At 57.3% G+C, this 111,317-nt stretch carries 113 protein-coding genes, 1 tRNA gene and 1 pseudogene (2 of these 115 cut by a window edge); 79 read left to right on the top strand and 36 right to left on the bottom strand.

Features of this window, described 5'->3' with window-relative positions:
* The 5 genes from ACR0KC_RS06250 to ACR0KC_RS06230 all read left to right on the top strand — a co-directional run.
* Positions 1-375: the 3' end of a Re/Si-specific NAD(P)(+) transhydrogenase subunit alpha gene (locus ACR0KC_RS06250; RefSeq protein ID WP_170424155.1), read on the top strand. 1,197 nt of this gene lie to the left of the window's left edge; 375 of the gene's 1,572 nt are visible here — the last part of the coding sequence; its start codon lies beyond the left edge, outside the window; the stop codon is at positions 373-375.
* Between the two features lie 13 nt (positions 376-388).
* A complete protein-coding gene (locus ACR0KC_RS06245; RefSeq protein WP_170397117.1) occupies positions 389-1,843 on the top strand; it encodes an NAD(P)(+) transhydrogenase (Re/Si-specific) subunit beta in 1,455 nt (484 codons plus the stop codon).
* 159 nt (positions 1,844-2,002) lie between these two features.
* Positions 2,003-2,359: a VOC family protein gene (locus ACR0KC_RS06240; RefSeq protein ID WP_480771611.1), complete on the top strand. Its 357-nt coding sequence runs from the start codon at positions 2,003-2,005 to the stop codon at positions 2,357-2,359.
* A 107-nt stretch (positions 2,360-2,466) separates the two neighbouring features.
* Positions 2,467-3,744, top strand: coding sequence for a DUF3422 family protein (locus ACR0KC_RS06235; protein WP_170404096.1), 1,278 nt, complete (start codon positions 2,467-2,469; stop codon positions 3,742-3,744).
* Positions 3,745-3,813: 69 nt separating this feature from the next.
* Positions 3,814-4,950, top strand: coding sequence for an MFS transporter (locus tag ACR0KC_RS06230; RefSeq protein ID WP_480763592.1), 1,137 nt, complete (start codon positions 3,814-3,816; stop codon positions 4,948-4,950).
* A gap of 6 nt (positions 4,951-4,956) precedes the next feature.
* Here the strand turns inward: ACR0KC_RS06230 and ACR0KC_RS06225 are convergent, their stop codons facing one another.
* From ACR0KC_RS06225 to ACR0KC_RS06215, 3 genes are all read right to left on the bottom strand, one after another.
* Complete coding sequence (locus tag ACR0KC_RS06225) at positions 4,957-5,937, bottom strand: ABC transporter permease (RefSeq protein WP_170397109.1); 981 nt, start codon at positions 5,935-5,937, stop codon at positions 4,957-4,959.
* Entirely contained in the window at positions 5,930-6,937 is a 1,008-nt protein-coding gene (locus tag ACR0KC_RS06220) for an ABC transporter permease (protein WP_170397107.1), read from the bottom strand. The genes ACR0KC_RS06225 and ACR0KC_RS06220 overlap by 8 nt, the downstream gene beginning before the upstream one ends.
* A 94-nt stretch (positions 6,938-7,031) precedes the next feature.
* Positions 7,032-8,738 carry a peptide ABC transporter substrate-binding protein gene (locus tag ACR0KC_RS06215; RefSeq protein ID WP_170397105.1) on the bottom strand — a complete coding sequence of 569 codons (1,707 nt, stop codon included), beginning with the start codon at positions 8,736-8,738 and terminating at the stop codon, positions 7,032-7,034.
* Between the two features lie 285 nt (positions 8,739-9,023).
* Here ACR0KC_RS06215 and ACR0KC_RS06210 point away from each other — a divergent pair, with 285 nt between their 5' ends.
* From ACR0KC_RS06210 to ACR0KC_RS06190, 5 genes are read left to right on the top strand one after another with little or no spacing between them, the layout of a single operon-like run.
* Positions 9,024-10,844 carry an ABC transporter ATP-binding protein gene (locus ACR0KC_RS06210; protein ID WP_170511247.1) on the top strand — a complete coding sequence of 607 codons (1,821 nt, stop codon included), beginning with the start codon at positions 9,024-9,026 and terminating at the stop codon, positions 10,842-10,844.
* 5 nt (positions 10,845-10,849) lie between these two features.
* Positions 10,850-12,016 (top strand): acetylornithine deacetylase, encoded by a 1,167-nt coding sequence (gene argE, locus ACR0KC_RS06205; protein ID WP_480771610.1) that lies wholly within the window; start codon positions 10,850-10,852, stop codon positions 12,014-12,016.
* Positions 12,017-12,038: 22 nt separating this feature from the next.
* The gene (locus tag ACR0KC_RS06200; protein ID WP_480771609.1) at positions 12,039-13,205 is read left to right on the top strand and encodes a M20 aminoacylase family protein; all 1,167 of its coding nucleotides are present in this window, start codon (positions 12,039-12,041) and stop codon (positions 13,203-13,205) included.
* A 14-nt stretch (positions 13,206-13,219) separates the two neighbouring features.
* The gene (locus tag ACR0KC_RS06195) at positions 13,220-14,383 is read left to right on the top strand and encodes a M20 aminoacylase family protein (RefSeq protein WP_480771608.1); all 1,164 of its coding nucleotides are present in this window, start codon (positions 13,220-13,222) and stop codon (positions 14,381-14,383) included.
* 17 nt (positions 14,384-14,400) lie between these two features.
* Positions 14,401-15,564, top strand: a complete 1,164-nt coding sequence (locus ACR0KC_RS06190; protein ID WP_480705461.1) for a M20 aminoacylase family protein — start codon at positions 14,401-14,403, stop codon at positions 15,562-15,564.
* A gap of 73 nt (positions 15,565-15,637) precedes the next feature.
* On the opposite strand, the gene ACR0KC_RS06185 is transcribed toward ACR0KC_RS06190, so the two are convergent.
* A complete protein-coding gene (locus ACR0KC_RS06185; RefSeq protein ID WP_480771607.1) occupies positions 15,638-16,936 on the bottom strand; it encodes a 3-deoxy-D-manno-octulosonic acid transferase in 1,299 nt (432 codons plus the stop codon).
* Position 16,937: 1 nt separating this feature from the next.
* Positions 16,938-17,945 carry a GTP 3',8-cyclase MoaA gene (gene moaA, locus ACR0KC_RS06180; RefSeq protein ID WP_170404063.1) on the bottom strand — a complete coding sequence of 336 codons (1,008 nt, stop codon included), beginning with the start codon at positions 17,943-17,945 and terminating at the stop codon, positions 16,938-16,940.
* 91 nt (positions 17,946-18,036) lie between these two features.
* Between moaA and ACR0KC_RS06175 the strand changes: the two genes are divergently transcribed.
* Positions 18,037-18,450 carry a hypothetical protein gene (locus ACR0KC_RS06175; RefSeq protein WP_170404060.1) on the top strand — a complete coding sequence of 138 codons (414 nt, stop codon included), beginning with the start codon at positions 18,037-18,039 and terminating at the stop codon, positions 18,448-18,450.
* Here the strand turns inward: ACR0KC_RS06175 and ACR0KC_RS06170 are convergent.
* From ACR0KC_RS06170 to glmU, 3 genes are read right to left on the bottom strand one after another with little or no spacing between them, the layout of a single operon-like run.
* Positions 18,438-19,121, bottom strand: a complete 684-nt coding sequence (locus ACR0KC_RS06170) for a DNA alkylation repair protein (protein WP_480771606.1) — start codon at positions 19,119-19,121, stop codon at positions 18,438-18,440. The two genes, ACR0KC_RS06175 and ACR0KC_RS06170, sit on opposite strands and share 13 nt — an antisense overlap.
* A 6-nt stretch (positions 19,122-19,127) precedes the next feature.
* The gene (gene glmS / locus ACR0KC_RS06165; protein WP_480705455.1) at positions 19,128-20,951 is read right to left on the bottom strand and encodes a glutamine--fructose-6-phosphate transaminase (isomerizing); all 1,824 of its coding nucleotides are present in this window, start codon (positions 20,949-20,951) and stop codon (positions 19,128-19,130) included.
* A 3-nt stretch (positions 20,952-20,954) separates the two neighbouring features.
* A complete protein-coding gene (glmU, locus tag ACR0KC_RS06160; RefSeq protein ID WP_480570730.1) occupies positions 20,955-22,307 on the bottom strand; it encodes a bifunctional UDP-N-acetylglucosamine diphosphorylase/glucosamine-1-phosphate N-acetyltransferase GlmU in 1,353 nt (450 codons plus the stop codon).
* A 134-nt stretch (positions 22,308-22,441) separates the two neighbouring features.
* Here glmU and ACR0KC_RS06155 point away from each other — a divergent pair, with 134 nt between their 5' ends.
* The 3 genes from ACR0KC_RS06155 (at position 22,442) to ACR0KC_RS06145 (ending at position 25,670) form a co-directional block, all read left to right on the top strand.
* Positions 22,442-23,113, top strand: coding sequence for an HAD-IA family hydrolase (locus ACR0KC_RS06155; RefSeq protein WP_170424133.1), 672 nt, complete (start codon positions 22,442-22,444; stop codon positions 23,111-23,113).
* A gap of 39 nt (positions 23,114-23,152) precedes the next feature.
* On the top strand, positions 23,153-24,343 hold the full coding sequence (locus ACR0KC_RS06150) for a DegT/DnrJ/EryC1/StrS family aminotransferase (protein ID WP_480771605.1): 1,191 nt from the start codon (positions 23,153-23,155) through the stop codon (positions 24,341-24,343).
* A 163-nt stretch (positions 24,344-24,506) separates the two neighbouring features.
* Positions 24,507-25,670, top strand: coding sequence for an isovaleryl-CoA dehydrogenase (locus ACR0KC_RS06145; protein ID WP_170397077.1), 1,164 nt, complete (start codon positions 24,507-24,509; stop codon positions 25,668-25,670).
* Between the two features lie 47 nt (positions 25,671-25,717).
* Here ACR0KC_RS06145 and ACR0KC_RS06140 read toward each other — a convergent pair whose 3' ends face one another.
* A complete protein-coding gene (locus ACR0KC_RS06140; RefSeq protein WP_480791094.1) occupies positions 25,718-26,323 on the bottom strand; it encodes an OmpW/AlkL family protein in 606 nt (201 codons plus the stop codon).
* Between the two features lie 136 nt (positions 26,324-26,459).
* Between ACR0KC_RS06140 and ACR0KC_RS06135 the strand changes: the two genes are divergently transcribed.
* From ACR0KC_RS06135 to ACR0KC_RS05975, 33 genes are all read left to right on the top strand, one after another.
* Positions 26,460-27,986, top strand: a complete 1,527-nt coding sequence (locus ACR0KC_RS06135; RefSeq protein WP_480791093.1) for an AMP-binding protein — start codon at positions 26,460-26,462, stop codon at positions 27,984-27,986.
* Positions 27,983-28,447 carry a lysozyme inhibitor LprI family protein gene (locus ACR0KC_RS06130; RefSeq protein ID WP_480771603.1) on the top strand — a complete coding sequence of 155 codons (465 nt, stop codon included), beginning with the start codon at positions 27,983-27,985 and terminating at the stop codon, positions 28,445-28,447. Before ACR0KC_RS06135 ends, ACR0KC_RS06130 begins: the two co-directional genes overlap by 4 nt.
* Positions 28,444-30,051 carry a carboxyl transferase domain-containing protein gene (locus ACR0KC_RS06125; RefSeq protein ID WP_480771602.1) on the top strand — a complete coding sequence of 536 codons (1,608 nt, stop codon included), beginning with the start codon at positions 28,444-28,446 and terminating at the stop codon, positions 30,049-30,051. Before ACR0KC_RS06130 ends, ACR0KC_RS06125 begins: the two co-directional genes overlap by 4 nt.
* 1 nt (position 30,052) lies before the next feature.
* Positions 30,053-30,478 (top strand): ASCH domain-containing protein, encoded by a 426-nt coding sequence (locus ACR0KC_RS06120; protein ID WP_170663811.1) that lies wholly within the window; start codon positions 30,053-30,055, stop codon positions 30,476-30,478.
* Between the two features lie 3 nt (positions 30,479-30,481).
* Positions 30,482-32,413, top strand: coding sequence for an acetyl/propionyl/methylcrotonyl-CoA carboxylase subunit alpha (locus tag ACR0KC_RS06115; protein ID WP_480771601.1), 1,932 nt, complete (start codon positions 30,482-30,484; stop codon positions 32,411-32,413).
* Positions 32,414-32,492: 79 nt separating this feature from the next.
* Positions 32,493-33,347 (top strand): hydroxymethylglutaryl-CoA lyase, encoded by an 855-nt coding sequence (locus tag ACR0KC_RS06110; RefSeq protein ID WP_480771600.1) that lies wholly within the window; start codon positions 32,493-32,495, stop codon positions 33,345-33,347.
* A gap of 3 nt (positions 33,348-33,350) precedes the next feature.
* Positions 33,351-34,133, top strand: a complete 783-nt coding sequence (locus ACR0KC_RS06105) for a crotonase/enoyl-CoA hydratase family protein (protein WP_170424115.1) — start codon at positions 33,351-33,353, stop codon at positions 34,131-34,133.
* A 182-nt stretch (positions 34,134-34,315) separates the two neighbouring features.
* On the top strand, positions 34,316-34,681 hold the full coding sequence (locus ACR0KC_RS06100; RefSeq protein ID WP_010442778.1) for an NADH-quinone oxidoreductase subunit A: 366 nt from the start codon (positions 34,316-34,318) through the stop codon (positions 34,679-34,681).
* Positions 34,672-35,205, top strand: coding sequence for a NuoB/complex I 20 kDa subunit family protein (locus ACR0KC_RS06095; RefSeq protein WP_010442777.1), 534 nt, complete (start codon positions 34,672-34,674; stop codon positions 35,203-35,205). The genes ACR0KC_RS06100 and ACR0KC_RS06095 overlap by 10 nt, the downstream gene beginning before the upstream one ends.
* Positions 35,206-35,217: 12 nt before the next feature.
* The gene (locus ACR0KC_RS06090; protein ID WP_170424113.1) at positions 35,218-35,820 is read left to right on the top strand and encodes an NADH-quinone oxidoreductase subunit C; all 603 of its coding nucleotides are present in this window, start codon (positions 35,218-35,220) and stop codon (positions 35,818-35,820) included.
* Positions 35,821-35,823: 3 nt separating this feature from the next.
* Complete coding sequence (locus ACR0KC_RS06085; RefSeq protein ID WP_170397057.1) at positions 35,824-35,997, top strand: hypothetical protein; 174 nt, start codon at positions 35,824-35,826, stop codon at positions 35,995-35,997.
* The gene (locus ACR0KC_RS06080; RefSeq protein WP_010442774.1) at positions 35,997-36,122 is read left to right on the top strand and encodes a hypothetical protein; all 126 of its coding nucleotides are present in this window, start codon (positions 35,997-35,999) and stop codon (positions 36,120-36,122) included. Before ACR0KC_RS06085 ends, ACR0KC_RS06080 begins: the two co-directional genes overlap by 1 nt.
* Positions 36,122-37,345, top strand: a complete 1,224-nt coding sequence (locus ACR0KC_RS06075) for an NADH-quinone oxidoreductase subunit D (RefSeq protein WP_010442773.1) — start codon at positions 36,122-36,124, stop codon at positions 37,343-37,345. The genes ACR0KC_RS06080 and ACR0KC_RS06075 overlap by 1 nt, the downstream gene beginning before the upstream one ends.
* A complete protein-coding gene (gene nuoE / locus ACR0KC_RS06070) occupies positions 37,345-38,445 on the top strand; it encodes an NADH-quinone oxidoreductase subunit NuoE (RefSeq protein WP_480705439.1) in 1,101 nt (366 codons plus the stop codon). Before ACR0KC_RS06075 ends, nuoE begins: the two co-directional genes overlap by 1 nt.
* 30 nt (positions 38,446-38,475) lie before the next feature.
* Positions 38,476-38,703, top strand: a complete 228-nt coding sequence (locus tag ACR0KC_RS06065) for a DUF5337 domain-containing protein (RefSeq protein ID WP_170404000.1) — start codon at positions 38,476-38,478, stop codon at positions 38,701-38,703.
* Positions 38,704-38,709: 6 nt separating this feature from the next.
* Positions 38,710-40,008 carry an NADH-quinone oxidoreductase subunit NuoF gene (gene nuoF, locus ACR0KC_RS06060; RefSeq protein WP_170403997.1) on the top strand — a complete coding sequence of 433 codons (1,299 nt, stop codon included), beginning with the start codon at positions 38,710-38,712 and terminating at the stop codon, positions 40,006-40,008.
* Positions 40,009-40,013: 5 nt separating this feature from the next.
* Positions 40,014-40,430, top strand: coding sequence for an MAPEG family protein (locus ACR0KC_RS06055; RefSeq protein WP_170397051.1), 417 nt, complete (start codon positions 40,014-40,016; stop codon positions 40,428-40,430).
* Positions 40,427-40,930: a DUF3291 domain-containing protein gene (locus ACR0KC_RS06050; RefSeq protein ID WP_170403991.1), complete on the top strand. Its 504-nt coding sequence runs from the start codon at positions 40,427-40,429 to the stop codon at positions 40,928-40,930. The genes ACR0KC_RS06055 and ACR0KC_RS06050 overlap by 4 nt, the downstream gene beginning before the upstream one ends.
* 79 nt (positions 40,931-41,009) lie before the next feature.
* Positions 41,010-41,366 (top strand): hypothetical protein, encoded by a 357-nt coding sequence (locus tag ACR0KC_RS06045; RefSeq protein ID WP_255612030.1) that lies wholly within the window; start codon positions 41,010-41,012, stop codon positions 41,364-41,366.
* Positions 41,367-41,464: 98 nt separating this feature from the next.
* The gene (locus ACR0KC_RS06040) at positions 41,465-41,869 is read left to right on the top strand and encodes a DUF5333 domain-containing protein (protein WP_255612031.1); all 405 of its coding nucleotides are present in this window, start codon (positions 41,465-41,467) and stop codon (positions 41,867-41,869) included.
* A 2-nt stretch (positions 41,870-41,871) separates the two neighbouring features.
* Positions 41,872-43,893 carry an NADH-quinone oxidoreductase subunit NuoG gene (gene nuoG / locus ACR0KC_RS06035; RefSeq protein ID WP_480705437.1) on the top strand — a complete coding sequence of 674 codons (2,022 nt, stop codon included), beginning with the start codon at positions 41,872-41,874 and terminating at the stop codon, positions 43,891-43,893.
* The gene (locus ACR0KC_RS06030) at positions 43,890-44,105 is read left to right on the top strand and encodes a hypothetical protein (RefSeq protein WP_480705435.1); all 216 of its coding nucleotides are present in this window, start codon (positions 43,890-43,892) and stop codon (positions 44,103-44,105) included. Before nuoG ends, ACR0KC_RS06030 begins: the two co-directional genes overlap by 4 nt.
* Entirely contained in the window at positions 44,098-45,135 is a 1,038-nt protein-coding gene (nuoH, locus tag ACR0KC_RS06025) for an NADH-quinone oxidoreductase subunit NuoH (protein WP_039534288.1), read from the top strand. Before ACR0KC_RS06030 ends, nuoH begins: the two co-directional genes overlap by 8 nt.
* 1 nt (position 45,136) lies before the next feature.
* Complete coding sequence (nuoI, locus tag ACR0KC_RS06020) at positions 45,137-45,631, top strand: NADH-quinone oxidoreductase subunit NuoI (RefSeq protein ID WP_170397042.1); 495 nt, start codon at positions 45,137-45,139, stop codon at positions 45,629-45,631.
* A complete protein-coding gene (locus ACR0KC_RS06015; protein ID WP_010442761.1) occupies positions 45,628-46,038 on the top strand; it encodes a carboxymuconolactone decarboxylase family protein in 411 nt (136 codons plus the stop codon). The genes nuoI and ACR0KC_RS06015 overlap by 4 nt, the downstream gene beginning before the upstream one ends.
* Positions 46,035-46,637: an NADH-quinone oxidoreductase subunit J gene (locus ACR0KC_RS06010; RefSeq protein WP_170397038.1), complete on the top strand. Its 603-nt coding sequence runs from the start codon at positions 46,035-46,037 to the stop codon at positions 46,635-46,637. Before ACR0KC_RS06015 ends, ACR0KC_RS06010 begins: the two co-directional genes overlap by 4 nt.
* Positions 46,638-46,641: 4 nt before the next feature.
* Positions 46,642-46,947, top strand: coding sequence for an NADH-quinone oxidoreductase subunit NuoK (gene nuoK / locus ACR0KC_RS06005; protein ID WP_005984024.1), 306 nt, complete (start codon positions 46,642-46,644; stop codon positions 46,945-46,947).
* Between the two features lie 6 nt (positions 46,948-46,953).
* On the top strand, positions 46,954-49,083 hold the full coding sequence (gene nuoL, locus ACR0KC_RS06000; protein WP_480705432.1) for an NADH-quinone oxidoreductase subunit L: 2,130 nt from the start codon (positions 46,954-46,956) through the stop codon (positions 49,081-49,083).
* On the top strand, positions 49,083-50,627 hold the full coding sequence (locus ACR0KC_RS05995; RefSeq protein WP_170403976.1) for an NADH-quinone oxidoreductase subunit M: 1,545 nt from the start codon (positions 49,083-49,085) through the stop codon (positions 50,625-50,627). The genes nuoL and ACR0KC_RS05995 overlap by 1 nt, the downstream gene beginning before the upstream one ends.
* Before the next feature lie 15 nt (positions 50,628-50,642).
* A complete protein-coding gene (nuoN, locus tag ACR0KC_RS05990) occupies positions 50,643-52,085 on the top strand; it encodes an NADH-quinone oxidoreductase subunit NuoN (RefSeq protein ID WP_480705430.1) in 1,443 nt (480 codons plus the stop codon).
* Between the two features lie 54 nt (positions 52,086-52,139).
* Positions 52,140-52,889, top strand: a complete 750-nt coding sequence (locus ACR0KC_RS05985; protein WP_170397030.1) for a biotin--[acetyl-CoA-carboxylase] ligase — start codon at positions 52,140-52,142, stop codon at positions 52,887-52,889.
* 12 nt (positions 52,890-52,901) lie between these two features.
* Complete coding sequence (locus ACR0KC_RS05980; RefSeq protein WP_170397028.1) at positions 52,902-53,681, top strand: type III pantothenate kinase; 780 nt, start codon at positions 52,902-52,904, stop codon at positions 53,679-53,681.
* Positions 53,678-55,345: a ribonuclease J gene (locus tag ACR0KC_RS05975; protein ID WP_480771599.1), complete on the top strand. Its 1,668-nt coding sequence runs from the start codon at positions 53,678-53,680 to the stop codon at positions 55,343-55,345. The genes ACR0KC_RS05980 and ACR0KC_RS05975 overlap by 4 nt, the downstream gene beginning before the upstream one ends.
* On the opposite strand, the gene ACR0KC_RS05970 is transcribed toward ACR0KC_RS05975, so the two are convergent.
* Positions 55,342-56,043, bottom strand: a complete 702-nt coding sequence (locus tag ACR0KC_RS05970) for an NUDIX hydrolase (protein WP_480705426.1) — start codon at positions 56,041-56,043, stop codon at positions 55,342-55,344. The genes ACR0KC_RS05975 and ACR0KC_RS05970 overlap by 4 nt on opposite strands.
* Positions 56,040-56,438 (bottom strand): DUF983 domain-containing protein, encoded by a 399-nt coding sequence (locus tag ACR0KC_RS05965; protein WP_480705424.1) that lies wholly within the window; start codon positions 56,436-56,438, stop codon positions 56,040-56,042. The genes ACR0KC_RS05970 and ACR0KC_RS05965 overlap by 4 nt, the downstream gene beginning before the upstream one ends.
* Positions 56,439-56,659: 221 nt before the next feature.
* On the opposite strand from ACR0KC_RS05965, the gene ACR0KC_RS05960 reads away from it, so the two are divergent.
* The 4 genes from ACR0KC_RS05960 to ACR0KC_RS05945 are packed head-to-tail and all read left to right on the top strand — an operon-like array spanning position 56,660 to position 58,543.
* Positions 56,660-57,115 (top strand): EF-hand domain-containing protein, encoded by a 456-nt coding sequence (locus tag ACR0KC_RS05960; RefSeq protein ID WP_170403961.1) that lies wholly within the window; start codon positions 56,660-56,662, stop codon positions 57,113-57,115.
* 6 nt (positions 57,116-57,121) lie between these two features.
* Positions 57,122-57,736: an RNA polymerase sigma factor gene (locus ACR0KC_RS05955; RefSeq protein WP_170403958.1), complete on the top strand. Its 615-nt coding sequence runs from the start codon at positions 57,122-57,124 to the stop codon at positions 57,734-57,736.
* The gene (locus ACR0KC_RS05950) at positions 57,729-58,073 is read left to right on the top strand and encodes a hypothetical protein (protein ID WP_170397018.1); all 345 of its coding nucleotides are present in this window, start codon (positions 57,729-57,731) and stop codon (positions 58,071-58,073) included. The genes ACR0KC_RS05955 and ACR0KC_RS05950 overlap by 8 nt, the downstream gene beginning before the upstream one ends.
* Positions 58,070-58,543 (top strand): periplasmic heavy metal sensor, encoded by a 474-nt coding sequence (locus ACR0KC_RS05945; RefSeq protein WP_170397015.1) that lies wholly within the window; start codon positions 58,070-58,072, stop codon positions 58,541-58,543. Before ACR0KC_RS05950 ends, ACR0KC_RS05945 begins: the two co-directional genes overlap by 4 nt.
* Positions 58,544-58,547: 4 nt before the next feature.
* On the opposite strand, the gene ACR0KC_RS05940 is transcribed toward ACR0KC_RS05945, so the two are convergent.
* Positions 58,548-59,948 carry a diguanylate cyclase gene (locus tag ACR0KC_RS05940; RefSeq protein WP_480771598.1) on the bottom strand — a complete coding sequence of 467 codons (1,401 nt, stop codon included), beginning with the start codon at positions 59,946-59,948 and terminating at the stop codon, positions 58,548-58,550.
* A gap of 89 nt (positions 59,949-60,037) precedes the next feature.
* Here ACR0KC_RS05940 and ACR0KC_RS05935 point away from each other — a divergent pair, with 89 nt between their 5' ends.
* The 5 genes from ACR0KC_RS05935 (at position 60,038) to ACR0KC_RS05915 (ending at position 64,416) form a co-directional block, all read left to right on the top strand.
* Positions 60,038-60,322: a DUF3572 domain-containing protein gene (locus ACR0KC_RS05935; RefSeq protein WP_170397013.1), complete on the top strand. Its 285-nt coding sequence runs from the start codon at positions 60,038-60,040 to the stop codon at positions 60,320-60,322.
* Positions 60,323-60,341: 19 nt separating this feature from the next.
* Complete coding sequence (locus tag ACR0KC_RS05930; protein ID WP_480705417.1) at positions 60,342-61,037, top strand: HAD family hydrolase; 696 nt, start codon at positions 60,342-60,344, stop codon at positions 61,035-61,037.
* Positions 61,038-61,150: 113 nt separating this feature from the next.
* Positions 61,151-62,710 (top strand): trimethylamine methyltransferase family protein, encoded by a 1,560-nt coding sequence (locus tag ACR0KC_RS05925; RefSeq protein WP_170403942.1) that lies wholly within the window; start codon positions 61,151-61,153, stop codon positions 62,708-62,710.
* A 123-nt stretch (positions 62,711-62,833) separates the two neighbouring features.
* Positions 62,834-63,421 (top strand): heme NO-binding domain-containing protein, encoded by a 588-nt coding sequence (locus tag ACR0KC_RS05920; RefSeq protein ID WP_170403939.1) that lies wholly within the window; start codon positions 62,834-62,836, stop codon positions 63,419-63,421.
* Positions 63,418-64,416 carry a GGDEF domain-containing protein gene (locus tag ACR0KC_RS05915; protein ID WP_170403937.1) on the top strand — a complete coding sequence of 333 codons (999 nt, stop codon included), beginning with the start codon at positions 63,418-63,420 and terminating at the stop codon, positions 64,414-64,416. The genes ACR0KC_RS05920 and ACR0KC_RS05915 overlap by 4 nt, the downstream gene beginning before the upstream one ends.
* Positions 64,417-64,440: 24 nt before the next feature.
* Here the strand turns inward: ACR0KC_RS05915 and ACR0KC_RS05910 are convergent, their stop codons facing one another.
* The 8 genes from ACR0KC_RS05910 to ACR0KC_RS05875 all read right to left on the bottom strand — a co-directional run bounded on the left by ACR0KC_RS05910 (position 64,441) and on the right by ACR0KC_RS05875 (position 72,024).
* Entirely contained in the window at positions 64,441-65,127 is a 687-nt protein-coding gene (locus ACR0KC_RS05910; protein ID WP_480705413.1) for a CbiX/SirB N-terminal domain-containing protein, read from the bottom strand.
* A gap of 72 nt (positions 65,128-65,199) precedes the next feature.
* Positions 65,200-66,132 carry an AEC family transporter gene (locus ACR0KC_RS05905; RefSeq protein ID WP_170800016.1) on the bottom strand — a complete coding sequence of 311 codons (933 nt, stop codon included), beginning with the start codon at positions 66,130-66,132 and terminating at the stop codon, positions 65,200-65,202.
* Between the two features lie 44 nt (positions 66,133-66,176).
* Positions 66,177-66,974, bottom strand: coding sequence for an MBL fold metallo-hydrolase (locus ACR0KC_RS05900; protein ID WP_480771597.1), 798 nt, complete (start codon positions 66,972-66,974; stop codon positions 66,177-66,179).
* On the bottom strand, positions 66,971-67,777 hold the full coding sequence (locus ACR0KC_RS05895) for a TatD family hydrolase (RefSeq protein ID WP_480705409.1): 807 nt from the start codon (positions 67,775-67,777) through the stop codon (positions 66,971-66,973). Before ACR0KC_RS05895 ends, ACR0KC_RS05900 begins: the two co-directional genes overlap by 4 nt.
* On the bottom strand, positions 67,777-68,895 hold the full coding sequence (locus ACR0KC_RS05890; RefSeq protein ID WP_480771596.1) for a DNA polymerase III subunit delta': 1,119 nt from the start codon (positions 68,893-68,895) through the stop codon (positions 67,777-67,779). Before ACR0KC_RS05890 ends, ACR0KC_RS05895 begins: the two co-directional genes overlap by 1 nt.
* A gap of 1 nt (position 68,896) precedes the next feature.
* Complete coding sequence (tmk, locus tag ACR0KC_RS05885; RefSeq protein ID WP_170663793.1) at positions 68,897-69,529, bottom strand: dTMP kinase; 633 nt, start codon at positions 69,527-69,529, stop codon at positions 68,897-68,899.
* Positions 69,526-70,692: a D-alanyl-D-alanine carboxypeptidase family protein gene (locus ACR0KC_RS05880; protein WP_480771595.1), complete on the bottom strand. Its 1,167-nt coding sequence runs from the start codon at positions 70,690-70,692 to the stop codon at positions 69,526-69,528. Before ACR0KC_RS05880 ends, tmk begins: the two co-directional genes overlap by 4 nt.
* A gap of 18 nt (positions 70,693-70,710) precedes the next feature.
* Complete coding sequence (locus ACR0KC_RS05875) at positions 70,711-72,024, bottom strand: SPOR domain-containing protein (RefSeq protein ID WP_480771594.1); 1,314 nt, start codon at positions 72,022-72,024, stop codon at positions 70,711-70,713.
* Positions 72,025-72,228: 204 nt separating this feature from the next.
* On the opposite strand from ACR0KC_RS05875, the gene ACR0KC_RS05870 reads away from it, so the two are divergent.
* Positions 72,229-72,318 (top strand) — tRNA-Ser (locus ACR0KC_RS05870).
* Between the two features lie 376 nt (positions 72,319-72,694).
* Here ACR0KC_RS05870 and ACR0KC_RS05865 read toward each other — a convergent pair.
* From ACR0KC_RS05865 to ACR0KC_RS05855, 3 genes are read right to left on the bottom strand one after another with little or no spacing between them, the layout of a single operon-like run.
* Entirely contained in the window at positions 72,695-74,374 is a 1,680-nt protein-coding gene (locus ACR0KC_RS05865) for a recombinase family protein (RefSeq protein WP_480771593.1), read from the bottom strand.
* The gene (locus tag ACR0KC_RS05860) at positions 74,371-74,787 is read right to left on the bottom strand and encodes a DUF2924 domain-containing protein (RefSeq protein WP_480705403.1); all 417 of its coding nucleotides are present in this window, start codon (positions 74,785-74,787) and stop codon (positions 74,371-74,373) included. The genes ACR0KC_RS05865 and ACR0KC_RS05860 overlap by 4 nt, the downstream gene beginning before the upstream one ends.
* Positions 74,784-75,017, bottom strand: a complete 234-nt coding sequence (locus ACR0KC_RS05855; protein ID WP_170597081.1) for a DUF3489 domain-containing protein — start codon at positions 75,015-75,017, stop codon at positions 74,784-74,786. Before ACR0KC_RS05855 ends, ACR0KC_RS05860 begins: the two co-directional genes overlap by 4 nt.
* 446 nt (positions 75,018-75,463) lie before the next feature.
* Between ACR0KC_RS05855 and ACR0KC_RS05850 the strand changes: the two genes are divergently transcribed.
* The 3 genes from ACR0KC_RS05850 to terL are packed head-to-tail and all read left to right on the top strand — an operon-like array spanning position 75,464 to position 78,750.
* Positions 75,464-76,858, top strand: a complete 1,395-nt coding sequence (locus tag ACR0KC_RS05850; protein WP_480771592.1) for a site-specific DNA-methyltransferase — start codon at positions 75,464-75,466, stop codon at positions 76,856-76,858.
* Positions 76,851-77,285 (top strand): DUF5681 domain-containing protein, encoded by a 435-nt coding sequence (locus tag ACR0KC_RS05845; protein ID WP_170597082.1) that lies wholly within the window; start codon positions 76,851-76,853, stop codon positions 77,283-77,285. The genes ACR0KC_RS05850 and ACR0KC_RS05845 overlap by 8 nt, the downstream gene beginning before the upstream one ends.
* Positions 77,272-78,750, top strand: coding sequence for a phage terminase large subunit (gene terL / locus ACR0KC_RS05840; protein WP_480771591.1), 1,479 nt, complete (start codon positions 77,272-77,274; stop codon positions 78,748-78,750). The genes ACR0KC_RS05845 and terL overlap by 14 nt, the downstream gene beginning before the upstream one ends.
* 324 nt (positions 78,751-79,074) lie before the next feature.
* Here the strand turns inward: terL and ACR0KC_RS05835 are convergent, their stop codons facing one another.
* Genes ACR0KC_RS05835 through ACR0KC_RS05815 form a run of 5 tightly spaced genes read right to left on the bottom strand, consistent with a single transcriptional unit; the run spans position 79,075 to position 84,213 of the window.
* The gene (locus tag ACR0KC_RS05835; protein ID WP_480705397.1) at positions 79,075-79,620 is read right to left on the bottom strand and encodes a hypothetical protein; all 546 of its coding nucleotides are present in this window, start codon (positions 79,618-79,620) and stop codon (positions 79,075-79,077) included.
* A gap of 51 nt (positions 79,621-79,671) precedes the next feature.
* Positions 79,672-81,012: an MmgE/PrpD family protein gene (locus ACR0KC_RS05830; protein ID WP_480771590.1), complete on the bottom strand. Its 1,341-nt coding sequence runs from the start codon at positions 81,010-81,012 to the stop codon at positions 79,672-79,674.
* The gene (locus tag ACR0KC_RS05825) at positions 81,013-81,363 is read right to left on the bottom strand and encodes a cupin domain-containing protein (RefSeq protein WP_480705393.1); all 351 of its coding nucleotides are present in this window, start codon (positions 81,361-81,363) and stop codon (positions 81,013-81,015) included.
* A gap of 13 nt (positions 81,364-81,376) precedes the next feature.
* Positions 81,377-83,023 (bottom strand): choline dehydrogenase, encoded by a 1,647-nt coding sequence (locus tag ACR0KC_RS05820; RefSeq protein ID WP_480771589.1) that lies wholly within the window; start codon positions 83,021-83,023, stop codon positions 81,377-81,379.
* A complete protein-coding gene (locus ACR0KC_RS05815) occupies positions 83,020-84,213 on the bottom strand; it encodes a M24 family metallopeptidase (RefSeq protein WP_480705389.1) in 1,194 nt (397 codons plus the stop codon). Before ACR0KC_RS05815 ends, ACR0KC_RS05820 begins: the two co-directional genes overlap by 4 nt.
* A 454-nt stretch (positions 84,214-84,667) precedes the next feature.
* Here ACR0KC_RS05815 and ACR0KC_RS05810 point away from each other — a divergent pair, with 454 nt between their 5' ends.
* Positions 84,668-85,501, top strand: coding sequence for a LysR family transcriptional regulator (locus ACR0KC_RS05810; protein ID WP_480796337.1), 834 nt, complete (start codon positions 84,668-84,670; stop codon positions 85,499-85,501).
* 178 nt (positions 85,502-85,679) lie between these two features.
* On the opposite strand, the gene ACR0KC_RS05805 is transcribed toward ACR0KC_RS05810, so the two are convergent.
* Complete coding sequence (locus ACR0KC_RS05805; protein ID WP_480705758.1) at positions 85,680-86,432, bottom strand: SDR family oxidoreductase; 753 nt, start codon at positions 86,430-86,432, stop codon at positions 85,680-85,682.
* A gap of 276 nt (positions 86,433-86,708) precedes the next feature.
* On the opposite strand from ACR0KC_RS05805, the gene ACR0KC_RS05800 reads away from it, so the two are divergent.
* From ACR0KC_RS05800 to ACR0KC_RS05790, 3 genes are read left to right on the top strand one after another with little or no spacing between them, the layout of a single operon-like run.
* Positions 86,709-87,140, top strand: coding sequence for a carboxymuconolactone decarboxylase family protein (locus ACR0KC_RS05800; protein ID WP_480705756.1), 432 nt, complete (start codon positions 86,709-86,711; stop codon positions 87,138-87,140).
* Entirely contained in the window at positions 87,124-88,026 is a 903-nt protein-coding gene (sigJ, locus tag ACR0KC_RS05795; protein ID WP_480771587.1) for an RNA polymerase sigma factor SigJ, read from the top strand. The genes ACR0KC_RS05800 and sigJ overlap by 17 nt, the downstream gene beginning before the upstream one ends.
* A gap of 22 nt (positions 88,027-88,048) precedes the next feature.
* A complete protein-coding gene (locus tag ACR0KC_RS05790; RefSeq protein ID WP_480459707.1) occupies positions 88,049-88,525 on the top strand; it encodes a RidA family protein in 477 nt (158 codons plus the stop codon).
* Positions 88,526-88,607: 82 nt separating this feature from the next.
* Here ACR0KC_RS05790 and ACR0KC_RS05785 read toward each other — a convergent pair whose 3' ends face one another.
* From ACR0KC_RS05785 to ACR0KC_RS05775, 3 genes are read right to left on the bottom strand one after another with little or no spacing between them, the layout of a single operon-like run.
* On the bottom strand, positions 88,608-89,048 hold the full coding sequence (locus ACR0KC_RS05785) for a nuclear transport factor 2 family protein (protein ID WP_170597092.1): 441 nt from the start codon (positions 89,046-89,048) through the stop codon (positions 88,608-88,610).
* Between the two features lie 30 nt (positions 89,049-89,078).
* Complete coding sequence (locus tag ACR0KC_RS05780; protein ID WP_480705385.1) at positions 89,079-89,480, bottom strand: nuclear transport factor 2 family protein; 402 nt, start codon at positions 89,478-89,480, stop codon at positions 89,079-89,081.
* A gap of 12 nt (positions 89,481-89,492) precedes the next feature.
* Positions 89,493-90,026: a peroxiredoxin-like family protein gene (locus tag ACR0KC_RS05775; protein ID WP_170597094.1), complete on the bottom strand. Its 534-nt coding sequence runs from the start codon at positions 90,024-90,026 to the stop codon at positions 89,493-89,495.
* Between the two features lie 72 nt (positions 90,027-90,098).
* Here ACR0KC_RS05775 and ACR0KC_RS05770 point away from each other — a divergent pair, with 72 nt between their 5' ends.
* The 4 genes from ACR0KC_RS05770 to ACR0KC_RS05755 all read left to right on the top strand — a co-directional run bounded on the left by ACR0KC_RS05770 (position 90,099) and on the right by ACR0KC_RS05755 (position 94,672).
* Positions 90,099-90,704, top strand: a complete 606-nt coding sequence (locus ACR0KC_RS05770; protein WP_480705383.1) for a TetR/AcrR family transcriptional regulator — start codon at positions 90,099-90,101, stop codon at positions 90,702-90,704.
* Positions 90,705-91,360: 656 nt separating this feature from the next.
* Positions 91,361-92,395 carry an amino acid ABC transporter substrate-binding protein gene (locus ACR0KC_RS05765; RefSeq protein ID WP_170597095.1) on the top strand — a complete coding sequence of 345 codons (1,035 nt, stop codon included), beginning with the start codon at positions 91,361-91,363 and terminating at the stop codon, positions 92,393-92,395.
* A 74-nt stretch (positions 92,396-92,469) separates the two neighbouring features.
* The gene (locus ACR0KC_RS05760) at positions 92,470-93,603 is read left to right on the top strand and encodes an ABC transporter permease subunit (protein WP_480705381.1); all 1,134 of its coding nucleotides are present in this window, start codon (positions 92,470-92,472) and stop codon (positions 93,601-93,603) included.
* 1 nt (position 93,604) lies between these two features.
* A complete protein-coding gene (locus tag ACR0KC_RS05755; protein ID WP_170597097.1) occupies positions 93,605-94,672 on the top strand; it encodes an amino acid ABC transporter permease in 1,068 nt (355 codons plus the stop codon).
* 82 nt (positions 94,673-94,754) lie between these two features.
* On the opposite strand, the gene ACR0KC_RS05750 is transcribed toward ACR0KC_RS05755, so the two are convergent.
* Genes ACR0KC_RS05750 through metC form a run of 3 tightly spaced genes read right to left on the bottom strand, consistent with a single transcriptional unit; the run spans position 94,755 to position 97,475 of the window.
* Entirely contained in the window at positions 94,755-95,639 is an 885-nt protein-coding gene (locus tag ACR0KC_RS05750) for an MBL fold metallo-hydrolase (protein ID WP_170597098.1), read from the bottom strand.
* Positions 95,640-95,653: 14 nt separating this feature from the next.
* Positions 95,654-96,289: a VOC family protein gene (locus ACR0KC_RS05745; RefSeq protein WP_480705379.1), complete on the bottom strand. Its 636-nt coding sequence runs from the start codon at positions 96,287-96,289 to the stop codon at positions 95,654-95,656.
* 10 nt (positions 96,290-96,299) lie between these two features.
* Positions 96,300-97,475, bottom strand: a complete 1,176-nt coding sequence (gene metC / locus ACR0KC_RS05740; protein WP_480705377.1) for a cystathionine beta-lyase — start codon at positions 97,473-97,475, stop codon at positions 96,300-96,302.
* 92 nt (positions 97,476-97,567) lie between these two features.
* On the opposite strand from metC, the gene ACR0KC_RS05735 reads away from it, so the two are divergent.
* Positions 97,568-99,901, top strand: a complete 2,334-nt coding sequence (locus ACR0KC_RS05735) for a molybdopterin-dependent oxidoreductase (protein ID WP_480705375.1) — start codon at positions 97,568-97,570, stop codon at positions 99,899-99,901.
* Positions 99,898-100,665: an IclR family transcriptional regulator gene (locus ACR0KC_RS05730; RefSeq protein WP_170597102.1), complete on the top strand. Its 768-nt coding sequence runs from the start codon at positions 99,898-99,900 to the stop codon at positions 100,663-100,665. The genes ACR0KC_RS05735 and ACR0KC_RS05730 overlap by 4 nt, the downstream gene beginning before the upstream one ends.
* Positions 100,666-100,686: 21 nt before the next feature.
* On the opposite strand, the gene ACR0KC_RS05725 is transcribed toward ACR0KC_RS05730, so the two are convergent.
* Positions 100,687-101,082: a rhodanese-like domain-containing protein gene (locus tag ACR0KC_RS05725; protein ID WP_170597103.1), complete on the bottom strand. Its 396-nt coding sequence runs from the start codon at positions 101,080-101,082 to the stop codon at positions 100,687-100,689.
* A gap of 132 nt (positions 101,083-101,214) precedes the next feature.
* Here ACR0KC_RS05725 and ACR0KC_RS05720 point away from each other — a divergent pair, with 132 nt between their 5' ends.
* The 9 genes and pseudogenes from ACR0KC_RS05720 to ACR0KC_RS05680 all read left to right on the top strand — a co-directional run.
* Positions 101,215-102,489, top strand: a complete 1,275-nt coding sequence (locus ACR0KC_RS05720) for an NAD(P)/FAD-dependent oxidoreductase (RefSeq protein ID WP_170597104.1) — start codon at positions 101,215-101,217, stop codon at positions 102,487-102,489.
* A 6-nt stretch (positions 102,490-102,495) separates the two neighbouring features.
* A complete protein-coding gene (locus ACR0KC_RS05715; RefSeq protein ID WP_480771586.1) occupies positions 102,496-104,562 on the top strand; it encodes a hydantoinase/oxoprolinase family protein in 2,067 nt (688 codons plus the stop codon).
* 3 nt (positions 104,563-104,565) lie between these two features.
* On the top strand, positions 104,566-106,212 hold the full coding sequence (locus tag ACR0KC_RS05710) for a hydantoinase B/oxoprolinase family protein (protein WP_480705370.1): 1,647 nt from the start codon (positions 104,566-104,568) through the stop codon (positions 106,210-106,212).
* 6 nt (positions 106,213-106,218) lie between these two features.
* Positions 106,219-106,965, top strand: a complete 747-nt coding sequence (locus ACR0KC_RS05705; RefSeq protein WP_170597107.1) for an SDR family oxidoreductase — start codon at positions 106,219-106,221, stop codon at positions 106,963-106,965.
* The gene (locus ACR0KC_RS05700; RefSeq protein WP_480771585.1) at positions 106,962-108,863 is read left to right on the top strand and encodes a propionyl-CoA synthetase; all 1,902 of its coding nucleotides are present in this window, start codon (positions 106,962-106,964) and stop codon (positions 108,861-108,863) included. The genes ACR0KC_RS05705 and ACR0KC_RS05700 overlap by 4 nt, the downstream gene beginning before the upstream one ends.
* Positions 108,860-109,204, top strand: a complete 345-nt coding sequence (locus ACR0KC_RS05695; protein WP_170597109.1) for a RidA family protein — start codon at positions 108,860-108,862, stop codon at positions 109,202-109,204. Before ACR0KC_RS05700 ends, ACR0KC_RS05695 begins: the two co-directional genes overlap by 4 nt.
* A 14-nt stretch (positions 109,205-109,218) precedes the next feature.
* A complete protein-coding gene (locus tag ACR0KC_RS05690; protein WP_480771584.1) occupies positions 109,219-109,962 on the top strand; it encodes an amino acid ABC transporter ATP-binding protein in 744 nt (247 codons plus the stop codon).
* Between the two features lie 318 nt (positions 109,963-110,280).
* Positions 110,281-110,541: pseudogene (locus ACR0KC_RS05685) on the top strand (IS6 family transposase); the annotation flags it as partial.
* A gap of 681 nt (positions 110,542-111,222) precedes the next feature.
* On the top strand, positions 111,223-111,317 hold the 5' portion of the coding sequence (locus ACR0KC_RS05680; RefSeq protein WP_480705367.1) for an IS6 family transposase. Its footprint extends 613 nt past the window's final position; the window shows 95 of its 708 coding nt (coding positions 1-95); it begins with the start codon at positions 111,223-111,225; the stop codon falls past the right edge of the window.

Raw genomic sequence — 111,317 nt, 5'->3', positions numbered from 1 at the left:
AGGGCGCAGGAAATCGCGGCCTTCAAAGCGCAGACCAAGCAACAGTTCACGTTGCTGGGCGTCGGCGGTGCGTTGATGTTGCTGGTGGGGTTGATCGCTCCGGCCAGCTTCATGCAGCATTTCATCGTCTTTGTGCTGGCGATCTTTGTGGGCTTCCAGGTGATCTGGAATGTCAGCCATAGCTTGCACACACCACTGATGGCGATCACCAACGCGATCTCTTCGATCATTATCGTTGGAGCCTTGATGCAGATCGGATCGGGGTCGTTCCTGGTCATTCTGCTGGCGGCGCTGTCAGTCTTCATGGCCGGAATCAACATCTTCGGCGGCTTCCTCGTAACCCGGCGCATGCTCGCCATGTTCCAGAAATCTTAAGGAGGCCGGGCACATGGAATTTGGCTTCACTACTGCCGCCTATGTCGTTGCGGCTGTCCTTTTCATCCTGTCTCTGGGTGGATTGTCGAACCAGGAAAGCGCCAAGAGGGCGGTCTGGTATGGCATTGTTGGTATGGCGCTCGCGGTTTTTGCGACGCTGGTTGGTCCGGGTTCAGGCCTGTGGCTGCTGTCGTTGCTGCTGATCGCGGGCGGTGGTCTGATCGGTCAGTACGTGGCGCAGCGCGTCCAGATGACCGAGATGCCACAGCTTGTGGCCGCGATGCATTCGCTGGTGGGTCTCGCGGCTGTGTTCGTGGGATTCAATGCCCATTTCGAGATCGGCAATGTGGCGCAAGTCATGGCGATTGCTGACAGCGCGTCTCAGGCGGACCTGTCCGATCTGGGGGCGTTCGCCAAGCTGATCGCCAAGAAGACCGCGGCCGAACTGGCGATCCTGCATGTTGAGCTGTTCCTCGGTATCTTCATCGGTGCGATCACCTTTACTGGATCGGTCGTGGCTTATGGCAAGTTGGCGGGCAAGGTGACCTCGGCAGCGACCAAGCTTCCGGGCGGTCATGCTCTGAACGCGGGTGCGGCTGCTTTGTCGTTCATCTGCCTGATCTGGTACACCAATTCGGGCGGTTTCTTCCCGCTGTTCCTGATGACGCTGGCAGCGCTGTTCATCGGCTATCACCTGATCATGGGCATCGGCGGGGCCGACATGCCGGTGGTTGTGTCGATGCTGAACAGCTATTCGGGTTGGGCGGCTGCGGCCATCGGCTTCTCGCTAGGCAACGACCTGCTGATCGTGGTTGGTGCATTGGTGGGCTCGTCTGGTGCGATCCTGTCCTACATCATGTGTAAGGCGATGAACCGTCACTTTGTCAGCGTAATTCTAGGCGGCTTTGGTGGCCCGCAGGGCGAACAGATGGCTGTTGAGGGTGAACAGATCGCCATCGAGGCAGATGGTGTCGCGGCGGCGCTGAATGATGCAGATAGTATCGTCATCATTCCCGGCTATGGCATGGCCGTGGCGCAGGCGCAGCAATCGGTGTCCGAGCTGGTTCGCAAGCTGCGCGCCAAGGGCAAGAACGTGCGCTTTGCGATCCACCCCGTTGCCGGTCGTCTGCCGGGCCACATGAACGTGCTGCTGGCCGAGGCGAAGGTGCCGTATGACATTGTTCTTGAGATGGACGAGATCAACGACGACTTCCCGGATACGGATGTGGCCATCGTGATTGGCTCGAACGATATCGTGAACCCTGCGGCGCAGGAAGACCCGAACAGCCCCATCGCCGGGATGCCGGTGTTGGAATGCTGGAAAGCCAAGCAGGTGTTTGTGTCCAAGCGTGGTCAGGGCACCGGCTATTCGGGCATCGAGAACCCGCTGTTCTTCAAGGAGAACACCCGCATGTTCTATGGCGACGCCAAGGCTTCGCTCGACAAGCTGTTGCCCATGATCGATTGATCAGAAGGGACAATCTGATTGCAAAGGGCGCCTGAGGGCGCCCTTTTCTTTTGTGATGAGATGGGGGCTTGCCTCCAACCCCCTCAAGGTTTTTTAGCCATATGAAGCAAGCGGGCTGTGTTAAACTTGGCGAGTGTTCGGGATAGTCGGAGGCAGACCATGCAGAAGGTAAATGGAATTGGCGGGATATTCTTTCGGGCCCGTGATCCGCAGGCGTTGAGTGCTTGGTATGAGAAGCATTTGGGCGTCAATCACTACGATCCTGTGCCCTGGAAGCAGCGGGAAGGATATACGGTGTTCGCACCCTTTGCGCAGGACACCGAGTATTTCGGCCGCTCCGAGCAGCAATGGATGATCAATTTTCGTGTCGATGACCTGAGCGCGTTGATCGTCCAATTAAAGATCGCCGGAATCACCGTCGAGACGAACCCGGAGTGGGACAGCGAGGTCGGGAAATTCGCCCGCATCCACGATCCTGAAGGCAATCCCATCGAGCTATGGGAGCCGAATCAATAAGATAGCGGGATTGTATACCGTTGTATCCTTGTAAGTAATTGAAATAAATAAACAATTGATGCTGTGTCGGTCTGCCTTATAGTGCCGGTGATACACCGGAGCCTTACATGACGCCCATAGACAATCATCCGCTTCGCTATACGCTGGCCAATGAACTGCATGCACGCCCATTTCCGGTTGCACCCTTGCCCAGCACGGTTGTGTTTCTGGCGATCAAGAAGCCCAAAGAAGCGGTTACGCGCGATCGTGGCGAGGATATGGCCCACCTGATCAATCTGCTGGATCGCCACGGCGCGCAGCACCCTCAGCCAGAAGCCACTCACTACGCGGGTCAAATCGGGCGTCATTGGCTGAAATGGGAACAACATACCGAGTTTGTGACCTATACCGCGATCACTCCGAACGTCAGTGAACGTGCATTCAATCCGGCAGACTTTGAGGTGTTTCCGCCAGATTGGTTGATGGCGAGCCCGGGGCAGCGCGTGACATCGGCCTTAATTCGCGTCGTCGAGTACGAGGGAGATGAGGCGGCAAAGGCTTCGCTGGCTCAGTGGTTCGAGCCGGAAAGCCTAGCAGTGGCGCGGGTGCTGGATGATGCCGCTATCTGCGCTTGTGATTTCCGAATTGATCCGGCAGGCCATATGCGCCTTGCGATGTTTGTCAAGAAAGGCACCGGGCGGCGTCGGACCGGGCGGATCGTTCAGCGACTGTGCGAGATTGAGACCTACAAGGCAATGTCGATGCTGGGATTTGCGAGGGTCAAGCAATTGATGCCGCGCATCGGCGAACTGGATGGTCAATTGACCCGCCTGATGGGGCAGATGTCCGACGAAACAGCCCACCCGGACGAATTGTTGCCGGATCTTCTGTCTACCTCGATCGAGCTTGAGACACTTTCGGCACGGTGTTCTTTTCGGTTCGGCGCCACGGGTGCCTATGAGGCGATTGTCAATCAGCGCATCGAGGTGTTGCGTGAACAAAGATTCAATGGACGTCAGAGTTTTGCCGATTTCATGATGCGTCGTTATGACCCCGCGATGCGGACGGTGAAATCAACCGAGCGCCGTTTGCAGGCCTTGTCCGACAGAGCTATTCGCGCCGGCGACCTGTTGCGTACCCGTGTCGATGTCGAACGCAGCGCTCAAAATCAGGCTCTGCTGGAAAGCATGGACCGGCGTGCTGATCTGGCCCTTAGATTGCAGCACACAGTCGAGGGATTATCTGTGGTGGCGATCAGCTACTATGCGGTGTCTCTGGTCAGCTACTTGCTCTACCCACTGACGCAGGCCGGGATTAGCAAAGGGATGCTGACGGCAATTGTGACCGTGCCTGTCATCCTTGCCGTTTGGTTCGGGGTGCGCCAGATCCGGAAGCGAATTGAATAAGCGGTCTATGCCGGGCGACGAATGATCTGTAGAACGGGTGGCGTTTGGCAGATTTTATGAGGATTCCCTGTGATCGGTATTGTTGCGGCGTGGCGGGCTGTGGCCGCCATGTTTATCCTGAACGGTGCGCTGTTCGGCATCTGGGCATCGCGCATACCTGCGGTTCGGGACAGGCTGGATCTGACGCACGAGGCGCTAGGGCTTGGTTTGCTGTTCATGGCTGCAGGGGCCGTGTGTTCGTTTCCGATCACAGGCCGTTTGACCGACAAGTTTGGGGCAGTGGCGATCACGCGGGTTATCGCGGTTCTCTATACCTTTTCCCTGATTCTTTTGGCTCTCGCCGGCGGGTTCTGGTCGCTTGCGGCGTTTCTGTTTGTGTTCGGAGCTTTCCATGGCTCGATGGATGTTGCGATGAACGCCTGGGCGGCAGAGGTCGAACAGGCCTATGACAAGCCGGTCATGTCGTCCTTTCACGCGATGTGGAGCCTTGGAGCCGGACTGGGAGCGCTCAGCGGATACGGTGCCGTACAGATGGGGCTGTCGGTGTTGCAACATTTTCTGCTAGCGGGTGGCGTTGTCGTCGCGCTTGCGCTTGTTTTGTCTTGGGTACGCTGGACTTCGAAACGATCGGCTTCAAAACCTGGATCGGTGTTCGCTTTGCCATCGGGTGCCCTGATCCTTGTGGGTTTCACGGCGCTGTGCGGCGCTTTGGGCGAGGGGGCTGTTGCGGATTGGAGCGCGATTTTCCTGCGTGACGTTACCGGTGCGGCTGAGAGTATCGCGGCGTTAGGCTATGCGGTCTTCTCGGTCACGATGGTTGCGTTCCGGCTTGCGGGCGGGGTGGTGATCGCGCGTTTCGGGCCTGTTGCAACAGCACGATTTGGCGGCGTTTGCGCCGCGCTGGGCGTGTTTGGCGTGGTATCGGCGGGAGGGGCAGGATTGGCTTTGGCAGGTTTTGCTCTGATGGGAGTGGGCTATGCGGTAATCATGCCTCTGGCCTTTAGCCGCGCGGCCAACGACCCGCATGTCCCGCCCGGACAGGCGATCGCAAGCGTCGCGACTTTGGGATACGGAGGTTTATTGATTGGGCCGCCTCTGATCGGATTTCTGGCCGAGTTGATGACGCTGAGATTTGCCTTTGCAGTTCTTTTACCGCTGGCCTTTCTGATCATCGTATTGGCCGGCGCGCTGAAGCGCGCCGACTAAGTTCGCTTAACGTCCGCGAATACGTGGATCCAGCGCATCGCGCAGGCCGTCACCCAGATAATTTACACTGAGGACGGTTAGTGAGATCGCCAGTCCGGGCCAGAACACGCGCTCGGGGTATTGCTGCAGATAGTCGACGCCATCGAAGAGCAGCCGACCCCATGTCGGGAAGTCCGGCGGAAATCCGAGGCCGAGGAAGGAAAGCGCGCTTTCGGTGATGATCGCAGTTGCAATCCCCAGCGTGGCCGACACCATGATCGGAGACAGAACATTCGGCAGGATGTGCCGCGTGATGATCTGGCCATTGCTGGTGCCGATGGACCGGGCGGCCAGAACGAATTCACGCTCTTTGATCGCCAGCACATCGCCGCGCACGATCCGCGCTGTGGGCATCCATGAGGTGATGCCGATGGCGCAGACGATCAGGATGAAGATTCCACGCTCTAACCCGAAGGCGGCAGATAGCGGCTCGCGGAAGAGCAGCATCATGACCAGCAACAGCGGTAGCAACGGCAAGGCCAAGAACAGATCCGTCAGGCGCATCAGTGGGCCATCCAGCCGTTTGAAGAACCCGGCCAGAACACCGATGAACGAGCCCAGAAACAGCGCCAACAGCATCGCGGTGATGCCGACTGACACCGATGTCTGACCGCCTGACATCATGCGAGCTAGGATGTCGCGGCCCAACTGGTCGGTGCCAAAGGGATGCGCCCAACTGGGGCCCTGATTGCGCGAACGGATGTCGATCTGAGTGGGGTCGATGCTCCATAAGTATGGGCCCAGATAGACGCCTGCGACGATGAAGATGAACAGAATCGCTCCGATCATCGCGCCTTTGTGGGTCTTGAACTGATCCCAGACATCGCGCCATTGGCTCCGCGGTGGGGTGGCCAGTTCTTCCATCACATCGGTGGTTGGCAGCGCTGTCGAGGCGGGCGCAAGCCCTTCGTCCGGGACCAGTGTATCGGTACGATCATGATCAGTCATAACGAATCCTCGGGTCCAGAATGCCATAGAGAACGTCGGCGATCAGATTGAACAGGACGATCAGCACGGCAAAGATGAAGGTCAGGGTTTGGACCATCGGCAAGTCATTGGCCTGAATAGCCCCGATCAGCAACTGGCCAATGCCGTTCACTTTGAACACCTGCTCGGTAATGATCGCTCCGCCGAAGATGGCCGGAATACCCAGCGCGATAACGGTGACCACAGGGATCATCGAGTTGCGCAGGACGTGGACCATGACGACCGTGTATTCGCTGAGGCCCTTGGCGCGGGCGGTGCGGACATAATCCTGATTAAGGTTGTCCAGCATCGAGGCGCGCATGAATCGGCTGAGCTGTGCGGTGATCTGCAGAGCCAGAACCATGACCGGCATGATCATCTGTTTCAGCTGTACAACAAAGCTGTCCCAGCTATTGACCACATGGGTAGTGTCATAGATCGACGGGAACCACCCAAGCTGGACTGAGAAGATCACGATCACCAATACGCCCGAGAAGAACGGCGGTACCGAGAAGCCGACCATCGACACGAATGTGCCCATTTGGTCGAACCAGGAATACTGCCGGTAAGCCGAATAGATACCGATGGGCAGAGCGATCAGGATGGCGACCACATAAGCGGTGCCAACAACCCACAGGGTCTGCGGGATGCGCTGAACGACGATGTCCATGACGGGTGAGCGGGTCTGCCACGAAATCACGCGCAGGTCACCTTCGGAGAAGGTTGTACCAAAGATCGAGTCGACCAGAACCTGCGGTTCGATCCAGAAGAACTGCACGATCCATTTCCAGAACCGGATATGCATCGGCTGACCGAGGCCCAGTGCTTCGCGCATCTTCTCTTTGACTTCGGGGGGGACGGTAAGTGGAACCTGCGCCATCGGATCGCCGGGTGCGAGTTCGAGGAGCAGGAAGATGACGAGGCTGATGAACAGTAGCGTGGGAACGGCCAGCACCAGTCGTCTGATGGTAAAGTTGAGCATTAAGAGGCGCCTTTATATGCGTCTTCTTGTTGGAGTGGTCTGCAAATGACCGCGCCCCGATATGGGTCGGGGCGCGGTTTTGCAAGATTAACGCTTAGGAACCGGTCTTGCGGTACCAGTCCGCAATGTTCCACAGCTCGCTGTCCCAAACGTTCAGGACAACGCCACCCAGCGTGTTGGCGTGTGCCGACAGACGACCACGGTGCACCAGCGGGATCATTCCGCCATTTTCAACCATGATGTCGTTCAGCTGACGCGCGATCTGCGCGCGCTCATCCGCACCTGCGGTTTCGGCCAGTTTGCCATGCAGCTTGTCGAACTCTTCGTTGCAGAAACGGCTGATGTTCTCGCCCTGCCACTGGCTTTCAGGCTTGGGTGCCTTGTCGCACAGGCCGTTGCCCAGATAGGACTGCGGGTCAGTGCCGTTGAAGGTGTTGGCATACATTTCAACGTCGGCATAGAACTTCTGGAAGGTGTCAGGCGAACCCGGATCACCACCAAAGAAGACCGAAGCATTGATGTTGCGCAGCTCAGTTTCGATACCGATTTGGCTCCACCATTCTTTGATCAGCGCCTGGAAGTCCTGGCGAACTGCGTTGGTCGATGTCTGATAGACAATCTTCAGCGGTACACCGTCTTTTTCACGGATGCCATCGCCATCGGAATCTACGATACCCGCGTCATCCAGAAGCTTCTTGGCACCTTCGATATCTTGAGTATCGCAGCTGAATGTGTCGGAATTCACCGCGGCAGGCGCAGGTACCCAGTTGCAGGTAACCTTACCGGCCTGACCGTAGCCGATTTCAACCAGCAGCGGCCGGTCGATGGCCAGCGACATGGCCTTGTAAACAGCAGGGTCCTGCAGGAACGGGTGCGGATGCGTTGCAGTCGAACGCTCGCCCTCCGGCAGATCTGGCGACGGGTTGGTCTGGTTCAGCATGATGCGTTCCACCAGCGGGCCGAAGCCTGCGACCGGAGTACCTTTGCCGCCTTCCTGCATCTGCGCGATCACTTCAGGCGCAAGCTGCAAGTTCCAGGCATAGTCAAATTCGCCGGTTTCCATGACCGCACGACCAGCAGCAGTTGCATCGCCACCGCCTTTGAATGTTACCGTTGCGAACGCAGGCTTTGCCGGGTCACGGTAGTTATCATTGGCCTTGAAAGTGATCACGTCATTCGGCTTGAATTCGGTGACAACAAATGGGCCTGTGCCGATCGGGTTAAAGTTCTGCTCGGTGCATTCGGGCGCTTTGGCTCCCATGCAATCCGCGAACTGTGCCGCCTGGATGATCGGGCTCTCACCACCCACGAACGGGCCGTAAGGGAACGGGGTCGGCGCATCGAATGTGACTTTGACGGTCAGATCATCGACAGCCTCGACATTGGTGACACCTTCAAATTTGGTCACCTGAGCACAACCGCCTTCTGGGTCCATGCAATAGTTTGCAGTGAACACAACATCAGCGGAGGTGAATGGCGTGCCGTCTGACCAGGTGATTCCCGGCGCGATTTTCCAAGTGATCGAGGTCAGGTCTTCGCTGACGCCACCATTTGCAACTGTCGGAATTTCGGATGCCAGGAACGGAACCATTTCGCCATCTTGATTGTACCGGGCGAGCGGCTCAATCACTAGCGACGCGGATTCCACATCCTTGGTGCCACCCGAAAGGAACGGGTTCAGGATCGATGGGGCTTGCCAGTAAATGATGCTGACATTGCCGTCCGATCCACGCTCGGCCATGGCCATCGGGGCCATTGCCGTGCTTGCAATCGCACCAAGCAAAAGGGTTTTGATTTTCATCATACACTCCATGTTGGACACATACGTGTCTCGATTATCTCCGCGATGCCCGCGGGTTAGGCGTGGCCGTCAAAAGGGATAAGGATTTGGAATCAAACGGAAACGATTGTATCGCCTTCGTGTATTCAGACCTCTCCCCAGAACGGTTACGCGGCGTATCGAAACAGAGTTTTGGAAAATTGCAAGCCTTGCCTTGCGAAATTTGACCTATCGGTTTGACTTTTCACATCTGCCCGCCTTAGCGTTTGGCACCCAATCCGAAAAGCCGCCAAGGGGAGAGCGCGCGTGCTGGATCAGCCAATTGCCCAGATCAAAAAACTGCGGGTCGAATTTCAAACTAAAGATGGCCCGGTGGTGGGCGTCGAGGACGTCTCGTTCGAGGTTAACCCAGGCGAAACCGTCTGTATCGTGGGCGAATCGGGGTCGGGCAAATCAGTCTCATCTCTATCGCTGATGCGCTTGGTCGAGTTCGGCGGCGGTGAAATTGCTGGCGGACAACTGCTTTTCGATCGCCGCGGCGGCGAGGAAATGGATCTGTCCCACGCCGATCAAGATCTGATGAAGCAGATTCGCGGAAATGAGATCGGAATGATCTTTCAGGAGCCGATGACGGCCTTGAACCCGGTTTTCACCGTCGGACGGCAGCTCACCGAAGGATTGCGAATCCACAAGGACATGAACAAAGCGCAGGCCGAAGAGCGCGCGCTGGAACTATTGCGTCAGGTGCGCATCCCCGAGCCCGAGCGACGTTTAAAGCAATATCCGCATGAACTGTCCGGTGGCATGCGCCAGCGTGTGGTGATCGCCATGGCCATGGCGTGTGAGCCTCGCCTGCTGATTGCGGACGAGCCCACCACCGCGCTGGATGTGACCATCCAGGCCGAGATTCTGGCGCTGATGGACCGCCTCAAGCGCGAGACCGGAACGGCAGTAATGTTTATCACCCATGACATGGCTGTGGTCGCGCAGATGGCGGACCGCGTGGTGGTTATGTTCCGCGGCAACAAGGTCGAGGAAGGCACCGTCAAAGAAATCTTCGAAAACCCGCAGCACGATTACACCAAGGCGTTGCTGGCGGCGGTTCCGAAATTGGGCGAGATGCAGGGCAAAGCCGCGCCCGAGCCAATGAAACTGCTGGGTGAGGAAGGCCAGAAGATCGCTCCGATCCCGGGTACGAACGAAGTGTTGCTGACGGTCAAGAACCTGACCACGCGATTTGCGGTGAAAGGCGGATTGCTGCGCCGGACCATCTCGAACGTGCATGCAGTCGAAGATGTCTCGTTCACGCTGAACCGGGGGCAAACACTCAGCCTCGTTGGCGAATCTGGGTGTGGCAAGTCGTCGGCAGGGCGCTCGATCCTGCGGTTGGTGGAGCCGATGGCGGGTGAGGTTGATCTGGACGGTGTCGACATCATGAAGCTGGACCAGGCCGGCCTGCGCAAAGCGCGGCTGGACATGCAGATGATCTTTCAGGATCCGTTCGCCTCGCTGAACCCTCAGATGCAGTTGGTTGATCAGGTCGCTGAACCGATGCGGAACTATGGGGTTGCCTCGGGGTCAGAACTGCAGGACCGGGTAGCGCAACTGTTCGACAAGGTGCAACTGCCGCGCAGCTTCATGCGCCGCTTCCCGCATGAGATGTCGGGTGGTCAGCGGCAACGGATTGCGATTGCGCGAGCACTGGCGCTGAATCCCAAGCTAATCATCGCGGATGAGGCCGTTTCGGCGCTGGACGTCTCGGTTCAGGCGCAGGTGCTGAACCTGATGATGGAGCTGCAATCGGAACTTGGCCTAAGCTATCTGTTCATCAGCCATGACATGGCGGTGGTCGAAAGGGTCAGTCACCATGTCGGTGTGATGTATCTGGGCCGCATTGTCGAACTGGGTCCGCGTGCTCGGGTGTTTGAGAACCCACAGCACCCTTATACGCAGGCGCTGATGAAGGCGGTACCAATTGCCGACCCGAACAAGCGCAAGTCGGAAAAAGACCTGAACTTCAAACCTATTCCGTCCCCGATTCATCCCATCGGCTACAAGCCAGAACCATCTGAATACAATGAGGTCGAGCCGGGTCATTTCATTCTGACCACTGACAGCGGATATTGACCCTCATGGTTGAACGCTTGACGCCGTTAGAAATCATGACCCGGCTGATTTCGTTCCCGACAGTCAGCCGCGACACGAACCTGCCTCTGGTGGATTGGGTCGAAGACTATCTAACAAGTCATGGGATCGAACCACATCGCTGGCCTGATCCGGATCAGCCTCACAAGGCGGCACTATTTGCGCATGTCGGTCCGTGGGAAGAAGGTGCAATCGTCTTGTCGGGGCATACGGATGTCGTGCCCATCGATGGTCAGCCCTGGGATACCGATCCTTTCGTTGTGACCGAGAAAGACGGCAAATACTTCGGTCGCGGTACTTGCGACATGAAGGGCTTCGACGCTCTGGCGATTTGGGCTTTGGTCGAGGCACATCATTCAGGTATCAAACGTCCGCTTCAACTGGCGCTGAGCTTTGATGAAGAGGTCGGATGCACCGGCGCGCCGCCGATGATCGCCCACATGCAGGAGGATCTGCCCAAAGGATCAGCCGTGATTGTGGGCGAGCCGTCGATGATGCAGGCCGTCACCGGCCATAAAGGCGGGTTTGGCTTTGACACGCATGTGGTGGGGTTCGAAGTTCACAGCTCAATCATGCACACAGGCGTCAATGCGATCATGGAGGCCGCGCCGCTGATCAATTGGGCCAATGATCGGAACGCCGAGAATATGGCGACGCAACCTTCAGACATTGCGTCAGTGTTCGATCCGCCTTGGACTACCTGCCATGTTGGTATGATCGAAGGCGGGACCGCGCATAACATCACCGCCAAGGATTGCCGGTTCATGATGGATTTTCGCACCGTTCCGGATGATGAAAAGGCGGTCTGGCAGAAAGCCTATTTTGATAAGGTTCGAGAAGTCGAGGCCCAAATGCAAGCGGTACATCCGGAAGCCCGGATCGAGCTATCCGAGCATTTCTCGATCCCCGGTCTTGTGCCTGAAGAAGATGGCGAGGCCGAGACGCTGGTGCGCGCGCTCACCGGTGACAATGCGACACATGTGGTAAGCTATGGCACTGAGGCGGGGCAGTTTCAGGAAGCCGGTTATTCCGCTGTTATCTGCGGCCCCGGTGATATCGCGCAGGCCCATCAGCCGAATGAGTTCATTACGATTTCTCAATTCAACGCAGGTCAAAAATTTATGGAGCGTCTGGTAAAGAGGCTCTGCGAATAACATCTCAAAGGAGAGGTTAGAGATGCCCGTCAAGAACCGGCTCGCCGAAATGCATGGCGAGATCACCAAATGGCGCCGTCACCTGCATATGTATCCCGAGCTGATGTATGATGTGGAGGAAACGGCAGGGTTTGTGGTCGACCGCCTGAAAGACTTCGGTGTGGATGAGATCACGCCCGGCATCGGCAAGACTGGCGTGGTTGCCGTGATCAAGGGACGTCAGGATACGCTAGGCCGTGTTATCGGGCTGCGTGCCGACATGGATGCGCTGCCCATAGAAGAGGCGACGGGGCTGGACTATGCTTCGACGGTTTCTGGTAAGATGCATGCCTGTGGTCATGACGGTCATACCTCGATGCTGTTGGGCGCGGCGCAGTATCTGGCCGAGACGAGGAATTTTGACGGTACCGTTGTGTTGATTTTCCAGCCTGCCGAAGAAGGCGGGGCGGGTGGTCTGGCCATGTGTCAGGACGGGCTGATGGAGCGCTGGGGTATTCAGGAAGTCTATGGCATGCACAACATGCCGGGAATGCCGGTTGGTGAGTTTGCCATTCGACCAGGCGCATTGCTGGCTTCTTCGGATGAATTCGAAATTGTTGTAACGGGTAAAGGCGGTCATGCTGCCGCCCCGCATGAGGCGGTAGATACAACGCTGATTGCGTCGCACATTGTTGTAGCTTTGCAATCAGTGGTGTCGCGTACCGTGGACCCTATCAAAAGGGTGGTGCTGACCGTCGGGACTTTTGAAACCGATAGTGTGGCTTCGAATGTGATTGCCCATACGGTGCGGTTGCGGGGAACTGTTCGTACACTTGACCCAGAATATCGAAAGGTCGCTGAAGAACGCGTGCGCCGGATCGCCGAAGACACTGCCTCGGCCTTTGGAGCTTCGGCTAAGATGACGTGGACACCGGGCTATCCGGTGACGGTGAATTCGGACGATGAAACCATCTATGCTGCTGAGGCCGCGCAGGCCGTGGCAGGCAAGGTCAATGACAGCACCGATCCAATCATGCCGTCAGAAGATTTTGCTTACATGCTTGAAGAACGGCCCGGAGCCTACATCTTTATCGGAAACGGGGACACGGCCATGTGCCATCACCCGGAATACAACTTCGACGACGACGCCATTCCCGCCGGTTGCAGCTGGTTTGCCGAGCTGGTGGAACGACGATTACCCGTCGCCTGATTTGGGAGGATCAGATGCCAATCAAGAACCGACTTGCCGAAATGCACGAAGAAATCACCGGTTGGCGGCGGGATATTCATCAACACCCTGAGATCCTCTATGACACCCACCGCACCAGCGCCTTGGTGGCTGAAAAGCTGAAAGAGTTCGGTTGCGATGAGGTTGTGACGGGCATTGGCCGCACCGGTGTCGTTGGCGTCATCAAGGGCAAGACCGACACGCAGGGTCGTGTGATCGGCCTGCGTGCCGATATGGACGCGCTGCCGATGCAGGAGCAGACGGGCCTTGATTATGCCTCGAAAACCGATGGCGCCATGCATGCCTGTGGCCATGATGGCCATACGGCGATGGTGTTGGGCGCGGCGAAATACTTGTCTGAGACGCGGAACTTCGACGGCACAGCCATTGTGATTTTCCAACCAGCGGAAGAAGGCGGCAATGGGGCCGAGGCGATGTGCAAAGACGGTCTGATGGATCGGTTCGGCATTCAGGAAGTCTATGCCATGCACAATGTGCCAGGTGTGCCGACGGGGCGGTTTGCGATCCGGTCTGGCCCGCTGCTGGCGGCTGCGGATGAGTTCGACATTCATCTGGAAGGTCGAGGCGGCCACGCGGCGAAACCGCATGAAACAATTGATACTACAGTGATGTTGTCGCAACTGATCGTGGCACTTCAGACCATCGTGTCGCGTAACGCGGACCCTATTTTACAGGCGGTTCTGTCTGTGACTTCGGTCGAGACCTCATCCAAAGCGTTCAATGTGATCCCTCAATCGGCGCAGGTGCGCGGTACTGTACGAACGCATTCGAATGAAATGCGCGACCTGATCGAGACGCGGCTAAGCGAGGTGGCTGAGGGTATTGCTGAAACCTTCGGTGGCACTGTCAAAGTCTCATACACGCGTGGAGTTCCGGTGACGATCAACGCCGAAGAACAGACGGAATTTGCCGCTGAGGCCGCCATTTCCGTAGGTGGCAGCTGTGATGAGGCGCCGATGGTGATGGGGGGCGAGGATTTCTCGTTCATGCTGGAAGAACGCCCCGGGGCCTTCATCGTGCTGGGCAATGGCGACAGCGCCGGGCTGCACCACCCTGAATACAATTTCAACGATGAGATCATCCCGATGGGATGCTCATGGTTTGCCGAAATGGTCGAGCGCCGGATGCCGGCGGCTTGAATTAGGAGAGAGAAGACATGCCAGTTAAGAACCGCTTTGCCGAATTGCAGGCCGAAATCACCGAATGGCGACGGGATATTCATGAAAACCCCGAGATTCTGTTTGAAACCCACCGCACCAGTGCTTTGGTCGCGGACAAACTGAAAGAGTTCGGCTGCGACGAGGTCGTTACCGGGATCGGTCGCACCGGGGTTGTCGGTGTGATCAAGGGCAAATCAGACTCGAGTGGCAAAGTCATCGGTCTGCGTGCTGATATGGATGCGCTGCCGATTCACGAGGCGACGGGGTTGGATTACGCCTCGAAAACCGATGGGGCGATGCATGCTTGTGGCCATGATGGACATACGGCGATGCTGCTCGGGGCGGCGAAATACCTTTCGGAAACGCGTAATTTTGACGGTACTGTAGTGGTGATCTTCCAGCCCGCTGAAGAAGGTGGCGGCGGTGGTCGCGAAATGTGCGAAGACGGCATGATGGCGCGCTGGAACATTCAGGAAGTCTACGGCATGCACAACTGGCCTGGCCGTCCGGTCGGCAGTTTCTCTATCCGTCCGGGTTCGTTCTTTGCCGCGACCGATCAGTTCGACATCACCTTTGAAGGTCGCGGTGGCCACGCCGCGAAACCGCAGGAGACCGTGGATACGACCGTGATGACCGCGCAGGCCGTGTTGGCGTTGCAGACGATTGCCTCGCGCAATGCCGACCCGATCGATCAGGTCGTGGTGTCTGTGACATCGTTCGAGACATCCTCGAAGGCGTTCAATGTCATTCCTCAAACAGCGCAGATCAAAGGCACCGTACGCACCATGAGCAAAGAGATGCGCGATCTTGCCGAGAAACGGATCAACGAGATTTGCGCAGGAGTTGCAGCGACCTTTGGTGGCACGGCGGATGTGACCTATATTCGTGGCTATCCGGTGATGGTGAACAGTGACGAGCAGACCGATTTCGCGGCCGAGGTGGCGAAATCGGTCTCGGGCAGCTGTGACGAGGCGCCCCTTGTCATGGGGGGTGAGGATTTTGCCTTTATGCTCGAAGAGCGTCCGGGGGCTTATATTCTGGTGGGCAATGGAGATACGGCCATGGTTCATCATCCCGAGTATAATTTCAACGACGAGGCCATTCCTGCCGGGTGTAGTTGGTGGGCCGAGATTGTTGAGCAGCGGATGCCTGCTGCTTGATGGGAAGGGTGGGGGCTCTGCCCCACCCCCCCGAGGTATTTTTAGCCAGATGAAGAGGGATCGGTGCGTTTTGTCAGCCGAGAGACAGGCGGGAGCAGAGCGTTTCGATCACCGCATCCAAAGCCGAACTCTGTGTTTTCACGCAGGCATCGGCTGCCATTCGAGCGGTGTGCAGTTCGGCTTTGTCCGACAGCCAGAGGGTGACAGCATCTGACAATGCGTTGGCCGAGTTGATCCGGACGGCGCCGCCCGTTTTGATGAGCGGCTCAAATGTCTCGGCAAAATTGAAATAACCAGGGCCGGTGATCACCGCAGCCCCCGCCTGAACCGGTTCAAACGGGTTATGGCCGCCGATCTCTTTCAGCGATCCCCCTAGGAAAACGATGGGGCAGAGGGCGTACCAGGTTCCGGTTTCACCCAATGTATCCGCGACATAGACCTGTATGTCTGATGCTATCTGTTGGTCAGCGCTGCGTCGTGCATGCGAAAGACCAGCATCACTCACCAATTTAGCAACGTCGTCTCCACGCTCCGGATGGCGAGGGATCAGCAGCAATAGCAGGTCGGGCCAGCGCTGTAGCAACGCTTTGTGGGCTGCCAGAACCGTTTCTTCTTCCCCTGCATGGGTCGAACTGGCAATCCATATCGGGCGACCATCTATCTGCGCTTGGGTTTCGGTCAGGACATCCTGATTTACGGGCAGCGGGTCAGACATGGCCTTGAGGTTGGTGCCGGGCTGTACGCGATTCGCGTCGGCACCAATTGCGATCAGATTAGCGGCGGTTTTGTCGTTCTGGGTCAGAAATACCTTGAAATGATCCAGAATGAAGCGCGCCGTGTTCGGGCGCTTGTTCCAACTATCCACTGATTTGTCAGATAGCCGGGCATTCAAGAGCGCCAGTGGCGTGCCGCGATTTGCGGCCTCTACGATCAGCCGGGGCCAGATTTCACTTTCTACAAAGATGCCTGCATCGGGTTTCCAGTGGTCCAGAAACTCGCGCACCGGAGCGGCGCTGTCCAATGGCGGATACTGGTGGCGCGTCCGGGCAGGCAAGCGCTTAGCAATCAACGTCGCCGAGGTCGGGGTGCCTGAGGTGATGAGAAACTCAGCATTCGGCAGGCGCTGCCCCAGACGGTTGATCAGGCTTAGAACCGATAGGCTTTCACCCACACTGGCCGCGTGAAACCAGATCAGCTGCCCATCTGGGCGCGGCAAACTGGCATGGCCAAGCCGTTCTTGCTGGCGGCTTTCGGGAACACCCGCAGCGTGCAGTTTGTTGCGTACTTTCCACCAAATCAGGGGTTCGGCAATTGAAATGAGGCCGCAGTACAGTTTGTACAGCAGCGTTGGCTGCGCGGGTGTGCCGGGCATCTCAGCCGCCCGTATGACTCATGTGGCGGCTCATCTGACCGTCGACGGCTTGCCGGGAATAGTCGAAATCATGGCCCTTGGGCTTGAGGTTGATGGCTGCGCGGATCGCGTCTTCCAACGGTTTCTCGGTATCGGGATGATCGCGCAGGGGTGCGCGCAGATCAGCCATATCTTCCTGGCCAAGGCACATGTAGATCTCACCAGTGCAGGTCAGGCGCACGCGGTTGCAGCTTTCGCAGAAGTTATGGCTGAGTGGCGTTATGAAACCGATCTTTTGTCCGGTCTCCTCAAGCCTGACATACCGCGCCGGACCACCTGTCCGTTCGGCCAGATCAGTGACCGTATAGTGGTTCTGGTATTCCTTGCGGACGTCCTTGAGCGACCAATACTGATCCAGCCGGTCTTCGTTGCCTATGTCGCCCATGGGCATCACCTCGATCCAGGTCAGATCCATATCACGTTCGGCACACCATTCGGTGATCTTGGGTAGCTCGGGCTCGTTGAACCCTTTCAGAGCGACAGCGTTGATCTTGATCCGCAGGCCAGCCTTCTGCGCTGCGTCAATGCCGTTCAGCACCTGTTTCAGGCGGCCCCATCGGGTGACCTTGGCAAATTTGTCTTCATCCAGCGTATCGAGCGATACATTCACGCGCCGCACGCCCGCTGCGTAAAGATCATCCGCAAATCGGTGCAATTGTGATCCGTTGGTTGTCAGCGTCAGCTCCTTCAGGGCGCCGCTGTCCAGATGTCGGGTCATGCTGTTGAAGAATGACATGATGTTTCGCCTAACCAGTGGTTCGCCCCCGGTGATGCGCAATTTCTCGACGCCCAAATTGACGAAAGTCGTGCACATACGATCCAACTCTTCCAGAGTCAGAAGGTCTTTCTTGGGAAGAAACTTCATATCTTCGGACATGCAGTAGACGCAGCGGAAATCGCAGCGATCCGTAACGGAGACGCGAAGATAGGTGATGGCGCGGGCAAACGGGTCTATAAGCGGAGCTGTCATGGCTCATAGGTAAAGCGGAGGCATGTTCGCGGCAAGTGCCATCTGCGTTTTGGACTGGTACAGTTAGGCGCAGCGCTCTAGGTTTTGTGTTATGAAATATGCTTTGGTTTTAGCTTTTAGCCTCGTTGCCGGTTGCGATGCCGTTCGGTCCACGACGGATCGGGTGTTCGGAAGTTCATCCAACGAGACGGCGGCTGAACCCGTTACAGCAGAGGCGACGGAGGTAACTCCTGAGCCTGTGGCTGCCGCAGGGTGGTCTGGCGCCAAAACGACCGTTGCCGGGCTGGGCGATCCCAACACACCGGGGCGCTGGTTGCAGACGCCTCTGGTACAAACTGAAATCAACGGCCGCGTGGTTGTGCCGCGCACGGGTGCGCAGGCCTATGTCACGCTTGTTCCCGCACCAGGCCCCGAAGGCGGTGGCGGACGGCTGTCGCTTGAAGCCATGCGCGCGTTGTTGGTGCCATATGACGAGTTGGTGGAACTGGAAGTCTATTCCGACTGAGCGCGCAGGTATTTCCCAGCCTCTTTGCGGGCAAAGGGTTTCATGTTTGCGCCGTGCGTTTCCAGAAACGCGACTACGCGCCCTGGATCATGCTTTGACAATTCGCGCAGCCACCATGCGATGGCCTTCTGGATGAACCATTCCCGATCGGAGACATACGTGGCAGCCCAGCCGAGTATACGGTCGCGGCATGCCAGGTCTTTCGGTTTGGGATGGTTCTGTTTGGTCCAGGGCAAGGTGGCGACCAGCGCGGCGCGTTTGGTCCACATGTGGCCCGACGTGGTCCAACGTTCGACCTGGTCCAGCCGGATTGGATCAGCCGAAAGACGCTTTTGCATCGCCATACAGGCATGATCGGCCACGGCCCAGGCGTCAAAATCCGGTAGCCAGCTTTGCAGCAGGTCCCACACCGCGTCATCCGGTCGGATACGGGCTTGGGTCAGCAGCTTTGCTGCCGCGACCCGCGCTTCATGAATGTTGGTCTGCCATAAGCCATCGGCGACAGCGATGCGGTCGATGACTTCAAGTTCGCGCCGCCAAGCCTTGGTCAGATCGTTCAGAACCGGGTTCGGAACACCCAGATAGGCGCGGTCTACCTTGTGATAGGCCGCCACCTGTTCTGCGCGTTCGGGATCGGCATGGGCTTTGATCTGATCAAGATAGGCTTGCATGCCTGATCACTCAACCGTGACGGATTTTGCCAGATTACGGGGCTGATCAACATCTGTGCCTTTGGCCACCGCCGTGTGGTAGGCTAGCAATTGCGCGGGCACCGAATAGAGAATCGGGGCAAGGCTGGTGTGCACATGTGGCATACGGATCGTGCTCCAAACTCCATCTTCTGCCTCAGCGATACCGTCATCATCCGAGACAAGGATTACCTTGCCCTTGCGCGCCATCACCTCCTGCATGTTCGAAACTGTCTTGTCGAAAACTGCGTCGCGCGGTGCCATGACAACAACCGGCATATGCTTGTCGATCAAGGCGATGGGGCCGTGCTTCAACTCACCCGAGGCATAGCCTTCGGCGTGAATATAGCTGATTTCCTTGAGTTTCAGCGCGCCTTCCATCGCCAGCGGGTACATGAGGCCACGGCCCAGGAACAGCACGTCGCGCGCTTCGGACAGGCGCTGGGCGGATTGGCGAATAGCGTCGTTCTGATCCAGCGCAGCATTCAGCACAGTCGGCAATCCGCGAAGGGCGGCCGCGTGATCCGCGATCTCTTCATCGCTAAGCGTGCCTCGATCTGCAGCGGCCTTAAGGGCAAGCATGAGCAACACGCTAAGCTGGCAGGTGAACGCCTTGGTCGAGGCAACACCGATCTCAACACCCGCATGGATCGGCAACGCCACATCGCTTTCGCGCGCAATCGAGCTTTCCGCGACATTCACGACCGAGACAATCTTGTCCGCCTTGCCTTCGCAATAGCGCTGGGCAGCAAGCGTGTCGGCGGTTTCGCCCGACTGGCTTACAAACAGCGCCAACGTCCGGTCCGAGATCGGAGGTTCGCGATAGCGGAACTCGCTGGCGATATCGACTTCAACCGGCATCTTGGCCAGCTGTTCGAACCAGTATTTTGCCGTCAGGCAAGCGTAGAATGCCGTGCCGCAAGCCACCATGGTCAGACGGTCCAGCTTGGTGAAATCCAGACCGTCACCGGGCAATACAACCTGATCGCCTCCGGTCGGAAGATACGAGCGGATGGCTTCGGCCACCACAACAGGCTGCTCGGCAATTTCCTTGGCCATATAATGCTTGTGGCCGCCTTTGTCGGCACGGGTCTGATCGATTTGAATTTGCCGAATTTCGCGGTTGGCAAGCTCTCCCGATTCGGTTCGAATCTCAAGCGAAGTGCGGGTCAGAACCGCCCGATCGCCTTCCTCAAGATAGGTGATGCGATCCGTCAGGGGGGCCAGCGCGATCGCATCAGACCCAACAAACATCTCACCGTCGCCGTGACCAATTGCCAGGGGCGAACCCTTGCGCGCTGCGACAATCAGGTCTTCTTGACCGTCGAACAGAAAGGCGAGCGCAAATGCACCCTTGAGCCGATCAATGGTTTTAAACGCGGCGTCGACCGGAGACAGCCCTTCGGACATGTAGCGTTCCGTCATCAGGGCGACGGTTTCAGTGTCGGTATCCGTCACGAAACCGACCCCATTATCGGCCAGTTCGGCCCGCAGTTCACGATAGTTTTCAACGATGCCGTTGTGCACTACGGCGACAGGCCCGGCCTTGTGCGGATGTGCATTGTTAACCGATGGGGCACCATGGGTGGCCCAGCGGGTATGACCGATACCGGATTTACCCGGAAGGGGGTTGTGAACCAGAAGGTCGCTTAGGTTCACCAACTTGCCGACGGCCCGTCGGCGGCCCAAAGCGCCATCGTTCACGGTCGCAATACCGGCGCTGTCATAACCGCGATATTCAAGCCGCTTCAGTGCTTCGACCAGGATAGGGGCAGCTTCGTGACTGCCCAGAACACCAACAATTCCACACATAACTCAGGCTCCTTTGTCGCGGCGAGCCTTCTTCGCCTTCAACATTTCAAACAATTTACGCGCATAGCCGGGTTTGTTTTCCTGCTTGGAACGCGCTACGGCCAATGCGTCTGGCTCAATATCCTTGGTCACTACGGTCCCCGTGGCGGTCATTGCGCCATCACCCAGAGTGACCGGGGCCACCAGCATCGTGTTCGATCCGATGAACACGTTTTCCCCGATGGTCGTTTTATGCTTCATCACGCCGTCATAGTTGCAGGTGATGGTTCCCGCACCAATATTTGTCGCCGCCCCGACTGAGGCATCGCCAATATAGCTGAGGTGATTCACCTTAGCGCCTTCGGCGATTTCGGCGTTCTTGATCTCGACAAAGTTGCCAATTTTGGCGTTTTCAGCCAGCTCTGTTCCCGGACGCAGCCGGGCATAGGGTCCTACCACCGAACCTCGGCTGACATGGCAGCCTTCGAGATGTGAAAACGCCCGGATCGTTGCGCCGCTTTCCACGGTCACTCCGGGGCCGAAAACCACATTGGGTTCAATGACAGTGTCGCGGCCAATGACGGTATCTGCGGCCAGATACACGGTTTCAGGGGCCATCAGAGTGACCCCCAGATCCAGCAATGCAGACCGTGCTTGCACCTGAAACACCGCATCAGCCGCCGCCAGGTCAGTGCGCGAATTGATGCCCAGCGTCTGAGCTTCGTCGCAGGCAACCGCAGTTACGGACAGCCCTTGGCTGCGGGCGATCTCGACTACGTCGGTCAGGTAGTATTCACCTGAGGCATTGTCATTTCCAACGGCATCGATCAGCGAGAACAAAGTTTCAGCATCACATGCCAAAAGACCAGAGTTACAGAAGGTTATAGTGCGCTCTTCATCTGTGGCATCCTTGAACTCGACGATCCGCTCTAGGGCGTCTCCGTTCATCACAAGGCGGCCATAACGGGCGGGGTCTGCAGCTTCGAATCCAAGAATGACCAGATCGTTTTTTGCGCGCGCTTCGATCATCCGCTGCAGGGTGTCGGGCTGTAGAAACGGGGTATCACCATAGAGGACGACCACATCCCCCTGAAAGCCCTCCAGCGCTGCACGCGCCTGCGCAACAGCGTGGGCGGTGCCAAGTTGTTCTTCCTGCACCGCAATGCTGGCGTTTTCATCTTCGGCTTCAGCCACACGCGCGACTGCTTCCGCACCGTGGCCGGTAACAATCACCGTGCGCTTGGGCGACAGGACAGCACCGGCGCGCATGGCGTGAACCAGCATTGGGGCCTGAGCGATCGGATGCAGGACTTTGGGAATATCAGAGTTCATCCTTGTGCCTTTTCCGGCGGCAAGAATGACAAGGGCAGTGCTCATGAAATCGTTTTCTCTTTTGTTTTGTCGCCGCCCGTTTTATCCGCTGTGGGCAAAGGCGCAAGCGGTTCAGCCATCAAAGAAGATTGCCGTTTGCAACACGACATGGCGGAATCCCGCCGGTTCAGGAGGTGAGCATGCGAACGGTAATCTTTGATCTGGATGGAACTTTGGCGGATACATCTGGTGATTTGCTGGCCGCTGCAAACCATTGTTTTCGCGAGATGGGTCATGGGGATGTTCTGTCGCCCGAGCTTGATGCGGCGGTATCGGTACGCGGTGCACGCTTGATGTTGTCCCATGGATTGAAGCGGGTCGGCGCCTATGACGCGGACGTCGTTGAAGCCTATTATCCGGTCTTTCTGGACGTCTATGGGCAAGCGATCGATACGCATACCTATTTCTATCCCGGTGCGCTTGAAGCCGTCGAAGCACTGAAAGATGCAGGTTATGGCGTGGGGATTTGCACCAACAAGCCCGAAGGCCTGGCTGATTTGCTGCTGACCCGGATGGGTGTCCGTGATCACTTTGCTTCACTGATCGGTGCAGACACATTGCCGGTGCGGAAACCCGACCCCGAACCGTTACGCGAAGCAGCGCGCCGCGCCGGAGGGCACCCTGACCACTGCGTATTGATCGGCGACTCAGATACCGACCGAAATACGGCGCGGGCTGCGGGAGTGCCGTCGGTACTGGTGACATTCGGCCCGTCGGGCGATGAGATGGCTGCGCTGGAGCCCGAGGCGTTGTTGCATCATTTTGATGATTTACCGAAACTGGTCTCCGATTTGATCGGAGCGGCGGCCTGATCCCTTGACCCGCTTAACACTCAGCATAAAAACGGATTCATGACTGAGACATTCACAGGTAATTTCACCCAGCAAGAACCCATTCCCGAAGAGGCGATCGAGGCCGCCATGGCCGTTTTGCGCCATGGTCGTTTGCACCGCTACAATGTTGCCCCTGGCGAATTGAGCGAGACGGCTTTGTTGGAGCAGGAATTCGCCGCCCAAATGGGTGCGAATTACTGTCTGGCAGTCTCGTCGGGTGGCTACGCTCTGGCCACTGCGTTGCGTGCGGTGGGGGTCAAGCCGGGCGATCCGGTTCTGACCAACGCGTTCACTCTGGCGCCGGTGCCGGGGGCGATTGCGTCGGTAAGCGCAAAGCCGGTCTTCGTTGGTGTGACCGAAGCCCTGACCATCGATCTGGATGATCTTGAGGTCAAGCTGGATCAGGCGAAAGTACTAATGCTTAGTCACATGCGAGGGCATCTATGCGATATGGATCGCCTGATGCAGATGTGTGATGCGGCGGGTGTGATCGTGATCGAAGATTGCGCCCATACCATGGGTGCCGCCTGGCGCGGGCAGCTGTCTGGGCGGCAGGGGGCCATTGGATGTTACTCGTGCCAGACCTATAAACATGTCAATTCGGGCGAGGGCGGGTTGCTGATCACGGATGATCCGGAACTGGCCGCCAAGGCTACGATGTTGTCCGGGTCTTACATGCTTTATGAACGCCATCTGGCCGCGCCTGGGCCGGAGGTGTTCGAGCAGATCAAGTACACAACCCCCAATGTCTCGGGTCGGATGGATAATTTGCGTGCAGCGATCTTACGTCCGCAGTTGCGTGATCTTGATCGGCAGGTACAGCGTTGGAATGAACGCTATGTTGAGATTGAGCATGGCCTGCGTGAAACGCCGGGTTTGACGATGGTGGAGCGGCCTGATGCTGAGACCTATGTCGGTTCATCGATACAATTCCTGTTGCTGGACTGGACACCCGCGCGCATTGCCGAGGTAATCCAGCGTTGCGCCGCGCGCGGGGTCGAACTGAAGTGGTTCGGGGGGGCTGAACCGTCGGGCTTTACCTCACGCTATGACAGTTGGCGTTATGCCGACAGCGCCCCGATGCCGGTCAGTGATCGGATATTGGCCGGGATCATGGATATGCGCGTTCCACTGACTTTTTCGCTGGAAGATTGTGCCCAAATTGCGCGCATTATCCGGGCTGAAGTCAGCGCTGTCTATCAGTCATAGTCCAGCGGAGCGCGCTTTCAGCGCACGCTCGATTTATCTGAAAACGCCGCCCCTTGCCGGGCGGCGTTTTGCGTTGGCCTGCGTGTCGTCATTGACCAGAGGAGGAAACGCTGCTATCTGATTATTGAACGCTTGTTCATTAATGCAATCGGAGGAGCCCTGCATGTTTATGGCCACAATGCAATTCGATCTGGGCGAGGACGTGAACGCCCTGCGTGAGATGGTGCACCGCTGGGCTCAGGAACGGGTCAAGCCGATGGCGGCCGAGATCGACGCGTCCAATGCCTTTCCGAATGAGCTGTGGAAAGAGATGGGTGAGCTTGGTTTGTTGGGCGTCACAGTCCCTGAAGAATATGGCGGGGCCGGTATGTCCTATCTGGCGCATACGGTGGCAGTTGAGGAAGTGGCGCGCGCCTCGGCCTCGGTATCTTTGTCATATGGGGCGCATTCGAACTTGTGCGTGAACCAGATCAAGCTGAACGGAACGGATGAGCAGAAGAAAAAATATCTGCCCCGTCTGATTTCGGGTGAGCATGTCGGGGCGTTGGCTATGTCCGAGCCCTCGGCTGGGTCGGATGTGGTTTCCATGAAGCTACGTGCAGAAAAGCGAAACGATCACTATCGGCTGAATGGCAACAAATACTGGATCACTAACGGGCCGGATGCAGACACTCTGGTCGTCTATGCCAAGACCGATCCGGACGCCGGGTCAAAGGGGATCACGGCTTTTCTGATCGAGAAAGAGATGACCGGGTTTTCGACTTCGCCTCATTTCGACAAGCTTGGCATGCGCGGCTCGAACACCGCTGAGTTGATCTTTGAAGATGTTGAAGTGCCGTTCGAGAATGTTCTGGGCGAAGAAGGGCGGGGTGTAGCCGTTCTGATGTCCGGTCTGGACTATGAGCGTGTGGTTCTTGCGGGAATTGGAACCGGGATCATGGCCGCCTGCTTGGATGAAGTGATGCCCTATCTGGCCGAGCGTAAGCAGTTCGGAAAACCGATCGGGAGCTTCCAGCTCATGCAAGGCAAGATCGCGGATATGTACACAGCCATGAATTCGGCGCGGGCCTATGTCTACGAAGTTGCCAAGGCATGCGACCGCGGGGATGTAACCCGTCAGGATGCTGCAGCGTGCTGCCTATATGCCTCGGAACAGGCGATGGTGCAGGCGCATCAAGCCGTTCAGGCGTTGGGTGGTGCCGGATTCCTGTCGGATTCGCCGGTCAGCCGGATTTTCCGAGATGCAAAGCTGATGGAGATCGGCGCGGGCACCAGCGAAATCCGCCGCATGCTGATTGGGCGCGAAATGATGAACGAGATGTTGTGACGGAAAACCCCGCAGTTCATTGAACCACGGGGCTTTTTGCGATTGGATCAGAAACGATGAACGTAGGACAGGCCAATCAGGAACGGGTCGATTTCGGCGGTGCCGATGTTGTTGCCGTCAAGTTTGACGTCCGAGTCGATGTCGAACCAGCGCACGTTCAGACGCACCGCGCCTTTTTCCGTGACCATGTAATCCAGACCGGCCTGCAGAGAAACGCCGAAGGAGTTGTCAAGATCGAGATCGCCCAAAGGCGAGTCTTCCTCGAAGAAGATGGTGTAGTTCAGACCGGCGCCGACATAGGGCTTCCACGCGCTATTGGTCGGGAAGTGATAGTTCAGCGACAGAGTAGGCGGAAGATGCTTGACGCTGCCCGCGTCAACGCTGCCACTGAGAGTGACGTCATGCTTGTAGGGGGTCGAGGCCAAGAGCTCGATCCCGAGATTGTCCTGAACGAAGTATTCGACGGTGAAAATCGGACGGGTGTCCGAGTCGATTTCGGCGTCGAACCCGGCCAGAGTACCGTTGTCGGATTTGGGGTCCAGATAGCCGACACCAACACCGACAGTCCAATCGCCCTGGGATTGGGCGAAGGCTGGGGCAGCCAGAGCGACAAGTGCGGTAGAAAGGGTCAAAGCGGCGAGTTTCTTTGTCATATTCGTGCCTTTGCTTGCGTTGATGTCGATGTTTTGGATGCCGCGGCGCAGAAACGCTCTGATCTGCATCAAACTCCGGAAATTGCTGAAGCGGGGAGGCTAGCTGCAACCGCTAATGAAATAAGGGAAAATCAGCATGCATCCCGCTGAGCGCATACCGGGTTTGCGCGGCGACCAAAGCTGGGCGATCCCTGATCGGCTGAACATGGCGCAGCAATGCCTGTCGCAACAATCCGATCGGGTTGCTTTGCTGGATCTGACCCAGGGCGATCCGAGCGTGGTAACATTTGGCGAACTGGAGCTTATGGTTGATGGCATCGCTCGCGCGTTGATAGCTCGGGTCCAGCCAGGAGACCGGGTTGGCGTCTTGCTCAGCCAGTCGCCGTGGTGTGCCGCCGCGCATCTGGCGATCTGGAAGATCGGTGCGATTTCGGTGCCGTTGTTCAAGCTGTTCAAACACGATGCGCTGGCATCGCGCGTCAGAGATGCAGGTGCGCGGATCGTTTTGACGGATACAGAAGGGGCCGCGTTGCTGGGGGATCTGGCCCAGCCACTTTTGGTTGACGAGATCGGGCAGGAGGGGGAACCGGTGCCCTTTGCCGATACCGGCCCCGAAGATCCGGCGGTCCTGATCTACACGTCCGGCACCACTGGCAGTCCCAAGGGTGCGCTGCATGGTCATCGTGTGCTGCTGGGCCACCTGCCGGGCGTCTCGATCAGCCACAACCACCTGCGTGATGGGGATTGCCTGTGGACTCCAGCAGACTGGGCGTGGATCGGCGGTTTGTTCGACGTTCTGATGCCCGGGCTTGCGCTGGGTGTTCCGGTGGTTGCCACGCGTTTGGACAAATTCACCCCAAAGGCCTGCGCCGATGTGGTCGCGCGGGCGGGGGTGCGGAACGTCTTCTTTCCGCCGACGGCTTTACGGATGCTCAAAGCTGCGGATCAGTCGATACCGGGATTGCGGTCGGTGGCGTCTGGGGGCGAGCCTTTGGGCGCTGAGATGTTGGCTTGGGGCCAGCAGGCGTTTGGTCTGACGATCAACGAGTTTTATGGCCAGACCGAGTGTAACATGGTCGTATCCTCCTGCGCCGAGGACTTCCCCGTTCGCCCCGGCTGTATCGGTAAACCGGTGCCGGGTCATGAGGTGGCGGTAATTGACGATCATGGCCAACCGACGACGGAGGAAGGCGATGTTGCCATCCGGCGCGGTTCGGCCTCAATGCTGCTGGAATACTGGAATAATCCGCAAGCAACGGCTGAGAAATTCCGAGGTGATTGGCTGATCACCGGTGACCGTGGCGTGTGGGAAGGGGACTATCTGCGCTTTGTCGGTCGCGATGATGACGTGATCACCTCGGCAGGATACCGCATCGGTCCGGCGGAGATCGAGGATTGCTTGCTGACCCACCCGTCAGTGGCAACGGTGGGCGTGGTCGGCAAGCCCGATGAGCTGCGGACCGAGATCGTGAAGGCCTATGTGGTATTGAAGCCGGGGGCTGAGGCGTCGGGCGCTGAGTTGCAGAATTGGGTTAAGGACCGTTTGGCGCAGTATTCCTATCCGCGTGAGGTGTCGTTTCTGGAAGAGTTGCCGATGACGGTGACGGGAAAGGTGATCCGGAAGGAATTGAAGGCGCGGGCTGCAGGGGAGGCAATTACATGATGCGAATTGCACTTGCTGCGATGCTAGTACCATCGCTTGTTTCCGCTCAGAGCGCTTGGGTAGACCAGTCGTATATTCAACAATGTTTTTCTCAGACGCAGCATGGCGATAGCTTGTCATCATGTCTCGGTACAGCTGCCAATGCCTGCCAAACTATACCGGGAAATGAAACAACCCTTGGCATCACCGAGTGTATTCAAGCCGAAACCCAAATTTGGGATTCATTTCTAAACGAACAGTATAAACTGCGTCGAGCAGAACTGGCTGAACAAAGTCCCGAACTTTCGGACCAGTTGCGAGATGCTCAACGCGCATGGATCGGATTTCGGGATGCTGAATGTGCTCTGGCCTACGGCATATGGTCTGATGGAACGATACGCTCGATTGTTGCCGCAAATTGCCTGCTGACCGAAACCGCTGAACGCGCTGTGGAATTGCGCGACTTGGGGAAGATGGAATGAAACTAAAATCCAAAGCCATACCAACCTCTGAGGGGTTTAAGGCGAACCGAGCCGCACATCTGGATGCGCTGGCACATATTGCAGATGCCGCCGAAGCGGCCCGCATGGGTGGCGGTGAAAAATCGCGGGCGCGGCATGAATCGCGGGGCAAGATGCTGCCGCGTCGTCGGGTGGCGAACCTGCTCGATCCGGGTTCTCCGTTCTTGGAAATCGGCGCGACGGCGGCACATGGGATGTATGGAGATGCCGCGCCCTGTGCCGGGGTGATCGCGGGGATTGGCCGGGTGCAGGGGCGCGAGGTCATGGTGGTGTGCAACGATGCCACTGTGAAAGGCGGCACATATTATCCGCTGACGGTCAAGAAACACCTCCGCGCGCAGGAGATTGCCGAGGAAAACCATCTGCCCTGCATCTATTTGGTCGATAGCGGCGGTGCGAACCTGCCCAATCAGGATGAGGTTTTCCCCGACCGCGATCACTTTGGCCGCATCTTCTATAATCAGGCGCGGATGAGCGCGAAGGGGATTGCTCAGATCGCCGTTGTAATGGGGTCGTGTACGGCGGGCGGGGCTTACGTTCCGGCGATGTCCGACGTGACGATCATCGTGAAAGAGCAGGGCACGATCTTTCTGGCCGGACCACCTTTGGTCAAGGCCGCGACGGGGGAGGTTGTGACAGCCGAAGATCTGGGTGGCGGCGATGTGCATACGCGCCTGTCCGGCGTGGCGGATTATCTGGCCGAGGATGATGCGCATGCGTTGGCCTTGGCTCGGCGGGCCGTCGGGTCGTTGGGGGGTGCCGGGCTGAAGCCTGGCCTACAGTTCGAAACACCGGAAGAGCCTGCCTATGATCCCGAGGAAATTTTGGGCGTAGTTCCGGCCGATCTGCGGACGCCCTATGACATCCGCGAGGTGATTGCGCGGCTGGTCGATGGCTCTCGGTTCGACGAGTTCAAACCGCGATTTGGTGAGACGCTGGTGACCGGTTTTACCCATGTCAAAGGCTGCCCGGTCGGGATCATTGCCAACAACGGTGTGTTGTTTTCTGAGGCCGCGCAGAAGGGTGCGCATTTTGTCGAGCTGTGTTCGCAGCGCAAAACACCACTGGTATTCCTGCAGAACATCACAGGCTTCATGGTTGGTCGGAAATATGAAAACGAAGGCATCGCGCGGCACGGGGCCAAGATGGTGACGGCGGTGGCGACGACGAGCGTTCCAAAGATCACAATGCTTGTCGGAGGGTCCTTCGGAGCTGGAAACTACGGCATGGCAGGACGCGCCTATCAGCCTCGGTTCCTGTGGACTTGGCCGAATTCGCGTATCTCAGTGATGGGGGGCGAGCAAGCTGCAGGTGTCCTAGCGACTGTCAAACGCGACGGGATCGAACGACAGGGCGGCACATGGTCGGCTGAGGAAGAAGCTGAATTCAAGCGCCCGACGCTGGACATGTTCGAAGAACAATCCCACCCGCTCTACGCGTCGGCGCGGTTGTGGGATGACGGCATCATCGACCCGCGCAAATCGCGCGATGTGTTGGCATTGTCGCTAAGTGCCGCACTGAACGCCCCGATTGAGGAGACACGTTTCGGCGTGTTCAGGATGTAAGATGAGCGTTTCATTGAATGAAGTAATGGCCCGCTACCCGGGCGCGCAGACCTTCAAGTTTGGAGACAGCGCATCGCTAAGTGCCGAGCTGCTGGCGTTGGTAAGATTAGGCCGAAAAACGGCGACATGTGGTGCTTTGCGAGACTACCCCGTAGGCAGTGCAGATACTCCGGTCGTTGGGCGTCAGGATATTGCGCTGGAATGGGATGATCGCCCCGCTTTGGTGATCGAAACGGTCGAGGTTTCGACCTGCCGATATTGCGATGTGACCGAAGACTTTGCGTTGGCCGAGGGTGAGAATGAAACGCTTGAGGGATGGCGCGAGGATCATCGCCGGTATTTCGAACGCAATGGCGGGTTCGATCCCAAGATGGAATTGCTGTGCGAACGCTTCCGCCTTGTCGAAGATCTGGCGGTTAAGGGGTAAGCTATGTTTAACAAAATCCTGATTGCCAACCGCGGCGAGATCGCCTGCCGGGTCATGGAAACTGCTCAGAAGATGGGCGTATCATGTGTGGCTGTGTATTCGGATGCTGATGCATCGGCCAAGCATGCGCAAATGGCGGATGAAGCGGTGCATATTGGTGGCGCGGCCCCAGCCGAAAGTTATCTGAAGGGTGATGTGATCATTCAGGCGGCGCTGGATACAGGAGCGCAGGCGATCCATCCTGGTTATGGATTCTTGTCCGAAAACCCGGATTTTGTGGATGCAGTCGAGGCTGCAGGTCTGACCTTCATCGGGCCATCGGCGGACGCGATCCGCAAGATGGGCCTTAAGGATGCAGCCAAGGAATTGATGGAGGACGCAGGAGTTCCCGTCGTCCCCGGCTATCATGGCAACAATCAGGACCCCGAACATCTGGCTGGCGCGGCAGATACCATCGGGTATCCCGTTTTGATCAAGGCCGTTGCAGGTGGTGGTGGCAAGGGGATGCGGCTGGTCGAGGCGCCCGAGGAGTTCTCGGCTGCATTGGACAGCGCGCGCGGTGAGGCAAAGACGGCGTTCGGTAACGATGCTGTACTTGTCGAGAAATTCGTCGCCAAGCCCCGCCATATCGAGGTGCAGGTGTTCGGCGATGGCACCCATGCGGTGCATCTGTTTGAACGCGACTGCTCGTTGCAGCGGCGACATCAGAAAGTGATCGAAGAGGCCCCAGCCCCTGGAATGACTGCCGAGATGCGTGAGGCGATGGGGCAGGCGGGCGTGCGTGCGGCTGAGGCGATTGGATACAAGGGCGCAGGGACGGTTGAGTTCATCGTCGATGCCTCGGACGGGCTCTGCCCGGATCGGTTCTGGTTCATGGAGATGAACACGCGCCTGCAAGTCGAGCACCCGGTGACCGAGGCCATTACCGGCGTTGATCTGGTCGAATGGCAGTTGCGCGTAGCAGCGGGTGAAAGCCTGCCGAAGCGGCAGGGCGATTTGTCGATCCGCGGGCATTCCTTTGAGGCGAGGCTTTATGCCGAAGATGTGCCCAAAGGCTTTCTGCCTGCGACGGGTACGCTGACTCATCTACAGTTCCCGGAAGGCTGCCGTGCCGATAGTGGCGTGCGCGCCGGGGATACGATCAGCCCATGGTACGACCCTATGATCGCCAAGGTCGTGGTGCATGGCCCGACACGCGCGGTCGCTTTGGAAAATCTCCACCGGACCTTGCGCCAGACCGAGGTCGCCGGGACTGTCACAAATCTCGCCTTCCTCGGTGCTCTGACGCGTCACAGCGGGTTTGCGTCCGGCGATGTGGACACCGGGCTGATCGGGCGCGATCTTGAGGCTCTGGTAGAGGTCGCTGATACAGGTCATGCGTCAACGGTGGCTGCGGCGATGACGGCGCTGGGCCTGATAGAGACTGCCTCTGAGACAGGCTTCACCCTTTGGGGGGCATTGCACCGGGCCGTGCAGCTAATGCGCGACGGAGAGGTTGTTGATCTGGATGTCCAGGTCGAAGGCCCGGATCGGCAGATTTGGGAGATCGAAGGTGCGCAGCTTGTTGCGCGGCGGCGTGGCGCTGGCTGGACCATCGATGGGACACCCATGCCCAATGTTGTCATGGCCGGGTCACAGGTCACTGTATTCGACGACTATGGGCAGGTATTTGAGGTCATTGACCCTCTGGACCGCGATGCCAGTGCTGCAGGTGACACCAACGTGATCGAGGCGCCGATGCCCGGGCTGGTCAAGGCCGTCTTCGCCTCGGCGGGACAGGAGGTGAAAGAGGGCGACCGGCTGGCCATTCTGGAAGCGATGAAGATGGAGCATTCTTTGTTGGCCGCCCGAGATGGGGTGGTCGCGGAAGTGTTGGCCGAGGCAGGTGCACAGGTCGAGGCCGGTGCAGCGTTGGTTCGGTTGGCCGAGGATTGATCTGTTCGGCCCGCGGATTGCGTGGCACAGTCGGGCCATCCGCAATTGAAACGATAAGAAACCGGGAAGGGATGCGCTGATGAAAGAACGGGTCGAAATATTCGAGGTCGGGCCACGCGACGGCCTGCAGAACGAACAGCGCGAGATCCCGGTGGCCGAGAAGGTCGCCTTGGTCGATTGCCTCAGCCGGGCCGGTTTCAACCGGATCGAAGTTGCCAGTTTTGTCTCACCGAAATGGGTCCCGCAAATGGCGGGCAGCGGTGAAGTTATGGCTGGAATCACACGGACCGAAGGCGTGCGGTACGCTGCGCTGACGCCGAATATGCGCGGATATGAGGACGCGTTGGCAGCCAAGGCAGATGAGATCGCGGTGTTTGCTTCGGCGTCCGAGGGGTTCTCGAAAGCGAACATAAACGCAACGATTGCCGAATCCATCGAACGGTTTGTGCCCATTCTCGAAGCAGCACGACATATTGATCTGCCCGTCCGGGGCTATGTCTCGTGCGTGACCGACTGTCCCTATGACGGCCCGACCCCGCCCGAGAAGGTGGCCGAGGTGGCGGACGCGCTGTTTGCCCATGGCTGCTATGAGATTTCGCTGGGGGACACAATTGGGCAGGGAACGCCGGACAAGATTGCTCATATGCTGCTGGCCGTGCGCGAACGAGTGCCGGTTACCCGGCTTGCAGGACATTTTCATGATACCAACGGGCGGGCAATCGACAACATAGACGCTTCGCTTGCCTTGGGTGTGCGGGTATTTGATACCGCCGTGGGCGGGCTGGGTGGTTGCCCTTATGCGCCGGGTGCGGCCGGTAATGCCGCAACCGAAGCCGTGACCGCACATCTGGAACGGTTGGGATATGAGACCGGTCTGGATGTGCCGGTTCTGGAACAGGCGGCGCGCATGGCGCGGGCAATGCGGGCGGAATAAGATATGTTCGAGACCATTACGCTGAACACAGACGCGCGTGGCGTGGCTACTCTGACGCTGGATCGACCCGAGAAGCACAACGCACTGTCGGCGCAGATGATTGCAGAGCTAACCCAGGCCGCTGGGCAATTGGCAAATGATGATGCGGTGCGGGTGGTGGTTCTGGCCGCCGCGGGCAAGAGCTTTTGCGCCGGGGGAGATCTGGGTTGGATGCAGGCGCAGATGGCTGCCGATCCCGAGACGCGTTTTGCCGAAGCGCGCAAGCTGGCTGAGATGCTGAATGCCTTAAATACGCTGCCCAAACCCTTGATCGGCGCGTTGCAGGGAAACGCGTTTGGTGGAGGTGTCGGGATGGCTTCGGTCTGCGATGTGGCGATCGGTGTGGAAAGCCTGAAGATGGGTCTGACCGAAACGCGGCTTGGCCTGATCCCGGCGACGATTGGACCCTATGTCATTGCCCGAATGGGCGAAGCACGGTCGCGGCGCGTCTTTATGTCTGCCCGCCTATTCGAAGCGGCGGAAGCGGTCGAACTGGGCCTGTTGACCCGCGCGGTGCCCGCTGTGGCGTTGGCCGAGGCGGTCGAAGCTGAAGTGCTTCCCTATCTGTCCTGTGCACCCGGTGCGGTGTCTTCGGCCAAGCAGCTGATCCAGTCACTTGGGCCGCGAATTGATGACGCGGTGATTGACCACACCATTCGACAGCTTGTCGCGCGTTGGGAAACTGATGAGGCGCAAGAGGGAATCGGCGCCTTTTTCGACAAACGAAAACCTGCATGGATTAGTTAGGTTTAGCCGATCACTTTGTTCCAGAAGTGTTCTCCGCAATAGCCCGCTGGATGATTGTAACAATGCCGACCTGCGCGTTTCTGTTCGGTTGACCCTCTGACCCCACAGGGATAGAGAATGTCCAGTCAAATCGCCAATTGACGGCGCACCCTTTCGGGACTTGCGCAGGAAAGGAGCTATACGTGGAAGACCTGCTGCGGGAGTACCTCCCGATTCTGGTGTTTCTGGCCGTTGCCGTAGGCCTTGGAATCGTACTGATTCTGGCTGCTGTGGTCCTGGCTGTCCGCAATCCCGACCCCGAAAAGGTCAGCGCCTATGAATGTGGTTTCAACGCCTTCGACGATGCGCGAATGAAGTTTGATGTCCGATTCTATCTGGTCGCGATTCTCTTCATCATCTTTGATCTGGAAATCGCCTTCCTGTTCCCCTGGGCCGTTGGCTTCAAAGACATCAGCGATGTTGGGTTCTGGTCGATGATGGTGTTCCTGGCGGTGCTGACCATCGGCTTTGCCTATGAATGGAAGAAAGGGGCCCTGGAATGGGAGTGATGACGGGCGCAAACACCGCCGGCGTCGACAAGGAAGTCGCCACCCAGGCCCTGAACGCAGAACTGCAGGACAAGGGATTTCTGCTGACCTCGACCGAGGACATCATCAACTGGGCGCGGACCGGATCCTTGCACTGGATGACCTTTGGTCTGGCCTGCTGCGCGGTAGAGATGATGCACACGTCGATGCCACGGTATGACGCGGAACGGTTCGGCATCGCGCCTCGTGCGTCTCCGCGCCAGTCTGATGTGATGATCGTCGCTGGAACGCTGACCAACAAGATGGCCCCGGCGCTGCGCAAGGTTTATGACCAGATGCCCGAGCCGCGCTATGTGATCTCGATGGGGTCCTGCGCGAATGGCGGTGGGTATTACCACTATTCCTATTCCGTTGTGCGTGGCTGTGACCGGGTTGTTCCGGTGGATATCTACGTGCCTGGCTGCCCTCCAACCGCTGAGGCGTTGTTGTATGGACTGATGCAGCTGCAACGCAAAATCCGCCGAACCGGCACCATCGTACGCTGAGGGAGAGGATAGATGAGCGAAGCACTCAAAGAACTCGGCACTCAGTTGGAGCTGAAACGTGCAGATTGCGTTCTGGCCTGGGATGTGACCCATGGCGAGCTGAACGTCGATGTGGCTCCTTCGAATCTGGTGGAATTCATTGAGTTTCTCAAAAGTGAGCGGACCTGCCAGTTCTCGACCCTGGTTGACATCACCGGCGTCGACTACCCCGAACGGGCCAAGCGGTTCGATGTGGTCTACCACTTCCTGTCAATGTATCAGAACCAGCGCATTCGCTTGCGAGTCTCGATCCGAGAAGATGACATGGTGCCTTCAATCGTGGACGTGCACCCCTCTGCCAATTGGTTCGAGCGCGAGGTGTTCGACATGTTCGGCATCCTGTTCTCGGGTCATCCAGACTTGCGACGCATCCTTACGGATTATGGTTTCCGCGGCTATCCACTGCGCAAGGATTTCCCGACCACTGGCTATACTGAAGTCCGCTATGACGAAGCGCAAAAGCGCGTGGTCTACGAACCGGTCTCATTGGTTCAGGAATACCGTCAATTTGATTTCATGTCCCCGTGGGAAGGTGCGAACTACATTCTTCCGGGGGATGAAAAACAGGAGTCGTAAGTCATGGAGTTCCTGATCTGGATTGCCGTCACGGTTGCCACGATTATCCCGATGCTGAAGCTGCTACCGCATTTCGGGATCGAGAAATACTGGGTCGTAGCCTGCGTCATCCCGATTGGAACGCTGATCCTGATTTGGATCATGGCCATGAAACTGCAAGAGATGGAGCGCCGCTGATGGGTCTGGGGGAACTGATTGCGTTGGGGGCGCTTGGGGTTCTGCTGGCTGGGGCCGCTGCCAAGGCAGCTGAGGCGGAAAAGGTCCGGGTACGGGCCGAAGCGAAGAAGAAACGAGGGCGTTGATGGACGGCTCAAGATACGATGACGGCAGCACGGACGCGCTGAGCGGAGAACAGAAGATCCGCAACTTCAACATTAACTTCGGCCCGCAACACCCTGCGGCGCATGGAGTTCTGCGACTTGTGCTTGAGCTGGACGGCGAGATCGTCGAACGTTGCGACCCGCATATCGGCCTATTGCACCGTGGTACCGAAAAGCTGATGGAAAGCCGGACGTATCTGCAGAATCTGCCGTATTTCGACCGTCTTGATTACGTGGCACCGATGAACCAGGAACATGCCTGGTGTCTGGCCATCGAAAAACTGACCGGTGTTGAAGTGCCGCGTCGCGGCTCGCTAATCCGCGTTTTGTATTCCGAGATCGGGCGTATTCTTAACCACCTGCTGAACGTGACTACTCAGGCCATGGACGTTGGCGCGCTGACCCCGCCTCTGTGGGGTTTTGAAGAGCGTGAAAAGCTGATGGTGTTCTACGAGCGTGCCTGTGGTGCCCGCCTGCACGCCGCCTATTTCCGCCCCGGTGGCGTTCATCAGGACCTGCCGCCGGAATTGCTGGATGATATCGAGGCTTGGAGCCACGAGTTTCCCGCCGTTCTCGATGACATTGACGGCCTGTTGACCGAAAACCGCATATTCAAACAGCGCAACGCCGATATCGGCGTCGTGACCGAGGATGACATTCAAAAATACGGCTTCTCGGGCGTGATGGTCCGTGGCTCGGGGCTGGCATGGGACCTGCGTCGCGCGCAACCCTATGAATGCTATGACGAGTTCGAGTTTCAGATCCCCGTCGGCAAGAACGGCGACTGCTATGACCGATATCTTGTCCGCATGGAAGAAATGCGCCAGTCACTGCTGATCATCCGTCAGGCCATCGCCAAAATCCGCGACTGTCCCGGAGATGTTCTGGCGCGCGGCAAGATCACCCCGCCGAAACGGTCGGACATGAAGACTTCGATGGAAAGCCTGATCCATCACTTCAAGCTGTATACCGAAGGCTTCCACGTCCCCGCGGGCGAAGTCTATGCCGCCGTTGAGGCTCCTAAGGGCGAGTTCGGCGTCTATCTGGTCGCCGACGGCACCAATAAGCCCTACCGCGCCAAACTCCGCGCGCCGGGGTTCCTGCACTTGCAAGCCATGGACCACGTTGCCGGAGGCCACCAACTGGCCGACGTCGCCGCGATTATCGGCACCATGGACGTCGTATTTGGAGAGATTGACCGCTAATGCTCCGCCGTCTTCACGCCGAACAACCCGAAAGCTTCGCCTTCACCGCTGCTAACCAGCAATGGGCCGAAGCGCAAATAACCAAATATCCCGAGGGGCGTCAGGCCAGTGCGGTCATCCCGCTGCTGTGGCGCGCGCAGGAGCAGGAGGGATGGCTGAGCCGTCCGGCGATCGAATCCGTCGCCGACATGCTTGGTATGGCCTATATCCGCGTTCTTGAGGTTGCCTCGTTCTACTTCATGTTCCAACTGCAGCCGGTTGGTTCGGTTGCGCATATTCAGGTCTGTGGCACTACGTCCTGCATGATTTGCGGGGCCGAGGACCTGATTGCGGTTTGCAAGGAAAAGATCGCTGCAAAGCCGCATGAACTGTCTGCTGATGGCAAGCTGAGCTGGGAAGAGGTGGAATGCCTCGGATCTTGCACCAATGCCCCGATGGCGCAGATCGGTAAGGATTACTACGAAGATCTGACGACCGAGAGCTTTGGCAAGATTCTCGATGATCTGGTGGCGGGCAAAGTGCCGACTCCGGGTCCTCAGAACGGGCGCTATGCGGCGGAACCTCTGAAGGGGCTGACCAGCCTGACGGAGTATGAAAGCGGCAGAACGCAGTATAACGCAAGTGTTCAGCTTGCGAGCGATCTGGGTGATACCGTCAAGCGCATCGACGGGACCGAGGTTCCGATCCTGACCCCGTGGCTGGGCAAGGATGGCAAAGCAGCAGCGACCAAAGCCGCGCCGAAGCCACCCAAAGCGCCGACCCCCGCGAAACCTGCTGTGAAACAGGCCGCAGAAGCGAAAGCAGCGAAAGAGGATCAGCCGGAAACGCTGAAAGAAGCGCGGGGTGGCAAGCCGGATGATCTCAAGATGCTCAAGGGCGTTGGTCCGAAGCTGGAAGAAACCCTGAACGGGCTGGGCTTTTATCATTATGACCAGATCGCTGCATGGACGCCTGAGCAGGTGGCCTGGGTCGATGCACGGCTGAAATTCAAAGGCCGGATCGAGCGGGACGGGTGGATCGAACAAGCCGCGAAACTGGCTGCAGGTGAAGAAACCGAGTTTGCCAAACGTGCCAAAGAAGACGGCACTTACGAAGATTAAACGAGTGCCCGCCTAGGGCATCAGGACAAGATGGATACGGACAAGGAACTGGCCATAGCCCGCAAGGGCCGACATATCGGCATCGTCATTGCGGTGACGATGGTGATTTGGCTTGGAATGACCTTGTTCATTGGCCCTGCAATCGGATTGCCGGGGCGTTATGCGCTGCTGTTTGATTTTGCCGCTTTGGCAGGATTCATCTATGCGGGCGTCAACATATTTCAACTCTGGCGCATGCGTCAGGACAGCCAAAGGTAACACGCGATGCTGAAGGATCAGGACAGGATCTTTACCAACATCTACGGGATGCATGAGCGCACGTTGAAAGGCGCGCAGGCCCGCGGGCATTGGGACGGCACCGCTGGCCTGATCGAGAAAGGCCGCGACTGGATCATCCAGACAATGAAAGACTCAGGTCTGCGCGGCCGTGGTGGTGCGGGTTTCCCGACCGGTCTGAAATGGTCTTTCATGCCCAAGGAAAGCGATGGTCGCCCGGCTTATCTGGTGGTGAACGCGGATGAATCCGAACCCGGGACGTGCAAAGACCGCGAGATTATGCGTCATGATCCGCACACGCTGATCGAGGGGTGCCTGATCGCGTCTTTCGCAATGAACGCGCATACTTGCTACATCTACCTGCGCGGCGAATACATCCGCGAGCGTGAGGCTCTGCAGGCCGCGATTGACGAAGCCTATGACGCGGGTCTGCTCGGGAAGAATGCTGCTGGTTCCGGCTGGGATTTCGACCTGTTCCTGCATCACGGCGCTGGGGCTTATATCTGCGGCGAGGAAACTGCTCTGATCGAAAGCCTTGAGGGCAAGAAGGGTATGCCGCGCATGAAGCCTCCGTTTCCGGCGGGAGCGGGTCTTTATGGCTGCCCGACCACGGTGAACAATGTGGAATCGATTGCCGTTGTGCCCACGATTCTGCGGCGTGGTGCCGACTGGTTCGCAGGCTTTGGCCGTCAGAACAACGCGGGCACCAAGCTGTTTGCGATCTCGGGCCATGTGAACAACCCCTGTGTCGTCGAAGAGGCGATGTCGATCTCCTTCGAAGAGCTGATTGAAACCCATTGCGGCGGCATTCGTGGCGGCTGGGACAATCTGCTGGCGGTAATACCCGGCGGGTCTTCGGTGCCATGCGTGCGCGGTGAGAACATGCGCGACGCGATCATGGATTTTGACTATCTGCGCGGAGAACTGGGTTCGGGTCTGGGCACGGCAGCGGTCATCGTGATGGACAGGTCCACCGACATCATCAAGGCAATCTGGCGGTTGTCGAAGTTCTACAAGCACGAAAGTTGCGGCCAGTGTACGCCATGTCGTGAAGGCACTGGTTGGATGATGCGCGTGATGGACCGTCTTGTACGCGGTGAAGCCGAACTGGAAGAGATCGACATGCTGTTTGACGTCACCAAACAGGTTGAAGGCCACACAATCTGCGCCCTTGGCGATGCCGCCGCTTGGCCGATCCAAGGTCTGATCCGCAATTTCCGAGAAGAAATAGAGGACCGCATCAAGGCCCAGAAATCGGGCCGCATGGGTGCGATGGCAGCGGAGTAAAATCGATGGAAGTCTATGCCGAATATTCCCACGCGATCGCCGCTTTGGTGATCTTTACCCTGATCGTTCTGTTCATGTCGCCGTTCTCGGCGCTTGCAAAAGCGGGCAAGGGGCTGGCACCGGGGGCCACTCCGGATCAGGATTATTCGGACAGGGCCTATCGTTTGAACCGCGCTTATCTGAACGGCACTGAAACTCTGCCTGCCTTTTTGACTGTTACAGTCGCGGCGATCCTGTTGGGGGCCAGCCCGTTCTGGGTGAACCTGCTGGCCTCAATAGCGCTGCTGGCGCGGGTTGTTATGTTGGTGATTCACCTGCGCGGGATCGGCAAGCCGCATAGCGGGGTCCGGTCTGTTGCTTATGTGGTTGGATGGGCCTGCATGTTCATTCTTGGCCTTATTGCGTTGGTGGCCGCGTTTTGATCCAGCCCGAAGGATATCATCTGGCCGAGTTGAATGTCGGCCGTTTGTTGGCGCCAACAGACGATCCGCGCGTGGCTGAATTCATGGCCAACCTGGATCGCGTCAACGGGCTTGGCAAGCGGATGTCCGGCTTTGTCTGGATGATGGAAGGGTCCGGAGAACCGGGAACAGGCAACACCGAAAACAGCATCGGGGATGATCCGCAATTCGTCGCGAACCTGACGGTTTGGGAAGACGTCGCCAGCCTTGAGAAATTTGTTTGGGGGACTATCCACAAACAGTTCTACGAGCGTCGGCAAGAGTGGTTCGAAATCCTTGGCGAACAACATTTTGTCATGTGGTGGGTGCGGGAAGGGCATTGCCCCAGTTTGGCCGAAGCGCTGGATCGTCTGGAAAAGCTGCGCTCGGAAGGACCCAGCGAGCATGCCTTTGGGTGGGCAGAATTGAAACAGGCCAGCAAGTGGCGCGACAATCGTTGCGTACAGGTCGCGGCGGAGTGAACGGGATGTTGATTCATACGCTTTCTCCTGCGCATCAGCGGATGCCACAAGCGCCAGCCACGAAACAGGAGTGGTCATGATGGCGAAACGCGTATTCGTAATGACAATGGTATTGGTGGGAAGCTTACTTGTATCTGCCTGCGGTACAGCGAAATCGAGGGCGACCCGCGTGGCGTTTGACGGCATTTTCTTCAACGCCAACGCTAAACACGTGGATAAGAAGACGACACCTACCGATTTCACTGTGACTGTGAATGGCGTTTCGCAGTCATTGGAAGGCGCACGCGAAGCAGGCCGTTATGAGGGCACAAAATTCTGCATTCAGAATTTTGGATCGTCCAGAATTGTATGGAAGGTTGGGCCGGAGACCGAGCCGCAAAATCTACGGATCGAAAACGATAAGCTCACATATGCCGGAAGCTGTCAGCGACCATGAGCCACCGTATCGCATATCACGGCAAAACCCATGGGCTGTTATTGCATAGCAGCCCGGCTGACCGCCGTCTTGGGAATCCCAAGACGAAAGGAAATGTCATGACCGTTGTACGACTTCTGGCCGCGATTTGCGCGATTTCGATGCCTGTAATGGCCGAAGCCAAACCACCCTTGAGGGATGTCAAAGAGATCGACAACGAACTCTACTACATCGCGATCGCAAATGAGATTTCGGAGTACTGTCCGTCGATCAGCGGGCGTCGACTTAAGGCGATTGGGGTGATGTGGGATCTGCGGTCCAAGGCGAACAAATTGGGATATTCGGACAAGGAAATCCGCGCCTATGTGGACTCGGATGCCGAAAAAGACAGGATGCGCGCCAAGGGTGAGGCGTATCTGATCCAAAACGGCGTGTCTTATGAAAATCCCAATTCTTTCTGCACGTTGGGGCGGAAAGAGATTGAAAGAAACAGCGCCATCGGCGTGTATTTGAGGGCGAACTAGCGATGTCTGACCTCCGCAAAGTCAATATCGACGGGCAGGAAATCGAAGTCGATGGCGCGATGACACTGATCCAGGCCTGCGAGCAGGCCGGGGTCGAAGTGCCGCGCTTTTGCTATCACGAGCGTCTGTCGATTGCCGGGAACTGCCGGATGTGTCTGGTCGAGGTCGTGGGCGGCCCGCCGAAACCGGCGGCCTCCTGCGCGATGCAGGTGCGCGATCTGCGTCCGGGTCCGGAAGGGCAGGCACCGGTGGTCAAGACGAACTCGCCCATGGTCAAGAAGGCCCGCGAAGGGGTGATGGAGTTTCTGCTGATCAACCACCCGCTGGATTGCCCGATCTGCGATCAGGGCGGTGAGTGTGACCTGCAGGATCAGGCCATGGCCTATGGTCTGTCAGGGACGCGCTTCAAAGAAGCCAAGCGTGCCGTGGATGATCTGGATCTGGGTCCGTTGGTTGGCACCGCGATGACTCGCTGCATCAGTTGTACTCGTTGCGTGCGCTTCACCACCGAGGTTGCCGGGATCACTCAGATGGGCCAGACCGGGCGTGGCGAAGATGCCGAGATCACCTCGTACCTGAACCAGACGCTGGATTCGAACCTGCAGGGCAACATCATCGATCTGTGCCCGGTAGGGGCGTTGACCTCGAAGCCATATGCCTTCACCGCTCGCCCTTGGGAACTGACCAAAACCGAGAGTATCGACGTGATGGACGCTTTGGGCTCAAGCATCCGTGTAGATACCAAAGGGCGTGAAGTGATGCGCTTTCTGCCGCGCAACCATGACGGTGTGAACGAGGAATGGATCAGCGACAAGACCCGCTTTGTCTGGGACGGCTTACGGCGTCAGCGACTGGACAGGCCTTATGTGCGCGAAAACGGCAAGCTGCGTCCTGCCACATGGCCAGAAGCACTGAACAAAGCTGCTGAGGTTCTTAAGGGGGCCGAGAAACTGGCTGGGATCGTAGGTGATCTGGCTCCGGTAGAGGCCATCTATGCGCTGAAACAGATGATCGAAGGGCAAGGCGGTATCGTTGAGTGCCGCACCGACGGCGCCAAACTGCCTGCGGGTAACCGAGCAGCCTATGCCGGGACCGCGGCAATCGAAGATATTGATGCGGCTGAACGTATCCTGTTGATTGGGACCAACCCGCGTGACGAGGCTCCGGTTTTGAATGCTCGTATCCGCAAGGCCTGGGCACACGGCGCCGAGGTGACCCTGGTCGGGCCTGCCGTCGATCTGACCTATGAGTATCACCATGTAGGCAGCGACCGTGCCGCGCTGCAGACCATCGTTGATATGGGTGGTGATGATGAGATCAAGGGCAAGCGCTCTCTTGTCATCGTCGGGCAGGGCGCGCTGCAGGAGGCCGATGGCTCTGCCATTCTGGCCGCCGCGCAAGCCATTGCAAGCAATACCGAAAGTGGGCTGATCGTTCTGCACACCGCGGCATCGCGCGTAGGTGCGATGGATGTGGATGCGACCAACGAAGGTGGCATGGAGGCGGTCAACGCGGCCGATGTGATCTATAACCTCGGTGCTGACGAAGTTGAGATCGGCGAGGGTGCCTTTGTGATCTATCAGGGCAGTCACGGCGATCGTGGCGCGCACCGCGCAGATGTGATCCTGCCGGGGGCGGCTTACACAGAAGAAAACGGTCTGTTCGTGAACACCGAAGGGCGTCCTCAACTCGCCATGCGCGCAGGCTTTGCACCGGGAGAGGCCAAGGAAAACTGGGCAATCCTAAGGGCGTTGTCTGCCGAGCTGGGGGCTACGCTGCCCTACGATACATTGGCTCAATTGCGAACCTCCTTGCTCGAATCTGTTCCGCATCTGGCGCGCATTGATGAGGTGATTGAGAATGAAGCAGCGGCGCTACAAGCCGGAAAATTGGGTGAAGCCAGCTTCCGCAATGCAATCAAGGATTTCTACCTGACCAACCCGATTGCCCGCGCCTCGCAATTGATGGCCGAACTATCGGCACAGGCGCAGACCCGCAAGACTGAGAAGATTGCGGCTGAATGAACCAGAAACGTTTCATATTGCAGACGTACGCGGTGCCCGGGTGGCAGATAGCCGCGCCGGATTTGCGTGTGAAATTGAAGATTAAGGGTGGCGTACAGACGGCAGATGCTGTTTACACCAACGCGCCGACCCAGCCGCAGATTGCGCAGGCATCTGGCCTTTGCATCGCACGCGGAAACCAAAATACCCACGGTGTGAGGACCAATGGCTGACTTCTTTAACACCCCAGGCGGAATAGCCATCATCATTCTGGCGCAAGTGCTTGCTGTTGTTGCGTTCGTGATGATCTCGCTGTTGTTCCTCGTTTACGGCGACCGCAAGATCTGGGCCGCCGTCCAGATGCGTCGCGGCCCCAACGTTGTCGGCGTATACGGCCTGCTGCAATCGGTGGCGGACGCACTGAAATATGTGGTGAAAGAGGTCGTCATTCCCGCCGGTGCCGACCGTACAGTGTTTATCCTCGCACCATTGACCAGTTTTGTCCTCGCGATGATCGCCTGGGCGGTGATCCCGTTCAACGATGGCTGGGTCCTGTCGGACATCAACGTCGCCATCCTCTATGTCTTCGCAGTCTCATCGCTTGAGGTTTATGGCGTGATTATGGGTGGTTGGGCGTCGAACTCAAAGTATCCATTCCTTGGGTCGCTGCGCTCTGCCGCGCAGATGATTTCATACGAGGTATCCATCGGTCTGATCATCATCGGCATCATCATCTCGACCGGTTCGATGAACTTTGGTGATATCGTCCGCGCACAGGATGGCTCGTTCGGGTTCTTCAGCTGGTACTGGCTGCCGCATTTCCCGATGGTGTTCCTGTTTTTCATCTCGGCATTGGCTGAAACCAACCGTCCACCCTTCGATCTGCCCGAGGCGGAATCGGAACTGGTTGCAGGCTATCAGGTCGAATACTCGGCCACGCCTTTCCTGCTTTTCATGGCTGGTGAATACATCGCCATCTTCCTGATGTGTGCTCTGACCACACTGCTGTTCTTTGGCGGCTGGCTGTCCCCGATCCCAGGCCTGCCTGACGGCGTATTGTGGATGGTTGCCAAGATGGCGTTCTTCTTCTTCATCTTCGCGATGGTCAAGGCGATCACACCCCGCTACCGCTATGACCAGTTGATGCGCCTGGGTTGGAAAGTGTTCTTGCCGTTCAGCCTCGTCTGGGTCGTTTTCGTGGCCTTCGCGGCGAAATTCGACTGGTTCTGGGGCGCGTTTGCCCGTTGGAGCGTAGGAGGCTGATATGACTCAAATCGACTACACCCGCGCCGCCAAGTATTTCCTGCTGCAGGACTTCTGGGTCGGAATGAAATTGGGCTTGAAGTATTTCTTCGCCCCAAAAGCCACCGTGAACTACCCGCATGAAAAGGGGCCCTTGTCCCCGCGGTTCCGGGGTGAACATGCCCTGCGCCGTTATCCGAACGGTGAGGAACGCTGCATCGCCTGCAAACTGTGCGAAGCGATCTGTCCTGCACAAGCCATCACCATCGATGCCGAGCCGCGCGAAGACGGAAGCCGCCGCACCACGCGCTATGACATCGACATGACCAAATGCATCTATTGCGGTTTCTGCCAGGAGGCATGTCCGGTTGATGCCATCGTCGAGGGCCCGAATTTCGAATTCGCCACCGAAACCCGGGAAGAGTTGTTCTACGACAAGCAGAAACTGCTGGATAACGGCGAACGCTGGGAAGCCGAAATCGCTCGCAATCTGGAAATGGACGCGCCGTACAGATGAGTGACAGTCCGACAAATCCGTTCGAGCTGATGATGAAGCAAGCTCAGGACATGGCAAAGGCGATGAACCCGGCGATGGAGAATTTCTCGCCCAAAGGGTTCGAGGCGCTGTGGCCAACCATGCCCAAAGAGGTCATGGAGATGATGTTCGGCAATACCGTCAACAAGGACGGGCTGGACGCCAAAACTCGCCTTCTGCTGACGCTGGCCGGGCTGACCTGTCAGGGCGCTCAGGCGGACTCGGCGGTGCGTCAGACCGTGCGCCATGCGCTTGAGGCTGGCGCCAAGAAACAAGAGATCGTGGAAACGATCGGTCAGATGTCGGTCTTTGCCGGCATCCCGGCCATGACCCGCGCGCTGGATCTGGCGCAAGAGGTCATGGGCGACAACGAGGATGAGGATCAATGACCGTCTTTGCCTTCTATCTGTTTGCCATCAGCGCCATCACCGGCGGGCTGTTCACGGTGATCAGCCGCCAGCCGGTGCATTCGGTGCTGTGGCTGATCCTGTCCTTTCTGTCCTCGGCGGGCCTGTTCGTGCTGCTGGGGGCTGAGTTCGTGGCGATGCTGCTGATTATCGTTTATGTCGGCGCGGTTGCGGTTCTGTTCCTCTTCGTGGTGATGATGCTGGATGTGGACTTTGCCGAGCTGAAGGCCGAGATGGCGCGCTACATGCCGCTAGCGCTGTTGATCGGATTGGTGATCCTGATGCAGTTCGTCATGGCCATCGGAGCATGGGACAGCGCGCAGGGTGCCGCCGCCAATCTGGCGCAGCCGGTACCGAGCGACCGCCACAACACTGAGGCGCTAGGCGTCATTCTATACGATCAATACTTCCTTCTGTTCCAACTGGCGGGCCTGATCCTGCTGGTGGCCATGATCGGTGCCATTGTGCTGACACTGCGCCACCGTCAGGACATCAAGCGTCAGGACATCATCGGCCAGATGATGCGCGACCCGGCCAAAGCGATGGAGTTGAAGGACGTGAAACCGGGGCAGGGACTTTGAGACGATGATCGGACTTGAACACTATCTTACGGTCGCGGCGACGCTATTCGTCATCGGCATCTTCGGTCTCTTCCTGAACCGCAAGAACGTCATCATCCTGCTGATGAGCATCGAGTTGATGCTGCTGGCGGTGAATATCAACCTCGTGGCGTTCTCTAGTTTCCTCGGCGATCTGGTCGGGCAGGTCTTTACGCTGTTCGTGTTGACAGTTGCGGCGGCTGAGGCGGCGATTGGTCTTGCCATTCTGGTCTGCTTCTTCCGCAACCGTGGCACCATCGCGGTTGAAGACGTCAATATGATGAAGGGGTAAGAGAATATGGAAACCACCATCCTCTTTGCCCCGCTCGTGGGTGCGTTGATCTGCGGTTTTGGCTGGCGCTTCATTGGTGAGAAAGCCGCCATGTGGACTGCCACGGGCCTGCTGTTTCTGGCCTGCCTGCTCAGCTGGATCGTCTTCCTTTCATTTGATGGCCACACCCAGCAGATCGAGATCATGCGCTGGATCGAAAGTGGTTCGCTGTCGACAAGCTGGGCCATTCGTCTGGACCGTCTGACGGCGATCATGCTGATCGTGGTGACGACCGTTTCGGCGCTGGTTCACTTGTATTCGTTCGGCTACATGGATCACGACCCGCAATGGCGTGAAGGCGAAAGCTATAAGCCGCGTTTCTTTGCCTATCTGTCGTTCTTCACCTTCGCCATGCTGATGCTGGTGACGGCGGACAATCTGGTTCAGATGTTCTTTGGCTGGGAAGGCGTGGGTGTCGCCTCGTACCTGCTGATCGGGTTTTATTATCGCAAGCCCAGCGCCAATGCAGCGGCGATGAAAGCGTTCATCGTGAACCGAGTGGGCGATTTCGGCTTTGCGCTGGGGATCTTCGCGCTGTTCTTCCTGACCGACAGCATCAATTTCTCAGACATATTCGCGTCGGCCCCGGCATTGGCGGAGGAAAAACTGAGCTTCCTCTGGGGTGAGTGGACTGCGATCGAGGTGATCTGTGTTCTGCTGTTCATTGGCGCGATGGGTAAATCGGCGCAGTTGATACTACACACCTGGCTGCCGGATGCGATGGAAGGTCCGACCCCTGTGTCCGCGCTGATCCACGCTGCGACCATGGTTACCGCAGGTGTGTTCCTGGTCTGCCGTATGTCGCCGCTGATGGAGTTCGCACCGGGGGCCACCGGGTTCATAGCCTTCCTTGGCGCTTCGACTGCGTTTTTCGCAGCAACCGTGGGCTTGGTGCAGACCGATATCAAGCGGGTCATTGCGTATTCGACCTGTTCGCAATTGGGTTACATGTTTGTCGCCGCCGGCGTTGGCATGTACTCAGCCGCGATGTTCCATCTGCTGACGCACGCGTTCTTCAAGGCGCTACTGTTCCTTGGTGCCGGTTCAGTGATCCATGCGATGCATCATGAGCAAGAGATGACCGAGTACGGCGGTCTGCGGAAGAAAATCCCCTATACGTTCTGGGCGATGATGATCGGCACGCTGGCCATTACCGGTGTGGGCATCCCGCTGACCACGTTTGGCTTCGCCGGGTTCCTGTCGAAGGATGCCATAATCGAAAGCGCCTTTGTAGGTGGCACAGGTTATGCCTTCTGGATGTTGGTAATCGCAGCGGTGTTCACCTCATTCTACAGCTGGCGTCTGATATTCCTGACCTTCTATGGCGAGCCGCGTGGCGACAAGCATACGCATGAGCACGCGCATGAAAGTCCGATGGTCATGCTGGTCCCGCTGGGGGTACTGTCTCTGGGCGCGGTGTTCTCGGGGATGCTGTGGTACAATCAGTTCTTCGGCTACACCGATAAAGTGGCCAAGTTCTACGGTATTCCGCTGGCGGAAGAGACTGGCGGTCATGGCGAAGTTGCCGCAGACGCATCTCATGGTGAGGCCAAGGCAGATGACGACCAAGGCGACGCGAAGGCTGATAAAGGTGAGGGTGACTACAAGGCGGACAAAAAGCATGCCAGCTTTGGCGGTGAGCCGGGCGAAGGCGCGCTGTATATGGCACCTGACAATAATGTCCTGAACGATGCGCATGAGGCTCCGAAATGGGTCAAAGTATCGCCTTTTGTTGCCATGCTGCTGGGTTTTGTCGTCGCCTATTGGTTCTACATCGTGAACACGTCGCTGCCCGCTCGTCTGGCGGCGAACCAGCGGCCGCTGTACCTGTTTCTCAAGAATAAGTGGTACTTTGACGAGATCTACGACGCGATCTTTGTCAAACCTACCATTGCGCTAGGTCGGTTCCTGTGGAAACGCGGTGACGGCAACACGATTGATGGCTTCCTGAACGGGGTTTCGATGGGCGTCGTGCCCTTCTTTACTCGCCTCGCAGGCAAAGCTCAGACGGGTTACATCTTTACTTACGCCTTCTGGATGGTTTTGGGCATCGCCGCTCTTGTCACCTGGATGTCGATCGGCGGAGGCGCAAACTAATGGACAATATCCTATCTATTGTCACCTTCATCCCCGCCATCGCAGCAGGCATTCTGGCCCTGTTTCTGCATGGCGAGGACGTAGCCGCGCAGCGCAACGCCAAATGGGTTGCGCTGGTTGCCACAACCGTGACCTTTCTGGTCTCAATCGGCATCTATACCGGCTTTGATCCGTCCAACACCGGCTTCCAGATGGTGGAAGAGGGCGAGTGGCTGCTGGGCCTGAAGTACAAGATGGGTGTCGATGGTATCAGCGTTCTTTTCGTGCTGCTGACCACCTTCATCATGCCACTGACCATTCTGGCCAGCTGGCAGGTCACGGACCGGGTCAAGGAATACATGATCGCATTCCTGCTGCTGGAAACGCTGATGCTGGGCGTGTTCATGGCGCTGGATCTCGTGCTGTTCTACCTGTTCTTCGAGGCGGGCCTGATCCCGATGTTCCTGATCATCGGTATCTGGGGCGGCAAAGACCGCATTTATGCCAGCTTCAAGTTCTTCCTATACACCTTCCTCGGCTCGGTGCTGATGCTGGTGGCGATGGTTGCGATGTATGCGGATGCGGGCACCACGGATATCGAGGCGCTGATGAGCCATCAGTTCTCGTCCGAAGGGTTTAGCGTACTGGGCATCTATATCGTCGGCGGCATGCAGACGCTGATGTTCCTGGCCTTCTTCGCGTCGTTCGCGGTGAAGATGCCGATGTGGCCGGTGCATACCTGGCTGCCGGATGCGCACGTTCAGGCGCCGACGGCAGGTTCGGTCGTGCTGGCGGCGATCCTGTTGAAGATGGGCGGCTATGGCTTCCTGCGCTTCAGCCTGCCGATGTTCCCGGTGGGGTCTGCGGTGATGACCGATGTGGTGCTGTGGATGTCGGCGATTGCTGTTGTCTACACCTCTCTGGTCGCGCTGGTGCAGGAGGATATGAAGAAGCTGATCGCCTATTCCTCGGTCGCGCATATGGGCTTTGTGACCATGGGTATCTTTGCAGCGAACCAGCAGGGCATTGATGGCGCGATCTTCCAGATGCTCAGTCATGGGTTCATTTCCGCAGCGCTCTTCCTGTGTGTTGGCGTGATCTATGACCGGATGCACACCCGCGATATCGAGGCGTATGGCGGTTTGGTCATCCGGATGCCGGCTTACGCTCTGGTCTTCATGCTGTTCACCATGGCCAATGTTGGCTTGCCTGGTACATCAGGCTTCATCGGGGAATTCCTGACCCTGATGGGCGCATTCCAGGTCAACACCTGGGTGACGGCTGTGGCTGCAACCGGTGTGATCTTCTCAGCGGGCTATGCGCTGTGGCTCTATCGCCGGGTAGTCTTTGGAGATCTGATCAAGGAAAGCCTCAAGGCCATCACAGACATGAGTTCGCGCGAGCGGCTGATCTTCGCGCCGCTGATCGTGATGACCATTCTGCTTGGGGTTTATCCCTCGCTGGTGACCGATGTGATCGGGCAATCCACCGCAGCGCTAATCTCGAACTATGACACGGCTCTGGCCGCGGCTGAAGCCGCAACCCAGACAGCCGCTTCGCATTAAGGGGGCTTTGGAGACATGATCCAGGCTGATCTGACAATCATCCTGCCGGAAATTGTTCTGGCAATTTATGCGATGGCGGCGCTGATCGGGGCTGTCTACACCACCAAGGATGCTCTGGCTCCCATACTGGTCTGGGCCACTTCAGGTCTGATGGCGGTGTTGGCAATCTGGATTGCGATGAATGGCGAAGGTACCAACGTGGCCTTCAACGGCATGTTTGTGGATGACGGCTTTGCCCGATTTGCAAAGGTTGCGATTCTGCTGTCTGCCGCTGCGGTATTGCTGATGAGCCAGGAATATATGGCGCGCCGCGATCTGCTGCGCTTTGAATATCCTCTGCTGGTCGCACTTGCGGCTGTCGGCATGATGATGATGGTTAGCGCAGGCGATCTGATGTCGCTTTATATGGGGCTTGAGCTGCAGTCGCTGTCGCTTTACGTCGTGGCCGCCTTGCGGCGCGACAGTGCCAAATCCACCGAAGCCGGTCTGAAATACTTCGTGCTGGGCGCGTTGAGTTCTGGCTTGCTGCTCTATGGTGCGTCGCTGGTTTACGGCTTCACCGGCACCACGCTGTTCTCGGGCATCATCCAAACGGTGCATCATGGAGATGTCTCGATTGGCCTCCTGTTTGGCCTAGTGTTCATGATCTCGGGTCTGGCGTTTAAGGTCTCGGCCGTGCCGTTCCATATGTGGACGCCGGATGTGTATGAAGGGTCTCCGACCCCGATTACTGCGTTCTTCGCTACCGCTCCGAAAGTGGCTGCGATGGCCCTGTTCGCGCGCCTGATGCATGATGCCTTCGGAGGCGTGATCAAGGATTGGCAGCAAGTGATCGTGCTGCTTTCGGTCCTGTCGATGCTGCTGGGCGCGGTTGCGGCCATCGGGCAGCGGGACATCAAGCGGCTGATGGCGTTTTCGTCGATTGCCCATATGGGATATGCTCTGATCGGACTGGCCGCCGGGACCGAGATGGGCATCAAGGCAATGCTAATGTATCTGGCCATCTATGTGACGATGAATATCGGAACCTTCGCATTCATCCTGATGATGGAGCGTGATGGCAAACCGGTCACTGATATTGATGCGCTACGTCAGTTCTCGAAGCGCGATCCGGGTAAAGCTCTGGCGGTCCTGATCCTGATGTTCAGTCTGGCGGGCGTGCCACCGATGCTGGGCTTCTTCGCCAAGTTCGGCGTCTGGCAAGCGGGTATCGATGCCGACCTGTTCGGGCTGGTGATCGTCTCGGCCATCGCCTCGGTCATCGGTGCGTTCTACTATCTGCGGATCGTGTTCTACATGTATTTCGGGGCGGAGAATGAAGACCCGATCGAGATCCGCTCGACCCCGGTTTTGTGGGCAGCGCTGATGGGCTCTGCGGCTCTGATGTTGATTGGCGTATTTTATCAGTTCGGTGTGGAAGGGGCAGCTGCAGCTGCTGCGGCGACGCTTGTCAACTGATACTGCCGCGTTTCGATCAACCGAGGCTCGGTCGCGCGACCGGGCCTTTTTGACATGAGCGAATGGCCGCAGGGATATGGCCTGCATATACTGAAAGAAGTCGACAGTACTCTGAATGAGGCGGTGCGGCTTGCGCCAACAGCGACCGGTCCGGTCTGGATCATGGCACATCATCAGACCGCCGCGCGTGGTCGGCGCGGGCGAGCTTGGGCCAACCCAAAAGGTAATCTGGCAGCGACTTTGCTGATGCGCCCGCCGGGTGATCCGGAACAGGCGGCCCTTCGAAGTTTTGTCGCAGCGCTCGCCCTATATGATGCCTGTGTGGCGGTAACGGGGCGCGCAGTAGGTTTGGCACTGAAATGGCCCAATGACGTGCTGCTCAACGGCGGAAAACTAGCGGGTATCCTGCTAGAAAGCACGGGGCAGGGCCGGGGGGTGTCACATCTGGCGATAGGTATTGGGGTGAACCTGTCCGAGGCACCGGGCACTGATCGCGTCGAAGCCGGAGCGGTGCGACCTGTTTCTCTGCTCTCGGAAACCGGCGCGCTCACCACCCCCGAGGATTTTCTGACCGAACTGGCGGTAGCTTATGCGCATTATGAGACCCAGTTCATGACCTACGGGTTCGAACCGATCCGCACCGCCTGGCTATCCCGAGCAGCGCGGTTGGGCGAAGTCATAACCGCTCGTACAGCCACGTCCGAAACGGTTGGAACCTTCGAAACGGTAGACGTGGGTGGCAGCCTTGTCCTAAACACCGCCAAGGGCCGGGTCAGCATTCCGGCTGCGGATGTGTACTTCTGAAAGGGGCGCGGGATGCTTCTGGCGATTGATTGCGGCAATACCAACACCGTTTTCTCGATCTGGGATGGCGAAAAGTTCCTGTGCACTCTGCGCACCTCAACCCACCATGCCCGCACAGCGGATGCCTATTTCACCTGGTATTCAACCTTGGTGAAACACTACGGTATCGAAGCTGATATCTCGGATGTGATCATCGCCTCAACCGTGCCACGCGTGGTGTTCAACCTGCGGGTCTTTGCTGATCGCTTTTTTGGATGCCGGCCGATTGTTGTTGGCAAGCCAGATTGCCTGCTGCCGGTCAATCCGCGCGTGGACGAAGGCACCGTGCCCGGTCCGGACCGGTTGGCCAACGCGGCGGCGGCGTTCGACCGCCATGGCGGCAATGTGGTTGTGGTTGACTTTGGGACCGCCACGAATTTCGACGTGGTCGCAGCCGACGGCGCCTACGTCGGTGGTATCATCGCCCCTGGCGTGAACCTGAGCCTTGAGGCACTGCATCAAGGTGCCGCGGCGTTGCCGCATATCGACATCACGAGACCCGAAAAAGTGATTGGAACAAACACGGTTGGCTGTATCCAGTCCGGCGTGTATTGGGGATATTCCGGCCTGATTGAAGGGCTGATCTCGCGCGTGAAAGCTGAATACGGAATGGCGATGAAAGTCGTCGGTACCGGGGGCCTGGCGCCTCTGTTTGATCAGGCTGACGTGGGTTTTGACGCTATCGAGGATGATCTGACGATGCACGGGTTGACCGTGATACATCGCTATAACAAGGAAAATGGCTCAACATGAGCAGTGAACGACTGATCTATCTGCCGCTGGGCGGTGCAGGCGAAATCGGCATGAATGCCTATGTCTATGGTTACGGCAAGCCGGGGCAAGAGCGGTTGATCCTTGTGGATCTTGGCGTTGCCTTCCCGGACATGGACACCTCGCCCGGCGTGGATCTGATCTTTGCAGACATCACCTGGCTTAAAGAGCGTGCCGATCAGCTGGAAGCAGTTTTTGTCACCCACGCGCACGAAGATCATGTCGGGGCGGTGGCCCACTGTTATGAGGCTTTGGGCGCGCCGGTCTACGCGCGCGCTTTTACCGCCAATATCGCGCGTCGCAAGATGGAAGAACGCGGCCACCCGACCGAGGCGGTGCAAACTGCGTCTCCATGGCCCGACCAGATCAAGGCTGGCCCGTTTACCGTTGGTTTCCTGCCGGTTTCGCATTCCATCCCTGAAAGTGCAGGGCTCGTTATCGACTCGCCTTCCGGGCGCGTGGTGCATACGGGGGATTTCAAGCTCGATTCCAACCCGGTCGTGGGCGAACCATTCGATCCCGATCTGTGGGCCGAGGTGGCAAAGCCCGGCGTCAAAGCGTTGGTCTGTGACAGTACCAATGTGTTCTCAAGCCATCCCGGGCGTTCGGAATCCGAAGTCGGACCCGAGATCACCCGTCTGGTTCAAGAGGCCAGCGGCATGGTCATCGCAACCACGTTTGCCTCGAACGTGGCACGCGTGAAAACGCTGGCAGAGGCGGGACAGAAAGCCGGCCGTTCGGTCGTACTGCTGGGTCGTGCGATGCGGCGTATGATCGAGGCGGCGACCGAGACCGGCATCCTGACCGATTTTCCAAAGGTTATCAGCGCCGAAGAGGCCGTCGATGTGCCACGCGCGAACCTGATGTTGATTGTGACTGGCAGCCAAGGCGAACGCCGCGCAGCCAGCGCCCAACTGGCGCGCGGTAAGTATCGCGGACTAGAAGCGAAAGAGGGCGATCTGTTTCTGTTCTCGTCCAAGACTATTCCCGGCAATGAACGTGGCGTGATCCGCATCATGAACCAGCTCAGTGAGAAGGGAGTGGATGTAGTCGATGACAGCTCTGGTCTGTATCACGTCTCGGGTCACGCCAACCGGCCTGATCTTGAGAAGGTTCACGCTCTGATCGATCCGCAGATGGTCATCCCGATGCATGGCGAACACCGCCACTTGCGTGAGCATGCCAAACTGGCCGAAACGGGCGGACGTACTGGGATTCTCGCTGTTAACGGCACTATGCTGGATCTGACTGGGAATGCGCCCAAAGTGGCGGATTATATCGAGACTGGCCGGACCTATCTGGATGGTACAGTCAAAATCGGCGCCTTGGACGGCGTGGTGCGCGACCGGATTCGCATGGCGCTGAACGGCCATATCACCATCACGGTGATATTGGACGAAGAAGACGAACCGCTGGGTGAGCCGTGGTGCGATACGATGGGCCTGCCCGAAATGGGATCATCCCGCGCGGGGCTGATTGAGGTGCTGGAAGAGGACCTGAACCAGTTCCTGATGCGTGCGGGCGCAAAGACGCTGCGTGATGACGACAAACTGGAAGAAGGGTTGCGCCGGATCGCACGTCAGACCGCGCAGGCCGAGATCGGCAAGAAACCCGAGGTAACAGTGGTTGTTAGCCGAATGCGTTAATCTGCATAGGGCATCGGATAGCCCCGAAGCTGCAGGAAAAGGCTGGCCTCTTCGTTGTTGAGAAAGAAGGGAACGGTTTCAGGCGGGTTCGGGTCCTCTGCACGGGCAGCGACTTCGGCCAGAACAACTTCGGTGATGAAGGGCAGGTCGAACTCTCGTGCTTGGCTGATCTTGACCCATTGCAAATGCGATAGCTCGTCCGAGGCATGCGTGAAGTCGTCAAGATCCCCCTGAATCGCGTCCGCATCGACCAGAAAGAACCTGGCGTCGAACCGGCGGGGTCGCCCCGGCGGTGTGACTGCGCGAAAGACAAATTGCAGTGCTTCTGCAGACGGCAGGTAGCCCATCGCCGCAAAGCTTTGCCAATCGGCCGGGATCGCGCCTTGCCAATCCCCTTGTTGCCCCAGAACAAGCCCGGTTTCTTCCCACAACTCTCGGATCGCCGCGACAGCCAGAGAGGTCTGCAAGTTTGGCGCTGATTGTTGTGACAGGCGATCGGTGCATAGATCGGGCAATGGCGTACTGAGCGGGATGCCTGCATCGGAAGCATCAACCGCGCCGCCCGGGAATACGAATTTGTTCGGCATGAACGCAGCCTTGGCGCCGCGTTGGCCCATCAGGATCGACGGGTCTCTGAACCGATCACGCAATACGATTACGGTAGCAGCATCCCGGATTGCGGTTTTATCCGTCGTCATCCGGCCTTGCCAAACCCGTGCATCCGCCGCGCCCATTGATAGGCGACAACGGCCCCTTTGAGACGGGGCAGAAGGAACAGGGATAGCGCGACGCAGCCGATCGAGAATGCAATCGCCATGGTCCATGGATCGGGACGCCACTGCACGTAAGAGACATGAAGGGCGGGTGCCAGAAGGTGCCCCACCAGCAGGATCGTCAGGTAGGCCGGGCCGTCATCAGCGCGATGATGGAACAATTCCTGCCCGCATTCCGAACAGGTGTGATTCACCTTGAGATAGCTGTGCAACAGCGCACCCTCACCGCAATTCGGGCATTTGCACCGGAACCCTCGGATCAATGCGGGTTTTGTTGGGCGGTCTTCTTCGAGCGAACTGTCAATAGTTTGGTCAATCATATGTATCTCGCGCATCTTTCCTGAAGGCATTTAGGCAGGATCAGACCCAACGGAAAAGGGGGGTGCGTCGCTTTGTGGCGCTGCTGCTTAGCGTATCATTTTCTATTGGCGTTTCAAATAAACCAAAAAAAGTTGTGCCGGAAGCGACGGAAACCCGCCCAAGCCGCGTTTGAATAGGTATCAACAGCGGCAAATGGCCGCCAAATTCAGGGAACTATGTAATGAAAACCAAAAGCTTCATTTCGGCAATCGTCGTAGCTGCAGTTACTGTGACCGGCACTTCCGCTTTGGCCAAGGGCCCGCGTGCGACATTTCAGGAACTGGATGCCGACGGGGACGGGCAGGTGACTCAGGCCGAGATCGAGACACATCGCAACCAGAAATTCACCGCTGCCGATACGGATGGCGACGGCCAACTGAGCGTCGAAGAAATGCAGGCTGCGGCGCAGACCAAGGCCAACGAGCGTGTTACCAAGATGTTCGAAAAGCACGACGCAAATGCGGATGGTTTCCTTAGCGAAGATGAATTGCCGAAACCGCGCCGCGCCTCCAAGATGTTCGAGCGCATCGATGCCGACGGCAACGGTTCGATCTCAGAACAGGAATACGCGGATGCAAAAGATAAAATGGGCCGGAAACACAAGCGGCATCAGAAGTCGGACACCGACAACAACTGATACGGGATGGAGGATCTGACCTCTTATCCCGACATCGAGCATGGCGGAACACCTGCCATGCCCGAGCCCAGCGACGAAGAGTTGCTGGGCCGGTTTTCTGATGGCGATGCTACGGCGGCCCGCCTGCTGACCGGGCGGTTGGGGCCGCGAAGTTATTCCGTGGCTTTGCGAATGCTGGGAAACCCAGCAGAAGCAGAGGACGTGACGCAAGAAGCGATGATGCGCCTTTGGAAGATGGCACCTGACTGGGTGCCGGGGCAGGCGCAGTTATCGACCTGGCTCTATCGCGTAACACTGAATCTATGTGTGGACTTGCGCCGGAAAAAGCGGCCTCAAGCGTTGGACAATGTGGCCGAACCCGAAGATGAGACTGCCAGTGTGGTCGACCAGATGCAGGAGAGTGCCCGCAAGGACGCGTTGCAGGCTGCATTGGAGCATTTGCCGGACCGGCAGCGGCAGGCTGTGGTTCTGCGGCACATCGAAGAATTGTCCAATCCCGAAATCGCGGGGATCATGGATATTTCGGTCGAGGCGGTTGAAAGCCTGACCGCGCGTGGCAAACGATCTCTGACCGCGATACTGGCGGGGCGTCGGGATGAACTGGGGTACGAACATGGCTGATCAAGATAACGAACTCGACCATCTGTTTGCACGGGCGCGTGCGGCGCGGGATACGTTTCCTGACGATCTTGCGGTTCGCATCGAAACGGATGCCGAAGCCATACGTCTGGCCCGGACTGCAAGACCGCAGCGGCGGACATGGCGGCAAAAGATAGGCGTTATCGGGGGGTGGCAAGGGTTGAGCGGTCTTGTGGCCGCAAGCGCAGCTGGCGTCTGGATCGGGTTCTCCGCTCCGGCCTTCTTGCCGGACCCTGTTGATTATTTCATCTCACAAGAGACGACCTATCTGATGGCCGATCTGAATTTAGACGAAAACTATCTGGAGGACGCAGAATGAGCGATCATCCCGCACCCAAACGCAAATGGATGCCGATATTGCTGGTTGTCTCTCTTGCTTTGAATCTGCTGATTGTCGGAGTCATTTTGGGTGCGGCATTGCGCTTTAAAGGAAGCGCTCATGCCGATGCGCCTCCGGGATTTGGCCCGGCGCTGTATTATGCGCTGCCAAAGTCGGATCGAAAGGCTCTGAGGGGTGAGTTGTCGGACCTGCGCGGAAAAGGATCACATCGTCGCAAGCAGGATTTTACTGCTCTCAGTCAAGTGCTGAGGGCCGTGCCTTTCGATCCCGCAGCGGTTGCGAGTCTTTTGGCACAGCAGTCGAAGGCAACTGCTGATCTGCAGACTGCGCTTCATCAGCAATGGCTGGCCCAGATCTCGGCCATGAATGATGACCAACGTGCCGCTTACGCGGACCGGCTGGAGGACGTGGTTAAACGCGGCCCGCGTAAACACAAAAAACGGGACTGACTAGTCACGCTGCGCTTTGCCGAATCTGTACCTGGTTGCGGCCCGCTTTTTTGGCGGCATAAAGTGCTTTGTCCGCCGAGCTGATCAATCGACCAACCGGGTCTGTTTCGCCTGGATGAGAGAGTTCGGGCGGGGTACATAATTTCACCCCCACGCTGATCGTTACGGGTACTGGGGCCGGACGATCCGGCAGCTGAAAAGGTTTTTCGCAAATTGTTTCACAAATCTGTTTCGCTTGCTTCAGCGCTTGGTCGGTTGAGGTATTCGGTAGCCCGATCATGAACTCTTCGCCGCCGATACGTGCGACAAAACCGGTTTTTCCTATCACGACTCGCAGCCTTTTCGCGGTTTCGGTCAGAACTAAATCCCCCGCAGCGTGACCGTAACGGTCATTGATTGCCTTGAAGTGGTCCAGATCGGCCAGCATCACAGCGAATCCGTGTTCCGTTTCTGGGGCCTGAAGCGCGATCTGGTCCAGCGCGCGCATCGCATAGCGGCGATTGAACAGTCCGGTCAGCGGATCGATCAGGGATTCGGCCAAATCCCTGCGCAATGTCGCTCGCAATCTGTCGTCTCGGGTCTTGCGGGCGATCAGAGTTTCAAGCCGCAAGCATATCTCATCTGTCTGAAACCCGCCCATGCAGACCGCATCAGCGCCTCGGTCCAGCGCCTCGGCCGCAAGTGCGGGATTATCATCCGGCAACACACCGATCAGCACCGTATTTCGTGTCGCACCGCGCGACCGAAGATCTGCCAGTAGGTTCCGCCCCGAGCTATTCGGTGCAAGCTCAACAATAATCGCGTCCGGGATCGTTCCGGACAGGATGCCTTTGAGATCAGGCATAGTATGGCCGGTCACACGATGCCGGGTTTGATGGGTCAGAGCATTACTCCACAACGCGCTGGTTCGAACTGTTTGCGTCAGGATCGCGATCTCTGCCATCGATGGCGGGGCGATCAGCACCTGTGGCGCCTCGCCAAAGCCAATGGTTTGGGCCGAACCTTCGATGTTTAATTCCTGCCGTTCGGCGCGCGTACGTAACAAGCTGCGCACGCGGGCCAATAGAAGTGTATCCTTGAACGGATAGCCAAGCACATCATCCAGCCCGTCAGACAGTGCCTTCAAACGCGCTGCTTTGTCGTTTTGCGGTGCAATCGCAACAATCGGCACATCGATCAGAGCAGGATCTGCCGCCATCACTTTCTTAACATCCGCAGCGCTTCCGTCGGGCAGAGTTTGCGCTGTAAGAACCAGATCAGGCCGTGTCCGCCGCAGCAATGCACCAAGCCCGGCCAGTTTCTCTCCCTGCACGACATGGTACCAGGCGGCCGTCAACTGAACCTTGAGCATTATGCGATTGGTCGAAACACCGTCGAGGACGAGTATGGTGCCTTGTACAGACATAGCCATTCACCGTTTGATTGCATGCGTTGCTAAAGTGTTTATGAGTCTGGTTAACAAACCCTTTCCAACACAGTGTCCGAGGCCAGTTTATGCCGATCTCCGCCAATTCCGCTGAAACTCTGGCCCTGAATGTGCTGGGCTGGCTGGTGGGAAATGATGAGTTGCTGCCCGTTTTCCTGGGGGCGACAGGTGCCTCGGAACAAGATTTGCGCGACCGTGCGGGTGAGGCTGAATTTCTTGGGTCTGTGTTGGACTTTCTGCTGCTTGACGATTCATGGGTGATCGCTTTTTGTGACGCCAATTCCGTGCCCTACGAAGAGCCGGGTCAAGCCCGTGCCGCGTTGTCCGGAATTTCGGATATGCACTGGACCTAACCCAAAGGAAATTTGTTTCATGGCAATCGACGCCCTCGTGTTCGACAAGGACGGTACTCTTTTTGATTTTGCAGCCACTTGGGGTGCGTTCGGGCGTATCGCGATGCTGCAGCTCTCTGATGGAGATGTGCAGCGCGCGACAGAGTTGGGGAAGGCCATCGGATTTGATTTTGAACAAGAGAGCTACGACCCGAATAGCGTAGTCATCGCCGGAACGGTCGATGAAGTTGCTGCAGCCCTGACACCGCATTTGCCTGAGGTATCTCTGGGGCACCTGATCGAAACACTCAACCGGGCGTCAGCGAACGCAGAGCAGATCCAAGCCGTTCCCTTGGCACCATTCCTTGCCGAGCTGCGGCGCGCCGGGCTGAAACTGGGCGTTGCGACGAACGATGCTGAAATGCCGGCCCTGCGGCACCTGCAGTCCGTTGGTGTGCGGGACCATTTTGATTTTGTAGCCGGATATGACAGCGGACATGGTTACAAGCCAGGTCCGGGGCAGCTATTGGCCTTTGCTCAGCATGTCGAGGTCGCGCCATCTCGTGTTGCGATGGTTGGTGACAGTCTTCACGATCTAGAGGCGGGACGCGCCGCAGGGATGGTCACCATCGGGGTTCTGACCGGCATGGCGACGGCCAAAACACTCGAACCGCTGGCGGATGTCGTCTTGCCCAACATCGGGCACATTCCCGGCTGGTTGTCGAAAACCGAATAACCTCGGTTCCAAATCGCCGGGTTGGATAATAAAACCGACAACTCTTGTCGCAGACAGAACGGCGATACTGAATCTTCGGGGCTTTCATAGGAGTGAAAGCGCGGAGGATGGTGATGGCTGAGAGCAAGACACGCAAACGTCGCGGTGGTGGACGCGCGGGCGCAGCCGCGAGGCGCGGCGCGGCGGTGATCGAGCAGATGCCCTGGAACCCGCCCACAAACATCGACAAGCCAATCGAGCCGTTGGGACCCGAGGGAATCGAAGCGGTTCACGAAGGTGCCATGCGGATTCTCGAAGAGATCGGCATCGAGTTCTACAATCAAGAAGCCATCGGGATCCTGCGCAAGGCGGGCTGTACAATTTCCGGCGACAACGTCCGTATGGACCGGGATTTCGTGATGGAAATGGTGGGCAAGGCGCCCAGCAAATTTACCATCACGCCGCGCAACCCGGAGCATCAGATCGAGATTGGTGGCAGGACCATTCTGTTCGGCAATGTTTCATCCCCACCAAATTATTGGGACATGGAAATCGGAAAAAAAGTGCCCGGCACCCGGCGGATGTGTCAGGACCTGCTGAAGCTGACGCAATACTTCAACTGTATCCACTTTGCAGGTGGATATCCGGTTGAGCCGGTCGATATCCACGCCAGCATACGGCACCTTGATGTGCTTTATGACAAGCTGACCCTGACCGACAAGGCAATGCATGCCTATTCGCTGGGGAAAGAGCGCGTCGAAGACGTGATGGAGATGGTGCGTATCGCGGGTGGCCTGAGCCACGAGGAATTCGAGGCCACGCCCCGCATGTACACTAACATCAACTCGACCTCACCGTTGAAACACGACCATCCAATGATCGATGGCTGCCTGCGGCTTGCGCGGCGTGGGCAGGCAATTGTCGTGACGCCTTTCACTCTGGCCGGGGCGATGGCCCCTGTAACGATGGCTGGCGCAGTGGCACAATCGCTTGCCGAAGCGCTGTGCGCGATTGCGTTGTTTCAGTATGTTCGCCCGGGTATTCCATGCGTGATCGGGACCTTTACTTCGAATGTCGATATGAAATCCGGTGCGCCTGCATTCGGGACACCGGAATACATGCGCTCGACCCAGATGACTGGGCAGATGGCACGGTATTATGGCTTGCCTATGCGGTCCTCGGGCGTTTGCGCGGCAAATGTGCCCGATGGGCAGTCGGTTTGGGAAACCTCGAATTCCCTTTGGGCGGCGGTGCAGTCAGGCACCAACATGGTATATCATGCGGCAGGCTGGCTTGAAGGAGGCCTTATCGCAAGCCCCGAGAAATTCATCATGGATTGCGAAATCCTGCAGCAGATTCAGCGGTATATGCAGCCGGAACTGACAGCAACGGGCCCGGATGACATCGCCCTTGAAGCGATCCGGTCTGTTGGAAACGACGGGCATTTCTTTGGCATCCAACATACGCAAGATCGCTATACCACCGCATTTTATCAGCCGTTCCTGAGTGACTGGAAAAACTTCGAAGCCTGGGAAGCAGCTGGTGGTATCTGGACTGCGGAACGTGCCCATCGGATGTTCAAGGAGATCGTGAACAATTTCGAAGCCCCGAAGATGGATGAGGCGATCCGCGAGGAGCTGGCCGAGTTTGTTGAGCGCCGCAAGGCCGAAGGCGGTGCGCCGACCGATTTCTGATCGCTGCCCAATCCGCCCCTCAGTTTGGGATTAGATCGGATTCTCATAATCCCGTATCGGATTTTGGGTTTTTGTTAAGTTTTCTGCGATCACTTGAGAGTGTCTTTCAATCTGAGGCGACTCATGCACGGGCTGATCAACAGGGCGATCCAATCCTTTGTCTGCGCCACCTACGGGCGTCAATGCTGGTTGCGCGCGACTCATACGGCCGGGCTGGGATTTGACGAGTTCGAGGCGATGTTGATCTATGACGCGGAGATATCGACCCGAGTGCTCGACGCTTTGTGCGCTGACTTGAACCGCCCAAAATCCGAATTTCTTGAGGATTTGGGCACTTATCTGGTCTCACACTCGAACATGGAAGATCTACGCAGGCTATTGCGTTTTGGCGGGGTCACCTATTTGGAGTTTCTGCATTCGCTTGATGATCTGTCGGATCGCGTCCGCCTCGCTGTGTCCGATCTGAGATTGCCGGATTTGGAACTGCAGGAACACTCGCCCGGGGAATATCACCTGCACTGTACTCCTGATTTGCCGGGGTATTCCAGCGTCATGACAGGTGTACTACGAGCCATGGCGGATGACTATGGGGCGTTGGTGATCCTGTCCAATGAAGGGTGCCAAAACGGGGCTGAGTTGATTTCTATCACATTGATCGAAAGCGCGTTTGCCGAAGGGCGTCACTTTGATCTTGGGGCACGTAAATCATGATCAAGACCGCAGATCTTGGACAGTTGCTGGACACCTTATGTCCGATGTTCGTCCTTGTAGATGACATGGGGCGGATCGGGCAGGTTGGACCAACTCTGCAGAAGCTACGTCCGGATCGGCCTATGGTCGGCCGAAGCTTTCTGGATGTCTTTGAACTGGTGCGCCCTCGCTCAATCACGACAGTAGCTGCGCTGATGATGGTGCCGGACCGAAAGCTACACCTCAGGTTTCAAGACCGGCCGCAGACTGCGTTCAAAGGTCTGATTGCGCCGTTTCCTGGCGGAAGCGGGGCGGTCATCAACCTGTCGTTTGGAATTTCGATACTGGATGCGGTACGCGACTATTCTCTGACCAGCACCGATTTCCCGGGCACTGATCTGGCCATAGAATTGTTGTATCTGGTCGAGGCAAATTCTGCCGCGATGGAAGCGTCACGCTCACTGAACTTGCGTCTGCAAGGTGCGATGCTGGCGGCAGAAGAACAAGCCTATACGGACACGTTGACCGGGCTGAAAAATCGACGTGCGATGGATCATATTCTGGGGCATTTGATTTCGTCGAAATCGAGTTTTGCAATGATGCATCTGGATCTGGATTTCTTCAAATCGGTCAATGATCGATTGGGGCATGCTGCAGGGGACTATGTTCTGCAGCAAGCCGCAAAGATCATGCTGGACGTCACACGCAGCGACGACACGGTTGCCCGAGTCGGGGGTGATGAGTTTGTCTTGATTTTTAAGGGCATGAACGATCGTACAAAGCTTGATGGTATTGCAGGGCGCCTGATTTCACGCCTGTGCAAGCCGATGCAGTTCGATGGGGCAACCTGCCGTATATCGGCAAGTATTGGTACAGCACTCTCGACACAATTCGAAGTGCCCAAGGCCGAGGATATTCTTCATGCCGCCGATCTGGCTTTATACGCCGCGAAACGAAGCGGGCGATCCTGCCACCGTTTCTATTGCGAGCTATCGGATGCGCAGCATTCCGGTTGACGCAGGTGGCCCCCCTTTGCTTCGCTACAGTGTATCCAACGTCGCCGCGATGTGTCGCTTGACCTGAGGAAGCTCTGAAATCACGGGCATTACGTGTCCGTGAAAGCTGGCGCGGGCAAGTTCCTCGGGTACATCTTCCAAAACATGGCCTCCGGTGCAGGCAAAAAACGGCAGGCACAGCGCCTTGCCACCGCACCCGGTGGCGGCGTCCGCAATTGATGGGGTTTGCTCAACGAACCCGGTGCGAATGCTATTGAACGCGGTAAGCCGACCCAGATTCTCGGCGAAACCCTTTGCGACAATGGCCGGATTGGCGCTGCGGCCCGAGCCATGTGCAGCGATCACAAGATCTGTGTCCGCCGCGCTCCAAACCCTGTTCGTCAGTTCCTGATGTATGGCCGCTGTAATCAGGGCAGGCAGTTCGGGATCGATACCCATGGGGTCCAGAATCGTGACAGAACGCTGGCCAATCCGCTTTGGCAGAGCGCTGGTGACAAACCAGCCGCGCGCCATGAATAAGGGGTAGATAACCGTGTCGCTGGTCAATCCATCAAGGCAATTTTCCAACGCCTGCGGGGCTGCCAATGTGGCCGACGATACCGAAACCCGTTGACATAACTCATCTACCTCTCGCGCAAAGGCTGCTAGCGCAGCTTCTGCAGGTGCAGGGTCCGAGGGTTGGCCATGGGCGACGATAACGGCGTGTGTCATGCAGGGCTCCGGATAGGTTCTGCGATAGATGTATTGCTGGTGGGCAGAGTCAATGCGGTGTTGGCAATTTCGTCATCCCAGCAGAGTCAGCCACAACCAGACCGTCAATATCGACGCGGTCGTTCCGATCAGAACCGACGATGCGGCGACGCGTTTGGCATGGCCATACATGTTAGCGAAAATATACGAATTGATCCCCGGCGCCATGGCCGCCGTCAGTACGCCCGAGCGGAACAGGTCTTGCGGCAGCGCCAGAGATGATCCGAAGAACCAAACCAGGCTTGGGTGCAGCATCAACGAGATACAGCAAACGAAGATAATGGTGCGCAGATCGCCCTCGGGCCGGTACTTGACCAGCACGCCCCCCAGCGCGAACAGGGCACCGGGCAAGGCCGCGCGGGTGATCAGGTTCAAGGCTTCGTCCACAACTCCGGGTATGGCCAGTCCAGTGAGGTTTACGACAAACCCCAACGAGATCCCAAGAATGAGTGCATTCTTGAACATGGCCGACAGCACGGATTTCAACATCCGCACTCCGCCGTTGCCGCGGTTTCGAAGCACCTCCATCACCGTGATGCCGAGACAATAGCAAAAGGGTGAGTGGAACGCGATGATTGTGAAGTTGCCAACTAGATTTTCGACCCCATAGGCGCGCTCGGTAATAGGCAACCCCAAGAGGACCGAGTTTGAAAACAGACAGCAAAATCCAATAGCAACCGAATCCTCCCACGCGCGTCCGAAGATCAGGCGCGCACCGATCATACCAGCGACAAAACACAGACCAGCTGCTGAATAGAAACTGACCAAAAGCCGAGGATCGAAGCTGGTGCCGAGATCGAGATTGGCAATGGCGAGAAACAGTAGGCAGGGAATGGCAAAGTTCTGCGTGAAACTCATTAACCCATCGATATGGGTTTCGCGAAAATAGCCGAACTTCGTCGCCGTGTATCCGGCACCGATGACCAGAAACACCGGCAGGATGACATCAATCAGGCTTTGTAACATGGCGGAGCCATACGGGGTATCGTAAGCGCGTGTAGCAGCATGCCTTACAGGGCGTGCCGGATCACCATGCCATCATAGGCAGGCGTGATATGATCCGGTGTTTCCGCATCGACCGTCGCATAATCCAGATCGATATGCATGTTGGTCAAAACGGCGCGTTTAGGTTTCAACTGGTCAATCCAGCCCAGCGTCTTTTCCAGATGGGCATGTGTCGGATGCGGGGAACGACGCAGAGCGTCAATAATCAGGCAGTCCAGATTCGCCAGTTCAGTCATGCTCTCATCATAAAGCTCTGCTACATCAGGCAGATAAACGACGTTTCCCATCCTGAAGCCAAGCGCATCGATTGATCCGTGGTTTACGCGAAATGGTCGAAGCGGGATCAGGCCGCCAGGGCCGGAAATTTCGAACGGCCCATTGATTGTCTTGAGATCGAGTATCGGCGGATACGGCGATCCCTCGGGCTGAACGAAGGCATAGCCAAACCGGCTGAGCAGATCGTTCTGCGTGTCACCATCGGCCCAGACAGGGACGCGGGTTTTCATGTTGAAGACGATCATCCGCAGATCGTCGATCCCATTCATGTGATCCGCATGGGAATGCGTGTAGACGACACCGTCCAATCGCCCCGTCCCGGTGTCCAGCAATTGGCTGCGCATATCCGGTGATGTGTCGATCAGAACCGAAGTTGTCCCATCCGGCCCGTCACGTTCGACCAGTAACGAGCATCGCCGCCGCTGGTTTTTCGGGTTTTCCGGATCACAATCACCCCAATGCCCCCCAAGACGGGGGACGCCACCGGATGACCCGCAGCCCAGAATTGTCAGGCGCAGCTCGCTCATGCAGCCGCCTTGTATGTGGCGGCTTTAGTGAAGAGCCGATCAAAATTGGCCTGCGTTTTTGCGGCGAAATCTGCGTAATCCAATCCGAAGACCTCAGCTCCTTTACGGGCGGTGTGTGCCGTATAGGCGGGCTCATTCCGTTTACCGCGATATGGTGGGGGGGCAAGATAGGGCGCATCGGTTTCGACCAGAATTCGGTCAACAGGTGCCGAAGCGAAGATATCGCGTAGTTCTTGGCTTCTTGGGAAGGCCGCGATGCCGGACATGGACAGGTAAAAGCCCAGATCAAGCGCGGCCCGGGCCAGTTCTGCCGACGAAGAAAAGCAATGCATGACGCAGGAATAGGGCGCATTGCGATGCTCTTCGGTCAGAATGCGGGCCATGTCGTCATCAGCAGCGCGCGCGTGGATGATCAATGGCAGGCCGGTGCGCTGGGCGGCCTCGATATGGATGCGCAGTGATTGTTTCTGCACATCCGCCGACTCGGCCGTGTAGTGATAATCAAGCCCGCTTTCCCCAATGCCCACGAACTTGGGATGCTTAGCCAATGCGACCAGCTCATCGACCGTGGCCATCGGCTCATCAGCGGCGCTCATCGGGTGGGTGCCTGCAGCGTAGAAGACTGGGGAGTGAGCCTCGGCGATGGCGCGCACAGCGGGTTCGTTGCGCAGCCGGGTGCAGATGGTCACCATGCGGGTCACGCCAGCCTCGGCAGCGCGGGCGACGATATCATCCAACTGACCGTCGAAATCAGGGAAATCCAGATGGCAGTGGCTGTCGGTAATTTCGGGGGTGAGGCTCATCAGCTGTGACCGGCGGTTTCCTGTATCTTGAACACCGTATCTAGGACAAGCGAGGCAGGGTCAAGGTTCACCGCCTGCCCATGCCGCGCGCGCGTCGTGATGAGCGCGGCGACCTCCGCCCATTGGCGGGCCTTGTGCTGCGAGTTAGAGAGGCGCGACAGAGTTTCAGCCTCATTCGGGGCGGCCTCGGGTATGGGGGCGGCACCTTTTGCACCTGTCAGCGCCAAACGCGAGAGCGCAACGTCGATCAGCGAAAGCAGCAGATCAAACCGTTCCGCAGCACCTCGCGGAGCAGCCGCTTCTGCCAGTTTCAGGGTGCGCTGGCGGTCGAGCCGGGGAAGGGAGCCCAGAATTGCAATCAGCTCGGCATAAAGCTCTAGCCCGCCGAGATTGATCAAGCGGACGGCATCACCCACTGACCCGGCGGCGAGGGCTGCCAAATGTTCAGCCCGACTAGGGATTTCTGTGCCGGTCTGCACTAGCGCGGCCTTCATGTCATCTGCGTCAAGGGGTGAAAGCCGCAGCGTGCGGCAACGCGAACGGATGGTCGGCAGCAGGCGCGAAGGTAGGTGTGAAATCAGCAGCAGCGTCGTGCGCGCTGGCGGCTCTTCGAGCATCTTCAGCAGCGCATTGGCAGCACTGACATTCATTTCATCCGCTGAATCGACGATAACAACCCGGCGACCACCATCGGCAGAGGACAGGCCGAAGAACTTGCCCAATTTGCGGATGTCATCGACAACGATTTCGTTGCGCAGCCGTCCCTGATCGTTGACGGACCGGGTGATTGCGGCAAGGCCGGGCTCGGCCCCCGCCTGGATTCGGTGAGCGACGGGGTGGTCCGGGTCGATGTCCAACGTCTCAGGCGCAGGAGGGGCGCCAAACAACCCGCCTTCATCTGCCGGAGGTGTGGCCAACAAAAACTGTGCAATGCGCCAGGCAAGGGTAGCCTTGCCCACACCCCGCGACCCCGTCAGCAACCAGCCGTGGTGCAGCCGGCCCGAGTTATACGCGGTTAAAAACGCCTCTTGGGCCGCATCCTGTCCGAACAGCTTGAGAGTTTCGCGCGGATGCGGGGCACCAGGGGCCTGATCCGGTGTTTGGATATCGTCGCTCATGTCAGCTCAATTGCAGGGACGTCATGACAATATCTGTCACATCCCGCGCAACGCTGTCCATGTCCCGATTGCCGTCGACCACGTGGAAACGGTCAGAGAATTCATGGGCCAGACCCAGAAAACCTGCCCGCATCTGTTGTTGAAGCTCCAAACCGAAATCTTCGAACCGTTCTTCGGTGCCCTGTCGACCTTTGGCGCGCAACAGGCCGGTTTCCGGGTCCATATCGATCAGCAAGGTCATATCTGGCTCTCGCCGGATCATCAAGCTGTGCAACTGATCCACCAAACCCCGCAGATCGCCGCGCGACAGACCTTGATACATCCGGGTACTGTCGGCAAAGCGATCGCAGATCACAACCTTGCCCTCTGCCAACGCGGGTTCAATCGTGCGCTCAAGATGATCGCGCCGGGCAGCGGTGAACAGCAGGATCTCGGTCTCGGCCGACCAGCGGTCCGGATCACCCTGCAGCACAAGGCTGCGAATTTCTTCTGCCCCGTCCGATCCGCCGGGCTCGCGCGTCAGAACGACGTCGCGGCCTTGATGCCGCAAGTGCTCGGCCAGCAGGCGCGCCTGCGTGGACTTGCCTGATCCGTCAATGCCTTCGAAGGTCAGAAACGTTCCGCGCGCTGTCACATTTGCTCCAGCGGAGTGTTGATCACTTCTTTCAGAACGATGCCACCCACGGTCAACATACGCACGACAAACCCGCCCAAGGGAACATCCTTTTCCGCAACCAGCGGGCGGCGGATTTCGGGCAATCCCTCGGGTTGGATCACAAGCTCGGCCAATTGCTGGCCTTTGCTGACGGGTGCGTTGATAGGGCCGTCATAGACAACCTCGGCCTTGATGTCCTTGTCGCCCAAAACGGGGAACAGCAAGGTCAGATCACCCTCGGGCACCAATCCCACAGTCTTTTCCGCCCCCATCCAAAGCTTGGCCTGGGCTACCGGTTCTTCTGATTTGGCAACTGTCCTCTCGACAAAATTTCGAAACGACCAGTTAACCACGGCCTCAGCCTCCTCTGCGCGCTTGGCGGTGCTGTCGAGCCCTGAAAGAACAAAGACAACCCGTCGGTCGCCTTGTTTGGCAGAACCGACCAAACCATATCCTGCCTCTTGGGTATGGCCAGTCTTGAGGCCATCGGCACCGATATCCAGCTTCAGCAGCGGATTGCGGTTCCGCGCGTTCGAGGGCGCGCGGCCATCGAATTCGAACTCTTCTTCGGCGAACAGGGGATAGTACTCGGGGAAATCGGTGATCAGCCGGTCGGCCAGAACTGCCAGATCGTGCACTGACATCATGTGCCCAGCAGCAGGCCAGCCGTTGGAATTGGCAAAGTTCGAGTTGTTCATGCCCATCTGCTGCGCCCGCTGAGTCATGAAACGGGCGAATCCGGCTTCGCTTCCGTCGGGGCTGAGCGCTTCGGCGATCACGACACAGGCGTCATTGCCCGAAAGCACGATGATCCCACGCAAAAGATCCTCGACCCGGACACGATCCTGCGTGTTCAGGAACATGGTCGAGCCGCCATAGCTCATTGCATGTTCCGAGACGGGCAAAGTTTCGTCCAGCGTCAAACGACCATCGCGCAAGGCTTCAAACGCCACATAAAGCGTCATGAGCTTCGACATGGACGCTGGGGGCAGAGGCTGATCGGCGTCTTTAGACAACAGCACAGTGCCGGTTTTCTGGTCCATCACATAAGCCGCACGCGCGGTGGTGTCGAAGGCATGGGCAGGCAGTGTCAACAGCGCCAACCCGAGGGACAGTGTGGTGGATCGCAAAGCGGAAAGCATCATGGGCCTCCTGTTTGATCAGTTCTTTGCCGTGAAAGCATCGGTAAACCCAAGGTCTTTCACATCGTTCAACATCGCACGACGTTCCGCGCGGGTTGCAACGGGTCCAACCAAAACGCGCCAGACCGACTTGTCCTCGCTTTTCAGTTCCATGACTTCGGCAGCCATGCCATTGCGCCGGATCTTGTCCGCCGCGCTCTTGGCGTTGGATTCTACGCTGAAGGTGCCCGCCTGAACAAAAGGTTTTGCCAACCCACTTGTCGCCGCAGCACTCGCCGTCGCTGGTGCCGCCGCCGTTGGTTCAGAGGCCTCGATGGCCGCTGCCGCTCCGGCAATCGGGTCCAGAGGCGTTTCGGTGATTGCGTTAGGGTCTTTCTTTTGCCACCACTTGCGCTTGGCCGGTTTTTCAGCCGGTGCCGTCAGTTCGGGATCCGACAATGCTGCCGTCTGTGTTTCTGACGAAGGGGATTCGGTCCCGGCAGCCGCTGCGGTTGCTGCGCCAGCTGCAGCGACTGCAGTCTCGTCGCTTGGCTTTTTCTGCCACCATTTGCGTTTGGCCGGTTTCTCTGGGGCTGGGGCCTCATTCGCGGCCAATTCACTGGTCGGGGCTTCTGCATTGGTCGGGGCTTCTGCACTGGGCGCATCTTCATTCGACGATGCAGCAACGGCAGCCCCAGCAACGACTGCAGCTCCGGTCGCTGCTTCGGTGCTTGGCTTTTTCTGCCACCATTTCCGCTTTTGAGGCTTTTCAGCAGCGCCCGCTTCCGACGCTTCTGCGGTGTCGGTTGTTTCCGAACTCTCTGCACTATCTGTCTCTTCGGCAGGTTCCGCGGCGACAGGTGCAGGGGGTTCTTCAATAGCCTCACGTCGCAACGCGACAACCTGCACCCTGGTTGGAGCACCAGCCAGCATTCCCAATTGCTCGGCAGCGGATGACGAGACCTGCAGCGCGGGTCCCGGCAAATTCCGCTCACGGCGGAACAGGGCACCCGTTACCGATTTGTTGTTGGCTGTATTCTTGATTAGCACCCGCTCGGGTTGAGTCACATCAGGGTGCGCCACCCAGATACCACCCAGCGATGGCCGCCCGTCCCACAACCCTGCTTCGGTGACCTGAAAAACCTCGGGGGCTTCAACATCGCGCTGATTGGTCGCGGCAGCCTCGGGGAACAGTTCGAACCGGTTTGTGTTGTCCGCATCTTCGGCGGCCGTATCCTCAGGCGGGTCCTCTGTTGTAAGTAGCCCTTCTTCGCATCCAGCCAATGCTGCCATGGTCACGACCAAAATTGCCAGCCGTTGTGGCCCAAAGCGTGTGCCCGTAGCTCGCTCCATTTTCTCAATCCCTTGCCTGACAAGGCCATTCCGGCCGCGCCCCACCGCGTCATTGCTGGTTCTTGTTGCCAGTCTTGTGCGGTCTTTCCCGCAGATCATAGCGCGGGCATCGGGCCATGGAAAGACTGCTACATTCGCTTCGGCAAGATTTCCCGCTTTATGGCTTGCCACCGCGCTCAACTCGTCATAGACCCAGCCTCACGCGGGGAGGTGGCAGAGTGGTCGAATGCGGCGGTCTTGAAAACCGTTGAACGTGAGAGCGTTCCCAGGGTTCGAATCCCTGTCTCCCCGCCACTCATACCCGTCTCACTTCAGTTGTGTTTTCTGACCCGGAATTGTGTCGCAATTCCCGCGAGTAAGCGCATGCGCTTTCAATCAGAGACGAAGCAGACCGTACACTCAGAGTGCAATTCAGGCCCAAGTCTCAGTGACGCATTTTGGCGGGGTCGCTTTGGACTGGGTTTCCCTGATAACCTGCAATTTACAGGGAATTTTCGCAAAACAGGTCTGGAACCCGGCATTTCAGATGTCACAACTCTATTTTTTCCAATGGCTTAAGTTGCAAATTCCCTAAAACGTGAAACAGGGAATTTTTTTTGTGGGAACAGGGAAATGTTTATTCGGATCAGGGAGGCCGAACCCTGTATCAGGGACGCCGGATCTGGAGGTGTCAGAAGCCGAATAGGCGCTCCTGTTCAGCCCAATCAAGTGGATGGGTCACGCTGACCAGACGCTTGAGTGTGAGTTCGGGCGGCTGGGTGCCGTCGAGAATCGCGGCCTGAATCTTTGGTGAGAGAAAGGCGAGCTGGGCGCGTGTGCGGATGAAGGCGCCGGGGAGGTTTTCCTGCCGCGCAATTTCCATCAGTTGAATCCCGGCTTTCAGATCACGGGCCCAGCCATGGGCACGGATCAGCATGGACCGGAGGTGAGGATCGGGTTGGGGTGCCATGTCTCCGGCGATGACCTTGGCCTCGACGCCGCGGCGGCGCAGATCGAAAGGTGCGGTGATGTGTGTGAGATCCGGGTGCAGTTGGTCAGCAGTGATGCCAAGTGCGCTTGCCAGAGTCTCGGGATTCAGTTCGAGGTCGATCTGTCCTCGCGCAATTATACCGTTGGCCAGGATATCTGCGCCAAACAGATCGCCCTGGCCTTGACGCCGGATCACTAAGTCCGCAACTAAAGTCTGCACTGCCTCGGCTGATCCGGCCTCCGGCTGCGCCAGTACCCGGTGCGCGACGGCGGCGTCTTGCAGATGTCTGACGATGACATCAATGACCGCGTTTTCCAGCGCCGGTCCGGGCAGTCGCCAGCCGGAAGTATCCTTGCCGCCCGAGGTCAATCTATTGGAGACATAGTAGCGCAACCGTCTGCCTTTGCGCGTGGTGTGGGTTGGCGTCAACCGATCACCTGTCTCATTCCTCAGACGACCCGTGAGCCAGGCGCCGGGGTCATTGGTACGTTGGCGCTCATTGGGTGTAGGGTCTGCACGGGATCGCCGCGAGGCTTGGCGCATTTTCTCCTGCACCCGGTCCCAGATGTCCTGGTCGATGATCGCCGGATGTTGTCCGTTCCAGATCTTATCCTTGTGGCGGATTTTACCGAGATAGACCGGGTTGCGCAGCAGATAGTAGATCTGGCCGCGTGACAGCGTACAATCTCCCTTCACGCTTCCATCTTCCCGAACTACCCGTTTTGACCGCAGCCCTTCTGCTGTTGCCCGTTCTTCTACTTTGCGCAGGCACCCCAGTTCCCCATAAAGACCAAAGAGAAGCCGGACGGTTCCGGCCTCCTTCTCATTCACCACCAGCGTTCTTGCCTTCGGATCGGGGTGGCGGTCGTAACCAAGGGGCAGGTTACCACCCATCCAGAGCCCTTTTTTCTTGGAGGCGGCAATCTTGTCACGAATACGTTCCGCAGTGACTTCCCGTTCGAACTGGGCAAAGGACAACAGCACATTGAGGGTCAGCCGGCCCATGGACGATGAGGTGTTGAAGGCCTGTGTAACCGAGACAAAAGAACAGTTCGCCTTTTCCAACCGTTCGACCAGCTTGGAGAAATCGGCGAGCGATCGGGTCAGCCGGTCGATCTTGTAAACCACAACCATGTCGATACGCCCGGCATCGATCTCTTCAAGAAGACGCTGAAGGGCAGGGCGCTCTAGGGTGCCGCCCGAAAGGCCACCGTCATCGTAGCGGACTGGCAATAAGGTCCAGCCTTCATTTCGCTGGCTGGCGATATAGGCTGCGCAGGCCTCATATTGCACGTCCAGGGAATTAAAGTCCTGATCCAGACCATCTTCTGAGGACTTGCGCGTGTATATGGCGCATCGGATTTTGCGGCGCGGGCTCATTTGGCCCCCTTGCTGGTGAGCCCAAAGAAACGCGGCCCTGACCAATGCGCGCCGGTAATCTCTCGGGCGATGGCGGAGAGCGAGCGATAGGACCGACCGTTCCAAGTGAAGCCGTTCCCTGTCACATCGACCATATGGGTCACGCCATTCCACTCGCGCAGCAAGCGCCCGCCGGGTTTTAGGGTAGGACAGGCAGGCCGGGGCTTCTTCTCAGCGCCCTTGTCCAGCGAGGCTTTGACCTGCCGGGGTAGCCCGCCATGACGGCGGGACTGCATCTCAAAGGCGATAAAACGGCGCAGGAAGGGTTGGCTGAGCATGGCCGGGGCGGGTTGATCAAACAGTTGTTGCCAAATCGTGACCAGATCCGATCGACCCATGGCGACGAGATCGGCGACATCGCTAGTCGTGGTCATGACTCTTCTCCTGTTCCCACCGTCAGGTGATATGTGGAAGACCCATGTGGTTTGTCGGATGCGCGTCGTTCTATCGTGACGCCGCTTTTCTTTCGCAGGCCGCTCAACGCGGCTCGAACCGAATGGGGCTGCCACCCTGTTGCTTTGCAGAGCGCCTCCAGGCTGGCGCCACTTGGGCGACGCAACAAAGCTTGTAACTTTTCAATCTTGGTTTGTTTGGAATTGGACATGTACTGTCTCCTCTGATTTTGGGTCAGCGAGATGCTGAGCCCCGGTACCGAGGAGCGCCCGAATGGCTCGGGCGTAGGACCAGTGATGCGTGGTTTGCAGTAATAGTCCAGCGCTTTCTGGAGCAGTCTCAGGAGGGGGGTGTATTGTAGGGTGTTGCTGCCGTACCCTCGATTATTCGTCAACAATCTTAATTGGTTACTTTTGGTTTTGGGGTTGCGTCTCGTATTGATGGCGCCTACATGTAGCACAATCGCCCGGACTATCAGGGCGGGAAACTGCTCCCGCAGGCAACACTCATTGGAAACACAGGTTTCCGCAGAGAGCATTCGAAGGGGCAACGAACCGGATCGATTGGTCCGAAGAGTTGTTAATCGTGCTCTCTCCGAATTCCCAACACGATCCTTTCTTGTCGACGCTAAAGAGCGTCAAATGAAAGGAGGCGGCTATGCCGGCTAAGAAACCACAGAGCGACGCCAAGGCGTCCAACACGCCGATCTGGATGGCAGAAAAAGTCATCCAATCTCAGATCAGCAAGATCAAACCCTACGCCAACAACAACCGCGTGCACGCGGCCAAGAACATTGACAAGCTGAAGGCGTCGGTGGCCCAGTTTGGCTTTGTCACCCCGATCCTGTTGGATGGTTCGGGCACAATCATCGCGGGTCATGGCCGCTATGAAGCCGCCAAGGCTCTGGGATTGATGTCCGTTCCAACTGTTGTCGCGGATCACCTGTCAGACGCAGAAGTGCGCGCTCTGCGCATTGCGGATAACAAGCTGGCAGAATTGTCGGACTGGAACGAAGCGGCCCTCCAGATTGAGTTTGCCGAGCTGATGGATCTCAGCCTTGATGGCGAGCTGGATTTTGATCTGGGTATCACCGGGTTCGAAACGCCGGAGATTGACATCATCATCGACGGCGCAGACGAGGCCACGGAGACTGAAGCAGAAACTGTTGAGACGCCGGACCCTGCGGCACCCCTAATCACTCAGCCGGGCGACCTCTGGGTTCTTGGAGATCATCTCATCTTCTGCGGGGATGCCATGCAAGCCCAGAGCTACGACACCTTGCTGGATGGCGAGACCCCGCAGATGGTCTTCACCGATCCTCCTTATAACGTGCCGGTCAATGGGCATGTCCGCTGTGGCACCGGTGGCGATCATCGCGAGTTTGCCATGGCGTCGGGGGAAATGTCGGACAGCGAGTTCCGCGGCTTTCTTGCAGACGTTATCACCCGGGTGTTTGGCCGTCTGACTGACGGGGGTATTGCGATGATCTGCATGGACTGGCGTCATATTGAAGAGTTGATTGCGGGGGCCAAGGCAGGTGGATTGGAACTCATCAATCTCTGTGTCTGGAATAAGACCAACGGAGGCATGGGCAGCCTTTACCGGTCCAAGCACGAGCTGGTTTGCATCTTCAAGAAGCCCGGTGCGCCGCATGTCAACAATGTCGAACTGGGAAAACATGGTCGCAACCGGACCAATGTCTGGGACCATGCCGGTGTGAACAGCTTTGGGTCAGGGCGCGAGGCGGATCTTGCTGATCATCCCACGGTGAAGCCGACAGCTTTGGTGGCAGACGCCATCATGGATGTGAGTCATCGCGGCGATGTTGTGCTGGACGCCTTTGGCGGGTCCGGCGCGACATTGCTGGCAGCTGAGAAAACCGGGCGCCGGGCGCGGCTTATTGAGCTCGACCCGGCCTATGTCGATGTCGCCATTCGCCGCTGGCAGGAGATGACCGGTGAGAGCGCCGTGCATTCGGTGACAGGCCAGACGTTCGATGCGCTTTCTGCGGCCAGCGACACCACTTCTGCTCAGGAGGTGGGTCATGTCTGACGATACGAAAGACTACGAGGTGGGTTACGGTAAACCGCCCAAAGCGACCCAATTCAAAAAAGGCCGCTCTGGCAATCCGAATGGACGACCAAAAGGTGCCAAAGGGGTGAATGCCAGTCTGAAACGCGAGCTGGAAGCCAAAATCACCGTCCGTGAAGGCAGCCACGAAACTCGGATTTCCAAGGCGGAGGCAATTGCCAAGCGGCTCACGGCTGGCGCGTTGAAGGGCGACACGAAATTGCTGATGGCGCTTCTCAAGGTCGACGCCGATCTGTTCGGCGGGACAGATGATGGAAGCGAACAGGCTAGCGCTGCTTTGAATGGGCCGGAGACAGTTGATTATGATATCCTCCGGGATTTCTTTTCCAGCCAACTGAACAGTGACGGCGGTCCTGAAGATGGGGAGGTGGATGATGTCAGCTCCTGATCCCAAAATGGTCCGGCAAGCCGCGCGCGAGATTTGCCGGGACAATTTCTTTCCCTTCGTGTGGCGCGTGTTTGACACGCTGCACCCAGGGACCGACCGCAGCTTTGATCCGGCCTGGCATGTGCGTGCCATGTGCCATGAGTTGGACAACGTTCGCGTCGGCGAGAACAAGCGATTGATCATCAACATCCCGCCGCGGTGCCTGAAATCCGTAACAGTGGCTGTTGCGTATGTTGCCTATCCTCTTGGGCATAACCCCAGCGCCAAAATCATTGTTGCCAGCTACGGGCTGGATCTGGCGCGCAAGCATTCCGAAGATTGTCGACGGATCATGTCTGCGCGCTGGTACCGGGAAATGTTCCCTGAAACTGTCTTGGCTAAAAAGGGCAACACCTCAGAAGAAATCCGCACCACAAAGGGAGGCAGCCGAAAGGCTGTCTCCATCGGCAGTTCTGTGACTGGACATGGCGCTGATTACATCATCATCGATGACCTGCTGAAAGCCGGAGATGCGGGCTCCGAGGCCGAACTGATCAAGGCGCAGGAGTTCATTGAGGGGACCTTGCTATCGCGCTTTGACAACCCGGCTGAGGGGCGTGTGGTTATGGTTGCACAGCGGTTGCACGAGATGGACCCGCCGGGCTACCTGCTGGAACGCGGGACCTATCGGCACCTAAATCTGCCTGCCATCGCCGAAGACCATGAGACGGTGCCTCTTGGGCATGGAAAGGTCATGCACCGCAAACCGGGTGATCTCCTGTGCCCGTCGCGCCTGGACCAGAACACGCTGGATACCAAGCGTCGTGAAATGGGCGCAGCCGTGTTCAATTGCCAGTATCAGCAGAACCCCATTGCTCCAGACGGGTCACCCCTGCGCTGGGAGTGGTTTGGCACCTATGAGATCCTCGAAGATCGTCGCTGGTTCCAACTGGTCGTTCAAAGCTGGGATACAGGCATGTCTGCGGATCCCCGGTCCGACTTCTCGGTCTGTACAACATGGGGGTTCCGCGAAAATGCGTGGTACCTTGTCGACGTCTGGCGTGGGCAGGTGGACTACCCAGACCTGAAAGCTAAGGCGCTGCAGCTTGTCGGCCGTTGGGATCCCGATCGTGTTCTGATCGAGGATGCTGCCTCAGGCAAACCGCTATTGGACGAGCTGTTTCGTGATGACCGTCGGCGATACGAACGCATTAAACCCGACAAAGACAAGGATACCCGGTTCCAGTCCGCTTGCGGCCATGTCGAAGAGGGCAAGGTGTATCTGCCTGTAGACGCGCCCTGGCTGCGGACTTTCAAGCGGGAGCTGCAGTCCTTTCCACGCGGGCGCAAAGACGATCAGGTCGACAGCTTTGCCCATTTTCTGAACTGGTCCAAGGGACTAGGCTTCTACCGGGCGCTGGGTCGCGATCACCAGATCAACATCGAACGTCGGGAGCGTAACCGCGAGAGGGTTAGGCGACGGTAGAACAGAAATCAAAGTTCGAGGCCGATAGTCGGCCCTGAACCGCCCAGCGAAACCTTGGTCATTGGGCCCAAAAGGGCGAGGAGCGGTCATTCGCCGTGCTTGTCGCCAACGTCCGCAATGCAGAGTTGCTGTTCAAAGTAAATCAACGACTAAATGCTCTGAGACTGAACACATGGCCGATACCGGTTTCACCATCACCAAATATGTCTTCATCGCTGTGAATGCGGCGGACAAACGGATTGCGCATTCACACGCGGGTCTCCGGCATCAAGGGAAGGACGTCGACCAAGGTAATCTTCATCGTGCCACTTCTGTTTACCAGATTTAGTTGAACTCTGTCATATCCACCTTACGACGGGCCATGGCATGGAAATTCTCCATGGTGAACTCCACCTCCTCACCGGTGGTCCATTCAAAAAGAGAGCGTTGGACCTGCGTCAATGGGCCCTCGTAAACATGGATGGCCAAGCTTTGCTCATCGTCTGCCGTGATCGCGTGGATCGCATCAGGACCAAGGCGCACGACGTCACCCGCCCTGACAAATCTGTTGCCGCCATGGCGCATTTTGCCGGGTTCGCGCTTGTACAGCACCTCGACCTCGGCGCCACGATAAACGGCGATGTGCACCCCCATGCAATGTTCGTGAGGGGCGAAAACCACATCCGAATTGTAGCGACACGTCCAGATCGAACAGGTTTCATCCTCGAACACCATCACCTCGTCTTCGTCCAATTTGGCGATGGCATCAGCTAGATCTTCATTGCTCGACTGGCTGTCTTGCAGCACTGTACGAATGGCCGCGGTGCGGTCTGGAGACGCGGCAGCCTCGCGGATGGTCCCGGCAAGTTCTTCCAAAATCTGCTTCTCCATATGACTACTCCCCATCAACCATTTGTCCGTTGCTACCATCCAAAACGAACTTCATTCGCCGGGCTCGCCTAATTGCGACCGCTGCAGCAGCTCCATCAGGTTAGATGGTGAAGTGGCTTCGCCGGGATTGGACAGAATATTTGAAATGTTTTTGCGTGCTTCTACATCAAGGACAGGCTCGGCATAATTATCCAGTTTTTCGATAAGTTCCTGATCGGAGAGAGGTGCGTCATGGTTCCCCCGTGCGGCCTTGAAGTCGGAACCCAGTCGGCTGCCGTCTTTTAACGTCAGTGTCACACGTGCATAGCGCTCGGCCGGAAAGGCTGAATTGCATCTGTCGTCCTCTTCCAAGATCACCATGTCGACGAGACGCCAGATTTCCGGTTGATCATAGTGGTCCGGCAACAAGTGATCAGGTTGGATCGTGCCAAATCGTAGAGCAAGCGCCACCGCAAGCGGCAGGCTGTACTGAGCAGCATCGCTGTCTTCGGGGCGACGTGTCGCCAGTTTTGTTGCTTCATGGAAGGTTGGCACCGTGATCTTTGTGATCTCGTCTCGTGGAATGTCATGTTCGCGCAGGACGGATAGGATCGCCTCGACCGGCGGATGTGCCCATCGGCAAACCGGGTAAGCTTTGAAATTGCTTTCAAGGATCCGCCAGTTTACGCCGAGGTCGCTCCAGGTGGCGTCGACTTCGGCAGCCTCAACAGTCATGGCAGGTGCCCCTGTAAACCCGTCTTCGGCCAGATCTGCGGCGGAAAGGCCGGTCAGAGCCCCCCAGGAACTGCTATCCTTGACCATGGTAGGGTGCTCAATACAGCGCATCATTGGAGCACGGGGACCATAGTATTCGGCAATACCCAGTGCCTGCCGGGTCTGCTCTTGGGACAGCCTCCGCAGACGGCTGGCAATGGCGGCGCAGCCGAGCGCGTTCCAGGCCCCGGATGAGTGATAGTCAGGCGCAGTTGCGTGCAGGGAAAGACCGGCACGAATTGCGATTTCCTGACCCACGACGAGATGGCAAAGCAACTCGTCCATGGTACACGCGGCATTGCTCAATTCGGCAAAAAGCGCGGGTACCAGTGCAACGCTTGCATGCCCTTTGCAAAGCTGGTGGCCGTCATGGGCATCCAGCGCATCAACCGTCGCCGCCCCGGAAAAGGCAAAGCCTACTGAGTTCACTGGGCGACCGTCGAAGGGCATCGGCAACGTGCCGGGATAGCGTTTGGCTGCGTGGTTCCGTGCGATCCGGCTGGCATCGGTCATCGCCCCGGCGGCCCAGACCGCCAGCGTGTCGACGAGACAACGGCGCGCCATATGAAGCACCTCCGGGGGGATCTGCGCCGGAGTCAGATCGTGGATGAAGCCGGTGATATTGATGGGCGATGTCACTTAGCGATCCTGCCAACGAACCTGCGCGGCCCGCTTCGCGGCGGACATGAAGGTGTCGTGATACATGTAACTGTTGCAGATAGGATCTGAGATCACCCATGAGGCACTCGCACCGGCCTGAACCGTCAAGGTATCGCCTGCCTGAATATCAACCGCTTCACCATCCGCGAAGGTTAGGACAGCGGCACCTTTGAGCACATACATGGTTACCGTGCGATCATAGTCATAGCTGAAGGCCGGATCGGCGCATTCCCAAATCTCCCAGCCATCAATCTTGCGCTTGGTGTCTTCGGTCGCCTTTCGGCGTTTGAAATGGGTTGAATCCAGCAGACGCTCGGTGAGTCGTGTCATGTTCGGTCTCCAGTCAGACGGCGCGGTGATAGGGCACCGTTTCGGGGGGCAAAGGTTGTCGGCCAAGGATCATGTCAGCCGCTTTTTCAGCGATCATGAATGTGGCAGCGTTGATATTGGCGCTTGGCACGGCGGGGATGACAGAGGCATCAACGATGCGCAGCCCATCGATACCGCGGAATTTGAGCTCAAGATCAACCACGGCGCGCGGGTCGCCAGTGGGCCCCATGCGTGCAGTACCACAAGGGTGATAGGCGGACGACGCATCTTCCCGGATGAACTCATCCCAGTCTGCATCGGTTTTGACTTGGTTGCCGGGCAGATCTTCGCGGACGTGGAAATCCTTGAACGCGTCCTGTGCCAACACCTCGCGGCCGAGTTTCAGACCTTTGCGCATGACAAGCCAGTCGTGATCGGTCGCCAGATAGTTGGGATCAATTAGTGGTGCGTCATTGGGGTTGTTTGTCGCTAACCGAACAGTGCCCCGGCTTTCTGGCCGCATGGGGCCAGCACCAAGGCGGTACCCGTTCTTGGCCGGATCCGGAATCCAGTTCGGCCCGAACAGGATCGGGAAGAAGTGGAACTGGATATCCGGGTGTGTCGTTTCAGGTGTGGAGCGCAAGAAAGCCCCAACATGGCATTGGTTCACCGCTGCCACGCCGCCTTTCCAACCAAACCATTGGATACCGGCCCAAAGCATGAGATGTGGTTTAAGATACTTGTTCAGCGAAACAGGTTTGTCGGTTTCGACCTGTACATGGGCCTCTAGGTGGTCATGCAGGTTCTCGCCCACCATCGGTGCGTTGAAGACAACGGGTACATTGCGGTCGCGAAGATGCGCCTCGGGGCCAATGCCGGACAGCATCAGAATTTGAGGCGTGCCAAAGGCACCAGCAGAAAGGATGACCTCTCTATTGGCGCGCACGGTCTGGTTCTTTCGCCCTTTTGAGAACTCCACCCCTACCGCGCGGCTTTTTTCTACCAGCACCCTCAGCACCTTGGCGCCGGTCGTGACCGTCAGGTTTTCACGCTTGGCTTGCGTATGCAGATAGGCGCGGGCCGAGGTGCTGCGATATCCCCCTTCGACGGACATTTCAAACCGGCTGACGCCTTCCTGGGAATAGCCATTCACATCTTTGGTAAGCGCATGACCTGCCTGCTGCCCAGCCTCAAGAAAGGCGGTGTTCAGTGGATTCAGATCCTCCATGGGCTGCGCTTTGACCCCGACCATGCCAGCATTGTTACGGTATTCGTTGGCCGAACCGTCGCGGCGCTCGGATTTCTTGAAATAGGGCAGGCAGTCGGCAAAGGACCAACCGTCGCACCCCTCGACCTCGGCCCAATCGTCATAATCCCGCGGGTTGCCACGCAGGAACGTCATGCCATTTATCGCGGACGACCCGCCAAGCGCCTTGCCTCGGGGCTGGTCGATCTCGCGGTTGTTTAGATGCTTTTGCGGCGTAGTCTTGAACCAGTAATTGTATTTGCTGGTCGGCTTGAAGGCTGATCGTAGCCCGGCAGGCATTTGCAGAATCCAATTGCGATCATCGCCCCCATGTTCCAACAGCAGCACCGAATAAGTGCCGCCTTCGGTAAGCCGATGCGCCAGCACACAGCCCGCCGTGCCTGCGCCGACAATGACGTAATCATAGCTGCTCACAGGTAGTCGTCCTCGAACGGGCAATCTGTCAGGGGCACGGGGCCGTTCTTGGTGATCAGTACTGGTTGTTCCAGCTTCACGCCCTCGTCCCCGCCCACCGGGCCGATATAGCTTTCGACACAGACGCACATACCCTCCTGGAAGGTGCCCGAATATTGCCAGGTCTCGTGGTCTTCAGGGTAATAGATTACCGGGTACTCCACGCCGAAGCCAATGCCGTGGATCATTTCGGCATAGCGGTTGGGTACATAGATGTCGTGCATCTTCCAGCTCAGCTCGCCGAACTCTTCAAAGGTCATGCCGGGACGCAGCAACGCCATGTTGTGCTCCATCTGCTCATAGGCATGCGCATAAAGCACCCGCTGTTCGTCAGTCGGTTTGCGGTCTCCAATGACAAAGGCGCGGGTCTGGTCGGCAAAGACGCCATCCGGCCCGATCAGATCGCTGTCGAACACCAACATCTCACCGTTTTCGATCTTTTTGTCGGTGGATTCGGTGAACCACGGGTTGGTGTGGTGGCCCGAGGCTAACAACCGGGTTTCCTGATACTCGCCCCCGTGGCGCATATTGTATTCGTTCATTTTGGCCAGAAGAAAGTTCTCGGTCACGCCGGGTTCGGCAAAGCTGCGCATATAGGCGATCGCATCTGTGCAGACTTGCATTGAGTTCTTGATGATCGCGACCTCGTCCATCGACTTGATGGAACGTGCCATTTCCATCGGGCCTTTTGCATCCTTCATCTTGATGCCGCGATGCTGAAGCGCGAGCATCGGCAACAGGTCAGCCCGGTCGATACCCAGCGTCGCCCCGCGCCCGCAGGCCCGATGCAGCAGGTCGACAATCTCGTCTGCCCATTTGTTCGCGTGTTCCTCGGCACGATGCCCCGACCCGAAATAGTCCCAGCTTTTCGCGGGGCGTGTTTCCTGGATTGTCTCCAGATCGTCGGACAGGTGCTTGGCACCACCATAATCGAACAGAACCACAGGCCCCTCGATCGGCACAAAAACGTATCGGGACATGTGATGCGAGGTCCAGACCTGCATGTTGCGGCAACCGGTGGCGTAGCGGAGATTGAGAGGATCGAACAGTACCGCCGCATCCATCTTGAACTGGGCCAGCAACTCGCGTGTTCGGTTCAGGCGATAGGCGCGCACGCGCTTCTCGTCAATGATGTTGGGTAGATCCAGCATAGGGTCCTCGCAGCTTGGGACTATTCCATATTGCGTCAGGATTTGTGGTTAAATCAAACAAAACAATCTTAATAAGTGAGTAAGGAAAATAATTTCACAGGACGCCGCTTGAACGCTTGATCGCAATGTATTCGAACTTCGTATATCGCGCGGAGGGCACACGTCTCTGCACCAAATCAACCAGACCCCCCTCGTACAGTGCCCAAGCAGCAGAAGCTAACGATCGATTGAAAAGGCACCAATCACGAGCATAAATTACCTTCTGTCCTGGCCTCCCCAATTCGACGGCACGTTCAAGTGCTTGGCCAGGTTGATCATGAGACGAAACATCTACTACAGGTTCAATTTGTTCAGGCATGCCCTTCCTTCCAGATTTTTCTCGCCAAGCGTGGCTAATTTCAGTAAATCAGGCAAACGAAACAACTTTAACATCTTATGTCGGATTTACTTAATCATGCCCCCTGCGCTTGATCTTGATCTCATCAAAACATTTCTAACTGTGGTCGACGCAAAGGGTTTCAAACCTGCCGCCATACAATTGAACAAGACCCCAGCGGCCATCAGTCAGCAGATCAAACGCCTCGAAGAAATTCTTGGAAAACGTGTGCTGGAGCGCAGCAATCAAGGCATCTCACTAACTTCAGCCGGAGAGGTGCTCAGGGCAAAGGGGCTGAGACTGATGTCGCTCAACTATGAGCTGCTTGGGGAGTTGCGGCAGGATGAATTGGCTGGGCCTCTCAAGTTCGGTGCGCCGACCGATTATGCGCCAACCTTGCTACAAAAGCTGTTGCCGATCTTTCAGCGCGAATTCCCAAGAGTGTCCCCGAGCATCGTTCTTGAGCCAAGCAGATCACTTCGGCCGAAAGTCGCCTCTGGGGTTCTGGACATGGCCATTGTGGCTCGAGAACCTGATAGTGAAGAAGGCCATGAGCTCTGGTCCGAAGAAATCACATGGTTTGGGTCTTCGAAGAGTGAAAACGGAAAAGCTCGCTGCGGTCTGCTAACCACTGACTGCGTCCTGAGAGACGGTGCGCTGCGCGATCTGAGGGATGGGCGCTATGCTCATGAGCTGGTTCTTGAAGCTGCTACCGTTGCGTCCTTACGGGATGCGGTTGAAGTAGAGTTCTGCCGAGCGTTTCTTCCAGCTTCTGTTGCCGAAGGGTTCTCCCGGGCACAATCGACTGAACCCAGTTCCACATTGCAGTTGACTTTCTGCTTGATCGCCGGACCACGGTTTGACGAGGGCACCGCCGTGCAGGTGGCCAGGAAGTTTCGAAAGGTAATGTAAGCGGACATACGGCGTCGTATGAACGAATGTCTGGAATATGCCGTCATCACACTTCCCAACAAGCTGACTTATCGGCAGCTTTTTCCGCCAAGCGGTCATTGTGCGGATTTTGCAGAACGTCGGCTCTTGGAACTGATCAGACATCGATTCAACTCGAACCAATGTCTGCTCTTTGCCTTCAGAACTTGCTGATGGAGTTGCCCCCATCGACAAGCATCGCACTTCCGGTAACAAATGAGGCGCCGTCCGACAGAAGAAACTGAGCTGCTGCGGCGACTTCGGAGGGTTCAGCCATGCGCTTGAGCGCATGAAGCCCCCTGACAACCTCATGGAAAGAGGCGTCTTCACCTGCCATAGGGGTCATCGTTCCACCGGGAAGAAGTGCATTGACTCTGATGCCCTCGGAGCCATGTTCAGCTGCCAGGACTTGTGTCATGCCGATCAAGCCTGCCTTCGCAGCAGCGTAGGCTCCCATTCCCGGAAGACCAATAGTGTGCCCGACAAATGACGACGTAAACACAATAGAACCACCACCTCTCTTGCGCAGCGCTGGAACCTGAAACTTTGCAGCAAAAAAACCACTGTTCAGGTTAACAGCTATCACTTTGTGCCAGTTGTCACTTCCCATATCTGGAATAGACTCCATGTCGCCAGTGGTGCCGGCGTTGTTGAATGCTCCGTCTAAGCCACCAAAACTCTTTTCCGACAATTCAACGAGCGCACAAGCGTAAGCCTCGTCCGTGACATCGCCCGCAAGCGAAACAGCGTTGCCGTTGCCTTGCCTTATTTGCCCAACAATCTCATCCAGTTGAGCTTTACGACGCGCGCCCAGAACAACGTTTGCTCCGCTCTTGGCAAAGAGAAAAGCTGCAGCAGCGCCGATCCCGCTGCTGGCACCAGTGATGATGATGGTTTTGTTTTCGAGTTTCATTGCCATGCCTTTCCTTAATTGCATGACACTCCACTAAGGTGGCGACGAACTGTTCTTCGACCCGATTCATGCGCATGCCCAACTGGCAGAAATGAAAGCGCAAAATTCGGGTCGGCACGATGACAGAAAGATTTACGCTTTATTGCTACAAGCGAGTTGTATGCAAAAAAATCATTTTAGAACAAAGCTCTAAGAAAATTCACTGATGGGCGCGTCACAAAAGCCGACCGACAATCGTCACTAGTGCATAGGATAGTCAAACAAAGGAAAGTGACGATGAGTACTTCAACTACGACTCAATATGAACAGACGATCCCCGACGTACTCCAGACGATGGCCAGCGTGCATCAGGTGCTCGACAACCATGGCCTTGATCTGAAAGTCCGCCACCTCGTTCAACTTCGGGCATCTCAGATTAATCGCTGCGGTTTCTGCATCAAAATGCACACGAAAGAGGCTCGGCAAAACGGCGAGACCAGCGAACGTCTGGACAGGGTAATTGCCTGGGACCAAGTGAGTGATTTCACCGACGCAGAGAAAGCGGCGCTGGAATGGACAGAGGCTTTGACAAGCCTGCACTTGAAATCAGACCTTGCGGCCATGCGCGCACGTTTGAGCAGGCATTTTGCCGACGCTGAGATCGGAGCGCTGACTGCCGAAATCGCCATGATCAATCTGTGGAACCGGATAAATGTATCAAAGCACTGAACTCACAAAGTCGGAACTTGATGCTTTCGAAAGCATGCGTCCAAGACTGTCGGGCCTCGCTTACAGAATTCTGGGGTCTCTAAGCGATGCTCAGGATGCGGTGCAAGACACGTTTCTCAAATGGGCGGGCACGAACCGTGCGGCGATTGAGAATCCAAGTGGTTGGCTTGTCACCGCTTGCACTCGGCGCTGCCTCGACATGCGACGCTCGGGCGACCGGGCACGCATGAACTACGTGGGGGCCTGGCTGCCGGAACCGATTCAGATTTCCAGCGAGAATGATGCAGAGAAGGAAGCGGAGTTAACATCCAGTCTCTCGATGGCTTTTCTGATCATGCTTGAACGGTTAACCCCGAAGGAGCGTGCGGCTTTCCTGCTTCACGACATTTTCGAAATGTCTCATGCCGCCGTCGCGGAAACACTAGAAACCTCTGAAGTTAGCAGCAGAAAGCTGGTATCTCGGGCGCGTGGAAACGTCGGCCGAGCGGTTACTCGCCACAAGGCATCCCCAGAGCGACAGATGGCTTTCCTGACGGCGTTCAAGGCGGCCGTTACGGAAGGTCGGATCGACAAACTTTCCCAGATGCTGGCCGCAGATGCTCTTCTGAGCGCAGATGGCGGCGGCAAGGTGCCGGCAATCCTCGAAGCGATTGAAGGCGCTACGCCACTCTGCAATTTCGTCTCCTCTAACCTGCACCGATACTGGGTCGATCACGAATGGGTGCTTGTCAATCTTAACGGCATGCACGGTGCCTTGATAAAACTCGGGAAAACGACAACGGCGGCGCTCTCTTTTGCGTTCGACGACGAGGAGAAGGTTCAAGAAATCTACATCGTCCGAAACCCAGACAAACTCACCCATCTCGACGTGGTTCATATCCAATGATCCGCATAATCGGAGAATAGTTATGCGAAACGTTATCCAAGCCATTGGAGCCATTACGATGTTCACATTTTCAACCAACCCGGGTTTGGCCGGTGAAATTCAAACCATCAATCCGTCGTCGCTCTATGATCCTGTGCCAAACGGATACAGTCACGCGATGACTTCAAACGGTCTTGTTTTCATTGCGGGTCAAGGCGGTGAGAACCAAAAAGGCAACCTCGCACCTGATTTCGAGATGCAGGTCGCCCAAGCCTACCAGAACCTTGCCATAGCGCTTGCGGCTGCCGGGGCGGGTCCCGAGCAAGTGGTCAAACTCACTACCTACGTTGTTGATCACGATCAGACGAAATTGGCGGCGTTAACACGTCAACTCAAGTTGGTCTTCGGAGGCCATCTGCCGACGCAAACGTTAGTGCCGGTACCAAGGCTTGCCCTCGACGGAATGTTGTTCGAGGTCGATGCCATCGCCGTTCTGGATTCCGGCAACGTCCAGCGCTGATTTGTCCAGTCGCTATTGAAATTGTTGGGAGGCACCCACGCAGGTGCCTCCCTGATCAAGCGAATGGCTCGTGCCTCAGGTCTCAGTTGTCCTCAGGAGCATGCTGATGCCACATGTCGGTAATGATTTCCCAACCATCGTCTTCCGGACGTAAGACAAACAGGTAGGTGCCTGTTGCATCCATACCGACGGCTTCGATTTTTGCCTCAACGAACCCGATCATCACCGCCAAGGTCTCGTCGTCCGAGACGTAAACGTGGTCAATCGTGTGGGTGACGTCGCCTTTATTGGCGGTGACGAATTCGAACAACTCACGAGGACCTTCCAAACCCTGACGAACAGGTTTGCCCTGTTCGATCCAAAGCGTGTCTTCGGAATAGAGCGACACCAGGCCAGGCGCGTCGTGATTGGCGGCGAAGGCGTTGAACTGGTCGTTAACAGCGCTCAGGCTGGAGGCTGTGTCATCTGCAACGACGACACCGGTCGATAGCAGGACAGCCATAATGGGGGTCATCATACGCATAATGCGTTCCTTTTTTTTGATGGGGAGGTGTCAGGAAATCGGATCTGGGTCAGGGCGCGCGAAGATCACCTCTCGCGTGACCTGCCAGCGGTCGTCTTCGAAAATCAGATCGATGCTGAGCTCAAGCGCTTTGCGTGCATCGCCGATTGGCACGCGTCGGGTGATCAGGACATGTCCTTGGTCTCCATTGGCTTCAACAGCGTTGAACCGGGCCCATTTGTGATCATCCGGGTTTGTGTCTTTGACCGAGCTGGCCATCAGAGCCATGAAGCTGGGTTTGTCAAAACGTGCCAATTCGCCGCTGATGTCCAGCATCAGGATTTGTATGTCTTGGTGATAGATGCGGTCCAGACCGCTGGTATCGCCGTGGATCGCGACATTCATCAGGTCCTCAACCGCGGCGCGCACGCCTGTTTCTGTTCTGTCTGCCATTTCAGTTCTCCTTCAGGCGTGGCTGCCGTTGACTGGGAAGTCGCCCGACAACCCCCGCAGGAATCGGATACCCATCACAAGGCTGGTCAGGCTGGGTCGGGCAAAGGGGACGTTCGAGATGTCGACGATTTGCAATACGCCTTGACCGTTGATGACGAACAGACCGGGCTCGGCAAATGGCCCCTCGACATCCATACCGTTGCGCGGGCCAGAGATGTACAGACCCAGCGCCTGCATCTGCGCAACGCTCAGGCCATAGCCAACATCGAATACCGGTGAGACATCTTGCATTTGTGCCGTGGCACGCTCTGCGCTATCGGCTGAGACCACCAGCACATCGACACCTAAATCGTTCAGGTCAGGGAGCGCGCTGTTCAATTCTCTCAAGTAGATCGTGCAAAGCGGGCAGTGTTTGCCGCGATAGACGACGGTCAACATCCAGTCGTACCCGTCCCGGGGTGCGGACAGGCTTCGAGTGTTACCGCCAAGCACAGGTATATTGATCGTCGGAAATGCCTTTCCGACGGCAGGTTTAGGGCTGGTCATGAGGAGCCTTTCTTGTTATATATTGATTGATACATAATTATCGCAGCAACGCGAGAGTCAAGGAATTATATATTGACCGTTACAAAAAAAATTGGTCGACCGAGAAACTTCGACTATGACGAAGCCCTTATGCAGGCGATGTCGGTCTTCTGGACCAAGGGTTATGACGGGGCGTCTCTGCGTGATCTGACGCAGGCGATGGGGATCACTGGGCCAAGCCTTTATGCGGCCTTTGGTGATAAGCGAGAGCTGTATCTCAAAACCATCGACCTCTACGCCGACGTGGATGGCTGCGCCCCCGTGGTGGCCTTCGAGACCGAGGAAGATATTACCAAAGCCATCAAGGGGTTTCTGTCCGAAGTGGTGCACTATGCCACTGAGCATGAAAGCGGCGCGAAAGGGTGCTTTTTGGCCTCAAGCGTGGTCACGACGGTCGGGCAGGTCGAAGGCGTGGCCGAACGCATTGAGGCGGCGATTGAAGATACCGAGAAACGCCTTGCCGCTCGGTTCGACCGGGAGATCGAAAAGGGGACCTTGCCCGCAGATTTTCCGTCTCGTGAACGGGCCGCGCTTCTTTATGACCTGAGGCAAGGCTACATGTTCCGAGGGCGCGCTGGTTGGAGTGGCGAACGCATGCAACAAGACCTCGATTCCAGAGTTCAGATGCTGCTGTCTTAATGCCGATCAGTTCTAAAGCCTCCTCTGCTGAAACATTGACCTATTGGGACTTGGACTGAAAAGTTGAATGCTTCTCAGCGCGTTTTTTGCGAACCGAGAACGGCGCATAAAGGGGGGTGCACCTTCACAAAGTTGAGCTCGATAAAGGCCCCCACTTAAGTCGACCGCCAATTTATGTTGAGCAATAACTGTAATTTCGCTCCACCGTCGTCTGTCGAGCTAGCGATGAATTTGGGTAAGATCAGCATCGGTCTTAGCTTGTATTGAACTCAACCGCCTTGGCGTTCATTTGGTGAACCTGAACGCATCGTGTTTGGGTATCCGTACTCCGGTTATGCGCCGAAACAACGGTGAAATTGGGTTTGGATTTGCAATTGCCTCAATTGTCTGTCCTTCAACCCGTTATTTTAGCGAAGTATTCTGGATTCTGAAGTACTTGCTGTTTTTCGAGCGTGATTGGCTTTTCTTGCAGTAACTCGAAGCAAGCTAAGAAATGAATACCAACCAAATGCACAGAATTTGAGCGAGAATTCTCTGCTCTCTGACCCCAATGGAGGGTTCCACAGTCGAGACTGTTGACTCGTTGCGACAAGTTGTACATTCTCTATATCAATACGTATGTGCTGAAATATAGAACAACAGTGGAGTGAAGAAAAATGCATGTCAAAGGTGTAGTGGCAAGTTTAGCTGTTGCCGCGGGGTTCGCTTTCCCAAGTTTGGCACTTGCGGAAAGCCCGACCATCAAAGCAATCCAGGAGCGTGGCAAAATGCTTTGCTCAGGTCACAACGGCTCATATTTTGGTTTTGTCGAAGTGAATGACAAAAATGAGTGGAAAGGCTTGGACATTGACCTTTGCCGAGCGATGACCACCGCGCTGCTGGGTGATCCTGGCAAGGCGCAGATTGTTCCTTTGAGTTGGGCTCAGCGTTTCCCTGCGCTGCAATCGGGTGATGTTGATATCATTATAAAGGCAACCGGCTGGACTATGGGTCGCGACACTGAACTTGGGCTGCAATTCTCGATCCCATACTTCTTTGGCGGTGCGCAATTCATGGCGCATGGAAATTTGGGCATCACCGAAGCCAAAGACTTGGAAGGCGGTACGATTTGTGTTGAGGCGGGTACGACTATTGAGCGCATCGCTGCTAACTACCTTGAGAGCCTTGGAGTAGAGCACACGATGGTGAGCTACGAAAAAGCATCGGAACTACGCGCGGCTTATCTGGCCAACAGATGCGATAGCTTCGTCGCCTGGGGCCCGTTCCTGGCCGTTCTGCGCGCCACCGAGATTGAAAATCCAGATGCGCACGTGATCTTAAACGATCAACTTTCGAATGAACCGATCTCAGCCGCGATGCGTCAGGGCGACGAGGACTTTGTCGACTTTACCAACTGGATGCTGGCCGCTCTGCTGATTGCCGAAGAAGAAGGCATTACATCGGAGAATGTCGAAGAAATGGCATTAAACCCGCCGAACCCCAAAATTGCGCGTCTGCTGGGTGCGGAGCCGGGCATGGGTGAGCGTCTAGGCATCCGTGACACATGGGCGAAAGAGATGATCGCAGCCGTCGGTAACTATGGTGAGATTTACCACCGAAACCTTGGTGACAACAGCCCGTATAGGCTGGAACGCGGTCTGAACAATCTCTGGAGCCACGGCGGTGTTCTGTATGCTCCACAGCTTGACTAAGAGGTAACTTAGACACGGGGCCGCGTGGTATTGCGGCCCCGCATTCCCCCCCAAAAATCAGAAGATTAAAAGCCATGGACGCATCCGAACTGAAGGCGCGCGCCAACAGGCGCAAATTGATCATCCAAAGCGCACTGATCGTGTTTTCTGCGCTGGTCGTCATCAGCGCCATCCAAAGTGCCAAGATCAATCTGAATGCTTTGGGGCTGGCAAGTGGTTTTGGGTTCCTCGAGCGGTCTACCGGTTGGTCCTATTCGTTTTCGCTGATAGACCGGGATATCAATGACAGCTATGCTCGGACCCTGACGATCGGGTTCCTGAACACTGTTTTCTTAGGCTTTCTGACGATTGTGCTTTCCACTGTCTTTGGGTTTCTCATCGGGACGTTTCGCGACGCGCGGAACCCGGCGCTGAAAACCGCTGCGACAGTCTATATCCAAACATTCCGGAACATTCCGCTGATCCTGCAGGGCATCTTTTGGTACGCCGTTGTGATCCACCTGCCGGGACCAAGGCAGGCGATGAATCTGTGCGAAGCGATTTTCCTGTCAAACCGCGGGTTGATGATCCCGCTGCTGAACGTGTCTCTGACCGTCGTTCTTGTCATGGTATTGGTCCTGATCGCGGCGGCATTTTTTCTGTCGAGGATGAAGATCAGCCTTGCCAAAATTGCGCTGGCGCTGATCGGTCTTGGCTTTTTCATGGTTCTTATCGCAACCGGCCTGACAGTTCCGGCGGGTGAGGGGGCAATCTCCTGGCCCGCGCTCAAGGGCCTGCGGTTTGAGGGCGGTTTGACGATTTCACCCGAACTACTGGTGATGATCATCGCCATTACGCTATATGGCTCTGCCTATATCGCTGAGGTTGTACGTGGTGGCCTTGCCGAAGTGCCCAAGGGGCTAATTGAGGCCGGTGAGGCGCTGGGGCTAACCCAGCGTGCGATCTGGGCGCGGATCAAGATGCCCATGGCGCTGCGGACGATTATACCGCCGCTTGGAAACCAGTGGATTTTCATCATGAAAGCCACAACCATCGGTGTCGCCATCGGGTTCTCTGACCTGTTCTACATCGTCTCTACCTCAATCACGCAGTCCGGGCAGACACTGGAACTGATTGCTATCCTCATGGGCGCGTTCCTGCTGGTCAATTTCTCGATTGCTCAGTTCATCAACTGGCTGAACGAAAGCCTCAAACTGAAGGCGCATTGATATGGCTGACGCGGTAGTTACCAATAATTTCGACTGGGAGAAAATCCGCCGCCGTTCGTTCGCCACGCCGACGGATTCGGTCATCACAGTTGTTGTATTTGCGGGCCTCGCTTGGTTGGTCTGGCAAGCGCTCAGCTGGGGGGTCTTCCACGCGGTGTGGAGCGCAGACAATGTCGAAGAATGCGGCCATGGCGGTGCGTGCTGGTCGGTTATCGACGCCCGGCATCGGCTGATCCTGTTTGGTCTTTATCCGTATGATGAACACTGGCGTTCAGCGTTAGCTTGTTTGTCGATTGTTGGCACGGTTATTATCTCGTGCTTTCCCTGGACCTGGACGGCCAAGCGCCTGTCGACCATTTGGATAGTGGGTTTCGCCATCTACTACCTGCTGATGGAGGGCAGTCTGCTGGGCTTGCCGCAGGTCACCACGGATCAATGGGGCGGTCTGGCGCTGACGCTGTTTCTGTTCTCAAGTGTTGTTCTGATCGGGATGCCAATGGGGCTGGGCCTTGCGCTGATGCGCAGGTCCGAGATGCCCGTTGTGCGCGGCTTTGCCTCGTTGGTGATCGACATTATCCGCTCTCTGCCGCTGCTGACGACACTTTTCACAGCCGCGGTAGTCATCCCGATCCTGCTGCCAAGTTGGCTGGAAGGGGATAAAATCTGGCGCGTGATTATTGCGTTTGGCCTGTTCTTCGCCTGCTATCAGGCGGAAGTGTTACGCGGTGGGTTTCAGGCCATCCCCAAGGGTCAGTTCGAAGCGGGCAAGGCGCTGGGTCTGACATATTGGCAGATTTTGGGGCGCATTGTTCTGCCGCAGGTGTTCCGTCACGCGCTGCCGGCAACGGTCAACAACGTTGTTGTGACCTTCAAGGAAACTGCGATCGTGATCATCATCGGGTTCTTTGATGTGCTCGCCTCGGCCAATGCGGCCTTCGGAACGGGCGAATGGGCGCCTTATTATATCGAGGTATTGGCCTTTGTCGCCGCGATCTACTGGGTGTTCCTGTTCGGCCTTGGCCAATACGGAGAATACCTCAAGCGGCGCATGAAAGTTGCAGAGCGGTAATCTCCCCGTCTTCCTTCACCGCGTCTGCAAAACCGCCCATCTTGAAACAGATGGGCGGTTTGTTCTTTGCATGTTCAGTTGCTTATAATTTATTGATAGGTGTCTTGAGCATCATGTTCCCATCTTTGTCCTCGGGCACCTCACCGGCCCGCATGTTCACCTGAAGCGAGGGCAGGATGAGTTTTGGAACGGCCAGCTGCGCGTCGCGTTCCGTGCGGAACTTGATGAATTCTTCCCGCGATTTGCCGCCGCCAACATGGATGTTCTTGGCCTTCTGCTCGCCAATGGTGGTTTCCCACGCAATCGCTCGCCCTCCGGGGCCGTAATCATGGCAGATGAAAAGCCGCATCTCGTCGGGCAGCGAAAGAACCCGCTGGATCGAGTCGTAAAGCTGCCCGGCATCGCCGCCGGGGAAATCGGCGCGCGCTGACCCTCCGTCCGGCATGAATAATGTGTCTCCGACAAAAACGGCGTTACCGATTACATGGACCATGCAGGCCGGTGTGTGACCCGGTGTGTGCAGCGCAAAGCAGGACATACCGCCCAGCTGATACGCCCCGCCATCCGCAAAAAGCGCATCAAACTGCGAGCCGTCGCGCTTAAACTCTGTCCCTTCGTTGAAGATCTTGCCAAACGTGTCCTGAACGGTCTGTACATGCTCGCCTATGCCGATCTCGCCGCCCAACCCCTGCTGCAGGTAAGGCGCGGCTGACAGGTGGTCGGCATGGACGTGTGTTTCGATGATCCATTCAAGGGTCAGATCGTTCTCGCGAATGTAAGCAATGACCTGATCGGCGCTTTCAAAGGTTAGGCGACCGGCCGCAAGGTCAAACTCCATCACCGGATCGACAATGGCACAGGCCGTCGAGTCAGGGTCGCGCACGACATAGGTGATCGTGTTGGACCCCGGATCAAAGAAACCGGTAACTTCCGGTTTTTGCGACAGATTGACCGATGGGATCGTCATAGAGCACCTCTTGTTTAGTCGAGCGTTACCGTTCCGTTTGGGCTTTCCAGAACAAAGGAAAGCGCGGTGGGGCCTTCGGAAATCTCGGCCAAATGCGAGATTTGAAGTGTTTCAAAAATGTCCTTCAAACGCGCGGCATCCGGCGTCTGTACCTGCACCTTTGCAAGCGTCACGCCCAGGTTCTGCTGCCCCGTTGACGGGTGCGGACCGGGGGACCATTCGATGAATGCCGGAAGCAGGCCGTTCTCCGGCAGATGTCCGTCTTTTGGCACGGTCAGACGCCAGGTCCGGTCACCGCGCTGGAAATGGACAACTTCACCCAGATCAACCGGGCTGGCGGCGATAACAGCATCCAGATCATCGGTGTTCACCACCCAGCACAGCGCCCGTGGGCGCGCATTCAGCCGGTCTTGCGTGGCGGGATCATCCAGAGTGAACCAGCGCACCCGGCCCGGATCCGGGGCATCGGGGTCGATTGCGATCAGTTCAAAGAAGCTCTCGTTCCCCGCCTGCATGACGCAGTTATGCGTGCTCATCGCATCGTGTTTTGAGCCTTGAGGCACTTCGACACCCAGCGCGTCCTTCATGGCCGCAACGCCTTCGGCCAGAGTGTCTGCGCCGATGGCAAAATGGTCGATCTTGTTGAGCATTCTCAAATCCTTACTGATCAAGCAGGGGGAGGGCGTTGACGACGTCTGCTTTCAGATTGTCAAGGTCCTCCAATCCGATATTGAAACGGACAAGCTGGCCGGTTTCCGACCACTCGGTCGCTGTGCGCAAAGGCGTGACCGGCAGGGCGAGGCTTTCATATCCGCCCCAACTGACCCCTATTCCGAAATGGTGCAGCGCGTCGACAAAGCGATGCACGGCGCTTTCGCTCGTGGTGTGGAAGACGACGCCAAACAGCCCCGCGGCGCCAGTAAAATCTCGCGTCCAGTTTTCATGACCGGGGCAAGAGGGCAGCGCTGGGTGCAGAACGGTTTTCACCCGCGGCTGGTCCGCAAACCACTGTGCCATTTCGCGACCGGCTTTATCGAAATACTCCATCCGCAGCTTCAGCGTTCTGAGTCCGCGCAGGGCAAGCAGGATTTCCTGGCCGCCGGTTTTATCCCCGACCTGCATGACTGCCTTGCGAATAATCTTGGCATAAGCGGCGTTGCCGGCGGTGATCCCCAGCATACAGTCCGAGTGGCCCGAGATGTATTTGCTACCCGAGTAGACAACGATATCGACGCCCCATGACAATGGTTGGCTGAAGACGGGCGTCCCCCATGTGTTGTCGAGGATCGTGGGCACATTCGCGGATTTTGCCGCTGCTGCGATGGCCCGGATATCGGGCATCTCGAAAGTACCGGAGCCGGGGCTTTCAAACATAATAGCAGCGGTTCCCGAGCGGATCAGATCGCTGATCGTGCCGCCCATCATCGGGTCGAAATACTCGACCTCGACCCCTTGCTGGGTCAGCAGCCCGTCGCAAAACCCACGCGTGTTGCCATAGACGTTGTCAGCGACCAGAACGTGGCAGCCTGGGCGGGTCAGCGCCATTAGGGTCGTTGTGATGGCGGCCACGCCTGAGGATGTCAGCGTGATCGCCTCGGCGCCTTCAAGCTTTGCCAGCATCTGCTCAAGCTTATAGGTCGCGGCATTGCCATAGCGCCCATAATAGAGTGTACCGCTTTCATAGCGCGCGTCGCGCGCGGCGTCGAATTCAGCAAAGCTGTCAAAAACCATTGTCGAGCCAAGCTCGATCGGCATATTCACATGCCGACCCTCAACACGATCAGGACGCCCATCCTGCACAAGGCAGTCTGCTAGATTAAATGGGATGTCTTGCACTTTTGTGCCCTCTAATGCTGTTCAGCATGATGACAGGTCGCCAAATTTGTGTCAATATTTGGAAAGACAGTTTTTCATACCGGAACAAAGACGTGACCGCAGAGACGACCCGGACCCTGACCGGAAACCATTGGGGTGCTGGTATTTCAGAAACAAAAGGCGGCAAACTGGTCGCGGTTCACCCGCATCCTGACGACCCGAATCCCTCAGACATCAATCTCAATGTTGCTTCAAGCCTGAATGGCCGCGCCCGTGTGCTGCGCCCGGCTGTGCGGCGCGGCTGGCTGACCGGGGAAGGCGTTCGCGGGCGCGACAGTTTTGTCGAAGTCAGCTGGGATGATGCGCTGGACCTGATCGCCGCCGAGCTGACCCGTGTGCGCAAGACCCACGGCAACGAGGCGATCTTCGGCGGCTCCTATGGTTGGTCCAGCGCGGGCCGCTTTCATCATGCCCAGAGCCAGCTCAAGCGTTTCTTGAACGGGCAGGGCGGGTTTGTGCGCTCGGAGGGCAACTACAGCTACAATGCCGCTTTGGTGCTGATGCCGCATATTGTCGGGCCGTTCAGAACACATGTCGCGCAGGCGACCCGTTGGCAGGTGGTCGCGAAACACACAGATCTTGTGGTGATGTTCGGCGGCATGGCTACGCGAAACACGCAGGTCAGTGACGGCGGTGTGGCGCGGCACCGGATGATGGACAACCTGAAGGCCTGTGCCGAAGCGGGTGTGAAGTTCGTGAATTTCAGCCCGTTGAGAACGGACGCCGCAGACGAGATCAACGCAGAGTGGCTGCCGCCCAAACCCGGCACGGATACTACTGTGATGATGGGGCTGGCGCATACGTTGCTGACCGAAGGCTTACATGACCGTGAGTTCCTTGATCGCTACACTGTCGGGTTTGACAAATTTGCGGCTTACCTGTGCGGCGATGACGACGGGATCGTCAAATCAGTAGATTGGGCGGCGTCGATCTCGGGCGTTTCTGCCAAACGCATTGCAACCTTGGCGCGGGAAATGGCTGCCGGGCGAACAATGATAACTTGCGCTGCAGCGCTTCAGCGGGCGGACTACGGTGAACAGCCGTTGTGGATGACGGTCACTCTGGCAGCGATGCTCGGACAAATCGGACTACCCGGTGGCGGATATACCGTCGGCTATGGCGTGAACGCCAATATCGGTAATATCGAACGACCGTTTCGCTGGGGTGCCTTGCCACAGGGTAAGAATCCGATTTCTGATTTCATTCCGGTGGCGATGATTTCAGACATGCTTCTGAACCCGGGTGGCAAATATCAGTACAACGGTGAAAGCCGTGTGTTTCCTGACATTCGGATGGTCTGGTGGGCCGGAGGAAATCCTTTTCACCACCATCAGGATCTGCGGCGCCTTCACAATGCGTTTCAAACCCCTGAAGCAGTGATCGTAAACGAACTGAACTGGACCGCGACGGCGCGGCACGCCGATATCGTTCTACCGGTGGCCGCGCCGCAAGAGCGCACGGATTTCGGTGGGGGCAAATCAGACAACGCATTGGTGCCTATGCCTGCCAGCGCTGAGCCGCGCGAGGAGGCACGGATCGAGTTTGAGCTGTACGCTGAACTCTCCAGGCGAATGGGCAACGCGGATTTGTTCACTGACGGGCTGGATCAAGAGGGCTGGTTACGCCGCATATGGGGTCAGACACAAGAGGCTGCTTTGGCAAGTGGCGAGCGTCTGCCGAATTGGGAAGCTTTTATCACTGGTGATGTCGTAGAACTACGCGACCCGTCCCCAACGCAGGTATTCTTGGCGGAGTTTCGGCAGGATCCGGATGCCAACCCGCTGCCAACACCTAGTGGCCGAATTGAGATATTCTCTGACAGAATTGCAAGTTTTCAGTTGGACGATTGTCGCGGGCATCCGACCTGGTTCGAGCCACGCGATACTGCTGCGGGCACGCAACCGCTGTATCTTCTTTCGGGCCAGCCGGGCACCCGACTGCATTCGCAACTGGATAATGGGGATTATAGTCTCAGCCTGAAGGTGCATGGGCGGGAACCGGTTCTAGTCCATCCGGAAGACGCGGCGGACCGAGGGATCGATGATGGTGATGTCGTTGAGCTGTTCAATGATCGCGGGCGGTGTCTGGCCGGAGCGCGCGTCACGCCGGATATCCTGAAAGGCTGCGTCTTTCTGTGGACGGGTGCCTGGTACGACCCGGACTACAAAGCCCCGCAGCAGCGGGACCGGCACGGCAATCCAAACGCCTTGACCCATGACATGCGCACATCGAGCCTGACGCAGAGCCCTGCGTCGCATTCGGCAATGTTGGACCTACGCCTCTTTGACGGTGAGGTGCCCGAGCTGACGGTTCATGACCAGCCTGCATTTGAAGCTGTTTCGCGTTCTGCTATACAGAACAAGTTGCGAGGAAAGGACGAGCAGTGAACGAAACACCAAAAGCCCCAAAAGTGGATTCCACCCTGTCTAAGGGGCTGGCCATTCTGGAGAATCTCGCAGCTCATCAGGGCAGCAAAGGTGTCACCGAGTTGTCTCGGGAACTGGAATTGACGAAATCAAACACGTTCCGCCTTTTGCAGACGTTAATCACGCTTGGGTATGTCAAGCATCTGGACGACAAAACCTATGCTGCAACCCTTAAAACCTGGCAGGTTGGGCGCAGTTCGGTTGAAAACTTGAACTTGCGGGCGGTCGCCGCGCCCGAGATGGCATATCTTAGCCAGGAGACGGGCGAAGCGATTTACCTCGCGGTGCCAGAGGGTTTGAGCGTCATCTACATTGACAAGGTTGAAAGCCTGAAGCCAATCCGGTCTTGGAACCCGGTTGGCGGCAGCGCACCCATTCATTGTGTTGGTACAGGCAAGGCTATCCTGTCGAGCAATTTCGATCAGCTACGCGACAAGCTGGATGGTCAACTGGCCAGATACACCGATAAAACCCTGACGACGCTGGAGGAAGTCACCGCAGATGTAGAGGAAACGCTCAAGCGGGGGTTTGCCTATGATCGCGGAGAATTCCGAGATCGCATTCTGAGCTTTGGAGCGCCTATACTGCTGCCCGACGGTGAGGCAATCGCAGCGCTTGGAATCTCGCTGCCCGATATCAACATGAGCGACGGTGGCGAAGAACGGTTGGGAATGTTGGTACACCACGCTGCGGAAGGCGTAACCCAGAAACTGCGCCAACTCTGAGGCGCAGCTTCCGATTTAAACTCAATCCTTTTTCTCGACGGGTCCGCCGGATTTCTCCCAAGACCCGAAGCCGTCCTTCAGATGTGCGGCTTCAAAACCCATGTCTTGCAACGTGGCTACGGTAAGAGCCGAGCGCCAGCCTGAAGCGCAATGGAAGACGTATTTCTTGCCCTCCTGCGCAAAAATGTCCTTGTGATATGGGCTGTCGGGGTCGACCCAAAATTCGATCATCCCGCGCGGGGCGTGGAAACTTCCTGGAATGAAGCCGTTACGTTGACGCTCGCGTACATCACGGATGTCTACAACAATAACATTGGGATCGCTGAGCATTTCAATCAGGTCCGCTGTTTCGATTTCCTCAATACGGTCCCGAGAGTCCTGCACCATTTGGGCGGCAGTTATTTTGAGCTTTGCCATGATCATTTGTTCCGCTATATAAAACACATTTTTCGTATATTGACACATTGAGAAGATCGTTGCAACTTGAGTTAACAGGAATCGTCAGTTTGTCTGGCGTTTTCTTCAGTTCAATAAAGAGGGTGCCCGCGCATGAATACAGACAGCCCGATCTCCCTTTGGCATATGTCAGCTGAAGAGCCGGACATTCGGAACCCATTGACAGGCGACGCGGAAACGGACGTCGCCATTGTTGGTGGTGGGTTCACCGGTTTGTCGACCGCGCTTTATTGTGCAGAGCGGGGATTGGGTGCCCACGTGCTTGAAGCCAAGCATATCGGGTTTGGTGGCTCAGGGCGCAATGTGGGTCTGGTCAATGCAGGGGTTTGGCACCCGCCAGCTGCGGTCCGGAAAAAGCTGGGTGACACTTACGGGCCTCGCTTTGTAAAGCGGTTTGGAGAGGGACCCGCGCAAGTCTTTGATCTGGTCGAAAAGCACCAGATCCGCTGCGAGGTTACCAAAACTGGAACCATTCACGCAGCGCATGCACCGTCTGGCTTCGAAGATTTGAAGGCGCGCCATGCGGAATGGGCACGTCTGGGCGAACCAGTCGATTTGCTATCCGAAAAAGAAATGGTGGCGAAAACAGGGACTCGCGTGTTTTTTGGTGGCCTGTTGGACCACCGAGCAGGCACCATAAACCCGATGGGTTACTGCCGGGGTCTTGCGCGTGCCGCAAAGGGCGCGGGCGCCGAAATCAGCACGGGTGTGCGCGCAACCAACCTTCGGCGAGACGGTGGAAAATGGGTTGTCGAAACCGATAGAGGAGCGGTCAAGGCCAAGTACGTTGTGCTGGGTACCAATGCCTACAGCGATACGCTTTGGCCGGGCTTGAATCGCGTGTTCACTATGATCCGCTATTTTCAGCTGGCCACGAAGCCTCTGGCCGCGGATATGTCGCACATCTTACCTGGTCGTCAGGGTATCTGGGACACAGGTCAGATTATGTTCAGCATACGGCGCGATGCACATGACCGCCTTGTGATCGGCTCCATGGGTGCGGTCGTCGGGTCAGTCGGTCGAGGATTGTCGCACCGTTGGGCCAAGAAACAGCTTTCGCGCCTCTATCCAGAACTCGGCCCCGTAGAGTTCGAGGAAGCGTGGCATGGGAAAATAGCCATGACCCCGGATCACCTGCCTCGTATCTATCAGTTGGCGCCCAATCTACTTACTCCGATCGGTTACAACGGGCGTGGCATCACCACCGGGACGATATTTGGCGAATGCATGGCCAAACTGATTTCGGGCATGGACCCCAAGGACCTTCCACTTCCCATGACCGAATTGTCGACCGTGCCATCGGCCCCGATCATGTCCCGCCTTTACCAAACGGCTTTCACGGCCAACCAAGTCCTCAAGAGCCTTTAGAGACCCATGAGCAATTCAAAAATACGCGTCGGCGTTGACATTGGTGGAACCTTTACGGATGTAGCGCTGCAACATCCTAGCGGTTTGTCCACCTGCAAAGTTCTGACCAACTACATTCAGCCCGAACAGGCCATTCTGGACGGGATCGTCAAGGCTGCGGATCAGGCGGGTGTCGCATTGGGTGACATCGGTCAGGTTATCCACGGCACCACTCTAGTGACCAATTCGCTGATCGAACGGCGCGGTGCAAGAACTGCATTTATCACCACCGAAGGGTTCCGAGACGTGGTCGAGATGCGCTCGGAAAACCGGTTTGAGCAATATGACCTGAACCTCAACCTGCCGAAACCTCTGGTGCCGCGTCAGGACCGCTTTACGCTGAACGAACGCATGGGGCCGGACGGAGAGGTGCTGCTGGCGTTGGACCTGTCCGAGGTCAACGCGATGGTCGATAGGATCAAGGCAGGTGGGTTCGAAGCGGTCGCCATCGGCCTGATCCATGCCTATGCCAATGACGCGCACGAGGTGGCCATGGGCGAGGCGCTGCGCAAGGCGATGCCAGACCTGTCGATTTCGTTGTCTTCGGTGATCTCGCCGCAGATGCGGGAACTGCCACGTTTCAACACGGTAATCGCCAATGCCTATGTGCAACCGCAGGTCGCCGACTACTTGGGCCGTCTGGTGGCGCGCTTGCGCGACACCGGAGTGACGGCGCCTGTGTTTATGCTGCATTCTGGCGGCGGTCTGATCTCGGTCGAAACCGCTGCGGAACAGCCTGTGCGCTTGCTGGAATCCGGCCCGGCTGGTGGGGCGATCTTCGCAGCTGATTTTGCGCGGGCACATGGTCTGGACAAAGTACTCAGCTTTGACATGGGCGGAACCACCGCCAAGATTTGCCTGATCGAAGACGGCGCGCCCAAGACAGCCAATACCTTCGAAGTTGCGCGGACCTACCGGTTCAAAAAAGGCTCGGGCATGACCGTGTCGACACCCGTTGTCGAGATGGTCGAAATCGGGGCGGGCGGCGGTTCGATTGCCTCGGTCGATAGCATGGGCCGTTTGCAGGTTGGGCCCCGCTCAGCGGCGTCGGAACCTGGACCAGCCTGTTATGGGCGTGGCGGGACCGAGCCGACAGTGACGGACGCGAACCTGCTTCTGGGCCGTCTGGATCCGGACAATTTTGCCGGGGGTGCTATCCCATTGCACACGGCGGAATCCGAAAAAGCCGCCACCAAACTTAACCTCTCCGCCGGGGATGCCGCCTTTGGGATCACTGAACTGGTGGATGAGAATATGGCCAACGCAGCGCGAGTTCATACGGTCGAGAACGGGCGCGACATCGAGCATTTTACCATGATCGCCTTTGGTGGCGGTGCGCCGCTGCACGCCTGTCGCCAATGCGAAAAGCTTGGGATCAAGGCGCTGATCATCCCTCCGGGTGCGGGTGTAGGCTCGGCCATCGGGTTCCTGAAAGCGCCGTTTAGCTTTGAGGCGACACGCGGGCTGTTCCAGCGACTGGACGATTTCGACGCTGGCGCGGTGAACGCTGCGTTGATCGAGATGGAAGCTGAGGCGCGCGCCTTCGTCGACGAAGGTGCCAAGGGTGCAGAGACCGAAATCCGTCTGACCGCTCAAATGCGCTATTTTGGTCAGGGATGGGAAATTCCCGTGGTGCTGCCGCACAAGCAATTTGAAGACAGTGATGTTTCGCTGATCCTTAAGGCGTTCGAAGACGCCTACCGTACGCTCTTTGGTCGGATCATCGACGGGTTGGCAGTTGAGATCACCAATTGGCTTTTGACAGTCTCCACGGTTTTGCCGGATGCCGAACCTGTTATCAGCCACAACAGTGGGTCGGACGCGGATGTCGCGCGGACGCGCGAGTTCTTCGATGCCGCCCTGCGCAAATCGGTTGAAGCACGCGAGGTTGATCGGCCCAGCATGGCGCCGGGCAAGGCGGTCGAAGGCCCTGCGATCATCGTCGAATCCGAAACGTCGACCGTCGTTACCTCGGGCTATCGCGCGGTTGGGCAGGGCGATGGAAGTTTGCTGTTGCTGGCGAAGGAGGCTTAAGCCATGGGTGCGTCAGATATCGATCATCAGATCATGTGGAACCGCCTGATAGCGGTTGTGGAGGAACAGGCCACAACACTTATCCGTACGGCCTTTTCAACTTCCGTCCGCGAGGCGGGCGACCTGTCGGCGGGTCTGTTCGACCGCGAGGGCCGGATGATCGCGCAGGCTGTGACCGGAACTCCGGGCCACGTGAATGCGATGGCAGAAAGCGTCACGCATTTTACTGCTCAAATCGGGCCACAGAACACGTTCGACGGCGATGTCTTCATCACCAACGATCCTTGGCTGGGCACCGGGCACCTGCATGACATCACCGTTGTCACTCCGGTGTTCCGCAAGGGCGCGCATATTGGGTATTTCGCATGCACCGCGCATGTGGTGGACATTGGCGGGCGCGGATTTGGCCCGGACGGCAATGAGGTTTTCGAAGAGGGTCTACTGATCCCCATCACCAAATTCGCCGAACGTGGTCAGGTTCAACCTCTGCTGATTGAAATGATCCGCGCCAATGTGCGGACCCCGGATCAGACTGTGGGCGATATGTACTCGCTGGCCGCCTGTAACGAGGCTGGTGACCGCCGCCTTCAGGCGATGATGGATGAGTTCGATATTGACGACCTGCAATCCCTGTCGGATTTCGTCATCGAGACAAGCCGTAAGGCGACGCTGGAGGCGATCGCCAAAGTGCCCTCGGGCACCTATCACGAGACGATGCAAGTCGACGGCTATGACGCCCCGGTGCATATGGAGGTGACGCTTAGCGTCGATGGCGATCAACTGCTGGCGGATTTCGCGGGCACATCGGGGATGAGCCGGTTCGGCGTGAACTGCCCCGAGGTCTATACCCGCGCCTATGCCTGTTACGCACTAAAATGTGTAATTGCACCCGAGGTGCCGAACAACACAGGCTCGCTTGAGCCGTTTCAGATCACCGCGCCAGCGGGCTGCATCTTAGCGGCCAAACGTCCCGCGCCAGTTTCGGTGCGCCACGTCATGGGCCATTTGGTGCCGGATGTGGTTCTGGGCGCGTTGCACAAGGCGATGCCCGACACAGTTCCGGCCGAAGGTGCGAGCGCTCTGTGGAACATTCAGATTTCTGCGCGGGCCTCGAACCCCGAAAGCGGCCTGCCAAACCGCGAGGTGCTGATGTTCAACTCGGGCGGCACCGGTGCGCGCCCGGCCTTTGACGGGCTGAGCGCCACGGCCTTCCCCTCCGGCGTATCAACCATGAGCGTCGAGGCGACCGAACATGTCGGGCCAATCACTGTCTGGCGCAAGGACCTGCGCGACGGCTCAGGTGGAGCTGGGGCTTTGCGCGGCGGTCTGGGTCAGACCATCGAGATCGAACCGCGCGAAGGTTATGATTTCTACTTCAACGCCATGTTCGACCGGGTAGTCAACCCAGCGCGCGGGCGGAATGGCGGGCTGGCCGGTGGTGCAGGGGCAGTCGAACTGTCCGATGGGACAAAGCTGCGCTCGAAGGGTCGGCAACTGGTCAAGAACGGCCAGCGGCTGAGACTCAGTCTGCCGGGCGGCGGTGGTTATGGCGCACCCGAGCAAAGGGATCGTGATGCGGTGGCAGGCGACTTGGCCGCCGGGTTCATCACAGCCGAACAGGCAAAGCGAGATTACGGATTTGAAGGGTAAACGCAGATGGCTGACACTCCTATAGCAGTTGTAACCGGGGCCGCGCAGGGCATTGGGCTGGCCTGCGCCGAGGCGCTGAGCGAGGATGGCTACAAGGTCATTCTGGTCGACATTCAGGACAGCGTGCGCGAAGCCGCCGCGACCGTTGGCGGGGTAGGAATGGTCTGCGACATGGGCGATGTGGACGCCATCAGCGCGATGTTCGACACGGTTGAGGCCGAGCATGGCCCGGTCGCGGCGTTGGTGAACAACGCGGGTGTCGCGATGCCGGGGAATTTCCTGGACTATGATCTGGCCGCCTACGACCAGGTGATGGATATCAACCTGCGTGGCGTGTTTGTGGCGATGCAGCGGGTTGCGAACACGATGGTCGAGAAAGGCATCGAAGGTGCGATTGTGAACATGTCGTCGATCAACGCGCAGGTCGCGATCCCTGCGATCCCGGCCTATTGCGCCTCGAAAGGCGGGGTAATGCAGCTGACCAAGGTTGCTGCACTGGCGCTGGCTCCGAAAAACATTCGTGTCAATGCGGTTGGTCCCGGCTCGATTGATACCGAGATGATGGCTGGTGTGAATGCCAACCCCGAAGCCTTCAAGATGGCGATGTCGCGCACGCCGATGGGCCGCGCAGGCACCGCGCGCGAGATCGGCGATGTGGTGGCGTTCCTGTGTTCCAAAAAGGCCAGTTATGTCACTGGTGAAACGATCTATGTCGATGGCGGTCGCCTCGGCCTGAACTATGTGATGTCATGAGCTACACAGACGCATATGCAAGCTGGCAGGCCGACCCCGAGGCGTTTTGGGGAAAGGCCGCCGAGCAGATCGATTGGTTCACGCCAGCCGAAAAGGTCTTTGACCCGGATAAAGGCGTCTACGGGCGCTGGTTTGCAGGGGCGACCTGCAACACCTGCTGGAACTGTGTCGACCGCCATGTCGAGGCCGGGCATGGCGACCGCAAGGCGCTGGTCTATGACAGCCCGGTCACGGATACGGTTCGGACCTTCAGCTTTGCTGAATTGCAGGCCGAAGTCGGCGCGTTGGCCTCGGTCATGCGGGCGCATGGCGTCGGTAAAGGCGACCGCGTTGTCATCTACATGCCGATGGTGCCGCAGGCAGTGTTTGCAATGCTGGCCTGCGCTCGTTTGGGAGCGATCCACTCGGTCGTATTCGGCGGCTTTGCACCCCATGAACTGGCCACCCGCATCAATGATGCCGTACCCAAGATGATTATCTCGGCCTCCTGCGGGATCGAGCCGGGTCGGATCGTGCATTACAAACCATTGTTGGATGCTGCGATTGAGGAAGCCACCACCAAGCCCGCGCACTGTCTGATCCTGCAACGCGACATGGAACTGGCAGAACTCACTCCGGGTCGCGACCTGGACTATGCCGAACTGGTCGGCGCAGCAAAGGCAGCATGGGAAACCACGGAATGTGTGCCGGTCGATGCGACCGATCCGCTGTACATCCTGTACACTTCCGGCACGACCGGCCAGCCTAAAGGCGTTGTGCGCGACAATGGCGGGCACATGGTGGCGCTGAAATGGACGATGCAGCACCACTATGGGATCAAACCCGGTGAGGTGTTCTGGGCAGCATCAGACGTGGGCTGGGTCGTTGGGCACTCCTACATCTGCTACGGGCCGCTGCTACATGGCTGCGCCACCGTGGTCTACGAGGGCAAGCCGGTGGGCACGCCCGACGCAGGCGCCTTCTGGCGAGTCATTCAGGATCATGAGGTTGCAGCGCTGTTTACCGCCCCGACGGCTTTCCGGGCGATCAAGAAAGAGGACCCAAAAGGCCAGTTGATCGGTCAGTATGACTTGTCCAAATTCAGCACACTCTTTCTGGCCGGGGAGCGCTCGGATCCAGCGACGATCCAGTGGGCTGAGCAGAAACTGCAACGTCCGGTGATCGACCATTGGTGGCAAACCGAGACCGGTTGGGCCATGTCGGGTAACCCGGTGGGATTGGGGCAGTTTCCAGTCAAATACGGCTCGCCCGGCAAGCCGATGCCTGGGTACGACATACAGGTTCTGGACGACGAGGGGCATGGGGTCAAACCCGGCACTCTCGGCAACATCGTGTGCAAGCTGCCGCTGCCGCCCTCGGGTTTTCCGACGCTTTGGAACGCGCCGGAACGGTTCCTGACCTCGTATATGAACGAATTCCCCGGCTACTACGCCACGTCGGATGCGGGGATCATTGATGAGGACGGGTATGTCTTCATCATGGCGCGCACGGATGACATCATCAACGTGGCCGGGCACCGCCTGTCGACCGGCGCGATGGAGGAGGTGATTGGGGCGCATCCCGACATCGCGGAATGTGCTGTAGTCGGCGCGGCGGACGCTCTGAAAGGTCAAATGCCGTTGGGTTTCTATGTGACCAATGATGGAGCCGAACGGGATTCGGCAGAGTTGGAAAAAGAGTTGGTCGCGCTGATGCGGGAACAGATCGGGGCAGTCGCATCCTTTAAAACCGCCATTCCGGTCAAGCGGTTGCCGAAAACGCGCTCTGGCAAGGTTTTGCGCGGGACGATGCAGAAGATTGCCGACGGTGTTGAATTCAAGATGCCGGCCGCAATCGACGATCCGGCCATTCTGGATGAGATTTCCGATGCGCTGAAGGGCCGGGGGCTGCTGAAATGATAGAACGTCTCCACACCGGTGGCCGAATGTCGAAGATCGTCAAGCACAATGGCGTCGCCTATTTGTGCGGTCAGGTTGGTGCGGGTGACAACGTCACCGAACAAACGCAGGACTGTCTGTCGCGCGTTGATGCCCTGCTGGCAGAGGCGGGCTCGGACCGCGAACATATCCTGCAGGCTATCGTCTGGCTGCGCGATATGGCGGATTTTGCTGAAATGAACGCCGTCTGGGATGCCTGGGTGCCCGAAGGCCATGCGCCCGCCCGAGCCTGTGGCGAGGCCCGTCTGGCGCGGGATGTATTGAAAGTCGAGATCATCATCACAGCCGCAATAAAAACCTGAAGGGGGGGATTGCCATGTCCGAAACACCAGCCGTCAGACTAAGCAAAGTGGAAAAATACTACGGATCTTTCCACGCCCTCAAGAACATTAATCTGACCGTGACGAAGGGCGAGAAAATCGTCGTCTGCGGACCTTCCGGATCGGGTAAATCGACAATGATCCGGACAATCAACCAACTTGAGGAACATCAGTCCGGTCAGATTGAGATAAATGGCCACGCGATCAGCGCCGAAGATCCGAACATAGACAAGATGCGGCAGGAAGTAGGTATGGTGTTTCAGCACTTTAACCTTTTCCCTCACATGACGATCCTTGATAATTGTACTCTGGCCCCGATGCTGGCCCGCAAAATCTCGCAGGCCGAGGCCGAAAAGACCGCGATGATGTATCTGGAAAAAGTCCAGATCGCTAATCAGGCCCCGAAATATCCCGGCCAGCTGTCCGGCGGCCAACAGCAGCGCGTGGCCATCGCGCGGGCGCTTTGTATGAAGCCCGACATTCTACTGTTTGACGAACCTACTTCGGCTCTGGACCCTGAGATGATCGGCGAGGTTCTGGACGTTATGGTGACGCTGGCCCAGGAAGGGATGACTATGATTTGCGTTACTCATGAAATGGGTTTCGCACGGAAAGTAGCAGATCGGGTTATCTTCATGGATGCTGGTGAAATCATCGAGGAAGACGACCCGGAGAGCTTCTTCAACAACCCCAAGAGCAAGCGCACAAAAAACTTCTTAGAGCAAGTTTTAGTCCATTAGGGAGTAAAAATTCGCTCTTTTGAAAACCCAATCAGCATGTCGCCGAGCTATCGCGCTTTTTGCTGAAACTCTTGGTGTGGCTGTTTCTTTGGAACATGCAAATTCTTCCTAGGTAGAAGGCAATATGCCCAATGAAAATGCTTATCTTCGCTCATACTCAGTTTAGGTTGGCATTCGAAATGCTCGATAGAAATGGCTATGGTCCATTTCTCTATACAAACTGAACGCTTGGTGGAGACTTGTCAGGAGAACTTTTTCTTGGGTCTTGTCAGAAGAACTTTGCTTGAGCGGGGTAGGGGTGTTGCGTAGCTTTTGCCTATGACCAATCCTGCCTCTTTCAAGTACTTTAAAACCAGTCCCGAAATCATCCGCCTTGCGGTGATGTTGTACATCCGTTTCCCGTTCTCGCTTCGGAATGTCGAAGATCTGTTGCAAGAGCGAGGCATCGACGTGAGTCACGAAACTGTCCGGTATTGGTGGAACAGGTTTGGCCCAATGTTTGCTGCTGAGATCAGACGGAAGCGTGTTCAGCAACTGCGCGCGTTCTCCAAATGGAAGTGGCACGTGGACGAGGTTTACTAAATCCGCAACTGAAGTCTGTACCGCCTCCGCTGACCCGGCCTCCGGCTGCGCCAGCAAACGTTCGAAAATTCCGGAGGTATTGTCAGAAGAACTTGGGTTGAGCGGGGCAGGGGTGTTATGTCACTCTCCGTCGACTGCGAAGAGGAAAACGCTCATCTTTTCAAGTTCTTAATTCGATGCGAAGTTTCGGAAGCTGATTGTGCGAGACGCAACAATGCCCGGACCGTGTACTCTACCAATCCGGAAAACGTGTCGTGAAATAGCTGGGGGTCTGACTGTAAACAGCCGTTTCAGCGTGGATCTTAAGACAATGCCCACTGTTGTTTTCGCGGGGCTTCCGTTCTTTGGAGAGTAGCCAATCGCTTGCCGCGTTTCGGTGATATCCCAGCGCATCCCCGGGTTATCTGACATTAGGTTCAGGGCTGCGAAGGAAATGTCCTTGGCATCTATTGCGGCGCGCATTCCGCCTAAAAAGTCCCGATCGCTCAGCCACATTTCCTGACCCCATCGGCCCATCGCCATATGCGTGCCGGGCTGATTGTCATGAGTCCATTGCGTCCATCCGATGCGCAGGCAGATGACCGACAGTCCGTGATGCTCGGCGAAATAGGCTCCTGTCCGGGTCTTGTCAGAAGAACTTTGCTTGAGCGGGGCAGGGGGGTTGCGTAGCTTTTGTCCATGACCAGACCTGCTTCTTTCAAATACTTCAAAACCAGCCCTGAGATCATCCGCCTTACAGTGATGCTGTACATCCGTTTCCCGCTCTCGCTTCG

The organism is Ruegeria sp. CF3, from assembly GCF_056537365.1.
The sequence above is the reverse complement of the archived record's forward strand: the minus strand, read 5'-3'. Positions and strand labels throughout refer to the sequence as shown.

Excerpts from the sequence above, each read along its gene's own strand:
- ACR0KC_RS05745 (WP_480705379.1), bottom strand. The coding sequence starts at position 96,289 with ATGCTCAACAAGATCGACCATTTTGCCATCGGCGCAGACACTCTGGCC.
- ACR0KC_RS05875 (WP_480771594.1), bottom strand. The coding sequence starts at position 72,024 with ATGGAGCGAGCTACGGGCACACGCTTTGGGCCACAACGGCTGGCAATT.
- ACR0KC_RS05825 (WP_480705393.1), bottom strand. The coding sequence starts at position 81,363 with ATGACACGACTCACCGAGCGTCTGCTGGATTCAACCCATTTCAAACGC.
- nuoG (WP_480705437.1), top strand. The coding sequence starts at position 41,872 with ATGTCTGACCTCCGCAAAGTCAATATCGACGGGCAGGAAATCGAAGTC.
- ACR0KC_RS05920 (WP_170403939.1), top strand. The coding sequence starts at position 62,834 with ATGCACGGGCTGATCAACAGGGCGATCCAATCCTTTGTCTGCGCCACC.
- glmS (WP_480705455.1), bottom strand. The coding sequence starts at position 20,951 with ATGTGTGGAATTGTTGGTGTTCTGGGCAGTCACGAAGCTGCCCCTATC.
- ACR0KC_RS05955 (WP_170403958.1), top strand. The coding sequence starts at position 57,122 with ATGGAGGATCTGACCTCTTATCCCGACATCGAGCATGGCGGAACACCT.
- ACR0KC_RS06090 (WP_170424113.1), top strand. The coding sequence starts at position 35,218 with ATGAGCGAAGCACTCAAAGAACTCGGCACTCAGTTGGAGCTGAAACGT.
- ACR0KC_RS05760 (WP_480705381.1), top strand. The coding sequence starts at position 92,470 with ATGGACGCATCCGAACTGAAGGCGCGCGCCAACAGGCGCAAATTGATC.
- ACR0KC_RS05965 (WP_480705424.1), bottom strand. The coding sequence starts at position 56,438 with ATGATTGACCAAACTATTGACAGTTCGCTCGAAGAAGACCGCCCAACA.
- nuoH (WP_039534288.1), top strand. The coding sequence starts at position 44,098 with ATGGCTGACTTCTTTAACACCCCAGGCGGAATAGCCATCATCATTCTG.
- nuoL (WP_480705432.1), top strand. The coding sequence starts at position 46,954 with ATGGAAACCACCATCCTCTTTGCCCCGCTCGTGGGTGCGTTGATCTGC.
- ACR0KC_RS06225 (WP_170397109.1), bottom strand. The coding sequence starts at position 5,937 with ATGACTGATCATGATCGTACCGATACACTGGTCCCGGACGAAGGGCTT.
- ACR0KC_RS05805 (WP_480705758.1), bottom strand. The coding sequence starts at position 86,432 with ATGAAACTCGAAAACAAAACCATCATCATCACTGGTGCCAGCAGCGGG.
- ACR0KC_RS05940 (WP_480771598.1), bottom strand. The coding sequence starts at position 59,948 with ATGTCTGTACAAGGCACCATACTCGTCCTCGACGGTGTTTCGACCAAT.
- ACR0KC_RS05710 (WP_480705370.1), top strand. The coding sequence starts at position 104,566 with ATGGGTGCGTCAGATATCGATCATCAGATCATGTGGAACCGCCTGATA.
- ACR0KC_RS05890 (WP_480771596.1), bottom strand. The coding sequence starts at position 68,895 with ATGAGCGACGATATCCAAACACCGGATCAGGCCCCTGGTGCCCCGCAT.
- ACR0KC_RS06215 (WP_170397105.1), bottom strand. The coding sequence starts at position 8,738 with ATGAAAATCAAAACCCTTTTGCTTGGTGCGATTGCAAGCACGGCAATG.
- ACR0KC_RS06055 (WP_170397051.1), top strand. The coding sequence starts at position 40,014 with ATGGAAGTCTATGCCGAATATTCCCACGCGATCGCCGCTTTGGTGATC.
- ACR0KC_RS06045 (WP_255612030.1), top strand. The coding sequence starts at position 41,010 with ATGGCGAAACGCGTATTCGTAATGACAATGGTATTGGTGGGAAGCTTA.
- nuoK (WP_005984024.1), top strand. The coding sequence starts at position 46,642 with ATGATCGGACTTGAACACTATCTTACGGTCGCGGCGACGCTATTCGTC.
- ACR0KC_RS06155 (WP_170424133.1), top strand. The coding sequence starts at position 22,442 with ATGCGAACGGTAATCTTTGATCTGGATGGAACTTTGGCGGATACATCT.
- ACR0KC_RS06145 (WP_170397077.1), top strand. The coding sequence starts at position 24,507 with ATGTTTATGGCCACAATGCAATTCGATCTGGGCGAGGACGTGAACGCC.
- ACR0KC_RS06110 (WP_480771600.1), top strand. The coding sequence starts at position 32,493 with ATGAAAGAACGGGTCGAAATATTCGAGGTCGGGCCACGCGACGGCCTG.
- ACR0KC_RS05705 (WP_170597107.1), top strand. The coding sequence starts at position 106,219 with ATGGCTGACACTCCTATAGCAGTTGTAACCGGGGCCGCGCAGGGCATT.
- ACR0KC_RS05835 (WP_480705397.1), bottom strand. The coding sequence starts at position 79,620 with ATGGAGAAGCAGATTTTGGAAGAACTTGCCGGGACCATCCGCGAGGCT.
- ACR0KC_RS06135 (WP_480791093.1), top strand. The coding sequence starts at position 26,460 with ATGCATCCCGCTGAGCGCATACCGGGTTTGCGCGGCGACCAAAGCTGG.
- ACR0KC_RS05930 (WP_480705417.1), top strand. The coding sequence starts at position 60,342 with ATGGCAATCGACGCCCTCGTGTTCGACAAGGACGGTACTCTTTTTGAT.
- glmU (WP_480570730.1), bottom strand. The coding sequence starts at position 22,307 with ATGAGCACTGCCCTTGTCATTCTTGCCGCCGGAAAAGGCACAAGGATG.
- ACR0KC_RS06185 (WP_480771607.1), bottom strand. The coding sequence starts at position 16,936 with ATGCCCGGCACACCCGCGCAGCCAACGCTGCTGTACAAACTGTACTGC.
- ACR0KC_RS06040 (WP_255612031.1), top strand. The coding sequence starts at position 41,465 with ATGACCGTTGTACGACTTCTGGCCGCGATTTGCGCGATTTCGATGCCT.
- ACR0KC_RS06015 (WP_010442761.1), top strand. The coding sequence starts at position 45,628 with ATGAGTGACAGTCCGACAAATCCGTTCGAGCTGATGATGAAGCAAGCT.
- ACR0KC_RS06030 (WP_480705435.1), top strand. The coding sequence starts at position 43,890 with ATGAACCAGAAACGTTTCATATTGCAGACGTACGCGGTGCCCGGGTGG.
- ACR0KC_RS05715 (WP_480771586.1), top strand. The coding sequence starts at position 102,496 with ATGAGCAATTCAAAAATACGCGTCGGCGTTGACATTGGTGGAACCTTT.
- ACR0KC_RS05765 (WP_170597095.1), top strand. The coding sequence starts at position 91,361 with ATGCATGTCAAAGGTGTAGTGGCAAGTTTAGCTGTTGCCGCGGGGTTC.
- ACR0KC_RS06065 (WP_170404000.1), top strand. The coding sequence starts at position 38,476 with ATGGATACGGACAAGGAACTGGCCATAGCCCGCAAGGGCCGACATATC.
- ACR0KC_RS05720 (WP_170597104.1), top strand. The coding sequence starts at position 101,215 with ATGAATACAGACAGCCCGATCTCCCTTTGGCATATGTCAGCTGAAGAG.
- nuoI (WP_170397042.1), top strand. The coding sequence starts at position 45,137 with ATGACTCAAATCGACTACACCCGCGCCGCCAAGTATTTCCTGCTGCAG.
- ACR0KC_RS05975 (WP_480771599.1), top strand. The coding sequence starts at position 53,678 with ATGAGCAGTGAACGACTGATCTATCTGCCGCTGGGCGGTGCAGGCGAA.
- ACR0KC_RS05690 (WP_480771584.1), top strand. The coding sequence starts at position 109,219 with ATGTCCGAAACACCAGCCGTCAGACTAAGCAAAGTGGAAAAATACTAC.
- ACR0KC_RS05860 (WP_480705403.1), bottom strand. The coding sequence starts at position 74,787 with ATGACCACGACTAGCGATGTCGCCGATCTCGTCGCCATGGGTCGATCG.
- ACR0KC_RS05850 (WP_480771592.1), top strand. The coding sequence starts at position 75,464 with ATGCCGGCTAAGAAACCACAGAGCGACGCCAAGGCGTCCAACACGCCG.
- argE (WP_480771610.1), top strand. The coding sequence starts at position 10,850 with ATGGTTGAACGCTTGACGCCGTTAGAAATCATGACCCGGCTGATTTCG.
- ACR0KC_RS05785 (WP_170597092.1), bottom strand. The coding sequence starts at position 89,048 with ATGCGTATGATGACCCCCATTATGGCTGTCCTGCTATCGACCGGTGTC.
- ACR0KC_RS05800 (WP_480705756.1), top strand. The coding sequence starts at position 86,709 with ATGAGTACTTCAACTACGACTCAATATGAACAGACGATCCCCGACGTA.
- ACR0KC_RS06115 (WP_480771601.1), top strand. The coding sequence starts at position 30,482 with ATGTTTAACAAAATCCTGATTGCCAACCGCGGCGAGATCGCCTGCCGG.
- ACR0KC_RS06170 (WP_480771606.1), bottom strand. The coding sequence starts at position 19,121 with ATGCAAGCCTATCTTGATCAGATCAAAGCCCATGCCGATCCCGAACGC.
- ACR0KC_RS06220 (WP_170397107.1), bottom strand. The coding sequence starts at position 6,937 with ATGCTCAACTTTACCATCAGACGACTGGTGCTGGCCGTTCCCACGCTA.
- ACR0KC_RS06190 (WP_480705461.1), top strand. The coding sequence starts at position 14,401 with ATGCCAGTTAAGAACCGCTTTGCCGAATTGCAGGCCGAAATCACCGAA.
- ACR0KC_RS05985 (WP_170397030.1), top strand. The coding sequence starts at position 52,140 with ATGAGCGAATGGCCGCAGGGATATGGCCTGCATATACTGAAAGAAGTC.
- terL (WP_480771591.1), top strand. The coding sequence starts at position 77,272 with ATGTCAGCTCCTGATCCCAAAATGGTCCGGCAAGCCGCGCGCGAGATT.
- ACR0KC_RS05790 (WP_480459707.1), top strand. The coding sequence starts at position 88,049 with ATGCGAAACGTTATCCAAGCCATTGGAGCCATTACGATGTTCACATTT.
- ACR0KC_RS06125 (WP_480771602.1), top strand. The coding sequence starts at position 28,444 with ATGAAACTAAAATCCAAAGCCATACCAACCTCTGAGGGGTTTAAGGCG.
- sigJ (WP_480771587.1), top strand. The coding sequence starts at position 87,124 with ATGTATCAAAGCACTGAACTCACAAAGTCGGAACTTGATGCTTTCGAA.
- ACR0KC_RS05780 (WP_480705385.1), bottom strand. The coding sequence starts at position 89,480 with ATGGCAGACAGAACAGAAACAGGCGTGCGCGCCGCGGTTGAGGACCTG.
- ACR0KC_RS05865 (WP_480771593.1), bottom strand. The coding sequence starts at position 74,374 with ATGAGCCCGCGCCGCAAAATCCGATGCGCCATATACACGCGCAAGTCC.
- ACR0KC_RS05945 (WP_170397015.1), top strand. The coding sequence starts at position 58,070 with ATGAGCGATCATCCCGCACCCAAACGCAAATGGATGCCGATATTGCTG.
- ACR0KC_RS05880 (WP_480771595.1), bottom strand. The coding sequence starts at position 70,692 with ATGCTTTCCGCTTTGCGATCCACCACACTGTCCCTCGGGTTGGCGCTG.
- ACR0KC_RS06245 (WP_170397117.1), top strand. The coding sequence starts at position 389 with ATGGAATTTGGCTTCACTACTGCCGCCTATGTCGTTGCGGCTGTCCTT.
- ACR0KC_RS06235 (WP_170404096.1), top strand. The coding sequence starts at position 2,467 with ATGACGCCCATAGACAATCATCCGCTTCGCTATACGCTGGCCAATGAA.
- ACR0KC_RS05775 (WP_170597094.1), bottom strand. The coding sequence starts at position 90,026 with ATGACCAGCCCTAAACCTGCCGTCGGAAAGGCATTTCCGACGATCAAT.
- ACR0KC_RS05755 (WP_170597097.1), top strand. The coding sequence starts at position 93,605 with ATGGCTGACGCGGTAGTTACCAATAATTTCGACTGGGAGAAAATCCGC.
- ACR0KC_RS05995 (WP_170403976.1), top strand. The coding sequence starts at position 49,083 with ATGGACAATATCCTATCTATTGTCACCTTCATCCCCGCCATCGCAGCA.
- ACR0KC_RS05925 (WP_170403942.1), top strand. The coding sequence starts at position 61,151 with ATGGCTGAGAGCAAGACACGCAAACGTCGCGGTGGTGGACGCGCGGGC.
- ACR0KC_RS06200 (WP_480771609.1), top strand. The coding sequence starts at position 12,039 with ATGCCCGTCAAGAACCGGCTCGCCGAAATGCATGGCGAGATCACCAAA.
- ACR0KC_RS06105 (WP_170424115.1), top strand. The coding sequence starts at position 33,351 with ATGTTCGAGACCATTACGCTGAACACAGACGCGCGTGGCGTGGCTACT.
- moaA (WP_170404063.1), bottom strand. The coding sequence starts at position 17,945 with ATGACAGCTCCGCTTATAGACCCGTTTGCCCGCGCCATCACCTATCTT.
- ACR0KC_RS05750 (WP_170597098.1), bottom strand. The coding sequence starts at position 95,639 with ATGACGATCCCATCGGTCAATCTGTCGCAAAAACCGGAAGTTACCGGT.
- ACR0KC_RS06085 (WP_170397057.1), top strand. The coding sequence starts at position 35,824 with ATGGAGTTCCTGATCTGGATTGCCGTCACGGTTGCCACGATTATCCCG.
- ACR0KC_RS05695 (WP_170597109.1), top strand. The coding sequence starts at position 108,860 with ATGATAGAACGTCTCCACACCGGTGGCCGAATGTCGAAGATCGTCAAG.
- ACR0KC_RS06075 (WP_010442773.1), top strand. The coding sequence starts at position 36,122 with ATGGACGGCTCAAGATACGATGACGGCAGCACGGACGCGCTGAGCGGA.
- ACR0KC_RS05970 (WP_480705426.1), bottom strand. The coding sequence starts at position 56,043 with ATGACGACGGATAAAACCGCAATCCGGGATGCTGCTACCGTAATCGTA.
- ACR0KC_RS05855 (WP_170597081.1), bottom strand. The coding sequence starts at position 75,017 with ATGTCCAATTCCAAACAAACCAAGATTGAAAAGTTACAAGCTTTGTTG.
- ACR0KC_RS05700 (WP_480771585.1), top strand. The coding sequence starts at position 106,962 with ATGAGCTACACAGACGCATATGCAAGCTGGCAGGCCGACCCCGAGGCG.
- ACR0KC_RS06130 (WP_480771603.1), top strand. The coding sequence starts at position 27,983 with ATGATGCGAATTGCACTTGCTGCGATGCTAGTACCATCGCTTGTTTCC.
- ACR0KC_RS05915 (WP_170403937.1), top strand. The coding sequence starts at position 63,418 with ATGATCAAGACCGCAGATCTTGGACAGTTGCTGGACACCTTATGTCCG.
- ACR0KC_RS05935 (WP_170397013.1), top strand. The coding sequence starts at position 60,038 with ATGCCGATCTCCGCCAATTCCGCTGAAACTCTGGCCCTGAATGTGCTG.
- ACR0KC_RS06240 (WP_480771611.1), top strand. The coding sequence starts at position 2,003 with ATGCAGAAGGTAAATGGAATTGGCGGGATATTCTTTCGGGCCCGTGAT.
- ACR0KC_RS06175 (WP_170404060.1), top strand. The coding sequence starts at position 18,037 with ATGAAATATGCTTTGGTTTTAGCTTTTAGCCTCGTTGCCGGTTGCGAT.
- ACR0KC_RS05725 (WP_170597103.1), bottom strand. The coding sequence starts at position 101,082 with ATGGCAAAGCTCAAAATAACTGCCGCCCAAATGGTGCAGGACTCTCGG.
- ACR0KC_RS06195 (WP_480771608.1), top strand. The coding sequence starts at position 13,220 with ATGCCAATCAAGAACCGACTTGCCGAAATGCACGAAGAAATCACCGGT.
- ACR0KC_RS06010 (WP_170397038.1), top strand. The coding sequence starts at position 46,035 with ATGACCGTCTTTGCCTTCTATCTGTTTGCCATCAGCGCCATCACCGGC.
- ACR0KC_RS05960 (WP_170403961.1), top strand. The coding sequence starts at position 56,660 with ATGAAAACCAAAAGCTTCATTTCGGCAATCGTCGTAGCTGCAGTTACT.
- ACR0KC_RS05950 (WP_170397018.1), top strand. The coding sequence starts at position 57,729 with ATGGCTGATCAAGATAACGAACTCGACCATCTGTTTGCACGGGCGCGT.
- ACR0KC_RS05900 (WP_480771597.1), bottom strand. The coding sequence starts at position 66,974 with ATGAGCGAGCTGCGCCTGACAATTCTGGGCTGCGGGTCATCCGGTGGC.
- ACR0KC_RS05810 (WP_480796337.1), top strand. The coding sequence starts at position 84,668 with ATGCCCCCTGCGCTTGATCTTGATCTCATCAAAACATTTCTAACTGTG.
- nuoF (WP_170403997.1), top strand. The coding sequence starts at position 38,710 with ATGCTGAAGGATCAGGACAGGATCTTTACCAACATCTACGGGATGCAT.
- nuoN (WP_480705430.1), top strand. The coding sequence starts at position 50,643 with ATGATCCAGGCTGATCTGACAATCATCCTGCCGGAAATTGTTCTGGCA.
- nuoE (WP_480705439.1), top strand. The coding sequence starts at position 37,345 with ATGCTCCGCCGTCTTCACGCCGAACAACCCGAAAGCTTCGCCTTCACC.
- ACR0KC_RS06120 (WP_170663811.1), top strand. The coding sequence starts at position 30,053 with ATGAGCGTTTCATTGAATGAAGTAATGGCCCGCTACCCGGGCGCGCAG.
- ACR0KC_RS05910 (WP_480705413.1), bottom strand. The coding sequence starts at position 65,127 with ATGACACACGCCGTTATCGTCGCCCATGGCCAACCCTCGGACCCTGCA.
- ACR0KC_RS06150 (WP_480771605.1), top strand. The coding sequence starts at position 23,153 with ATGACTGAGACATTCACAGGTAATTTCACCCAGCAAGAACCCATTCCC.
- ACR0KC_RS06080 (WP_010442774.1), top strand. The coding sequence starts at position 35,997 with ATGGGTCTGGGGGAACTGATTGCGTTGGGGGCGCTTGGGGTTCTGCTG.
- ACR0KC_RS05905 (WP_170800016.1), bottom strand. The coding sequence starts at position 66,132 with ATGTTACAAAGCCTGATTGATGTCATCCTGCCGGTGTTTCTGGTCATC.
- ACR0KC_RS06140 (WP_480791094.1), bottom strand. The coding sequence starts at position 26,323 with ATGACAAAGAAACTCGCCGCTTTGACCCTTTCTACCGCACTTGTCGCT.
- ACR0KC_RS05845 (WP_170597082.1), top strand. The coding sequence starts at position 76,851 with ATGTCTGACGATACGAAAGACTACGAGGTGGGTTACGGTAAACCGCCC.
- ACR0KC_RS06095 (WP_010442777.1), top strand. The coding sequence starts at position 34,672 with ATGGGAGTGATGACGGGCGCAAACACCGCCGGCGTCGACAAGGAAGTC.
- ACR0KC_RS05980 (WP_170397028.1), top strand. The coding sequence starts at position 52,902 with ATGCTTCTGGCGATTGATTGCGGCAATACCAACACCGTTTTCTCGATC.
- ACR0KC_RS05895 (WP_480705409.1), bottom strand. The coding sequence starts at position 67,777 with ATGAGCCTCACCCCCGAAATTACCGACAGCCACTGCCATCTGGATTTC.
- ACR0KC_RS05815 (WP_480705389.1), bottom strand. The coding sequence starts at position 84,213 with ATGCTGGATCTACCCAACATCATTGACGAGAAGCGCGTGCGCGCCTAT.